Raw genomic sequence first — 115,343 nt, 5'->3', positions numbered from 1 at the left:
ACCGGCACGACGGACCGCACACCGAAACCTGCAGACTTCGCCATATTGGTTCACTATACGGGTCGCAGCGTGTTGCACGCCACCCGAAGTTTGACGACGCTCAGGCTCGCCCACCGAACGCCGCGCCCCGCGTCGGCGTGTGCCGTCAAGCGTGTGTCACTCGCGTGTTGCGCCCGTACAAATCGAAAAAAAGATCGTTAGATGTTGCCGTCCCATCATCACGACCGACGCTGGAGCTATCGTTCCATGGAGCAAGAATGCGAAACGCTGCCGTACTGGCTTACTCGGCCGGCATCCGGCGAACAGCAATACCCGCCAGGCGGCGCAATGGCCGCGACGGCTCATGTAGAGCCGCAACCCGGCGGCGTCCTTACGCTGTTTACAGAGCAGGACATCGGCACCCCCAAGGCCGACCCCCGCCAGCCCATTGCGATCAGCCCCCTGCTGCGCTACGCCAGCGTGCACGATCGTGTGGAATTCATGCGGCGCAAGCTTGCGCAATTGGGATTCAATTCACTTAGTTATCTCGTGCTGCGCGAAATCGGCGATCACAAGTCAATGTTTGTGCTGGCGGACTACGAGTCGCGCAGTTGGTTGTCACGCTACTTCCGCGAGCGCTATTTCGATCTTGACCCGAGGATCCACGGCGCATCGCCCACCGGCCTGCCGTCGCCGTGGAGCGCCGCGCAACTGCGCGTGAATTTGCCCCGCGCGCCATCGCGCAGCCAACGCATCAGGCAGCTGATTGAGTTGCTGGAGGAAGGCAAGCGACATAGCGGACTGGTGTTCCGCTTCCCGCTGCCGCGCGTCGATACGACGGCCTGCCTGTGTTTCAATTCAAACATGGACGACACCCGCTGGCTCAGCGATACGCTCGTTGCCCAGACGTTGATGTTCGCGCATGCCATTCATGAGTTCATTTGGACGCACGCACAAGGCGCGATTGGCTTGGCGCCGGCACCACAACGCGAAGGGATCGCGCTGTCCGAGGTGCAACAATCGATCCTGCAAGCCGTCGTGCAAGGTCGTCGCGACAAGGAAATTGCCTATTTCCTTGGCCTATCGCCGCACAATGTCGACTATCACATGCGACGATTGCGTACGTTGTTCAACGTGAGAAACCGCGTGCAGTTGATCAACGTCGCGCGCGCATACTTGTGACCCGCGCGCATCATCGCGGGTCGTCCTCTGACACCGTGGCTTGACGGTCGCGGAGTTGAGGGGTGCCAGGCAATATTGCCTGTGCGCTCAATTGCTCACTTGTCGACATGCTAGGCGATCAAGCAACAACTGGAGCGGCTGGCGCACACGCTGAACCGCAACGTGTAGGCACGAGCCGGGACGCGCGCGACACGGTACTAGCGGCTTCGTGGCCGGACTAGCGCATAGCGCAAGGCGTCTCCGAGCAGGTTGCGCCATACGGCCCATGTATGGCCGCCATCGACGATGCGCAGCGCTGCCGGATTGCCGCACGCGCGTAAGTGCGTGTACAGTTTGCACGCCTCGGCCTGGATCGCGAAATCGTCGTCACCGAACGCGATGAACATGGGCACACGCAACGGTTGCCGCAGGTAGGCACGCCACTGCGCCGGATAGTTCAACGCGTGCCAGACCCGCGGGTCGAACTGCGTCGCGCCGAATACCCCGACCCAGCGCGCCGACGAGCCCGGCGGCGGTTCGTTCGCGTAGATAGCAGGGCTCAGTAGGATCGCCGAACCGAATATGTCCGGCCGGGTCATCGCATAGCGCAGCGCGCCGAATCCCCCCATCGATACACCGCCGACCACCCGTTCGTCGCGCTGCCGGGAAACCCTGAAACGCGCGTCGATTTCCGGCATCAGCTCGGAGAAAAACGCGGTTTCGATCGCCTCCTTCCGGTCCACGTACCAGTCCGTACCACCCTGCGGCATCACAATGACGATCGGTGCAATGTCTTTGCGCTCGATTAGCGCGTCGACGCTCGCCTGCAGGCAGCCCTGCAAAATCCAGTCGTTTGCATTGCCATTGTTCCCGTGCAACAGGTAGATGACCGGCAATCGTGGGCCGCCTTGATCATAGCCAGTCGGCAAATAGATTGTGTACGACCAGTCCCGGTTCAGGGCTTCCGAATGAAATGAGCGGATCAGCACGGTACTGGCCATCGCAGGCGCCCCAGTCATCAAACTGAGCATCGCGACCAGCCATCCCAGCAAGATGCGCATCGAGCCCGCCCTCCTTGATGTGATACGCACGCGCTCAAGCCGTGCCGACCGTGCGGCGCGCACCAGCTGCCCCGAGCCACCGCTTGAGCAGATCCGCGCAGCGAGCCACGAACAGCAACGAGGCGATTGCCACCGCGTCGGCGACGAGCCCGAGCGGCACATCGAGCCACCCGTCGGTCCACCAATAGAGTACCGAATCGACACTGAGCGAAATCACCGTACCCGCCACGAAGCACAACAGGCCCTTGCGTCCAGCAGTGCTGATCCACGGCACCCGTCCGGCCAGCCGACGCATCCAGCCATATTGCATCATGTTCGTCACCAGCCAGACGAGCGCAATGAAATTGACCACGCGAGGCCATTGCAAGTCGCGCTTCATCACACTGTATGACGCCCCATCGACGGACAATTTATAATACGCACAGACGAGCACTGTCATCAGCGCGACGACGCTGACGACCCAGTCTGCGCTCGAACGACGCAGGCCAGCGTAGATCGGCTGGCAGCGCGCCAGCGCGCCGAGCGTGAACATCGCTTGCCAGGCGAACGGATTGAAGTCCCACCGGTTCTCCGGTGCGGCTGGCAGCAGCCAGTATGCGTCGCCGGCTAGACACCACAGCGTGAACGAGCACGCCGCCAGCAACCAAGGCCGGCTGCACGCGAGCGGGATGATCACCGGTACCGCTAGCGCAAAGAACACATACATCGGCAACACGGACGCCAGATAGGGCTGCCGTCGAAACAACAAGATGTCGCGTACCACCACCGCAGGCGACTCAATCAGCCTGTCCAGATCAGACAACGCCATGTTCGGCGCGTCGATGCTGAACGCGCGCAAAATCGCGCTGGAGAGTAACATCAAACCGGCGGTAACGAGGAAAGCACGGTAAATCTCCCACGCACGGCGGATGAAACGCCGTCGAGCGGCGGCCTCATCGCGACGCGCGACAAGCGTGGTCCACGCGATGGCGGTGGCATAGCCGCCCAGGAATACGAATACCTCGGCCGCATCGCACAGCGCGTAGGTGTGCAGCGTTACACGTGACAACATGCTGCCGCCGATGTGATCGACGACGATAATCAATAATACAAGGCCACGAAAAAAGTCGAGCTCGGCCAAGCGAGCAGTCGATGGCTGCATCAGTACGAGGAGGATGGGTGAACGAGCAAGGCGGGCCGAGAACCCGCCGCGCACCGCCCGTCGTCAAGACGAAGCGCTGCGCAATTGGTACAGCCGTGTATTATGCCATTGAGTTCCGCGTCTTCACTCGTCAATGCTTTCACGCGTCACGCGCGAGCGGCGTCGTGTCGGCGTCCGTTGCGTCGGCCTCGCGCGTTTCGGGCATTGCCAGCCACACTAGCAGCACGGCCAGCGCGCCGGCCGCCGCCAAGCCGATGAAGCTCACGCCGTTGCCGAAATGGTCTGCGACCAGTCCGGCGAGCGCGGTGCTCAGCGTTGCGCCGATGCCGGCGGCCAGGCCGAACACGCCGATGCACAGGTTGTAGCGTCCCTTGCCACCGGCCACATCGGCCGCGATTAACGGCAGCATCACGCCAAACACCGCGGCGCTCAGTCCGTCAAAGATTTGCACTGGCACCAGCAGGCTCGGCGTGGTGACGCCAGCGAACAGCAGCGCCCGCACCGGTAACGCGGCAAAGCCCAGCAACAGGATCGGCCGCCGCCCCCATCGCTGCGCCGAGCGCCCAACCCACGGCGAGAGCAGTGCCACGATGATCTGCGGCACGATGATGCACGCGGCAATCACCAGTTGCACGTTGTCGCCCATATGCGCGGTGACTTCACCGGCGGCCAGGTTCAACATGGCCGCATTGGACAAGTGAAACAACACGATGCACACGGCGCAGGTTAGCATGCGCCGATCCCGCAACAGCTCGCCGATGCTCTCGCGCGGCGGCGACGCCGTTTCCGTCGGCAGGGACCGCCGTGGCAGGTCGCGCGCGGCGCGCGCCGGACCCAGATGAAGCGGATCGATCATGTATAACGCGACAATGGCTGGCAACGTCAGTGCAGCCGTCAACCAGAACACCGAGCGTACTGACACATATTCACCCAACAATCCCATCAACCCGGCCGCCACCGCGCTGCCAATTGACGCAAACCGCGCGTTACGGCCCAGCCGGTCGCCCAACGCGTGGCGGCCGACCAGCGCGAGCGACAACGCCGCGAGGGCCGGCGTCAACATGCAGCTAGCAAAGCCGTGGAATACCTCCGCAGCGAGCACGGGGATCGTCGTCGGGCTGCCGGCCAGCAGCAATGCGCAGATCGCGATCGCAACGATCGCGGCTATCGCCGCGGCACGCTTGTTCTGCGTCGCGTCGATCAACGCACCGGCCGGTACCTGGCTGACCATTGCGGTGATCGTGCCCACCGACAGCGCGATGCCGATTTCTCCCTGGGTCCATTTGTGCGTGGCCAGGTACGAGGCGATGAACGGTCCGAACCCCGTCTGGACGTTTGCAAGGAAAAAGTTCAGGCCATCTAGCGCACGCAGGCTCCGTGCATTCAGCATGACAGTCTTGCTCATCGGGATGTCCGCCCTGCCGGGACCGCCGGCTGTCGCGCCGCGTCCGGCGTGCCGCGCGCAGCGGCGGGCGCAGGCGATACCACCCGGATCGGCTGGTCGGCCGCATAAAACGGCGAGGCATCAAGCTGTGGGTCCGACAAGTCCAGCAGCAGTTGGATGGCCTTGTCCCGGGTCGCGAAGCGCAGCGCTGACCAATCGGCGGCGATCCGCCGCCGATCCGGACTGATCAGGTTACCCAACTCGAGCACCGCGGCCTGCGGCCGCAGCCCCGCATCGATCAGCACGTCAACGACGCGCCCCACCTTCGAGCCGTTGGTGCGCTGCATAGTGGCGTCCATCAGCGGCACAGTGCCCGATGGCGCGCTGCCGGCCTGCGCCGGCTTGGCCGGATCGATCGGCGGCGTGCGCGATGGCACGAGCTCCAACGCTCCAGCCACACGCGGCCCCACCGGCTTGACCCGCAGCGCGCCAAGTGGGAAATTGACCTTGCGATCCCCGACCCCCATAAACCCTGTCAAGTTGACGACGATCTCGCGCGGCGTCCCGTTGGCGTCGACCACCAAGTCCACGGCATGGCCGATGACCTTGCCATCTGGCCGTTGCACCTCGGTATCCAGCAAGCCCTTAACCTGGCCCGGATACAGCAGCCGCGACGCGATCAGCGGCGCCGGCGCCGGCTGCGCTGGCGGCGGCGAAGGCGCGGCCGCCGTGGCGCGTTGCGGCGATCGGTGCAGCTTTTTTGGCGCCGCGCGGTCATTATCCGCCTTCGCGTCATGCAGCTCGGGCTCGGGTTGCGCCGGCGGCACGACCGGTTCCGGCGGCGCCGCTTCAGGCACGGGCACCGCCTGCACCGTGCCTTCGACGATCGGTGCCGGGCTTTGTTGATCGAACGTGCTGCAAGCGGTAAGCGCCATCAGCATGATCAGCAGGCACAGACAACGTAGAACCGGAACGGGATCATTCAGGCGGCAAGCGCGTCGGGGAAAACCGCTCATCAGGGACGGGACAGATGGGCTCGCAGATGGCCGAAGTGTAACACCTGGGGCGCCCCGGCTCTTTGTGACGCACGAGGTGTTGGCCGGCGCGGCGTCCATGCCGAACGTCCACGCCGAGAGGCCAGATTCGCGGGAATAGCAGTTGCGACCTGTTACTAGCTCCGTCAATGCGCGGTGGCCCGCACAAAGCTACAACTCGCACATTGCATGTTCAGCCCAGATGAGTCTGCCTGGACACACGGGCAGGATTGTCCATAGCCGCCAAGCCGCGCATGATGCCGCAATCCTGGACGGATTGCGCGCCGCGACACCGCTCGCGGAGCGCGCTCAATTGTGCGCGCAACTGCTGCAACTCGTCGATTCGCATGCTGACGTGCCGCAAATGGTCATCGACGAGCGCATCGATCGCGCCACAATCGCGCGCCGGGGCGTCCGCGGCCTGCAACAACACGCGAATTTCGTCGTGCGTCATGTCCAGTGCCCGGCAATTGCGCACGAAGCGCAACCGGTCCAAATGCGCTTCGCCATATGCGCGGTAATTGGCGCCTGTGCGCGCCGCTACCGGCAGCAACCCTTCTTTCTCGTAGAAACGAACCGTTTCAGGCGTGCATCCGGCCCGCTTTGCCAATTCGCCAATTTTCATCCTTGTCCCGCATGGGTCGACTTGACCTTGAAGTGGCTTTAGGGTGTGTACTACAGCATAAATCACTCGAGGAATCCAGCATGATCGACCGCCATTGCGCCAAAGACACACAAGCGACGTCAGTCGATACCGGCCATCAGCGCTGTGCGCAAGCGTCGTGCCACACTCATGCTGCTCCGCGAGAGCACGACACATGCTGTGCCGGCCCGCACACTGGCAACCGGCCGCACGCCGATGTTTGCCATGCCGCTGCCCGCGCACGAGCAGCGTCCAGTCCAGGCGCGGATTCGTCTTCGGCGGCACACGCGCGCGACGGCGGCGAGATAGCTGCTAGCGACACGGTACGCACGCAGATCCGTATCCAACAAATGGACTGCCCGACCGAGGAAACACTGATCCGCTCGAAGCTGCACAAAATTGTTCCCGCCGAACGACTCGAGTTCAACTTGCTGCAACGTGTATTGACCGTTGAGCACCCGTGCAGCGCGCTGGATGACATCGTCGCCGCGCTCGCCTCACTCGGCTTCACCCCTGAGGTACAACCGCGCGACGACACGCGTACCGTGCCGCCGCCAGCGCCAACGCCTACAGCACGGCGCTGGCCGCTCGTGGCGGCCGGCATCGCCGCACTGGCCGCTGAGGCAGCAACCTGGCTCGGTGCACCCGGCTGGATTACGGCGTCGCTCGCGGCGCTCGCCGTGCTCGGTGCTGGCCTGCGCACATACCACAAAGGCTGGATCGCGATCCGCAACGGTAATCTGAATATTAACGCGTTGATGAGCGTCGCGGTGACCGGCGCCTTCGCGCTAGGCCAATGGCCGGAAGCCGCCATGGTGATGGTGCTGTTTACAATCGCCGAACGCATCGAGGCTGGCTCGCTGGAGCGCGCACGGCGTGCGATTGAACGTTTGGTTGCGCTCGCGCCCGACAAGGCGACTATGCAGCAAGCCGACGGCAGTTGGCGCGTCGTGGACGCGCGCACCGTGCCAACCGGTGCACGGGTGCGTGTGAAACCAGGCGAGCGGATCGCGCTTGATGGCTGTGTCGTGTCCGGCCGCTCAGCGGTCGATCAAGCCTCGATTACCGGCGAGAGCCTACCGGTGGACAAGCAAGTCGGCGACGCGGTGTATGCCGGGACCCTCAATGCATCGGGTTCTTTTGACTATCGCGTTACCGCCCCTGCCACACAGAGCACACTGGCCCGCATTGTGCAAGCGGTCGAGCAAGCACAAGCGTCTAAGGCGCCGACCCAGCGTTTCGTCGACCGCTTTGCGCGCGTGTACACGCCCATTGTGCTGGCATTGGCGCTGCTGGTCGCGGCCGTGCCGCCGCTGCTTGGCCAAGCAGCGTGGACGGCGTCGGTCTACAAAGCACTGGTGCTGCTGGTGATCGCCTGCCCATGCGCGCTAGTCATCTCCACCCCTGTCACGATTGTCAGCGCACTGGCGGTCGCCGCCCGCCACGGCATCCTGGTCAAAGGCGGCCGCTACCTGGAGCAAGGGCACCGCCTGGCATGGCTCGCATTGGACAAGACCGGCACCCTGACCGTAGGGCGTCCGCAGCAAACCGATTTTGAGCCTTGTGCGGCAGTCGATGCCGCGCGCTGTCGTCTGTTGGCGACGAGCCTTGCTGCCCGCTCGGACCACCCGGTCTCCGCCGCGATCGCCGCCGCCGGTGCCGCCGGCCCGCAACACTTAGTCGTCGACGACTTCGGCTCGCTGCCCGGGCGCGGCGTGCACGGCACTATCGACAGCGTGCGCTACTGGCTCGGCAACCGCCGCCTGGCTGAAACGCTCGGATGCTGCGATGCGAAGCTCGACGCGAAGCTGAACAGTCTGGAGCAGCAAGGTAAGACGATCGTGATGCTAATGGACGAACACCGCGTTCTCGCCTTGTTCGCGCTCGCCGACACCCTGAAGCCCACCAGTCGTGAGGCCGTCGCACAGTTGCATCGGCTCGGCGTGCGCACGCTCATCCTGAGTGGTGATAATCCGCATACCGCGCGGACCATCGCGGCCCAGGCCGGTATCGACGAGGTTCGCGGCAACCAGTTGCCAGACGACAAGCGCCGCGCGATCGAGTCACTGACCGGAGCGCGCCATGCGGTGGGCATGGTGGGTGATGGCATCAACGACGCGCCCGCGCTCGCGCGCGCCGATATCGGCTTTGCCATGGGCGCATTGGGCGCTGGCGCCGCGATCGAGACCGCCGACGTCGCCCTGATGGACGATGATCTGCGCAAGGTTGCCGTATTCGTCCGGCTATCGAAGGCCACGCGTCGCGTCCTGACGCAGAATATCGTCATCGCGCTGGGGCTCAAGGGCACATTTCTGGCGCTCACGCTGGCCGGCTACGGTACGATGTGGATGGCCGTGTTCGCCGATGTCGGCGCAAGCCTGTTGGTCGTGGGCAACGGGCTCAGGCTGTTGCGTCGTTAAGCGCACTGCAATGCGCCTTCATTGACCGCGGGGCTGCGCCGCCATCCCGCTGCCGCCCTCGCGTTGCTCGACCGAGTGCGTGGTGCGGCCGGCCGCTGACGGCCATCCGCCGCGCGCACCCGCTTTAGCGGCGGTACGGGGCGGATTCGGCATACAGTCGATCGAACTCCGCGGCGTAGGCGCTGGCCAGCGCCGGCGCACCACGGAACACGTTGAAGTTTTCCGCGTTCTTGCGATCGCCCGCCCGGGTAAAGTTCATCGAACCCAGCGCTACCACATCGTCCGCCACGATGAACTTGTGGTGCATGATGGGATAGCGCGAGTCGATCCGCACGTCGATGCCGGCATTGGCCAAATAGGTTGCTCCACTATATTTGCCGGTCTCATTTGATTTGTCCAATACTACGCGCACCTGGACACCGCGCACGCGCGCGTTGCGCAGGGCCTTCGCGATGTCGGGCGATGTGAATGAATAGCCGGCCAGCCAGACCCGGCGCTTGGCGCCGTCGATCAGCGCCGCCGCGGCGGCGCCCGCACCGCCGTCCGGCGAGAAATACGTATCGACCGTCGCGTTCTGAATGCGCACAGGCGCCGCTTCGGCAATGGATGTGGCACACGCGAGGGCCACGAGACAATGGATCAGTCTTTTCATGGGCAGCGATTTTAGCCGGATATCGATCGCGATATATCCGTCCCATGAGACTTCCTTTCGCATCCCCGCTCAGCAGCGCCCCTGCGATGAGCGAATGTTGATCCCCGTGGCCGGCCGCCTAGCCGACGCCGGCCATACGCGGCGCGCGACCATCGTCGCGCTGGGACTCGCAGCAGTCAGCTTCGTGCCCGTCTTGCTCATACCGGGCGTCGGCGTCGCTGGGCTCGTCGCAACCGGGGTCCTGCTCGACTTCGCGGCGCAGATGAACAGGGTGCTCGGACAGCGGGCAATCTACGTGCTCGACGCATATAGCCGCAATCGGCTGAACTCGATTTACATGACGAGCCTCTTCGTCGGCGCGCAGTCGGTTCGGCGCTCGCGAGCGTGGTCTATGTCCTCCTTGTTTAGGATTTCCGATGCTGGTAAAATTCCCTGTTCCGGAGAGATGGATGAGTGGTTTAAGTCGCACGCCTGGAAAGCGTGTATAGGTTAATAGCCTATCGGGGGTTCGAATCCCCCTCTCTCCGCCATCGACACATCATTGATCGATTTCCAAAGACGTTTTTCAATCGGCTCTCGCCATGGTTTCCCTCATTTGGGATATCCACACCCTGCACCATGAGCATTCCTGCCGCAGCGCAAGAGCACGGCACGGCGTCTACGACTTCCACATGCACTAACCGAGCACGGTCGCCGCAAGAAGCAGCGTGTGTGCGTGTGTCCTTGAACTCCGAGGATCGGATGGTTGCGCGCGCCGAAGCCATTGAGCGCTCGAAAATACGGCAGAAGGATAGGCGCACCGCTACGTATCAGATCCTCGCCTTTCGGCAGTGCCGCACGGGTGGAGTCATGGCGCTCCCATCGAGGAATGAATCGGGTGTCATATTGACAATGCCCATCACCCTAGGCATTGCCAAGTCGATGTGGAAATGACCGGCTCGCCCAATTGAGGCGTTCGATGCCATCGTGCACCGCTCAGTTCGCGGCCATGCGTAGGATGGGCTTCAGGGTGACCCCCTTGGTACTGTCTTCAGCGGCCTGATTGATCTGTTCCAGAGAATAGAACTTGACCAGGCGATCGAATGGGAACCGGCCCTGCTGATAGAGCCTGACCAATTGAGGGATGAACACCTGAGGGACGCTGTCGCCCTCGACGATGCCACGGATGCTGCGTCCGCCCAGCAGCAGGTTGTTGACGTCGAAGCTGGCCCGGGTGCCAAGCTTGGGCGCGCCGACGATACCGATGGTACCCAAGCCACTCAGCGCGTCGATGCCGGCTTCGAGCACTTCCGGCCTGCCAGTGGATTCGAGTGCGAAATCGGCACCACTGCCGGTTATCTCGCGTACTGCCTCGACGATATTGGCCTCTTGGCTATTCACCGTGTGGGTGGCCCCCAGTTCCCTTGCTAGTACCCGCCGCGAAGACACGATATCAATGGCAATGATGGTGGTCGCACCGGCCACGCGCGCGGCCATCACCGCGCTTAACCCCACCGCACCGGCGCCATAGGCGACAAAGCTGCTGCCCGGGCGCACCTTCATCGAATTGATCACCGCGCCTGCGCCGGTCTGGATGCCGCATCCCAAGGGGCCGAGCAACGCCAGCGGAGCATCGGTGGGCACCTTGATGGCGTTGTGCTCGCGCGCGAGTGCGTAAGTGGCAAAAGAGGACTGGGCGAAGAAATGATCGTGTAGCGGTTCACCCTCGGGGGTCTGCAGTGCGGTATGGCCGTGGGCATCGCTGCCGCCGAAGTTGAGCGGATAGAAATCCTTGCAGTAGGCTTCGTGGCCGCTGGCACAAAGGCTGCAATGACCACAGGCGCCGTAGGTCAGTACCACATGGTCGCCGGCCTTCAAATCCTTGACGCTCGGGCCGACCTGCTCGACGACCCCCGCGCCTTCATGGCCGAGTACGGCCGGCAGCGGTACAGGATAGTACTGGTCACGCACGATTAGATCGGTGTGGCACAAGCCAGTGGCAACCACGCGCACCAGAACTTCGTCCCCCTGTGGCCCCCGGATACGCGCCGGTTCGATGGTGAAAGGCTGTTGCGCAGCGCGTGCCACCGCCACCGTGATATCGTGCAAACCTGTCGACGCATTCATGGTCTAGTCCTCTTCAGAGTGGGTACGGTCGGTGCCAGGAACAGCCCTTATCAGCGATGGCCGCGCTCGCCCACTGGCTTGAATCAAACACGAGTTTATTGATCAGTTTTCAAATAGAAAAACGCCATGACTCCGGTCCTCGTTGAGCGTGGCCGAACGCAGGATAAGCGTGCATAATCGGTTGGCTCATGCGCTCCGATTCTCAATCAAAATGGTTTTAATGGTTGAGCACCTCAGCTGGTCGCTTAAATAACGATCTTCCCGCGGACATGACGCGCCATGCCTCTTGCCATCGCTTCGCTAGCACGGGCGAGCGGATACACGGAATTCATATCAATGATTAGACCTCCTGATTCATAAAGCGACACAATTACGGACAACCGAGTGCCGTCGGAGCACACGGCGAAATGCTTGCCGATGGCGCCGACACCTTGGCCGCGCTTCGTATCCGGCAGGCTAACCGTTGAAACAAGCCCCCATTCCGCCTGGGCACGGACCATGAACGCGATGGCGTATCGCCTCCCACGAGGTGGAGCACGATATCGACGCTAGACACAGTACGCTCGAAATCATCCGCTGCATAGTCGATAATCGTCGATGTACGCAGATCGAGTTACCCGTTGCTGAACGCTATCTGGGGCGTGCTCCATGGACATCTCCTTCGGTGATGGCATGGGCAAAATTAAATTCTTGACATCTTTCGTGGAAGCCTATACTTCTCGATAAAAGTCATCTAAGGAACCGGTCTATGCTAGACGGCGTATCCCTGGATCAGTTGCGCACCTTCATTGCCGCAGCAGGCGAAGGCAGTTTCTCCGCCGCCGGCCGAAAGCTGCACAGGGCGCAATCCGTTGTGAGCCAGACACTCGCAAACCTCGAAGAACAGATCGATGTGCAGCTGTTCGACCGGAGAAGCCGCTATCCGCGCTTGACCGAGCAAGGCACTGCGCTGCTTGCACAAGCACGCCTCGTTGTCAGCGCAATGGACGATTTCAAGTTAAAGGCGCGAGCCATTGCGCAAGGGCTTGAACCCGAGTTGTCGGTCGTAGTGGACGTCATGTATCCGATGGCCACGCTGACGGCCGCCGTCGGCGAGTTCCGCGATACGTTTCCCCACACACCATTGCGGCTCTACGTGGAAGCGCTGGGCGCGGTGATGCGGCCGGTACTCGATCACGAGTGTCGGCTTGGTATCAGTGGTTCGATGCCAGCCATGCCCGAAACGGTGGATGCAGAAAAGCTGCTCGATGTCCCGATGGTCACTGTCGCGGCTCCAGCCCATCCGTTGGCGTCGATCAAACGGGTGATCCGACTGCGCGAACTTGAAGAACACGTGCAGCTTGTGTTGACTGATCGTACGACGTTGACCGAGTGCAAGACGTTCGGCGTCCTGTCGCCGCTGATCTGGCGACTCGCCGATCTGGGTGCGAAGCACGCGTTTCTGCGCGCCGGCTTCGGATGGGGGCACATGCCGGCGCCAATGGTGCATAACGATATCGTTTCCGGCGAGTTGGTACCGCTGCAAATCGAGCACTTTCAGCCACAAACCCCGCCGATCGCGATGTTTGCGATCTACCGTAAGGACACGCCGCCGGGTTTCGCGGGCCGCTGGTTCCTTGATCGGCTCAAGCATGCTTTCAGCGTCGCGTGACGCTAGTGTTTCTGCTCATCCGCCCAATAACGTTACCGCATCATGCGTTCGTGCAAGTCGAACATCTCGTCCTCCGCGACGCTGTGCGCAACCCTTCTGCCATCGGTGCCAACTGTCACTAGACGCCCAATCACTCCCACTCAATCGTCGCCGGCGGCTTGCCTGAAATATCGTACACAACGCGATTGATACCCCGCACCTCATTAATGATGCGATTCGACACATGCCCAAGCAATTCATGCGGCAAATGTGCCCAATGCGCGGTCATGAAATCGTGCGTCTGCACCGCGCGCAACGCGACGACATAGTCATACGTCCGGCCATCGCCCATCACGCCAACGCTGCGCACCGGCAGGAAGACCGCAAACGCTTGGCTGGTCAGCTCATACCACGACTTGCCGCTATCCAGATCAATCGTCGTACGCAACGTTTCGATGAAAATCGCATCGGCTTTGCGCAGCAAATCGGCAAACTCGCGCTTGACCTCGCCTAGAATCCGCACGCCCAGCCCCGGCCCGGGGAATGGATGTCGATACACCATCGACGGCGGCAAGCCGAGCTTCACGCCGAGCTCGCGCACTTCGTCCTTGAACAACTCGCGCAGCGGCTCGAGCAGTTTCAGATTCAGCGTTTCCGGTAATCCGCCCACATTGTGGTGGCTCTTGATCGTATGCGCGCCCTTCTTACCTTTGCCAGCCGACTCGATCACATCCGGATAGATCGTGCCTTGCGCGAGCCATTTCGCGTCGGTCAGCTTGCGGGCCTCGTTCTGGAACACCTCGACGAATTCCGCACCGATGATTTTGCGTTTGTGCTCCGGATCCGTCACGCCGGCAAGCTTGCTCATGAATGCGTCGCTGGCGTCGACGTGAATCACCTTTACCCCAAGGTGCCGTCCGAACGTCTCCATGACCTGCTCCGCTTCGTTGAGCCGCAGCAAGCCGTGGTCGACGAACACGCACGTCAACTGGTCACCGATCGCACGGTGCAGCAGTGCCGCCGCAACCGACGAATCAACGCCGCCAGACAATCCGAGAATCACCTGCTCATTACCGACCTGCGCGCGGATCTGCTCCACCGCCTCGGCGATGTAGTGCCCCATTTCCCAATCCGGCTTCGCGCCGCACAACTCGAGCACGAACCGGTTCAGCATGTCACGGCCCTTGATCGTATGCGTGACTTCCGGATGCCACTGCAACCCGTAGAATCGGCGGTCTTCATCGGCCATCGCCGCAATCGGGCATGACTCAGTTGACGCCATGAGCTTGAAACCGGGCGGCATCTCAGCCACCTTGTCACCGTGGCTCATCCAGACCTTCAGCATGCCATGGCCTTCCGGCGTCGTGAAATCCTCGATCGCCTCCAGCAGCTTCGTATGGTTACGCGCACGTACCTCGGCGTAGCCGAACTCGCGCACATGACCGAGTTCGACCTTGCCGCCCAGTTGCAATGCCATCGCCTGCATGCCATAACAAATGCCCAGTACCGGCACACCCAGATCAAACACGGCCTGCGGCACGCGTGGCGTATCCGTAGCGGTAACCGAGCTCGGACCGCCGGACAAAATCACACCCTTTGGCTTGAATTCGCGCACGAATGCGTCATCAACATCGTATGGATGAACCTCGGAGTAGACATGCGCCTCGCGCACTCGGCGCGCGATCAACTGCGTGACTTGGGAGCCAAAGTCGAGGATCAGGATCTTGTCATGCATGGCAATGGGTGAATCTCAATAGAGTAAAAACGGGACAAACCGCGCTGTGCGCGGACCCGACGGCAGCACGGCGTGCAATACGGCCGGAGGCACGTTCCAAGCGGATATCGACGCGCCGTTCAGCTGCGATCCGTGTCATTGTCACCGCGCACGAACGGCTCGCGACGTTCGCCGGCGCCGGGACCGGCCTCGGGTATCGACGCGGTGGATGGCGATGCGTTGGTTGCCGATGCGCCGGGCCGCGTCATCGCCGGCACCCGGCCGGCTGATTTCGCCGGACTGGTCAACATGTCTGCGGCCTGAGCCGGTGTCATTGGCGTCGTCGCGGCGGCACGTTGGCGCGCACGCTCCGCTGAGGCCGCACCCTGTGCGGCGGCCCGGTCGCGCCGCCGTACCGCGGCAGCCAGCCGGACGTTAATCAGCCCATACAGCAGCAACGCGACACCCACCAGCGGTCCGATCCAGAGGCCGAGGCCGGCCAGCGACGGCGAACGCACCGCGACCAACCAGACGAGCATCAGCACGCCACAGGCCCACAGCGCGTGGCCACTGGCACCGGCAACCGGCGCGGTCAGCGCGCCATGAATCGCCGCGCGCAATTGCAATCCGGCCAGTGCCAACAACACGATGCCGAATAACTGTCCCACCATCGCTGGCGACACTTGCACCAACTGCAGCATGTCGTACAGCGACCGCCATGGGGTCGCGATCATCAATAGACCGAACGCCGCCGTTACCAACACATCGACGATCAGTACCGCGCGCAACAGGGCTTTCATGCGTCCGCTCACTCGACGTGGTAGTTCGGCGCTTCCTTCGTGATCTGCACGTCATGCACGTGCGACTCGCGGACGCCGGCCGCCGTGATCTCGACGAACGCGGCTTTCTCGTGCAACTCGTCGATCGTGCGGCAACCACAGTAGCCCATGCTCGCGCGCACCCCGCCAATCAATTGGAACAGGATCGCGTTGACGCCACCCTTGTACGCGACGCGACCTTCAATCCCTTCAGGCACCAGCTTGTCGACGTTGGCCGAATTGTCTTCCTGAAAGTAGCGGTCCGCCGCACCATCTTTCATCGCGCCAACCGAACCCATGCCGCGATACGATTTGTATTGGCGTCCCTGGAACAGGAACACGTCGCCGGGCGATTCCTCGGTGCCGGCCAGCATGCTGCCCATCATCACCGCGTCGGCGCCCGCGGCCAACGCCTTCGATACATCCCCGGAGTAGCGCACGCCGCCGTCGGCGATCACCGGCACGCCGCTGCCCCGCAGCGCGTCAGCCACGTTCGCGATCGCGGTGATCTGCGGCACGCCGACGCCCGCGACGATCCGCGTGGTGCAGATCGAACCCGGACCGATGCCAACCTTCACGCCGTCGGCGCCGTACTCGACCAGCGCCTTAGCCGCTTCAGCAGTCGCGATGTTGCCCCCCACCACATCGATATGCGGAAAATGCTGCTTGACCCAGCGCACCCGTTCTAGCACACCCTGGCTGTGCCCGTGCGCGGTGTCAACCACGATCACATCGACACCCGCCGCCGCCAGCGCCTCGACGCGCGCCACGTTCTCCGGACCGACGCCAACGGCGGCACCGACCCGCAGCTTGCCGTGCTCGTCCTTGCAGGCGTCCGGGTGCTCGGTCGCCTTCGTGATATCCTTAACCGTCATCAATCCGCGTAGCTCGAACGCGTCGTTGACGACCAGCACACGCTCCAGGCGGTGGCGGTGCATCAGCGCCTTGGCTTGCGCGAGCGACGTCCCCTCGCTGACCGTGACCAGCCGCTCACGAGGCGTCATGATCGCGCGCACCGGCTCGTTTAGCCGCTCCTCAAAGCGCAGGTCGCGGTTCGTCACGATGCCGATGAGTTTCGCGCCGTCGACGACCGGGAAGCCGGAAATGCCATGCTGGCGCGACAGCGCAATCACGTCGTGCACCCTCATATCAGGCGGCACAGTGATCGGGTCCCGCAGCACGCCAGACTCGAACCGCTTGACCTTCGCGACTTCACGCGCCTGTTCGGCCGCCGTTAGATTCTTGTGCACGATGCCGATTCCACCCTGCTGCGCCATCGCAATCGCAAGCCGCCCTTCGGTCACCGTGTCCATCGCGGCCGAAATCAGCGGCATGTTCAGTGAGATATTGCGAGTCAGGCGGGTTGTGAGACGGGTGTCGCGCGGCAGTACGTTCGAGTACGCCGGCACGAGGAGCACATCATCGAATGTGAGTGCTTTTTGGATCAGACGCATGGCAAATCCTATAGGCGCAAAACCGAATTATACCGATAGTTACCTGGATTTTCACTGTCTGAACAGCCAGTTACATCTATGACCCCATTTTTTGCCCGGGCCGACGTGAGCGTTGCGCCCATTGCAGGATTCGACAAACATCACGAATGAACCGCAGCCGGGCAGCCAGCGCTCAATGCCGAACGCTGGCAACTGTTCTGGGCGCTCAACCTGGCCATCGCCATCGGCTGTTCATGGTGGGGCAATGCGTTATGGAACGCTGCGGCGAAACACCTGCCCTGGACGCTGTCAGGCTAGTTGATCGTGTTCGAGACGCTGTTCGCGCTCGTGTACGGGTTCATCTACGCGCAGCGCTGGCCGCACGCACTCGAATGGGGCGCGATTGGGCTGCTGGTTGCGGGCGTGGGCAGGTCAGTCCGCCAGCACGCGAGTCAACCGTCGCCCCCCGGCAAGTCGCGGCACGCGATCGAGGAGAACACGCCAGTCTCGGCGCACTGACGTGCCGAGCGCCACCAACGGGAGCGCATCATGCGCGGCACGCTTCAGCGCGCGTCTTTCGCACGCCATTTGCGTCCTTCGAGCGAACCACTGTGGCGGGACTTGTCGACGCGGCGCTGCCGCGCGAGCTTCGGATCGACGGTCAACGGCCGATAGATCTCCACGCGGTCACCATGCTCGAGCGTCGAGTCCAGCACGCGGATGCGTCCGAACACGCCGACGCGCTGCTGGGCCAGGTCGATCTGCGGATGTATCGCGACGATCCCGCTGGCCTCGATGGCCTCACGCAGCGTCGCGCCGATCGGCAGTCGCAAATCGACGAGCGTTTGGGTGTCGGGCAGCGCATAACAAACTTGCACCTCGAGCATGGCCCCGGCGCCGCCGCCCAGCGCCGCCGGATCAACGCTTGCCATAGCGCTCTCCTGCCCGCTTGACGAACGATTCGACGAACGTGTTCGTGATGTGATTGAACACCGGTCCGATCAATTTCTCTAAGATGATGCTGGAAAACTCATAGTGCAACGCGAACTCAACCTTGCACGCATCGTCCCGCAGCGGGATAAAGTTCCAATAGCCAGTGAACCGCTTGAAAGGCCCTTCGGTAAACTCCATATCGATCCGTTCCGGGCGCCGTTGCTTGTTATGTGTGGCGAAATGCTGATGAATACCCTTGAAGCGGATGTCGATCCGTGCTTCCATGCTTGTCTCGTCCTGGTGTCGGATCTCGACGCTGCCGCACCAAGGCAGAAAGTTTGGATAGTCGGCGACGTCAGTCACAAGGTCGAACATGCGTTCGGCGGAATAACGAATTAAGACGGTTTTCTGGACGTCTGCCATAAAAGGGCATCGAGGAGGCGCGTGGCGCCGCGCGCGTCGCGGCGAGCCCAGAGAGCACGCGCGGACGCGACGCGGCCTTCGGCGCCGAGTCGCTTTGCTAAAATCGTAATTTTATCTGAGTTGGTCAAACCCATTCATGAGCATCATCGACAACAAGAAAGCCTTCTTTGATTACTTCATCGAAGAACGCTACGAGGCGGGGCTCGTGCTTGAGGGCTGGGAGGTCAAAGCACTGCGCGCCGGGCGCGGCCAGATCAAGGAAGGCTATGTTGTCATACGCAACGGCGAGCTGTTTTTGATCGGCACGCACATCAGCCCGTTGCAGACCGCCTCGACGCACGTGCACGCAGACCCTGTGCGCACGCGCAAGTTGCTGCTCAACGCCGATGAGATCCGCAAGCTGATCGGCAAGGTCGAGCAGCGTGGCTACACGCTAGTGCCGCTGAACTTCCACTACAAGAATGGACGGGTGAAGTGTGAAATCGGCCTGGCCCGCGGCAAGAAACTGCACGACAAACGCGAGACCGAAAAGAAGCGCGACTGGCAACGCGAGAAGGCACAACTGCTGAAAAACACGACGCGCTAGCGGCGTGCGCCGCGACGCCGCCCGCCCCCGCGTGTGACAACATGACGCGTGCGCCTGGCGGCTTGGCCAACACGCTGTTTCGGCTACACGTCACGCTTGGCGTGCACGATGCTCAGCGCGGAGGCAATCATTGTGCTCATGTCGGCCAGATTGGCCGGGACAATCAGTGTATTGCCTTGCTTGGCCAGGTTGCCAAAAGCACTGACATATTGTTCGGCGACCTTCAGATTCACCGCCTCCGTGCCGCCACGCGACTGAATCGCGTCGGCGATTTTCTGGATCGCTTGCGCATTCGCATCAGCCACGGCGAGAATGGCAGCAGCCTGCCCCTGGGCCTGGTTGATCGCGGCCTGTTTCTCCCCTTCGGATTGCTGGATCGCCGCCTCGCGCGCGCCGGACGCCAGGTTAATCTGTTCTTGCTTGCGGCCCTCGGACGCAGCAATCAACGCCCGCTTCTCCCGCTCGGCCGTAATCTGCGACTGCATTGCACGCAGAATTTCGTTGGGCGGCGTCAGATCCTTGATTTCGTAGCGCAGCACCTTCACGCCCCAATTCGCCGCCGCCTCGTCGAGCGCCGACACGATGCTGTGGTTGATCAGGTCGCGCTCCTCGAACGTCTTGTCCAGTTCCATCTTGCCAATGACCGAGCGTAACGTCGTCTGAGCAAGCTGCGTGATCGCCATCACGTAGTTCGCCGAGCCGTACGAGGCTTTCATCGGATCGGTGACCTGAAAATACAGTACACCATCGACCTGCAGTTGCGTGTTGTCGCGCGTGATGCAGACCTGCGACGGCACGTCGAGCGGGATCTCCTTCAGCGAATGCTTGTACGCCACGCGATCGACGAATGGCAGCACGATGTTCAGGCCCGGCGTCAGCGTCGCGTGATAACGGCCGAGCCTCTCGAGCACCCAGGCGTGCTGCTGCGGCGTGATCTTCACGCATTGCGTCGCGATCACCACCACGACGACAAACAAGACCAGTGCGATAATTGACAAATTCATAGCGTAGTATTTCGTCAGGCTGTGGAAGAAGAGCGAGCGGCCGGTCGAGCAGCGACGATGAGCCGATTGTCACGCACCTGGCGAATCAAATACCAGTGCGCATGCTCGCTCTCGCCGGGCTGAAGCTCGACATCCCATTGCGCACCGCGATAGTTGATGCGTGCCCGGCCGTGATCCCAACGTTCGACGCGCACTGTCTGGCCGATGTCCAGCAGCACATCGGCGTTCTGCGTGGCGTCCCGTACGTCGCGGCGCTGCCGGTCACCGTAGCGGGAACACCGCAGCGCTGTCACTGCGGCCAGCGCGACCAGTGCGGCCAGCGCAAGCTGCGCAGCCATCGGCATGCCGATTCCGTGGGCGACACCGCCCGCCGCACAGCCCAGCGCAATCATCAATAGATAGAACGTGCCGGTCGTCAACTCGACCACCAACAGCGCGCCGGTCACGATCCACCAGATGAGTCCTGAACCCGCCATTACGATCCTTTGAATAAAAAAACACCCCGGTGCCGTTACCGAGGTGTCTTATAACATGAAGCTGGCTCGGGCCGCGAGCCGACCGCGCGTCAGCGCGCGGTTTCTGGCGGCCGGCGTATCGTCCGACCCGTCGGCGGCCGCGACGTCATGCCGCCTTCGCGTCGTCCACCTGCGCGAGCGCCTGCCACGTGTCGATCACCGTATCCGGATTCAGCGAGATCGAAGCAATCCCTTCCTTCGTCAGCCATGCAGCAAAATCCGGATGGTCCGACGGGCCCTGGCCACAAATGCCGACATACTTGCCCAACCGCAGGCAGGTCTCGATCGCGCGCGACAGCATGAAGCACACTGCCGGATCACGCTCGTCGAAGTCGTGGGCGAGCAATTCCATGCCCGAGTCCCGGTCCAAGCCTAGCGTCAACTGCGTCAAATCGTTCGAGCCGATCGAGAAGCCGTCGAAATACGCCAGGAACTGCTCGGCCAGGATCGCGTTGGACGGCACCTCGCACATCATGATCAGCCGCAGGCCGTTGTCGCCGCGCTTGAGCCCGAATTGGGCGAGCAGCTCGACCACCCGCTTGGCCTGTCCCAGCGTACGCACGAACGGCACCATGATTTCGACGTTGGTCAGGCCCATCTCGTCGCGCACACGCTTGAGCGCACGACACTCCATTTCGAACGCGGCCGCGAAATCGTCGGCGATGTAGCGCGACGCGCCCCGGAAGCCGAGCATCGGGTTTTCCTCGTCTGGCTCGTAGCGCGAACCGCCAATCAGCTTCTTGTACTCGTTCGACTTGAAGTCCGACAGCCGCACGATCACCGGCTTCGGATAGAATGCCGCGGCGATCGTCGCGACGCCCTCGGTCAGCTTGTCAACATAGAACGCACGCGGCGACGCGTGACCGCGCGCCACGCTCTCGACGGCTTTCTTCAAATCCTGATCGACATTCGGATATTCGAGAATCGCCTTCGGATGCACGCCGATATTGTTGTTGATGATGAATTCGAGCCGCGCCAGCCCAACGCCGGCGTTCGGCAACTGCGCGAAGTCGAACGCGAGTTGGGGGTTGCCCACATTCATCATGATTTTGACCGGGATCTTCGGCAACTCGCCGCGCTGCACCTCGGTCACCTCGGTCTCAAGCAAGCCGTCGTAAATCTTGCCCTCGTCGCCTTCCGCGCACGATACCGTCACCAGCGCACCGTCCTTCAGCACGTCAGTCGCGTCACCGCAGCCGACCACGGCCGGCACGCCAAGTTCGCGCGCGATGATCGCCGCGTGGCAAGTGCGCCCTCCCCGGTTCGTGACGATCGCCGACGCGCGTTTCATCACCGGCTCCCAGTTCGGATCGGTCATGTCCGCCACCAGCACGTCACCCGGCTGCACGCGCTCCATCTCGGAAGGATCGTGAATCACGCGCACCGGACCGGCGCCAATCTTCTGACCGATCGCCCGGCCGGTTGCAAGCACCTGCGACTGACCCTTTAGCTTGAAGCGCTGTTCGATCTTGCCAGCCGCCTGGCTCTTCACCGTCTCGGGGCGCGCCTGTAAGATGAACAACGTGCCATCGCGGCCGTCCTTGCCCCACTCGATGTCCATCGGACGCTGGTAGTGGTTCTCGATGATCACCGCGTACTTGGCGAGCTGGATCACATCCTCGTCGGTGATCGAATAGCGGTTGCGCTGCTCCACCGGCACGTCAACCGTCTTCACGCGGCCCGACTCGCCCGGCTGCGTGAACTCCATCTTGATCAGCTTGGAGCCAATCGAGCGGCGGATGATCGGATACCGCCCCTGCGCGAGCGTCGTCTTGAACACGTAGAACTCGTCCGGGTTCACCGCGCCCTGCACCACGGTCTCGCCCAGTCCGTAGCTGGAGGTGATGAACACGGCGTCACGAAAGCCCGATTCGGTATCCAGCGTGAACATCACGCCGGCCGCGCCGACGTCCGAGCGCACCATCCGCTGCACGCCGGCGGACAACGCCACCTCGGCGTGCGTGAAGCCCTTGTGCACGCGATATGAAATCGCGCGGTCGTTATACAGCGACGCGAACACGTGTTTGATGCGATCCAGCACGTCGTCGATGCCCACAACGTTCAGATACGACTCCTGCTGGCCGGCAAACGACGCGTCTGGCAAATCCTCGGCCGTGGCCGACGAGCGCACCGCGAACGACAGCTCCTGGGGCGAGGATGCCTGCAGCTTGTCAAACTGCTCGCGAATCTGCGCATCCAGGCGCGGTTGCAGCGGCGCGTCGATGATCCACTGGCGGATGTCCTTGCCGGCCTCGGCCAGCGCCTTCACGTCATCGACATCGAGCGTCTCAAGGCGCTTAGCGATCCGCCCGGTTAAGTCATTGTGTGCGAGGAATTCGCGGAATGCGTGCGCGGTCGTCGCGAAACCGGTCGGCACGCGAACGCCTGCCGCAGCCAGTTGGCTGATCATCTCGCCCAGCGATGCATTTTTTCCGCCGACCGAGTCGACGTCTGTCATTCGTAGTGCTTCGAACGGTAGGACGTATGCTCCGTTATGTGCTGCGTTAGACATGAAAGCCCCTAAGTGGTAGAAAATTTCCGGCATGCGCGAGTGGGGCCCGTGCGCGCGGCTCCATTGGAAGCCGCAACGCACCTTGCGCAACCTGTTTGACAAGCCATCGCGGACGCCGCGAGGATCGCCTCGCACCGTGCCAAAGGGGGCATGTACTCACCGCGCGACACCCCACCCATCCGCCGCCGACCTGCCCAGCCTTGCGGGACAAGGCTTGCCGCCAGTTCGCGGACATCGCCTGCAATTGCTTGTCAAACAAGTTGCCGCTATTCTACCGTGCTACTCTGCAAAAAAACCCAGAATTCCCGCTCAGGCCCTTTGACCGACGGAAATCCGAGTCTGCCCCGCGCGGCGCTCTACTAGACAAGCATCATGCCTGCACCGACTGTATTCATCGTCTCCGATGGCACCGGCATCACTGCGGAAACATTCGCGCATTCGATCCTGTCCCAGTTCGATCAAAAATTCCGCCTCGTGCGCGTGCCATTCATCGACTCGTCGGAGAAGGCTTACGCCACGGTCCAGAAAATCAATGAGGCGGCCACGCTGGACGGCCGCCGCCCGGTCGTCTTTACGACGCTCGTCGATAGCCAATCAAACGAGATCGTCAAGCGCTCGAAAGCGCTGGTCATGGACATGTTCCAGACCTTCATCGAGCCGCTAGAGCAGGAATTGCAAACCCAATCAACCCACGCGATCGGCCGTGGCCACCAAGCCGCCGATACCGAGGAGTACAAGAACCGGATCGAGGCGATCAATTTCTCGCTCGCGCATGATGATGGCCAGAGCAACCGCAATCTGCAGGACGCAGACGTGATCCTGGTCGGCGTGTCGCGCAGCGGCAAGACGCCTACCAGCCTCTATCTGGCGATGCAGTACGGTGTGAAGGCGGCCAATTACCCGTTAATCCCGGAAGACTTCGAGCGAGGCAAACTGCCGACGCCGCTGCGTGCCCATCTCAACAAGATCTTTGGGCTGTCGATCGATCCGCAGCGGCTCGCTGAGATCCGCAACGAACGCCGCCCAGGCAGCAAGTACGCTGCGCCAGAAAACTGCCGCTACGAGGTCAACGAGGCCGAGGCGCTGATGCGCCGCGAAGGCATCAAATGGCTGTCGTCGACGCACAAGTCAATCGAGGAGATCGCGACGACGATCCTGCAGGAAATTAAGCTCGAGCGGCAATCTTACTAAGCGCGCGCCGCTACGCGACACGCCGTTGCCGGCATTGCTCGAAAAAGCACACGGCGGCAGCAGCAGCGACGTTCAATGACTCCATGCCGCCGGGCTGCGGAATGGTCACGCGCCGGCCCACCGCGGCACGCCACTCGGCCGACACGCCGGCGCCCTCGTTGCCGAACACCCACGCAAGCGGCCCGCTCAGGTCGACATCGTACAGCGCCTGTGCGTCATGCGAATCGGTGACGAACACCGGCACTGCGAGCCGTGCCAACACGTCGGCGGCCTCCACCTGCTCGTGCACGCGCAGCAGAAATTGCGCGCCCATGCCGGCACGCAATACCTTGGGCGACCACGCGTGCGCCGTGCCAGGCGAGCAGAACACGTCGCCGATCCCGGCCGCAGCGGCACTGCGCAGGATCGAGCCGACATTGCCGGCGTCCTGCACGCCGTCGAGCACCACGCAAGTGGTCTCGACGCGTTCGGGCAGCGGCCGTGGCCGCACGTCCACCACGAATGCAATGCCGATCCCATTCACGAGCGTCGACAACTGCGAGAACAACGCGTCGCTGAACCGCACGAGCCGGGATGGATCGAGCCGCGCGACGATCTGCGCGGTCTGCACCTGCGCCAGCGCCGACTCGGTCAGCACGCAATGCACCGGCTGGCCGACCGAATCGAGATAGGCTTCGGCCAAGTGCAGGCCCTCGAACAGTGCCTGGCCACGTTTTCTCTGCTGTGCAGGGACTGTCAGCGCCTTGAGGTGCTTGAACAGCGGATTGTCCCGCGATGTGATGGTTTTCATCGGCTCAGCCGGCGGGCAGTGTCGCACGGCTCAGCATGGCGGCGCGTCGTCGGTCAAGCGACTGTCGTCGCACCGCCCGCTGTCCCGCGCTGCGGGCTGCGCACTCGTGCCCGCCGCAGCGTCGCTGGCGCTGGCACGCGCCGGCGACGCGTCCACCCCACCCACAGGCATCGCGTCCAGCCCGAAGCTCAAATAGGCTTTGCGCACCGGCGCAAACGAGCGCCGGTGGTGCATGCACGGCCCATGGAGACGCAGCGCAGCCAAGTGCCGCGGCGTGCCATAGCCCACATGTGCGTCAAATCCATAATGCGGAAACTCATCATGCAACGCATGCATCATCCGGTCCCGCGTGACCTTCGCCAGAATCGACGCGGCGGAGATCGACGGCACTAGCGCATCGCCCCCAATCACCGCTTCGGATCGCACCGACAGCACCGGGCAGCGGTTACCGTCGACCTGAACCAGCGCGGGCGTGACCGCGAGACCCTGCACCGCGCGCTGCATCGCCAACATCGTCGCATGCAGGATATTGAGCGTATCGATTTCGTCGACGCTCGCCGACGCGACGCAATAGGCCAGCGAGCGCTCAATAATCCGGTCGAACAGTTTTTCGCGCGTCGCCGAACTCAGCGCCTTGGAGTCATCGAGCCCGCGAATACGCGGTGCGGCGGGATTGAGAATCACCGCAGCGGCCACCACCGGACCCGCCAACGGCCCGCGCCCCGCTTCATCAACGCCGCAAACGAGGTCGGCCGGATCATCGAAGTCCAGCCCGCGCTGCGCAACAGCAGGCGCGCCACCGCAGCCGGGCGCACGCATACGGCGCCCGGTCATCGAGGCCTCCTGCCCGACGGGCTCGAGTCGATGATATCGACGACCACTTCCGCGGCACGCTCGGCGGTGTTGCAACGCAATCGTTCGTGCATCTCGGTGAACAGTTCGACCAGCGTACGACGGTTCGCCTCATCGTTCAGTTGCAACAGCATCGCATCGGCAAGCGCCTCCGGCGTCGCGAAGTGCTGCAGGATTTCGGGCACAACGAACCGGCCGGCAAGGATGTTCGGCAAACCGACGTACGGCAGATAACCTTGCCGCTGCATGATCTGCCCGGTCAGCCATGGCACCTTGTAAGAAATCACCATCGGCTTTTTCAGCAATGCGGCTTCCAGCGTCACGGTGCCGCTCTTGACTAGCACTGCGTCGGCCGCCGTCATCGCCACCTGGGCATTGCCCTCAGTCAGCGTCAGCGGCAATGTCGGGTAGCGGTCCGCGAGCGGCTGCAGCAGCGCGCGGATGGACGCGTTCGGCGCAGGCACGACAAAGCGCAACGATGTCTCGCGCTGGTGCATCAGGTCCATCGTCGCAAAGAACGTCGGGCCGATCAACTCGATCTCGGAACGGCGGCTGCCCGGCAGCACCGCGACGACGGGTCCCTCGTCCGGCAAGCCACTCGCGCGCCGCGCGCTCAGGCAGTCCGGCTGCAGCGGAATCGCGTCAGCCAGCGGATGCCCGACATACGTGGATGCCACGCCGGCCTTGTCCAAAATCGCCGTTTCAAACGGAAACACGCACAGCATGTGGTCGACCGCCTTGACGATCTTCTTAATGCGCCCGCCCCGCCACGCCCAGATTGACGGGCAAACAAAGTGAACCGTCGGAATACCCGCGTGCCGCAGCGCCTCCTCAAGCGAGAAGTTGAAATCTGGCGCATCGACGCCGATGAACGCGCTTGGCGGCTCGGCCAACAGCTGCCGCTTCAATTCACCGCGGATGCGCAAGATGTCCGGGATATGGCGCAGTGCCTCGACATACCCGCGCACCGATAACTTGTCTATCGGCCAGTGTGCGTCAAACCCGTGCGCGGCCATCCTCGGGCCACCGATGCCATAGTACTGTGTGCCTGCCGGAAGACGCGCGGCGAGCCCGTCGAGCAACGACGCCGCCAACAGATCGCCGGACGGCTCCCCCGCCACCATCGCAAGCTTGACAGGACTCGAATGTAACGTCATCGTCGATGCATCAGCGAATGATGCCGCGCTTGGCGGTCTCGATGAACCGCAGGAACGTCGTGACCGGCTCATCACCGTCGCCGCCCTGCCCCGCCAACTCACGCAACTGCGCTTTCGCCTCGTCGAGCGATAAGCCGTTTTTATAGAGGGTCCGATACGCGGCCCGCAACGCGGAAATCGCATCGGCGGTGAAGCCGCGGCGGCGCAGCCCCTCGATGTTGACGCCGTGCGGCTGGGCCTTTTCACCCGCCGCAATCACATACGGCGGCAAGTCCTGCACTAATGCCGACGCGCCACCGAGAAACGCGTGTTCGCCGATGCGCACGAACTGGTGTACACCGGACATGCCGCCAAGGATCGCCCAATCGCCGACTTCGACGTGCCCAGCAATCTGCGCATTACTCGAAAATACCGTATGGTTGCCAACCCGGCAGTCGTGAGCAATGTGCACGTACGCCATGATCCAGTTGTCGTCGCCGATACGGGTGACGCCGTTGTCCTGCGCGGTGCCGGTGTGAATCGTCGTGAATTCGCGAATCGTGTTGCGGTCGCCTATCTCGAGCCGCGTCGGCTCGCCGGCGTACTTCATGTCCTGCGGCGCACCGCCGAGCGCCGCAAAATGGCCGATCCGGTTGTCCTCACCGATCGTCGTATGGCCTTCGATGACCGTGTGCGAACCGAGTGTCGTGCGCGCGCCGATGCGCACATGCGCACCGATAACCGCGTACGGTCCGATCTGAACGGTGTCGTCCAGGCTCGCGCCCGCTTCAATGATCGCGGTGGGATGGATACGAGTCATACCTTCGCCCTTGCTTCGTTTTGCGTTGCGAAAACGCCCACACTCAGGCGGCGGAATCCGTCTGCTTGACCGTGCACATCAGATCAGCCTCGGCCGCCAACGTCCCGTCGACCTCGGCGCGCGCTTTGAATTTCCAAATACCCCGCATGTACCGCTCAAACGACACGTTCAGCATCAGCTGGTCGCCGGGCTCCACGACGCGCTTAAAACGCGCGCCATCGATGCCGACGAAGTAATACAGCGTATTGTCCGGATCGTGCGGCTCCTCGGCGAACGTGAGCAGTGCTGCTGTCTGAGCCAGTGCCTCGAGGATCAGCACGCCTGGCATCACCGGCCGTGTCGGGAAATGGCCGATGAAATACGGCTCGTTGATCGTCACATTCTTCAGTGCCTTGATGCGCTTATGCGGTTCGAGCTCCAGCACGCGGTCAACGAGCAGGATCGGATAGCGATGCGGCAGCAGCGTAAGAATCTTGTGGATATCCAGGTTTATTGCTTCAGTGCTCATGGTGTTTCTTTCGGCGCGACTGGGTCGCGCATTGCATGCAATGTGTTACGGCTGCTCGCCGACGTCGCCGCGCGGCACATGGCCCGCGTCAAGCGCGGCTTCGAGCGTCTTGATCCGCTCGCGCAGCTTGTCGATGTTGCGCAGCAGGGCCGCGCTCCTGTTCCAGTCGCCGTGGGGCACGGCAGGAAACGCGCTCGTATAGATGCCCGGCTTGAGTAGCGATTTGGACACCCCGGACTTCGCGGTCACAATCACACGATCGGCAAGCGTGACGTGGCCGGCAATGCCGACTGCGCCACCGATCATGCAGTGCCGACCAATCGTCGTGCTGCCGGCGATACCCGCGCAACCGGCGACCACCGTGTAGGCACCGATCCGGCAGTTGTGCCCAATCTGCACCAAGTTGTCGATTTTCACGCCTTGCTCGATGACCGTATCGGCCATCGCGCCGCGATCAATGGTCGTGTTCGCGCCGATTTCCACGTCCGGGCCAACCGTCACCGCGCCGACCTGCGGTATCTTCACCCATTCGCCAGTCTGCTCGTCCCCTTCGCCGACGAAGTCCGGCGCAAAGCCGAAGCCGTCCGCACCGATCACCGCACCTGAATGCACGATCACGCGTTCGCCGAGCTGACAACCATGGTACACGGTCACGTTCGGATACAGACGCGAATCGTCGCCGATCACCGCACCATGGCCGACAAAAGCATGCGCGTCGATGCGCACGCGCTCGCCGATCACCGCGCCCGCCTCGATCGTCACGTAGGGGCCGATCGTCGCGCTGGCCGCCACCTTTGCGGCGGCGTCGATCACCGCACCGGGATGAATACCGGCCGGCGCGGTGGGCAACGCCGCCGTCGCGAACTGTTGCGCAACGCGCGCAAAATACGCGTACGGGTTCGGCGTCACGACGAAGGCCGGCCCAGGCGCGGCGCCAGTTGCCCCGTGCTCAGCTTGCAGCTTGTCCAGGTCCGGCTGGCTGATCAATACCGCTGCCGCGCGCGTCGAGCCGGCCTGCGACAAATACTTTGGGTTGGCGACGAAGGCAAGCTGGCCGGGGCCCGCGCTGTCCAGCGGCGCGAGACCCGCGATCGCGCGGCCCGCGTCGCCCACGACTATGCCACCGTAGCGTTGTGTCAACTGGGCTAACGTCATCGACATGCGCGGCGATACCCTAGTCAATTCGACATACCGTTGGCGAGCGCCTTCAGCACCTGGTCTGTAATGTTGATGCGCGGACTCACATAGACTGCCTCCTGCACCACCAGATCATAGTGCTGCTGCTCGGCGATCTGCCGGATCACCTTGTTGGCCCGGTCCAGCACGCCAGCCAGTTCCTCGTTGCGACGCTGGTTTAGGTCCTCACGAAACTCGCGTTGCTTGCGTTGAAACTCCGTATCGAGTTGGGCGAGGTCGCGCTGCCGCTGCTGCCGCTCGGACGTGGACATCGACGCCCCGTTCTTGTCCAGACTCTCGGACATCGCCTTGAGCTTTTGCGCCATCTCCTGCAAGCCGCGGTCGCGCTTGGAGAACTCTTGCTCGAGCTTGGACTGCGCGGACTTGGCCGGCGCCGACTCGCGCAGGATGCGGTCCGAATCGACCGCCGCGATGCGTGCCTCTTGCGCGTAGGCAGCCACTGCGGCGCCACCCGCGGACATCGCGAGCACGCCCATTGCGATATAGCGGGAAAATCTTCGAGTCAGCAAAGTCACCTCTTAAGCCGATGAATGTTCGTCAGAACGCAGTACCAATCTGGAACTGAAATTTCTGGTATTGATCGCCGTCATGCTTGGCCAGCGGAAAGCCCAGGCTCAGCTTCAACGGACCAATCGGCGAGATCCACGCCAAGCCCAAGCCGTAGCCGTAGCGCAAGCCGTTCGCGCCGATACTGTTGCCTTCGGTCCCCCATACGTTACCGCCGTCGAGGAACGTGAACACGCGCAACGTTCGATCGTAGCCCGTCCCGGGCAGCGGGAACGTCAACTCGATATTGCCCACGATCATCTTCGAGCCGCCGATCGGATCGTTTGTCGCCTTGTCGCGCGGACCCAGCGAACTGGGCTCGTAGCCACGCACCGACCCGATACCGCCGGCGAAGTAGTTCTTGAAGATCGGGTACGGCTTGCCGCCGAGCCCGTTGCCATAGCCGCCTTGCAGGTTCAGGCCCAGCACAAAGCCGCGGGCAAACGAATAATAGTATTGTGCCTGCAGATCGGCCTTGTAGTACTGCGCCTTGCTGATCGGCGTGCCGTATTCGGCGTTCGCCTGCGTGTAGTAGCCGCGACTGGGCACCAGCGCGCTGTCGCGCGCGTCGCGCGACCAACCGACTGTGACGGGCACATTGTTCGACACGCGACCAAACTGGTTCACGTAATCGATGTAGCTCTGCGGCGTCGACGAGTCGATGTCCAGACGATTCTGCTCAACGCCGGCACCGAAATACACGGTGTCGGCTTCCGAGAACGGAATGCCGAACTTCAGGTCACCCCCCGCGGTGATGATCCGGAAGCTTGAATTGGTCGAGTAATACAGTGGCTGGTACGTGCGATAGTAGACGTCAGTGATCCGCTTGATGCCGTCGATCGTGAAGTACGGATCGACCTGCGTGACGGCCAGCGTACGGTACGTACGCGCAGTGTTCACGTTCACCGACAGGCTCGTGCCGGAGCCGAACACGTTGTCCTGTGACACGCCGGCTGATAGCACGACCTTATCGGTCGACGAGAAGCCTGCGCCAAGCGTGATTGCGCCGGTTGGCTTCTCGGTCACCTGCACGTCGACATCGACCTGATCGTTCGTGCCCTCCACTGGCGTCGTCGTCACGTCCACGTCGGTGAAGTAGCCCAGCCGGTTGACCCGATCCTTTGACAGCGTAAGCCGGCCGCTGTCGAACCACGAGCTCTCGAATTGCCGCATCTCGCGGCGGATCACCTCGTCGCGTGTCTTGTTGTTGCCGGTGATGTTGACGCGGCGCACGTAGACGCGCCGGCTCGGATCGACCTGCAGCGTCAGGTTGACCGTATGGTGCTCCTGATCGATGTCCGGCTGCGCGTTGACACTGGCGAACGCGTAGCCATACTCGCCTAGCTTGTCGACGATCGCCTTGGTCGACGTCTGCAGCTTTTCTGCGGAGAACCGGTCGCCCGGCTTCAACTGCACGAGCTTCGCGAGCTCGGCCTCCTTGTCGAGCAAGTTGCCGGCGAGCTTGATGCTCGATACCTGGTACGGCTCGCCCTCATGCAGCGTAACCGTCAGGTACATATCCTTTTTGTCCGGCGAGATCGACACCTGCGTCGAGTCGATATTGAACTCGAGATAGCCGCGGTTCAGGTAGTACGAGCGGATGTTCTCCAGGTCGCCGGTCAGCTTCTCCCTCGAATACAGGTCCGCCTTCGTGTACCACGAGAACCAGTTCGGCGTGGACAACTGCATCTCGTCGCGCAATGTGCTGGTCGAGAACGTCTTGTTGCCGATGAAATTGATCTGACGGATCTTCGCGCTTGGCCCCTCGACGACCGAGAACAGGATCGACACGCGATTGCGGTCGATCGGCGTGACCGTCGTCGTCACCTCCGCTGCGTAGTAGCCGCGCGTCAGGTATTGCCGCTTCAGTTCCTGCTCGGCCTTGTCGACCAGCGCCTTGTCATAGTAGCGCCCATTGGACAGGCCCACCGCGCGCAGCGCCTTGGTCAAGTTTTCCTTGTCAAACTCGTGGATGCCGGCAAAGTCGACCGAGCCGATAGCCGGACGCTCTTGCACGTTGACCACCACGACGTCGTTCTGCGCCAGGACCCTGACGTCACTGAAGAAGCCCGTTGCATACAATGCGCGGATGGCTTCCGATCCCTTGTCGTCGGTGAACGCATCGCCTTGCTTGATCGGCAAGTAGGCAAACACGGTGCCCGGCTCCACCCGCTGCAGCCCTTCGACGCGGATGTCCTTGACGACAAACGGCACCGTAGCATGCGCAACTATCCCGTGTGCCGCGAACAACGCAGCTACAACCGTCTTAGGCACAAAGCGGTGATGTTTGAACAACTTGCTTCCCCAATGTTTTTGCTGTTGCGATGCATGCCGCGCCACCCGTGCACCCATGGCATCGACTTAGAAATGGATCAGACGTGACAAGTCGTTGAACAGCGCGATTGCGGACAATGCAACGATGCACACGAGACCTGCCCTTTGTAAAATGAGTTGCCAGCGGTCCGATACAGCCTTACCCGTCACAGCTTCAACCAAATAATATAACAGATGCCCTCCGTCCAATACCGGAATTGGCAACAGATTCAACACGCCGAGACTGATGCTGACCAGCGCCAGAAACGACGCAAACGAGGCAACACCCAGTTGCGCGCTTTTGCCCGCGTAGTCGGCGATCGTGACGGGTCCGGACAGGTTCTTCAGCGAAGCCTGGCCGCTGAGCATCCGCCAGAACATGCGCACTGAATAGGTCGAGATATCCCACGTGCGCCGCGCCCCCAGCTGCAGGCTTTCCGTTAAGCCGTATCCGACGTCTACAGTCTGCACCTGCGTGGCCATCGCCGCACCGATGCGGCCGACCGCGTTGCTGCCGGACGCATCGAGCCGTTCGTCGGGCACAACGCCGATATCGCGGCGCACGCCGTCGCGCTCGACCGTGATCGTCAAATGCTTGAGCGCGTGCGCCTGGATCGCCGCAATGAACGCCTGTACGCCTTGCACGGCCTTGCCGTCGAGCGCGACGACCACATCGCCTGCAGCTAGCCCCGCGCGCTGTGCCGCGCTGTCCGGCTCCACACTGGCCACCCGCAACTTGCCGCCCGGCTCGAAACCCAAGCGCTCGATGACATCCTCGTCCTGCTCCAAGCGCGCTGCTCGCGATAAATCGACTGGATAATCGAGCGTATCGTTACCCACCTTGGCCAACAGCACGATGTTGCGCTGGTCGGACTGCGCATCGAGCAGCTTCCAGCGCAAATCGTTCCAGGAGCGCACCGGCTCAGTGGTCCCATCCGGCGCCCGCACCGCCACCACGGTTTCGCCGCCGACGAAGCCGGCGCGTTGCGCGACCGAATCGGCGACGGGTGCCGCTAGCGTGGCCACCGGCTCGGCGACGCCCCCCGCGTAGACGCCCGCCAGCAGCACGATAGCCAGCAGGAAATTGGCGAGCGGTCCGCCGGCGACGATGGCAAAGCGCCAGCCGACGGGCTTGCGGTTGAATGCGTGTGGCAGATCCTGCGCAGCGATGCGCGTATCGGTATCGCGCTCATCGAGCATTTTCACGTAGCCGCCGAGCGGCAGCGCACAGAGCGTCCACTCGGTGCCGGTGATCGGACTGGTCCGGCGCAGCAGTGGCCGGCCGAAGCCGACGGAAAAGCGCAACACTTTGACGCCGGCGGCGCGTGCGATCAGGTAATGGCCGAATTCATGCACGACGACCAGGATGCCGATCGCGACAATGAACGAAACCAGTTGAATCAGCAAACTCATGCGACCCTCGTTGCAATATGCCGCACGTGACGGCCCGCCGAATGAACGCGCGTGTTAATCAAGCTGGCTCGCCGCCGCGCCGCCACGCACGCCGTCCTGGTCACGCGCACGGTGGCGGACCAGCGCTTCTTGCGCCGCACGGCGCGCCTGCGCGTCAATGTCGAGCACCGCGTCCAGCGTCGTGGCGACATCGGCCTGGACTTGCTCGAGCACGTCACCAACGACTGCCGCGATCGCGGTAAATCCTATGCGTCGCGCAAGAAACGCTTCGACCGCGACCTCGTTCGCCGCGTTCAATACCGTGCTCGCCGAGCCGCCGTCACGCAATGCCTGCAGCGCGAGCGCCAGACACGGAAAACGTGCGTAGTCGGGCGGCTCGAATGTCAGTGTCGCCACCTGCGCCAGATCCAGCTGCTCGACGCCCGACACGATGCGCGTCGGAAACGCCAGCGCATGAGCGATCGGCGTGCGCATATCGGGATGACCCAGTTGCGCGAGTGTCGAGCCGTCCGCATACGACACCAGCGAATGGATCACGCTTTGCGGATGAATCAACACGTCAATCTGCTCGGGCCGCAGATCGAACAGCCAGCGCGCCTCGATCACCTCGAGGCCCTTATTCATCATCGTGGCCGAATCGACCGAGATTTTGCGTCCCATGACCCAGTTCGGGTGCTTGCACGCCTGCTCCGGCGTCACGTCGACCAGCGTAGCCGGTTCACGCAGCCGGAATGGACCGCCGGAGGCGGTCAGCTGAACCCGGGTCACGGCGCCGTGCAGACCGGGCTCACGCGGAAAGCACTGGAAAATTGCGTTGTGCTCACTGTCAATGGGCAGTAGCGCAGCGCCACTTGCATAGACCGCGTCCATGAACAATGCGCCGGACATCACCAGCGCCTCCTTGTTCGCAAGTAGGATTCGCTTGCCGGCACGCGCCGCCGCCAGCGTCGGCTCCAGCCCGGCCGCACCCACAATGGCGGCCACCACCGTATTGCAAGCGGCGTCTGACGCGACGGCGACCAGCGCGTCGCGGCCGTAGTCGACGCGCGTCGCACAGCCCGCCTCGCGCAGCCGCGCCTGCAACTGCGCGGCCGTTTGCGCATCGCCGACCACCGCGGCGTGTGGCACGAAGCGCATGCATTGCTCAGCCAGTTTTTCCCAGTTGCGGTGTGCGGTCAACGCATGAATCGAAAATCGATCCGGATGCCGGGCGATCACGTCCAGCGTGCTATCGCCGATCGAGCCCGTCGAGCCCAGCAGGGTCACACAATGTTGCATCATCAATGATTCAGTTCAAAAACAGCACCGCCAGCGGCAGTACGGGCAGTAGCGCGTCGATCCGGTCCAGCACGCCGCCATGGCCGGGCAGCAACTGGCTCGAATCTTTTACACCGGCCTGGCGTTTCAACAGCGACTCGAACAAATCGCCGACAATGCTGAAGGCGACCAGCACGCTCAGCGCGAGCACCGCACCCACGATGCCGAGACGCCCGACCAGCACGCCGGCCACGGTGGGCACGCCCGGATGCGCGGCAAGCACCAGCGTCGCGACCACGACGACCGATAGCCAGCCGCCGATCGCCCCCTCCCATGTTTTACCCGGACTGATCGCCGGCGCCAGCTTGTGGCGGCCAAAGCGCCTGCCCGCAAAGTATGCGCCGATATCGGCAAGCCAGACGATTAGCAACAGCGACAGTACAAATATGACACCGGTCGCACGCGCGGCCACCAACGCATGCCAACACGCGACGAACAGCACCAGGCCAGCCGCCAGCAGGAAGCAGCGCCACGCGCCACCGACTAGCGTCGGCTTGCGCAGCAGCGCAAACGGCGCCGCAGCCATCCAGAATACCGCGGCCGCCCGCGATACCGCGTCACCGCGCGGCGCGCCCGCAAACACATAGGCGACCAGCACCACGCCGGCCAACGCCGCATAGGCGAACGGCCAGACGCCCGGCAGCTTCAATAACTTGGCCCATTCCCATGCGGCAAACACCAGCACAAAGCCGATCAGCGCACCGAAACCGCCCAACGGGGCAAACAGCGTAACGGGCAGTAAAACGGCCAGCAAGACGATCGCCGTAACGACACGGGTTTTTAGCATGAAAGCGAATCGACGTTTTGCGACTGCCGGGTGAGTTGCGCGCTGGTGCGCCCGAAGCGCCTTTCGCGCTCGCGGTACGAAGCGATCGCCTTGCCTAACTGCGCATCATTAAAGTCCGGCCAGAATACATCGGTGAAATAGAATTCGGTATAAGCCAGCTGCCACAGCAGGAAATTGCTCACGCGCTGCTCCCCGCCGGTGCGAATGAACAAGTCCGGCTCCGGTGCATACGCCATCGCCAAATGTTGCGCGAAGCTCGCCTCATCCACATTCTGCATTGCGCCGGCCTCCACGCATTGCTGTGCAATCTTGCGCGTGGCCTGCAAGATGTCCCAACGGCCGCCATAATTCGCCGCGATGGTCAGCGTCAGACCGGTATTGGCGGCCGTCTTAGCTTCCGCGCGGCGTACAAGCTCCTGGATCCGGGGCTCGAACATCGACAAGTCGCCGACCACGCGCAGCCGGATGTCATTCGTATGTAGGCGCGCGATTTCACGCTCAAGTGCGCTGATAAACAAACGCATCAGGAACGACACTTCGTCGACCGGCCGCCGCCAGTTCTCGGAACTAAACGCAAACAGCGTCAGGAATTCGACGCCACGCGCCGCGCACGCCTCGACGATCGTGCGCACCGCATCAAGTCCCTTCGTATGACCCGCAACGCGCGGCAGCCGCCTGCGCTGCGCCCAGCGGCCATTGCCATCCATGATGATCGCGATGTGCCGCGGCACGTCCGTGACGGTCGGGGTGCACACAGTGGAACTGGTATAGGTCATTGTCTCGTCGTTCCGCCTCGGGGCCAGCGACGATGCAAAACAAGCGGCGGCGCCTAAGGCACCGCCGTCGCGTCACACCGTCATGATTTCCGTTTCTTTGGTCTGCACCAACTTCTCGATCTCGACGACGAACTTGTCGGTCAGCTTCTGAACTTCGTCTTGCGCCCGGCGTTCATCATCTTCGGAGATGTCCTTGTCCTTCAGCAACTTTTTCAACTGATCATTCGCGTCGCGGCGCAAGTTACGCACTGCCACCTTCGCGCTTTCGCCTTCCGACTTCACGACCTTAGTCAACTCGCGGCGACGCTCTTCGGTCAGCGCCGGCATCGGTACGCGGATCAGGTCACCTTGCGTCGCCGGATTCAGGCCAAGATCCGACTCACGAATCGCTTTCTCGACGACCGCGACCATCTTCTTCTCCCACGGCTGCACGCCAATCGTGCGGGCGTCGATCAGCGTCAGGTTCGCGACCTGCGAGATCGGCACATTCGAGCCGTAGTAGTCAACCTGGATATGGTCGAGCAAGCCTGTATGGGCGCGCCCCGTGCGGATCTTCGCCAGATCGCTCTTAAACGCTTCCAACGAGCGCTGCATCTTCTGCTCCGCGCCCTTTTTGATGTCTGCGACAGTCATTCAAACCTCCAAAACGATGTAGTCGGATGCCGGCCGGCTATGTGCGCATTGGCCACGCCGGGCATTCGTCCCACCCTGCAAGTTTACACGTGCACCAGCGTGCCCTCGTCATCGCCTTGGACGATGCGCTTCAGGGCGCCGGGCTTATTGATCGAGAACACCCGGATGGGCAACTTCTGGTCGCGGCACAGCGCGAACGCCGTCGCATCCATGACCTGCAGATTGCGGCTGATCGCCTCATCGAAGCTGATCGTCGCATAACGCGTGGCCGCCGGGTCCTTCTTCGGGTCGGCGGAGTAGACGCCATCGACCTTGGTGGCCTTGAGCACGACTTCCGCACCGACCTCTGCGCCACGCAACGCGGCCGCAGTATCGGTTGTGAAAAACGGGTTGCCAGTACCCGCCGCGAAGATCACCACGCGCCCTTCCTCGAGTTGCCGAATGGCACGCGGACGAATATAGGGCTCAACCACCTGGTCCATCCGCAACGCGGATTGCACGCGCGCCTCGATGCCCGCGTGCCGCATCGCATCTTGCAGCGCCAGTGCGTTCATCATCGTCGCCAACATCCCCATATAGTCGGCCGTCGCGCGGTCCATACCCGCTGCGCCACCCGCCACGCCACGAAAAATGTTGCCGCCACCGATCACCACAGCAAGCTGGGCACCCAGTTTCACCACCTCGGCGATGTCTGCCACGATTCTCTCGATCATCGCGCGATTGATGCCAAACGCATCATCACCCATCAGGGCTTCGCCGGAGAGTTTGAGCAACAGGCGTTTGTAGACAGTTGACATGGAAGATATCCGTTCACGCCGAAAAGGACTTCAGAACTGTATGGGGGACATGTGTTGCGGATCAAGCACTGCAAAAACGCATCGCGCGATACCGCGTTACCCTGGAGCACGCGACGCGCCAGCGTGGCAGCAGATCGTCTTGCCAGCCGGGATGCGTTGTCTGCGCGGGACTTTGGCACCACGGCCTCGCTGCGAGCGCGGTACCGCGCGCCAACCGGCGCGCGAGCGCTGCCGCGCAACGGCCTACTGTTTCTGCGCGGCGGCGACTTGCGCGGCCACTTCGGCCGCGAAATCGTCCTGACGCTTCTCGATACCTTCGCCGACGACGAACAACACGAACCGCTGCACCGTCGTGTTGGCGGCCTTCAGCATGTGTTCAACGGTCTGCTTGTCGTTCTTCACGAACGGCTGGTTCAGCAGCGACACTTCCTTCAGGTATTTCTGCACGCTGCCTTCAACCATCTTCGCGACGATCTCAGCCGGCTTGCCCGACTCAGCGGCCTTCTGCTCGGCAATGCTGCGCTCCTTGGCGATCAGTTCGTCCGGCACGTCGGCCGACGATAGCGATACTGGCTTCATCGCGGCGATATGCATCGCGACATCCTTGCCGACTTGCTCGTCCGCGCCATCATATTCGACCAGCACGCCAATGCGCGTGCCGTGTAGGTACGACGTGAGCTTGCGCGTCGTGTCAAAGCGCGAGAAGCGGCGAATCGAGATATTCTCGCCGATCTTACCGACCAGCGCCGTGCGCACCGCGTCAACGCTCGAGCCGTCCAGCGGCAGCGCCGACAGCGCGGCGACGTCGGCCGGATTCTGTGTCGCGACCAACTCGGCGACTTTCTTCGAAAAAGCGATGAAGTCGTCGTTCTTCGCGACAAAATCCGTTTCGCAGTTCAACTCGGCCAGCGCGCCGACGCCACCGCCGATGAACGACGCCACGACGCCTTCCGCAGTCACGCGCGCCGCGGCTTTGCTCGCCTTGTTGCCCAGCTTCACGCGCAACAGTTCCTCGGCACGAGCCATGTCGCCGTCGGACTCGGTCAACGCCTTCTTGCATTCCATCATCGGCGCATCGGTCTTCGCGCGCAGTTCTGCAACCATGCTTGCGGTAATTGCCGCCATTGTTCGCTCCTGTAAATCTGTCGGACTATTTCGGTTGTCCACACACCGCGCGCGGCCACGATCCGTTGTTCCGCTACGCCGCTCGCGCAAGCCGCGCGTCGCGGCGGCACCTGGGCCGGGAACCACGCCAGCTAAAAAAAAGGGGCTCAGTGAAGCCCCTTGCTTGACTGGTCGCTGATGCAGGGTTACGCCTGCTCGTTGACCTCAACGAACTCGTCGTCGCCGCGAGTCGACTGCACGACATCGTTCAGCGCATTCGCGCGACCCTCAAGAATCGCATCGGCGACCCCCTGCGCGTACAATGCGACCGCCTTGCTCGCGTCGTCGTTACCCGGGATGACATAGTCAACGCCATCTGGCGAGTGGTTCGTGTCAACGACCGCGATAACCGGCACGCCGAGTTTTCTCGCCTCAGTCACGGCGATCTTGTGGTAGCCGACGTCGATCACGAAGATCGCGTCCGGAATGCCACCCATGTCTTTCACGCCACCGATCGATTTTTGCAGCTTGGCCATCTCGCGCTCGAACATCAGCGCTTCCTTCTTGCTCATCTTCTCGACTTCGCCGGACTCGATCGCCGCTTCCATGTCCTTGAGCTTCTTGATCGACGTCTTCAGCGTCTTGAAGTTCGTCAACATCCCGCCAAGCCAGCGGTTGTTCACGTACGGCATGCCGGCGCGCGCCGCCTCTTCAGCGATCGTATCGCGCGACTGACGCTTCGTGCCGACGAAGAGAATCGTACCCCGATTCGCCGCCAACTGACGCACGTACTTCAGCGCGTCGTTGTACATCGGCAGCGTCTTTTCGAGGTTGATGATGTGAATCTTGTTGCGATGACCGAAGATGAAGGGTGCCATCTTCGGGTTCCAAAAGCGGGTCTGGTGACCGAAGTGCACACCCGCTTCCAGCATTTGACGCATTGTGACTGCCATGAAATTCTCCACGAAGGGTTGAGTCTGAAACCGGTTGCCGCATCCGCGCCTATACTGCGCGAACACCCTTGGACGCACCGGTTTGTGATTTAATCGACTACAAGCCGATTAGTTCTCAATTTTAGCACGTATACGCAACGTTCCTCAAGCGCGCCGATTGCGTGAGCACGTTAACTCGAGCATTCGGATCAATTCATGCGCACGCTTTGCCGTCGCCTGCTGCGCATGCCACTGTCATTCCTCCAGGTATCCAAGCAATTCGGCGCGAGCGTCCTCGCTAAGCGGGTTACGTTCAACGAATGCCCGGATCTCGTTTTTTGCGTTTTCCCATTGCTGCGCGGGCAAGAACGGGATAAACCGGTCGTCTATTTCCTCGAGCACAAGCAGCACGTCCGCTTCATCACCGCCGTCAAGCAGACGCAGTGCACGCCGCCATAACTGGCTTGACAGCGCTTCGCTCAACTTCACCGCGCCCTCAAGCAGCCCGAGCGCCACCCATATGCGGTGCTCAGGTAACGCGCGTTGAATGGCGGGCTCGAGTAGCGATAACTCATGCGCTTGTTGTTCTATCGGCAATACCCCGAGCACGGATGGCAGGTAGTGTAGTGCGTCACCCAATTGGTGATCTGGCAGCGATAGCGTCAAGTGCCGCAGATCGGCATAGTGCACGGCTCTGTGTTCGACGGGCAACGCCCAGATCACGTGGGCCAGCATGCCGATCGCTGCACCTCGGTGTGACGCGGGTAGGCGTTGCACCCGTTGCTGCAACATCCCGTAATACTGGACGATTTTCGCATCAGCGTGCTCGCCGCGGCGCATGCCAGGCAATAGCATTGCCAATTCCACGAGCAAATCGGCCTGCCCAGTCACGTCCAACGCGGGAAGCCGGCCCAAAAAAGCTTGAAATTCACTTTCGTACCGCGACGCGGTGCTGAATGAGCATCTGAACAGCGATGCAACAGCGGCCCAGGTGCTTCCTTGTTCACGGCTGCGTCGTTCGGCGTCTGCATACACCCATTCATATAAAGGGCGTTGCAACCTGTTGGGAAAGTTGAGTATGGACCGGATCATCTCTTTTTGTATTTGCAAGCCTTGCCGCGGCACACGGCCTGCGGCCTCGAAAAATCGTTGGAACGCCGCTAGCTGCTGCTCTTCGGGCAGATCCGCTAATCGTGGCCACAGTGCGTCGAGCGGCTCGACGCGCAACGTCGGCTCGGCGTAAATACACTCAATTTCAGCGAGCAATTGTTGCATCGACGCCAGATCCATTTCACGGGCATAGCGAGCCCGCCGGCAGCAAAGCCAACTCAGCCGTCTTTCTTGCAATGCGCGGTATGTCCGCCTGTCCACAGTCGCCAAATTGCCAATATCGCCGAAAGGCACGTGGTCGGCCAACTGCTGAATGATTTCGGGCGGCAGGTCATGGTACGTTGTCGGACGGCTTGTCCGGTTCGCCGCCCAATGCACCATCGGACGGCTTGCCGAGTCAGCCGCTGCACGTGTCACCGCACTGGGCTGCCCGCGGACGCTGGCAGGTACCGTCAGACCAGGAGGATTAGGCGGTGCTGCGGTAGGACGACCGGCTTGCTGGCTTTCCGTTGCATATAAAGCGGTTTGAACGCTGTTGATTGTGAAATTCGAATCGGAATCCATTGGCAAGCTCATTCGGTTATGCATCGAGAACGGGCATGGACAAGACTATCTAGATACTGCGGGCCCACGCCATAGTCACCACCCAAACATCACGCATACGCTAGCATATTCATTGGCCGGTCTTAGCGCTGTAACATTTTTCCCCTCCCGGCCCACTTTGCCGATGACGACGCTCCCCCACGCGTGCGAGCGTCTGTCTGCGTACAGCGAAGATGCGATAATGGGGCGCAACTTTATGCCTTTTACCCAGCGTACCCCCTATGACCATCACGATTAAAACCGAACACGACATCGCAAAGATGCGCGTCGCCTGCCGCCTTGCGAGCGAGGTGCTTGATTACATCACGCCTTTGGTCAAGCCCGGCATCACCACCGGCGAGCTTGACCGGCTCTGCCACGAGTACATGATCAATGAACAGCACACAGTGCCCGCGCCGCTAAACTATCAACCGCCCGGCTATCCGCCGTATCCGAAAGCAACCTGCATCTCCGTGAACGATGTGATTTGCCACGGTATCCCCGGCGACAAGCAACTAAAAAACGGCGACACGCTGAACATCGACATCACGGTGATCAAGGAGGGTTACTTTGGCGACACGAGCCGAATGTTCATCGTCGGCGAAGGATCGATCCTAGCCAAGCGGCTCGTGCAGGTCACGTACGAATGCATGTGGCTCGGTATTGAGCAAGTGCAGCCCGGCGCGCATTTGGGCGACATCGGGCACGCAATCCAGCGTCACGCCGAAGCACATGGCTACAGTGTCGTGCGCGAATATTGCGGCCATGGCATCGGCACGGTGTTCCACGAAGACCCGCAGATCCTGCACTACGGTCGCCCCGGCACGGGCGTGCAGATCCAGCCGGGTATGATCTTTACGGTCGAGCCGATGATCAATGCGGGGCGCCGCGACATCCGCACGATGCCCGACCAGTGGACCGTTAAGACGCGCGATCGCAGCTTGTCCGCGCAATGGGAGCACACGGTGCTGGTTACGCAAACCGGCTACGAAGTGCTGACCGTGTCGGCCGGCACGCCAGCCAAGCCGACGATTGCCGTCACCGCGTGAGTTTGGCGTGCTGACCCGCACCGTCCGCCACACCGATACGCCGTCACACGCCGCCTGCCTCGCGTCACGATACGCAGTCGCATGCCGGCCACGCGCAGCGTTACCCGTCGCGCCGCGCCCGATTCGATGAAGCAGGCCTGTCCATGAGCGCCTCCGCTATGGCCACCGTGCCCCCCTCGTCGCTGAAAAACGAATTTAAGGCAGCCAAGGCCCAATTGCTTAAACGGTTCGCGCAGGCTGGCAAGGTCGACACGCTCATGCGCTCGCTCGCGCGGCTGGTCGACGGTGCGCTCGTCGATGCATGGCAGGCGTGCGCGATGCCGCCAGCATGGACACTGCTTGCTGTGGGCGGCTACGGGCGCGGCGGGCTGGCGCCGCATTCCGATATCGACATCCTGGTACTGCTCAACAACGAGCCCGACGAAAACTTGCGGGCCAGTATAGAGCGCTTCATTGGGCTGGCGTGGGACCTGGGGCTTGAACTAGGCAGCAGCGTGCGCACCGTCGAGCAGTGCATCGACGACGCGCGTCAGGACGTCACCGTGCAGACGTCGCTGCTCGAAGCTCGCCGGATCATTGGTAGCATCACGCTGCAGCAGGCGTTCCTCGCGCGCTTTGACGAAACGCTCGATCCGCGTGCGTTCTTTACCGCAAAGATGCTCGAGATGCGCCAGCGGCACGCAAAATTCCAGGACTCACCCTACAGCCTCGAGCCGAACTGTAAGGAAAGTCCCGGGGGGTTGCGTGACTTGCAGTTGATCCTATGGATGACGCGCGCCGCCGGCTTCGGCAACAGTTGGCAGGAGCTTGAGGCGCGCGGGTTGATCACCGTGCGCGAAAGCCGCGAACTGCGGCGCAACGAGCAATTTTTGAAAACGCTGCGCGCCCGGCTGCACGTGCTCGCCGGACGACGCCAGGACCTTCTCGTGTTCGACTTGCAAACCGCGCTGGCCGAGGCATTCGGCTACCGGTGCACGCGCGAGAAGCGCGCCAGCGAGCAATTGATGCGGCGCTACTACTGGGCCGCCAAGGCGGTCACACAGCTGGCCACCATCCTGATTCAGAACATTGAGGCGCAACTTTTCCCGCGTACCAGCGGCGTCACACGCCAGTTGTCCGAGCACTTCGTCGAGAAACAGGGCATGCTGGAAATCGTCGACGATGATGTGTTCCAGCGCGCGCCTAACGCGATTTTGGAGGCATTCCTACTGTACGAGCAGGTGCGAGGGATCAAAGGTCTGTCCGCCCGGACACTGCGCGCGCTGTACAACGCGCGGGAGATCATGGACCGGAGATGGCGCTGCGACCCGCAAAACCGCCGCTTGTTCATGGAGATCCTGAAGCAGCCGGAAGGTATCACGCACGCACTGCGGCTGATGAACCAGACGAGCGTGCTTGGGCGCTATCTGCTCAATTTCCGCCGCATCGTCGGTCAGATGCAGCATGATCTGTACCATGTGTACACGATCGACCAGCACATCCTGATGGTGCTGCGCAATATCCGGCGCTTCGCGATCGCAGAGCATGCGCACGAGTATCCATTCTGTAGCCAGTTGTTCGCCAACTTCGACCGACCGTGGGTGCTGTATATCGCCGCGCTATTCCACGACATCGCGAAAGGCCGCGGCGGCGATCATTCGAAGCTGGGCATGGCCGACGCCCGACGCTTTTGCCGCGAGCACGGCGTTGACCCTCAGGATGCCGCGCTGGTCGTGTGGCTCGTCGAACATCACCTGACGATGAGCCAAGTCGCCCAAAAGCAGGACACGTCCGACCCGTCCGTGATCGGCCGTTTCGCCGCCCTCGTGCGCGATGAACGCCGGCTCACTGCACTCTACTTGCTGACCGTGGCGGACATCCGCGGCACCAGCCCGAAGGTCTGGAATGCGTGGAAAGGCAAGCTGCTCGAAGACCTGTACCGGATCACGCTCAACGTACTGGGGGGTGCCCGGCCTGACCAACACGCCGAGCAGCGTGCGCGCAAAGACGAAGCGCTCGCGCTGCTACGGCTGCAAACGGTGCCGGACGGCGCGCATCAAGCGCTATGGGACCAACTCGACGTTGGCTACTTTCTGCGCCATGATGCAATCGACATTGCATGGCAGACCCGCGTGCTTTACCGGCATGTCCATTGCGCGACTCCGATCGTGCGGGCGCGCACCTCGCCAATCGGTGACGGATTACAGGTGCTCGTCTACTTGCAGGACCGGCCCGATCTGTTCGCCGGCATCTGCGCGTATTTCGAGCGCAGCAGCCTGTCCGTGCTCGATGCGCGGGTGAGCACCACGCGGCATGGCTACGCGCTGGACAACTTCCTGGTGCTCAGCACCGACGAACGCGTGCACTACCGTGACATCGCCAACCTTGTCGAGCAACAACTCGCAGCACGGCTCACCTCGCCCGACCTGTTGCCCGAGCCGATCAAGGGCCGCATGTCACGCCTGTCACGCGCCTTCCCGATCACGCCGCGCGTCGATCTTCGCGCCGACGAACAGGGCCAGTACTATTTATTATCGATCTCCGCCAACGACCGGCTCGGGCTGCTGTATGGGATCGCGCGCGTGCTGGCCGACCATCGTGTCGGCGTGCGGGCCGCCCGGATCAACACGCTCGGCGAGCGGGTCGAGGACGTCTTCCTGCTTGATGGCAACGGCTTGATTGACAGCCGCAAGCAAATCCAACTTGAAACCGAACTACTGCGCGCGATCGCAGTTTAAATCTTATGCGCGTAAAGCTTACCGCGAAACATCCTCGACCGGACTCGCCGTCGCGACAGCCGGTGCGACCCGGCGCGAAGCGCGACGCAATCCGGCGCATCGCCGCGCAGGCACCGCGGGAAGGCCGCGACGCCGACCAGCGTGCGCCGGCTGAACGTCGCCCCACCCCCCGCCCGGCCACGCCCGCCGGCGGTCACACCACGACAGCCGGCAAGCGGCACAAAAGCGTGCACGCCGACAAGCCGGGCAACGCTGCCGTGCCGCGCCGAACGGCGGCCGCGGCGCCTGCCCGTGCGGACTCCGACGACCGATCTAACGCGCGCGACGCTCGGCGCGCGCCCGCGTTGCCGGGCGCTGCGTCGACGCCCAGGCCGACCTCCACATCATCAACATCATCATCGACTTCGCCCTCACCGGATCGACGACGCGCGTCGGCGCGCCGTCTCGCCACCGCGCCGACGCAAGCGCCTCGCGCCAAGCGGCAAGATGAGGTGGCCGCCGGCAAACTGTTCCGGGGCACGGATCGCGGCAGTCGCGAGCGAGGCGGCGGCGCACGACAGGCCGAGCGCGCGCCAACGGACCGGGCGCGTGTGTCGCGTCCGCACGCCAACGCGAGCATACCGCGCCGCGACATCCGCCGCGGGATCGAAGCCGATGTGCCCGGCCAGATGCGGTTGTCGAAGCGGATGTCCGAACTCGGCCTGTGCTCGCGCCGTGAAGCCGACGAATGGATCGAGAAGGGCTGGGTCCGCGTCGACGGACAGATTGTCGACACGCTCGGCGCGAAGGTCACCGCTACACAGCGCATCGACGTACTACCCAACGCACGCGCGGCCCAAGCCCGGCAAGTCACGATCGTGCTGCACAAGCCGGTCGGATACGTCTCCGGCCAGCCGGAAGGCGACTACCCTCCTGCCGTCGTGCTCATCACGCCGGCAAATCGCTGGAGCGACGATCCCGCGCCCACGCGCTTTTCCGCCACCCATCTGCGCTCGCTAGCGCCTGCCGGCCGGCTCGACATCGATTCGACCGGCTTACTCGTGCTGACGCAGGACGGCCGTATCGCCAAGCAGTTAATCGGCGAACAGTCCGAGGTTGAAAAGGAATACTTGGTACGCGTGCGCTACGGCACGCACACGCAGCAGGTGGAGCGCTATTTCCCTACCGATAAGCTGGCGCAACTACGCGAAGGATTGTCGCTGGACGGCGTGCGGCTCAAGCCGGCGCAGATCGATTGGCAAAACGGCGAGCAGTTACGCTTCGTGCTGCGCGAGGGCCGCAAACGCCAGATCCGCCGCATGTGCGAATTAGTCGGCCTGGAGGTCGTCGGCCTGAAACGCGTCAGAATAGGCCAACTGGTGCTTGGCGCACTGCCGTCCGGTCAATGGCGCTACTTGCGCACGGACGAGCACTTTTGAGGCCGCTGGCGCCCGTCGACGACGCGGGCCTGTGTCAATCGTCAGACAAAGGATCTAGGTCCGGAAACAGCACTTCAGTGAAACCGAAGTTCGAAAAATCGGTAATCCGCATCGGATACAGCCTGCCGATTAAATGATCGCACTCATGCTGCACTACCCGCGCATGAAACCCTTCGGCGATACGGTCGATCGGCCGGCCGTACGGGTCATGACCTTCATACCGGATCATCGACAGGCGGCTGACAATGCCCCGCAGCCCCGGCACCGACAGGCAGCCTTCCCATCCCTCTTCCATGTCCAGCGAAACGGGGGTGATCATCGGGTTGATCAGCACGGTCTCCGGTACGGCCGGCGCATCCGGATAGCGTGCGTTCCGCCCGAAGCCAAAGATCACGACCTGCAGGTCCACGCCAATCTGCGGCGCGGCCAATCCCGCGCCGTTGGCCGCACGCATCGTCTCGAACATGTCTTGGACCAGTTGATGCAATTCCGGCGTATCGAACTTGTCCACCGGTTTCGCAATGCGCAACAGACGCGGGTCGCCCATTTTGAGAATGGCGTGGATCATTGCTATTTACCCTCTAAAAGTCTACGCATCCCTTCTTCGTCCACGATCGAAATGCCCAACTCCTCGGCCTTCGTCAGCTTGCTGCCCGCGTCGACTCCGGCCACCACGTAATTCGTCTTCTTCGACACCGATCCGGCGACCTTCGCGCCGGCAGCCTCCAGCATCTCCTTCGCTGCGTCGCGGGATAGGGTCGGCAACGTACCGGTCAACACCACCGTCATGCCGGCAAGCGGTCCGGCCGGTTTCCGCGGGGCCGGCGGCCCCTCGAGCCATTGCACGCCGGCTGCACGCAGTTGCTCGATCACCATCCGGTTATGCGGCTCTGAGAAGAAATGGCGAATCGCCTCCGCAACCACGGGGCCGACATCGTTGACCTCAAGCAGCGCCTCCTCGCTGGCGTCCATCAACGCATCGAGCGAGCCGAAATGCCGGGCCAGGTCCCTTGCGGTCGCCTCGCCCACGTGTCGAATACCCAGCGCATAGATAAACCGCGGCAATGTCGTATGTCGCGCGCGTTCCAACGAGTCAATCAGGTTCTGCGCGGACTTGTCCGCGAAACGGTCCAGTTGCGCCACCGTCGCAAAGCCGAGGCTGAACAGGTCCGCAGGCGTACGGATCAGGCCCTGCTCGACCAATTGATCGATGATCTTCTCACCAAGCCCATCAATGTCGAGTGCGCGCCGCTGCGCGAAATGCCACAACGCCTGCTTACGCTGCGCGGCGCAGACCAATCCGCCCGTGCATCGCGCGATCGCCTCGTCCGGCAGCCGTTCGATTGCGGAGCCACAGACCGGGCACTGGATTGGCATCGTGAAAGGCCGCGCATCGGCCGGCCGGCGCTCCTTGATGGCACCGACCACTTCCGGAATCACATCGCCAGCGCGGCGCACGATGACGGTGTCCCCGATCAGGATATCCTTGCGACGGACCTCGTCTTCATTGTGCAGCGTCGCATTGGTCACCGTGGCGCCACCGACGAACACCGGCTCGAGCCGCGCAACGGGCGTGATCGCGCCGGTACGGCCGACCTGCACCTCGATCGCCAGCAGCCGGGTCAGCGCTTCTTCGGCCGGAAACTTGTGCGCCAGCGCAAAGCGCGGCGCACGGGACACGAAACCAAGCCGGTCTTGCTCGTCACGCCGGTTGACTTTGTAGACAACGCCGTCGATGTCGTAGGGCAGCGACGCGCGGCGCGCGCCCACGTCGCGGAAGAACGCGAGCAGTCCCGCCGCGCCGCGGACCACCGCCCGCTCGTTGTTCACCGGCAAACCCATGCTGGCGTACCAGTCGAGCAACGCCGAATGCGTGTCCGGCATCGGCACGCCGTCGAGCACGCCGATGCCGTACGCGAAAAACGACAATGGGCGCTTCGCGGTGATCCTCGAATCAAGCTGCCGGAGACTGCCAGCCGCCGCGTTGCGCGGGTTCGCGAATTCACGCTGGCCCGCCTCGCGCTGCCGCTCGTTGAGTCGCTCAAAATCGCGCTTGAACATCAGCACTTCGCCGCGCACATCGATCACTTTCGGCACCGCGTCGCCGTGGAGCGTCAAGGGCAGTGACCGAATGGTCCGCACGTTCGCGGTCACGTCCTCGCCCGTCGTGCCGTCGCCACGCGTGGACGCTTGCACGAAGCGGCCGTTCTCATACCGTAACGAGATTGCCAGGCCATCGAACTTGAGCTCGCACGCGTATTCGACGTCACCGTGCTGCAGCACATCACTGACGCGCTTGTTGAATGCATCGACGTCGCTGTCCTCGAACCCGTTGTTCAGCGACAGCATCGGCACGTCGTGAACGATGGGCGCAAAACCTTCGGCGACCGCGCCACCGACACGTTGCGTGGGCGAGTCGGGTGTGATCAGATCCGGATGGTCCGCCTCGATCTGCTCGAGTTCCTTAAACAACTTGTCATACTCGGCATCCGGGATCTCCGGTCGGTCGAGCACGTAATACGCGTGATTGGCGCGATCGAGCTCCGTGCGCAGCCAGGCGGCGCGCTCGGCCGGACGGTCGGCGGAGGACGGAAACATCATGCGTGACATCAAAATCGGTTTTTCATGGTGAAATTATCGCAAGAAGCCGCACGCGGCGGCATCCGCCGGAAGCGCTATTACAGAACGACAGCGTAAAAAAACCCGGCGCCATGCACCGGGCTCGCGCAGGTGCCGCGCCGAGCACCTCTTCACCGACTGGCGGCGGGCCAACGGCCGCCAGCGCGCCGATCCGATCAATTGCTGAACAGCCGTCGGGTCGCCGGCGAGCCGGCGGGAATACCTGCCTGTTCCAGCTTCGCGTACAACGTCATCAGTTGCGTATCGATCGCCGCCAGCGCCGTCTCGGGCAGCGGCCGACGCTGATCGTCGACGACCCGAGCGCCGATGCGCTGCGCGAGCGACTTCGCGTAGTCGCACATCAGCCGGAACGGCAAGATGTCCTCGTCGGCCACCGGCACGTCCAACAGCAGCGTGATCATCGTGCCGCCCTTGTATGTCAGGTCGTCACGCAGGAAATTGGTGTCGCCGAACTGCAGCATGAACACCGGGCTCTGCTTGGCGTCGAGCTTGACGAACCGCGTGCCGTCGCGCGACAGCAACAATCCGTCCTGCGATGCGACGGCCTGCACATAGTTAGCCGACCACGGCGCGCCGTCGGACAACACGTTGACCGACAATTGGGCATCGCATTGCGCAGCGAACCCGTCCAGTTCGCGCGCCATCGACACCGTTTCCATCATGTCCGGAAATTCGGGCGCGCCATCCAGCGCATCGGCGAAAGCCTGCACGCCGGACACGAACTCCGAAAATTCCAACTCGTTCAGTGGCCCGTTGCGGTTAGCCAGTTGCACCGCCGCGCGCAACTCGTGGTACCGGCCACCCGGCTGCAGCAACGCCCAGTGCGCGCCACCTTCGGCCTTGCCCTCGATGAACACCGGCTTGCCGCCGGCACGCCGCAACCGTTGCGCGAGCGGCAGCACCTTCTCGGCGGCAACGGGCGCTGTGATGCGGATCGGTACCACGCAGTCGATACGTCGATCCACGAGCGCCGGCGGTGCGGCGTTGATCGTCGTCGCAGCCGGCATGATCGGCTCCGGCTGCCCGTCGTCCACGGCGGGCGGTTCGCCCTGCGCGGCGCCGCCGCCATCGCCGGCTCCGTCCGCCTGCAATTCGACCGGCGTATCGGGCGCCGCCGACGGTCCGAAACTCGGTTCACGGCGCGCCCCGGGCTGATCTGCGCCAAACCCGGGTTCGCGGCGTGCGCCCAGCGCCGCGGGCTCGATAAACGGCTGTTCCTCATTCGCGTCAGGCCCACGCGCCAGCTCCGCCGCAGCCTCGTCCGGCATCGGCCGGGGCATTCTGCGGCGTACCTTAGCCGCCTGCCACGCGTTATACGCGACCACGCCGGTCACCACCACTGCGCCCGCACCGATTAATCCGAGCGTCAATTCATCCATGCAGACTCCATCAGCAAAGCTTATTTGTGTTGCTGTCCATTACCCGGCGTTCTGCGCGAAGCCCGCGGCCGTTTCCATATCGACCGCGACAATCCGCGACACGCCTTGTTCCTGCATCGTCACGCCGATCAACTGCTGAGCCATTTCCATCGCGATCTTATTATGCGAGATGAACAGGAACTGCGTCTTGTCCGACATCGCCCGCACTAGGTTCGCGAAGCGTTCGGTATTGGCGTCGTCCAGCGGCGCATCGACCTCATCCAGCAAGCAAAATGGCGCCGGATTGAGCTGGAACATCGCAAACACCAATGCCGTCGCGGTCAACGCCTTCTCGCCGCCAGACAGCAGGTGGATGGTCGAATTTTTTTTGCCCGGCGGCTGCGCCATCACCTGTACGCCGGCATCGAGGATCTCCGTGCCTGTCATCATCAGCTTGGCTTGCCCACCGCCGAACAAGCGCGGGAACAGTGCGCCGAAATGCCGGTTGACCTCGTCGAAGGTGCCCTGCAACAGCGCTCGCGTCTCCTCGTCGATCTTACGGATGGCGTTCTCGAGCGTCTCGATCGCATGCTGCAGGTCGGCCGACTGCGCATCCAGGAACTGCTTGCGTTCGCGGGCCGCGCTCAGTTCGTCCAACGCCGCCATGTTCACCGGGCCGAGCGCGGTGATGGCATGATTGATCCGCGTCACCTCGCCCTGCAGGTACGATGGCTTCATGTCCGCGCCGAGCTTGGCTTGCAACGCCCCCTCGTCGACGCCGGCTGCCTCCAATTGCTCGCCAAACTGCTCGCGATTAAGCCGTGCCGCTTGCTCCTTAAGCTGCAGCTCGGTAATCTTGTCGCGCAGCGGCTGCAGCGAGCGCTCCACCGCCAGGCGCTGCTCGTCGGCCTGCCGCAATTGACCGGTCAGCGCATCGAGTTCGGCGCGTGCCGCCTGCAGCGCCTGCTCGCGCTCGCTGCGCAACGCCAGCGCTTGCTGCAACCCGGTATGGGCCGTTTGCTCGTTGATCGTCTCCAGTTCGGCGCGCGCCTCTTCCAGCGCACCGGCGACCCGCTCGTCCTGCTCCAGCGCGACTTGGATGCTGCGCGTGAGTTCGTCGATACGAGCCGCGACATTACGCTGCGCATAGACCGCATCCTGCGCCGCGCGCTCCAACTCCCGTGACTTCTGGCGTGCGTCTGACAACGTCTCTTCGAGCGCCTCGAACGCCAACTGCCCTTCTTCGAAGCGCGCCTGCAACTCGGCCAGCTCGGTGTCGAAACGCTCGAAATTGCTTTCCGACTCACTGCGCAGTGCCCGTTGCTCGTCGATCTGCGCGGCAATCTCGTCGAGTTCGTCGCCGATCTGCGCGCTACGCTGCGTGTAGCGCTTATGCGCCTGGGTCAGCTTGAGCACGTCCAGTTGCAATGCATGCACTTGCTGCGTCGCGCGTTCGACCTGTGCCCGCGCGTCGGTCAACGCCTGCGTCGCCTGCGTATGCGCGGCCTCGGCGCGCACCGCGGTGCCGCGCGCTTCATCCGCCAATAACGCCTGAGCGCGAACCTCGCGCCCGAGATTGTCGATTTCCTGTTGTCGTGCAAGCATGCCGGCCTGCTCGGAATCGGCTGCGTACAGTTGCACGCCGACGCGGGTGACCAGATGGCCGGCCTGGACAACGAAGCATCCGCCATCTGGCAGCTGGGTGCGCGCGGCCAGTGCGTGGCTGAGATCGTCGGCCACGAACGCATTGGCGAGCCAGTCGCCGAGCACCGCGCGCAGTCCCGGGTCATCGATGCGCAGCAGCGCCAGCAACGGCCGCAGTCCGGTCGGCGCCTGCAGCGGCTTGCCGGCCGGCGGCGGCGCATAGAACGCGAGTTTGGCCGGCGGCGCGTCGGTGGCAAATGCGTTGACCCAGTCCAGATTCGAGACCTCGAGCGCGGCCAGTCGCTCGCGCAGGACCGATTCCAACGCTATTTCCCAACCGGGCTCAATGTGCAGCTTCTTCCACAGGCGCGGCAGCGCGGCCAGTTCGTGCTTGTCCAGCCACGGCTGGAGCTTGCCCTGGGTCTGCACGTTCTGCTGCAACTGCTTGAGCGCGGCCAAGCGTGCCTCGAGCTGGTGAATCCGCGCGTTTTCCTGTTGCACGCGCTCCTGCGCGGCGCGGCGCGCCTCGTCTAGCTGCGGCGCCTGCTGTTGCGCGTCGGCGAGCCGCTGCTGCGCATCGTCCAGAATCTGCTCGTGCTCGGCCAACTGCATGCGCAGTTCCTCGAGTTGCGCCTCATCCGGCGCGTCCAGCCCCTGCCGCTCGCTCCTCAGGCGCTCCAGCCGCACCTGTAACTGCTGCAATTGCTGGTCGGCGTTACGCTGATGCGCCGCTTCTAGCTTCAACGCTTGTTCCGCTTGCGCGATCGCGCCCCGCTCGTCATTGAGCTTAGCCTGCGCATCGCGCCACCGCGCTTCCAACGCCGGCAGCGCATCGTTTTGCGTAGCCGCCTCGTCCTGCGTGCACGCCGCTCGCTCCTCGGCTTCGGCAAGCAACGTGTGCGCGTCGGCCAACTCGTCGCGCGCCTTCTCGGCCTGCCGCTGCCACTGATCTCGCTGCGCGGTGAGCGCCGCGATCTGGCTCTGCGCACGATTGCGCGACTCGACGATAAATTTGATCTCCGCTTCCAGCCGACTGACCTCAGCATTGGCCTCGTACAGTGCCCCTTGCGCGCCCTGCATCGCATCACTGGCCGCGTAGTGCGCGACACGCATCGTCTCTAGTTGCGCCTCGACTTCGCGCAGCCTCGCCGTCTGCGCTTCGAGCTCGACCTGCGTGGCGCTGATCGCTCGCTGCTGGCGCTCCTGCTCGGCTTGCGCTTCGTTCTTGCGCAGCAGCCACAGCAGGCGCTGCTTTTCCTCACCCTCGGCCTGCAACGCCTTGAACTGCTGCGCGATCATGGCCTGCCCCTCGAGCTTGTCCAGGTTCGTGCCAAGTTCACGCACGATATCCTCGACGCGCGTCAGGTTGTCACGCGTATCGTGTAGGCGGTTCTCCGTCTCCCGGCGCCGCTCCTTATACTTGGACACGCCGGCCGCCTCCTCCAGAAAGACGCGCAACTCCTCGGGTTTGGCCTCGATGATCCGCGCAATCATCCCTTGGCCAATGATCGCGTACGCGCGCGGGCCCAGGCCTGTGCCCAGAAAAATGTCCTGGATGTCACGCCGGCGCGCTGGCAGGTTGTTAATGTAGTAGCTGGACGTGCCGTCACGCGTGAGCACGCGCTTGACCGCAATTTCCGCGTATTGACTCCATTGGCCCGCCGCCCGCCCGTCGCCATTGTCGAACACCAACTCGACGCTAGCGCGACTGGCCGGCTTGCGTGCGGTCGAGCCGTTGAAGATCACATCCTGCATTGATTCGCCGCGCAACTCGGACGCGCGTGATTCGCCGAGCACCCAACGCACCGCATCGATGATGTTTGACTTGCCACAGCCATTGGGGCCGACAACGCCAACGAGTTGGCCCGGCACCTGGAAATGAGTAAGATCGACGAAAGACTTGAAGCCAGCGAGTTTGATCGAGGTCAGACGCACGGCGATATTCGCTGTTCTAGAGAGAGATTGCATGGAGTCCGTGCGGCACGCATGCGGCCACCGGACGTTCGGAGCCAATCATACCATCGCCCGTTGGCGCTCCAAACCCGCTTGGGCCGTTCGTCACGTCGGCGTGTCGTGCCAGGGCACGCCCGCGCGCGCAGGCACGCTATAATTGTGCGTTTGCGAATTAACCCGCGTTCAACGCGGCGGCCGCGTGCACCGACGCGGCGGCACTTGTCCCCGCTATCGACATGGCGGCCCAACGCCGTGCCCGACGCCGCCATAAAGGCCTGCCAGTGAATCCGCGTCTCGACCTGCTGCAACCGTATCCATTTGAAAAGCTGCGCGCGCTGTTCGACGGCGTGACGCCTTCGCCGACCCATGCGCCGATCAGCTTTGGTATCGGTGAGCCGAAGCATCCAACGCCGGCGCTGGTTCGCGAGGCCGTTTGCGCATCGCTCAATGGATTGGCGTCGTACCCCGCGACTGCCGGCACGCCGCCGTTGCGGCACGCGATCGCGACGTGGCTGCAACGCCGTTATGGATTGCCGGCGGTAGACCCGGCCACCAACGTGCTGCCGGTGGCCGGCTCACGCGAGGCGCTGTTCGCGTTCGCGCAAACGGTCGTCGACGCGCGCCGCGCAAGCGACGCGGGCGGGCCGCCAGTCGTGCTGTGCCCGAATCCGTTCTATCAGATCTACGAAGGTGCGGCGCTACTCGCCGGCGCGCAACCGTACTACGTGAACAGCGATCCGGCCCGCCACTACGTATGCGATTACGGCACGGTGCCACAGGATGTCTGGGCACGCACGCAGCTGCTGTACGTGTGCTCGCCGGGCAATCCAACCGGGGCCGTGTTGGGCCTGGACGATTGGCGGGAGATTTTCGCGCTGTCCGAGCGCTTCGGTTTCACGATCGCGTCCGACGAGTGCTACTCCGAAATCTACTTCGACGAACGCAACCCGCCGCTCGGCGCGCTGCAAGCCGCCCACGCATTGGGCCGCGGCTTCGAGCGCATCGTGATGTTCTCCAGCCTGTCCAAGCGCTCGAATGTGCCGGGCATGCGCTCTGGGTTTGTTGCCGGCGACGCGTCGATCCTAAAGCGCTTCCTATTGTTCCGCACTTATCACGGTTCGGCATTGAGCCCCGTCTACCAGGCTGCGAGTATCGCTGCGTGGGGCGACGAGCAGCACGTGCGCGACAACCGCCGGCAGTACGTCGAGAAATTCGGCACCGTCACCCCGATGCTGGCCGACGTGCTGGATGTCGCGATGCCCGACGCGGGGTTTTACCTGTGGGCGCGGGTTTCGCGCACCGGGTTGGACGATTGCACATTCGCGCGGCGCTTATACGCCGACTATAATGTCACCGTCCTGCCGGGCTCCTATCTCGCGCGCACCGCGCACGGTGTCAACCCGGGACGCGACTACGTGCGCATCGCGCTGGTCGCGGACAGCGCCGAATGCATCGAAGGCGCGCGGCGCATCGTCCAGTTCTGCCAAAGCCTGTAGCACGCCGACGCCTGCCGCACGGCGCGCACGCATGGCATCCATACCAACCACACTCGAGTCATCAAGTCATGTCGCAACCATTGCAGCAGATCATCGACACCGCCTGGGAAAACCGCACCGAGCTGTCACCGAAGTCCGCCCCCGCCGACATCCGCGAGGCTGTCGCGCACGTGATCGGCGAGCTGGATCGCGGCACGCTTCGCGTGGCAGAAAAGAAGGAGGGCGACTGGGTCGTCAACCAATGGCTGAAAAAGGCGGTGCTGTTGTCGTTCCGACTCGAAGACAATGCGCCGATGGCCGCCGGTGGCTACTCGCAGTTCTACGACAAGGTGCCGTCCAAGTTCGCGAACTACACGCCCGAGGACTTCGCCGCCGGGGGCTTTCGTGTCGTGCCGCCGGCGATCGCGCGCCGCGGCTCGTATATCGCGAAGAACGTCGTGCTGATGCCGTCGTACACCAACATCGGTGCATACGTCGATGAAGGCACGATGGTCGACACGTGGGCCACCGTCGGCTCGTGCGCACAGATCGGCAAAAACGTTCACTTGTCCGGCGGGGTCGGCATCGGCGGCGTGCTCGAGCCGCTGCAGGCCAACCCGGTGATCATCGAAGACAACTGCTTCATCGGCGCGCGCTCCGAAGTGGTCGAGGGCGTGATCGTCGGGGAAAACTCGGTCATCTCGATGGGCGTCTATCTCGGCCAAAGCACGAAGATCTATGATCGCGAGACCGGCGAAGTCATGTACGGCCGCGTGCCGCCGGGCTCCGTCGTCGTGGCCGGCAACCTGCCGTCGGCTGACGGCCAATACAGCCTGTACTGCGCGGTGATCGTTAAGAAAGTGGATGCCAAGACCCGTTCGAAGGTCGGCATCAACGAACTGCTACGGGGCGACTGAATGGCCAGCAGCAAGTCACGCGGCAACGTGCTGACCGTCTACGGGATCCCGAACTGCGACACTGTGAAGAAGGCGCGCGACTGGCTCGACGCGCACGGTGTCGCGTATGCGTTCCACGACGTCAAGAAGGCCGGCGTCGACGCAGCATTGCTGCGCGACTGGCTCGCCCAGGTGCCGCTGGACACGCTCGTGAACCGACGCGGCACCACATGGCGCGCGCTCAGCAAAGCGCAAAAAGCGGCGGCCGGCACGACTGACGGCGCCATCGCATTGATGATCGACAAACCGTCGGTAATCAAGCGTCCCGTGGTCGTGACCGACGACGGCATCAAGGCGGTCGGCTTCTCAGCCGACCAGTATCAAACGCTGTTCTGACCTTTCCTGCCCATGAGCCGCACGCTTGCCCTGACCGAAGCCCTGATCAGCCGTGCGTCCGTCACACCCGAGGACGAAGGCTGCCAGGCATTGATGACCGAGCGCCTCGTGGCGCTCGGCTTTCACTGCGAAACCATCGCCGAGGGCGGTGTCACCAACCTGTGGGCGCTCAAGCGCGGCGCTGACGGCCCGGCAGGCAAGCTGCTAGCGTTCGCCGGCCATACCGATGTGGTGCCAACCGGGCCGCTCGAGCAATGGAGCAGCGATCCATTCGTTCCGGTACAACGTGACGGCCGACTGTACGGGCGCGGCGCAGCTGACATGAAGGCGTCACTGGCCGCCTTTGTCGTCGCGGCCGAGGAGTTTGTCGCCGCCTATCCGCGGCACCGCGGCTCGATCGGCCTGCTGATCACCAGCGATGAGGAAGGACCAGCGCGCTATGGCACGGTCAAGGTGGTCGAGCGGCTTGAAGCGCGCGGCGAGCGCCTGGACTATTGCGTGGTCGGCGAGCCCACCTCCGGCGAGCGCTTTGGCGACACGGTGAAGAACGGGCGACGCGGTTCGCTGTCTGGCACGTTGACCGTGCGTGGCATACAGGGTCATATCGCGTACCCGCATCTGGCCAAGAATCCGGTGCACCTGCTCGCGCCCGCGCTGACTGACCTCGTGCGCGTGGCATGGGACCAGGGTAACGAGTACTTCCCGCCGACCACGTGGCAAATATCCAACCTGCATGCGGGAACTGGCGCGACCAATATCATCCCGGGCAGTGCAAACGTCGATTTCAACTTCCGCTTCTCGACCGCGACGACGCCCGACGAGTTGAAAGCGCGTGTGCATGCGATCCTCGATGCCCACGGGCTGGACTACGAATTGACGTGGAACCTGAGCGGCATGCCGTTCCTGACACCGCGCGGCGACCTGTCCAACGCGCTTGAGCAGGCGATCGAGGCCGAGACCGGCATACGCCCCGCACTCTCGACCACCGGCGGCACCTCCGATGGCCGCTTCATTGCGCGGATCTGCAAGCAAGTCATCGAGTTTGGCCCGTGTAACGCGTCGATCCACAAGGTCGATGAACATATCGAGTTGGCCCACATTGAGCCACTGAAAAACGTATATCGGGGTGTACTGGAGCGTCTCGTCGCATGACGTACAGGACGGTTGGCGCCACCGTGGCGGCGCCAACCCCAGCCCGGTCCGACGCCGCCGCGCCCCCTCCTACCCGCCAACGTCCAACCCGGCGCTCATGCCGTCGCTTACCATGAATCACTCGTTTTCGACCGTCCGCGACTTGCTACGCTACGCGGTCACCCGCTTCAACCAAGCTCAATTGGCCTTCGGCCACGGCAACGCAACCGCTTATGATGAAGCCGCGTATCTGGTGCTCCATACGCTGCACCTACCGCTCGACACGCTGGACCCGTTCCTCGATGCACGTCTGCTGGACGACGAAATCGGCGCGGTACTCGACATCATCGAGCGGCGCGTCACGCAGCGGTTGCCGGCCGCCTATCTGACACACGAAGCTTGGCTACACGGCTATCGTTTCCATGTCGATGAGCGCGTGATCGTGCCGCGTTCGCTCATCGGCGAGTTGCTGCTCGAGCGGCTGTCGCCGTGGATCGACGCGCCCGACGAACTGGGCGCGGTGCTCGAGTTGTGCACCGGCTCTGGCTGCCTGGCGATCATGGCAGCCGACGCGTTCCCCTGCGCCGACATCGACGCGGTCGACCTGTCGGCGCACGCGCTGCAGGTGGCGCAGCACAACGTCGATGACTACGACTTGAATGAGCGGATCATGCTGTTCGAAGGCGACCTGTTCGAGCCGCTGCCGCCACGCCGGTACGATTTGATCATCACCAATCCGCCGTATGTCAACGACGAATCGATGCAAGCGTTGCCCGCCGAGTACTGCCACGAACCGAGGATCGCGCTCGCCGGCGGCAGCGACGGCATGGACATTGTGCGCCAGATCATCAGCGCCGCGCGCGACTGGCTGACCGACGACGGCCTGCTGGTCGTCGAGATCGGCAACGAGCGGCGCCACGTCGAAGCCGCGTTCGGCGGCCTGCCGCTGACGTGGCTGCCGACCCATGCCGGCGACGAAAGCGTCTTTTTGCTGCGGGCGGCAGACCTGCCGCGTCGCAAATCATGATGCAAGACAGCCCTGTCGTGATACAGCACCGCTGAACAAAAGACACAACCGCACGCTGCGGCGCCACATCGCCCCGATACATGCGTCGTTGCGGCGTGCACACCACATCGGCACTGCCGAAAAAAGGCCATGACAGGTAAGATGCAACGCATGGCGCACTGCGCGAGCCGTCATCGGCTCGCTTTCCCGCATGCAACTGGATTGGCTCCATCTCGGTACATGGGTCGCTTGTGCGCATGTGCTCGGCGTCATCGCCGCCTGCCATGCGATCCTCCACACGCGTACGTCGCAAGGGGCGATCGCGTGGGCGGTTTCGCTCGTCGCGATGCCCTATCTGACGCTGGTTCCGTACCTTTTCCTGGGGCGTAGCCGTTTCGAGGGTTATGTCGACGCGCGACGCGTCGAGTACGAGGCGATTCGGGAGCGGCATTTGGACCTGGTCAGCGACATCGGCACGCAATCCGACGCGCTGGACAGCGCGCCGGTCGGCAAGCTGGGCGTACAGACGATCACCGCACTGTCGTCGCTCGCGCGCATGCCGTTTTTGGCCGGCAATCACGTGCGCACGCTGATCAACGGCGAAGCGACGTTTGCGGCAATCTTCGACGCCATCGACGCGGCACATCACTACGTGCTCGTCCAGTTCTTCATCATTCGGGCCGACACAGTCGGCGACATGCTGCGCGATGCACTGCTGGCCAAGGCGGCACAAGGGGTGCAGGTGCATTTGCTGTATGACAGCATCGGCAGTATCGACCTGCCGGTGGCCTACGTCAGCGCGCTACGTGCCGGCGGCGTGCAGGTGCATGCGTTCGCCACCAACCGCCGCTTCGTCAACCGCTTCCAACTCAATTTCCGTAATCACCGCAAAATCGTCGTCGTCGATGGCGAACGCGCATTTATCGGCGGCCACAACGTCGGTATCGAATACCTGGGTGGCAAACCACCGTTATCGCCGTGGCGTGATACGCACCTTGAAGTGCGCGGGCCCGTGGTGAAGCAAATCGAATTCGTGTTCGTCGAGGATTGGTTTTGGGCCACGCAGCGGCTGCCCCGTACTACGCCACCCATCCACCCGTGCGGTGGCAACATGCATTGCCAAGTCATCGCCAGCGGTCCGGCCGATCGCCAGGAAACCTGCTCGCTGTTCTTCGTCGCAGCGATTCATGCGGCACGCGAGCGTATCTGGATCACCAGCCCTTACTTGATCCCTGATGAGGCCGTATTCGCCGCCCTCAGGCTCGCCGTGATGCGCGGCGTGGACGTGCGCGTGCTGATTCCGTCGCGCCGCGATCATATCGTCGTTTTTGAAGCCTCCCGACTGTATGCACATGACATGGTGCATGCGGGCATTCAGGTCTTCCGCTATCGGCCCGGCTTCCTTCACCAAAAGGTCGTGCTAATCGATTGTGTCGCCGCCGCGATCGGCAGTGCGAACCTCGATAATCGGTCATTTCGCCTGAACTTTGAGATCATGCTATTGACTGTGGATTCCACGTTTGCCGCAAAAGTCGCGGCCATGCTCGAGGCCGATTTCGCGTTGTCTGATCCGGTCCAAGCCAGCGAATACGCACGCACGCCGGCGTGGCGGCGCATGGCGATGCACGTCGCGCGGCTGTTCGCGCCAATTCTATAGCAGCGCAGGCTCGATACGATGACCGAGTGCCGCTTGCACCTTTAAAGCTGTACTGTTTTTGCTGGTAATACATGTTAGCGCTCGCAGACAGCGTTGCGGTCCAATATTGGTACGGAATCGAATACAGCGCGTGGCACCCATACAACCCGATTCGCTTGTCGCCCAAGCTCAAGCCCCAACACAGACTGTTGTTACCGCGAACCTACCCAGAATAGGATTGGGCTGACAGCTTACGCTCTCACGCCACCCGCGGGAGCGGTCGGTCACAGCGAACAAAGCAGGCGCTGCGGCCATTCAACAGAACGATATTGAGCAGAATGAAAAGGGTTACGGCCGGTCGCGTATTCGCGATCTTCTACAGACCCCTTCCCTGCGTCCCGACCATGTCTGCTACGAGGATGATTTCGATGAGACGGATCGCGGCCCAAAGCGCTAGCCCACTCGTATATATTGGTACGAGCAGATTAGCGCGCCCGGGCCGCGCGTTGTCAGTTGCGCACCTGGATAATGCCCTCGGACGTGGCACAGCCAATCATCCTCATGCGCAATGAAAGCTCGTCTTTAAGACGCCGATTCACGCGCTTTTTCGCATTTCAGCACGACGAGGCCATTAATACCGCCAGTTTGCGGCAAATCTGCCGCGTAGGCGAGCGCAATATAGGGCTGCGTAACCTCCGCACCCATTGCAATACTAACTGTGCTCAATCCCTGGCGCACCGACAGACGTCCCAGCGTCAAGCCGCCCATGGCGATCGCATAGTTCTGGTCACTGCCAATCGAAACGTCGAGTGCCACGTTGGCGAACTGCAGCGTACCCAAGTCCAGCGTGCCCACTGCCGAGTTCAATTTCCCCGACGGCACGTTGCCCGCCAGTGAAGTCGGTTGCGTTGCATGCACCATCCGGCACGACAGGGTACCCGCGCTTCTCGTCAGGGTCAACGGATTGCCCACCGCATACACAGCACCCTGGTTTTCATTATAAGCATCGCCGAGAGAATTGCTTCCGTCTGACCATCGGCCGATCGCCACTACACCGTCGGATCCGGCGACATCTTCAACGCGCCCCATATGCGAAAAGACCTCTCCAGTCGTCCGAAAACCGGCAAAGATGCCTCCTTCACCGCTGTTTGCAAAAGCGGTAAAGGCTCCGTTAGCGTCCTGTGTCAGTAACGAACGGTCGACGCTTGACGAGGCAATGAGGCGTCCAGCACTCAGCGACGCAGCGGGCTGCATCGCCGATGCAAAAAGCACGGAAACTTTGCCGTCTGTTCCTTTGACCTCGGGCGCATAGCCTCGGCTGTTGCCCTGTGCCTCTTTTACTCCAGCGTTCCCGCTGGAGTCGCCACCGCCCCCACACGCCGAGACCAACACCGCGCATAGTAATGCGGGCAACGTAAACTTCATGATGTTTCTGTGCATTTTTTCTCGATCTAACTGATTCAAATTACGTCTTTTATGTCGCGGAGTTTCACAACATGATCGCAAGTATTCCTCAAAGACGAGATGGACAGCAATGTGCTTATCTTATAAAAATCGGACAATATCCATAATACATAGCTATCCTGATCAATAGGAAGGCAGAATTAACCCCTTTTAAACCTTGATGGCTCGTCTTTAGAGAGCACGCGACCGACGCGGATGTTCGAGCCACATCGTCACGGGTTACGTTGTAAATTGTCCACACGAACTGGCGGATTGACGAAAAAAATATCTGTCTAAATTAAGTTGGTTATTGAGTCAACGGTAATGAAATATATCTGCCAATGCAGTGCATCCACGGATGATCTCAAGCCGCCTTAAGTTTGAAACCCTCAATCGACGCGTATAACAAGTTACCTGCTGCGCCATGGCTGTGCCGCAGCCGACGCCCGCTCGACCATCGCCGAGTTCTGCTGCGTGACCCGATCCACCTGTACAACGGCAACATTGATCTGCTCAATGCCGGCCGTCTGCTCATTGTATGCGGCCGAGATATCCCCGCTTGGGCAGCCTCGGCGGCTGCGTTGGGTGCGCCAATGACCACGGCATCACGCGCGTTCGTCGCGAGTGCGCCGCACTGTCCTGGTGAACGCTTGCATGCTGGCCGCCGTTTCCTGCCACGATGCCGCCTACTGCTGCGTACGCGCTGATAAATTGAGCTTGCCTGCCGACACCTATGCACCGGCTCGTGCGGCTAAATGCAATGGCCCCCATAGCCCGCCCGGAGGGAAACGACGTCAGCACGATACTTACGATGGAAGCGCGGCGCGCACGCGCCTTAGCCTGTATGGAAGCCGCAGCACTCTATGCTGCATAGTCTGAGCCGCATTTGCCGGTAAGGTGGCCGGTACGCAATCGACGCGAGGCACGACACGCTCGCCCGCGGCGAAACCATAATATGCTCGACTTAAACGCCTCCAGGCCTTTACGGTGACCCTGACATGCGCGGCCGGAAACCCCGTGATCATCGCGCATCGCCATCCGGCAAAGTGCACAACAACGTCGCATATTGCTCGTCGACGACCTATCCCACCGCTTCAAACACGCACTCGCGCCGACCCAACGTCTAGGGGATCTTGCTGCATTGCAACGCAACCTTGCATTCCGGCACTTAGGCCTTGACCTGAAACAGGTGTTCGAAACCTCCCGCTCATTGGCCACATCACCCTCTAGCGCCATGTCGTATACATGGATCAACTGGTTCAACGGGCCAATCCATACACGGCGCTGCCGAACACCAACAGTAGGAACGTGGCGGCCAACAGCAATTTCAATGCTTGTTCAGCATGCCCTTGCTCCAAAATTCATGCCAATACCTACACATTTGATTGCATTGTTAGCACAAATCGGCCCATCGGATCAATCTTCGAAATGCCGACATGACCGTCCTTTGGCGGCGTGGTCCCAGATCACTTTAGTGTCACGCCGCAAAGTGTTTGCCGAACCGCAATCTTTTCCTGATAGCTATGCGTTGGCCGCCAGATTTATCATTGCACAAGCCATCCGCGCGAAACGCCGTACTTTTTGCCACTTACCATTAAGGCTGTCTGGTTCATCGAATGGCCAGACACAGAGTAGCGTGCAGCCCTGCCGGGTGGTCAGGTCCGGGGCAGGCTGCCGCCGAGCTTGCGTTTTGACGGCTTCGATCCGTCCAAACCGAACCGCCACACGCAGCGCGCGACCCGCGTCAGCTGCAAAGAAAAGGAGAACCGATGAAAAAGCGAGCGATGACCATTGTGGCCTTCAGTGGCCTTGCCGCGAATGCCGCTTGGGCACAGAGCAACGTCACGTTATATGGGGCCGTGGACAACGGAATTGGCTATCAAACTAGCCAGACAACACCGGGCTCGGTCAATGGCGGACGCTCGGCCATCAAGATGGCTCACGGTATCTGGTTAGGCAACCGCATCGGCTTCAAGGGCAACGAAGATCTTGGCGGCGGACTCAAGGCCCTATTCACGCTGGAAGCCGGCTTCAACGGCGCAAATGGTGAAACCCTATTCGAAAAAAACGCTCAGTTCGGTCGGCAGGCATTTGTGGGTATCGCGCATCCTGAGTTCGGAACCGTGACAGCGGGCCGCCAATATACAGCCTATTACACATTGCTCTCGCCCTATAGCCCGGCGACGTGGCTCACGGCGTACGGCTCGCACCCGGGTGACATCAGTTCCCTGAATCTGGCGTACCGCACGAACAGTTCGATTGTCTATATGTCCCCCAACCTCAATGGATTGAAGTTCGGAGGATCGTATGCATTCGCGGGCGTGCCCGGAAGTGCGTACCGGGGTTCGACATGGAGTGCAGGCGCGCAATATATCAACGGACCGCTCGGTATCGCTGCGGGATTTCAACGCATCAATAACGCCGCCGTCGGCGGTGGCACATGGGATTTGCAATCGGCGACCAACTCTAACGGCAAGCCCCCCGTGTCGGCAATTAACTATGGGTACCAAACTGCGCAAGCACAACAACGCGTCGGCGTGACAGGCGGGTGGCAATTCGCGCCCGAATTCGATATTTCGCTCTCTTATACGAACACACAGTACGTGCCAGGTATTCTGTCGAGCTTTCGTAACCAGGCCGTATTCAATGCGGCGGGTGTAGTGCTGCACTGGAAGCCAAGCCCGGTGTGGGACCTCGCTGCCGGCTACAACCATGCGCGCGCAAGTAAGGCCAACGGAATCGAGCACGCAGCGCGGTATAATCAGTTTAACCTGTCGCAGTACTATAGCCTGTCAAAGCGTACCGGCATCTACATGGTACAGGCTTACCAGCGCGCAAGCGGCAATACGTTTACCGTGGCACCGGACGGCACCACGAGCGTGGTCAAGGCCACTGCGTCGATCGGCGATGCGATGAACGCTGCGCCCTCGTCATCGCAGAGTCAGTTTGCCGCCGCCGCGGGGATCGTGCACCGGTTCTAAATTGTCGCGGTCTCAATCGAAGCGCTAACAGCTGCTCGTTAATGGCAGCAGCGGCGCACACATGGCTGCGTGTCCGCGTGGACACGCAGCCACACAGAAAGCTGCGTTCATGATCCACCCATGGTCTCGCCATCCGCTAGTCGATGGATAGGGGCCCCTTGGTCGAGGGCACCCTCCCATCACGTGCGTCGGCCGACCAATATAAGAAGACGCACCGGCACGTATGTCGACAAGTTCAATTCAGCCGCGTCAAAGCAACTTCTCAATATCCGGCTCGATCGCGTCAGGTTTAGTGACAGGCGCATAGCGCTTGACCGGCCTGCCTTCACGATCGATTAAGAACTTGGTGAAGTTCCACTTGATCGCTTCGGTCCCGAGCACGCCGGGGGCTTCCCCGGTCAGATAGCGATACAGCGGGTGCGCATGGGCGCCGTTTACATCGATCTTGTCAAACATCGGAAACTTGACCTGATAGTTTTTCGCACAAAATGCGCCGATCTGTTGCGCGTCGCCCGGCTCCTGCTTGCCAAACTGGTTACACGGAAAGCCCAGTATCTCCAGGCCACGCGCCGCATATCGCTCATATAAGGCCTGCAAACCCGCATATTGGGGCGTAAACCCGCATTCGCTGGCGGTGTTGACGATCAGCAGGACCTTGCCGCGGTAGCGCTCCAGTGAAATGTCGTCGCCCTGCAGCGAGCGCGCGGAAAATGAATAAAGCTGGCTCATCCGGACTCCTTGTACACACACGAGGTAATACGCGCAGTGTAGCGCAACGCCTGACTGCCCGGCATCGGCCGGACGCACGACTGCCCGATGCCGGGCCGATCTACAATAATGGCTTTCCACGCATCCCCATGATGGTCCTGCCGTGATCCGCTTCAACCAACTCAGTCTGTCGCGCGGCATGAAGTCGCTTTTCGAAGGCGCAACCTTCACGCTGAACCCGGGCGAAAAAGCCGGCCTGATCGGCGCGAATGGCGCGGGCAAGTCGACGCTGTTCGCCCTTTTACGAGGTCAACTGCAGCCAGATGCCGGCGAACTCGCGCTGCCGCCTTCATGGCGCATCGCGCATGTGGCACAGGAAACGCCCGCGGTCGAGCGCAGCGCGCTCGACTACACATTGGACGGTGACACGCAATTGCGCGACATCGAGGCACGTATCGCCGTGGCGTGCGCCGACGACGATGGCGCTGAGCAAGCGCTCGCGCATGCGGCACTGGCGGATGTCGACGGCTATTCGGCCCCAGCGCGCGCGCAAGCGCTATTGCTCGGCCTGGGCTTTACGCTCGAACAAACGCTGGCGCCGGTCGCCAGTTTCTCCGGCGGCTGGCGCATGCGGCTGAACCTCGCGCAGGCGTTGATGTCGCGCTCCGACCTGCTGCTGCTGGACGAGCCCACAAACCACCTGGATCTGGACGCCATCGTGTGGCTCGAAGACTGGCTGCATCGCTACACGGGCACGCTGATCGTCATTTCGCACGACCGAGAATTTCTCGATTCGGTATGCAATGTCACGCTGCACCTGGAACAACGCCAGATCAAGCGTTACGGCGGTAACTATAGCCAATTCGAGGTCCAGCGGGCGCAACAGCTCGCGTTACAACAAAGCGCATACGAGAAGCAGCAGCGCACGATCGCGCACCTGCACAGCTTCATCGACCGATTTAAGGCCAAGGCCACGAAAGCGCGACAAGCACAAAGCCGGATGAAGGCACTCGAAAAAATGGAGCGCATCGTGCCGGCGCACGCGTCGTCACCGCTCACGTTCGAGTTTCGCGAACCCGCGTGCGCGCCTAACCCGATGCTCGTGATGGAGCAGGTTCGCTGCGGTTATCCATCGGACAGCGGCGGCGCGCCGGCTGTGATCGTCGACGACGTCAACGTATCGATTCAGAGTGGCCAGCGCATTGGTTTGCTCGGTGCGAACGGCCAAGGCAAGTCGACATTGATCAAGACGCTGGCTGGCACCCTGGCGCCGATCGGGGGTGTCATGCGTCACGCAAAAGGATTGATGATCGGGTACTTCGCGCAGCACCAGCTCGAGACGTTGCGAGAGGACGACACGCCCCTGCAGCATCTGGCACGGCTCGCCCCGGACACGCGCGAGCAGGCGTTGCGCGACTTTTTGGGCAGCTTCAACTTCAGCGGCGAAATGGCCACCACGCCGATCCGCCCGTTCTCGGGCGGCGAAAAAGCCCGTCTTGCCCTTGCGTTGATTGTCTGGCAACGCCCCAATTTACTGCTGCTTGACGAGCCGACCAATCACCTCGATCTCGAAACACGCCATGCGCTGACGATGGCACTGGCCCAGTTCGAAGGAACGCTCATTCTTGTGTCCCACGACCGACACTTGCTGCGCGCGACAACCGATCAGTTCATGCTGGTCGCGAAGCACCGGGTGGCGCCATTCGACGGCGACCTGGACGATTACCGCGACTGGCTGCTGCAACATGCGGCCGAGCAGCGCGAAGCAGCAAAACGTACCGGCTCGCAGGCCGACGCGCAGGTACCGGGTACAGGCACGGCAAGCCGCGACGGCGCCTCAGACATGACCGGTGCCGACACGGCAATGAACCGCAAGGCACAACGCCGCGCCGATGCACAGGCCCGGCAAAAGAGCGCGCAGTTGCGCAAGCCCTTGCAGAACCAAATCGGCAAGGTCGAGCAGCAGATGGACGCATTGAGCGCAGAAAAAGCCTCACTCGAAGCGTTCATCGCGGCGCCGTCGAGCCATGAGCCGGCGCACAAGACGAACCTGACCAGCGCACTAAGGCGTCAGGCCGAGGTTTGCGATAAGATCGCCGCGCTCGAGGCCGAGTGGCTGGAACTGAGCGAAGCACTCGAGCAAATCGGCTGAAGGCGAGATGGATCAGCGCCGCGCGTAATCGATGCGCTGCACGCCGTACTCGGTGCCGACCAGGCACAGGTCGGCGCCGCGCGCGGCGAACAGCCCGACGGTCACCACGCCCGGCCATTGATTCATGTCGCGCTCCAGCGCAACGGGATCGTCGATGGCCAGTCCCTTGACATCAAGAATCTCATTGCCGTTGTCGGTCATGAAGGGTGCGCCATCGTGTGTGAGCCGCAACACCGGCGTGCCAGCGCCCAACTGGGCGATGCGGCGCGCGAGCGCCACGCGTGCCATTGGCACGACTTCGACCGGTAGCGGGAATGTGCCAAGCGTTCGCACTAGCTTGCTACCATCCGCGATACACACGAATACGTCGGCGACCGACGCGACGATCTTCTCGCGTGTCAATGCCCCGCCACCACCCTTGATCATCGCGCCACACGGATCGATCTCGTCCGCACCGTCCACGTAGACGGGCAACGATTCGACATCGCCTAACTCGAATACGCGAAACCCATGCGACAGCAGCCGGTTCGTCGTCGCGACGGAACTCGATACGGCTCCGCGATACCGGTCCCGGCTGCTGGCAAGCGCATCGATGAAGCAGTTCGCAGTCGAGCCGGTCCCAACACCGATTACCGCACCTTCCGGTACGTGAGTGTTCACATAATCGGCCGCCGCTTGGCCAACGAGCTGCTTGAGTTCTTGTTGAGTCATCTGAAAAGTACTGCGGGAAAATACGAGATGGTGATAGTTTACCCGACCCGCTGCCACGTCGCTCAATGTAGAGCGTTTGCCGGTATCTGTCGGTGCCGTACCAGGAACCTCGCGCGATGCTCGTTGAGCATCATGCTGATTTTTGTTTGTCGGCTCATACTCGCTCACTCCGAACGCTCGCCCATTGAATCAAGCTAGAAAACGGCTTGGAGCGCGAGACGGTAAGGCGCATGACAGGCTTGTCCGAAGCCGACATGAAGCAGATCTGCCACTAATAGAGTAGGATAAGTAACGGCGATTCAATGCTGAGCGGCATAGGGTCATGTGTCACGTAATCGACAACGCAAGCGCATGCCTTCGCGCGATGCGCTTCATGCCGCTGCAACAGGCCAACTCGGCATAGTCGTGCGTGCGCACAGCGGAGCCCAACATGCGCGCAGTATGGCCGCGTCGCCAGGCTCACAGTTGAGTTGGCCCACTATCGTTAAGCGTATGGTTTGGCCCCCACTGCCGGTCGGGCCGAGGGCACGCCGCTCATTATGCTCATCAGAGTCCAGCGCCGCTGCCTGTCGCGCTAAGCCATTTAAAACGCGAACAAGGACGTATTCGTCCGTACCATGATGCGGCGGCGCACGCGGGCCAGCGTTCGCCATCGTGCCGATAAATTGGAGCGTGCGTCAGCGCACTGGCTTACGCACACAACTGGGTCGCACCAAGCCGACGGCAGCTTCGATCAGTGTAGAGAAGCCATTTCAACGTGCTGCTGACAGCAGCGAGAACCGCATTGATAAGATACGGAACGCACGCGCTCGCTCCCAATCGGCCCGCTCATGGCATGACGAGACTTGCAGAGCACATTGAACATGCGTTACGGTGCCTTACAGGAAATCTAGACGCGACCGCAGCGGTGCAGTACCAAGCATTACCAGACCCAATTTTGGTTCAATGCTTTGCTAGCGCTTTGCATTAAGCTGCCTTTTTGAAGGCAATGGCGGGATACTGCGTGGTCAACAGCACGGCATAGGAGCGGCAATAGGCATTCTATATCACTGATTTTTAATGCCAGTACGTTGCCTAACTGCCTCGAACAGGCAGATGCCGCTGGCAACCGATACATTTAGGCTGTCCACACTGCCCCTCATCGGGATGTGCATCAAGTCGTCGCAGGTCTCGCGCGTCAACCTGCGCATGCCCTCCCCTTCGGCACCCATGACCAACGCGACCGGACCATCAAACACAGTATCGTACAGGCTGCGCTGGGCGTCGCCAGTTGTGCCAATCACCCAAACCCCGGCATCCTTCAGTTCACGCAGTGTACGGGCAAGATTGGTGACCGTGATGTACGGCACGGTTTCGGCCGCGCCACTGGCTACCTTCGCGGCAGTTGAATTGAGGCCAACCGCACGATCGCGCGGTGCGATCACTGCGTGCGCGCCGGCCGCGTCGGCTACGCGCAAGCACGCGCCAAGGTTGTGCGGATCAGTGACCCCGTCCAGCACCAGTAACAGCGCGGGTCCGGGCAGCGCGTCGAGCAACTCGGCCAGGTTTTGCGCAAGCGGCAAATCCGTCGCGCGTGCGACGACACCCTGGTGCCGGTGCGTACCGGCCAGCCCGTGCAGCCGCGTATCGTCAGCGGCAATCAGCCGGACACCGGATGATTGCGCCGCTTGCAAAAAATCCTGCATGCGACGGTCGCGTCGGGTCGGATCGTACAAGACCTCCTCGATGCTAGACGAGTCGTGGCGCAGCCGCGCGGTGACCGCGTGGAATCCATAAAGAACTTTTAAACGTGCCATAAAAACTGCTTTCAAAAAAATGTGGCGCGACTAACCTACCGTTTCTTGCCACGCACCCGTCCATTTGCGCCGGCGCCGGCTGACGGGCGTTTCTTCGCAGCAGCCTTGGTTGCGCCGCGTGCGTCGTTGACATGCGCGCTCGGCGAGGACGCCAACATCTCACCGCGCGGGCCACCGTCCGCTGACGCAAGTGGCCGCACACGCGGGGCACAGCCGCTCGCATCGTCAGCCGCATTGCGCGAGGCTGCGCGCAACGGCGACTTAGCCGACACCTCGCGTACCAGGCGAAAGTCGATCTTGCGCGCATCCAGGTCGACACGACTGACTTGCACGCGCACGCGCTCGGACAGGCGATACCGTATCCCGGTACGCTCGCCGCGCAACTCGTTCTTAATTTCGTCGTATTGGAAGTAGTCAGCGCCCAGTTCGGTGACATGGACCAAACCTTCGATGAATAGCGAATCCAATTGCACAAAAATACCAAACGGCGTCACGCTGCTGATCATCCCGCCATATTCGTCGCCCAGCTTGTCTCGCATGAAATAGCACTTGAGCCACGCTTCGACATCGCGCGATGCCTCATCCGCGCGCCGCTCGTTGGCCGAACAATGCAGGCCAAGTTCCGCCCAGATGGCATCGTGCGAACGGCCACCTGCAAGCATGCGTTCGTCGTCTTGTTGCAACGTACGCGCCTGAGGCGCCAGCGAAGTGTTGAGCACGACGTCACCGCAAAGTTGCGGCTGGTACTGCTTACCAGCCAGGATCGCACGAATCGCCCGGTGCGTAAGCAGATCCGGATAGCGACGAATCGGACTGGTGAAATGCGCATAAGCGTCATAGGCAAGGCCAAAGTGCCCAATATTGTCGGGACTGTAGACCGCCTGTTGCATCGAGCGCAGCAGCATCGTTTGCAGCATTGATGCGTCCGGGCGCTCCCGCACCTGCTTCATCAAGGCCGCGTAGTCACTTGCATGCGGCTTGTCGCCACCGCCCAACGTCAGTGCGAAACCGCGCAGGAAAGCCCGAAGATTCGCCAGCTTCTCCTCAGTCGGCCCGGCATGGACCCGATACAGCCCCGGATGCTTGTTGCGCTTGAGAAAATCGGCCGCGCACACATTGGCGGCCAGCATGCACTCTTCAATCAGCTTGTGCGCGTCGTTACGCTGCCGCGGCAGGATCTGCTCGATCTTGCCCTGAGCGTTGCACACGATATAAGTCTCGGTCGTGTCGAACTCGATCGCGCCACGCTTCTCGCGCGCCTGCAGCAACGTCTTAAACACGCCGTGCAAGTGCTGCAGGTGCGGCAGCAACGCGCCGCGCCGCGCCGCTTCGGGCCCCTTCGTGTTCGACAGGATGGCCGCCACCTCCGTGTACGTAAGCCGTGCGGCCGAATGCATCACTGCCGGATAGAACTGGTATGCCTTGATGTCGCCACGCGAGTTGATCACCATGTCGCAAACGAGCGTGCAACGGTCCACATCCGGGTTCAGCGAACATAGCCCATTTGACAGCTTCTCGGGCAACATTGGGATCACGCGGCGCGGGAAATACACCGACGTGCTGCGCTCAAGCGCGTCATGATCGAGGCCATCGCCATCGGTGACGTAGTGGGACACATCGGCGATCGCGACCAGCAAGCGAAAGCCGTTCTGCCGGCCGATCCGGATCGGCTCGCAATAGACCGCGTCGTCGAAATCGCGCGCGTCCTCGCCGTCGATCGTCACGAGCGGCACGTCACGCAAGTCCACGCGCTGGCGCAGATCCGCTGCGCGCACCTCGTCGGGCAGCTTGGCCGCCTGGGCCAGCGCCGCGTCCGAGAACCGGTGCGGCACGCCATACTTGCGCACGGCGATCTCGATTTCCATGCCGGGATCGTCGATGTCGCCCAGCACCTCGACGATCTTGCCGAGCGGCTGCGAATGACGGCTCGGGAAGTCCGTTAACTCAATCGAGACGACCTGGCCAGACTTGGGCTTGACCTTGCCCGTCTGCGTCACGAGGATGTCGTGGCCGATCCGCTTGTCCTCCGGCGCAACGACCCATACACCGTTCTCGTTCAGCAACCGGCCGATGATTCGCTTGTTCGCCCGCTCGGTGACCTCGACAATGTGGGCCTCCGGACGGCCGCGCCGGTCATAGCCCGTCACGCGCGCGAGCACCCGGTCGTTATGCATGACCTTCTGCATCTCTGCATTGGACAGGAATAGGTCGCCACCGGCATCATCGCGAATCAGAAAGCCGTAGCCGTCGCGATGGCCCTGAACCCGGCCGGCGACAAAGCTCGACGGATGCGTGAGCTGGTAATAGCCACGCTTGTCGAGCCTGATCTGGCCATCGCGCTCCATCGCGCCGAGGCGCTTGAAAAACCCTTCGCGCTCCTGACGCTTGATCGCGAGTGCTTCGGCAATGTCATTGCCGGCAAGTGGCTGTTCGGTCGTGCGCAATACGCCGAGAATTTCTTCGCGGCTAGGAATCGGATAGGGGTATTTGCTCAAAGCCTTGTCGATGAATGGTTGTCTTGAATGCGCGCAGCGCACGGATTGGCGTGGCACGCATCGTCACTGCCCGGCCAATGCACGGTGGCGCCGGCCAACTCACTGGAGAATGATTCTAACACCGGGTTTGGTCAATGCAGGGCTGATGCGCTGGATGCGCCGGCGTGGCGGACAGCACGCACGTTGACACCGGTGAACCACCGGCTTGCCGTCGGCCGGCTGAAAAGACAAAAAACCCCGTAAGACCTTTATCTTACGGGGTTTCTCGTACCACTTCGTCGTATCACGACAGCGCAACCTTTGGTGCCCAGGAGAGGACTCGAACCTCCACGGAGTTACCCGCTAGTACCTGAAACTAGTGCGTCTACCAATTCCGCCACCTGGGCGGCTTTGCTGCGTAATCAGCGAAGAACGCCATTATGCTGATTTGCCGCCGTTGTGTCAACAATTACGTAAAAAATGAGGCGACATGGACGACCAGCGCATTGGCACTTGTCCCATCAGCGATCGGGCCATTCGCGTGGACGCCCGACCGAAACGGGTGACGCGGGCCCAAGCAGCCAGCATCGGCGGCGACACGCTGGCTGCCCGTGACACCAGTATGGCCGGGGCCGCACGCCGTACCAACCAGACGAGGCTATAAATCGCTCGTCATCGACCGAACCCATGCTGATTGACGACGCCGTGCTCACGGGCGCCGAGGCGCTGGTGCGGCTGGCGCCATTGCACCAGGCGCACCACGTGGCGACAATCCGTGCCGTGCATGCCACCGTGCCGCGCGTGTCGCAGGTCGCGCGTTTCGACACTGCGTTTCATCGCAACCAGCCGGCGATCGCGCAGGAATTTGGACGGTGGCCGCAGCGTGATCAGCACTCTGGGCTTCACCGCGCTAACTCGACGCCGCGCTCAACGCACGGCAAGCAATGGCTCGAGTACACGGGCCGTGCCGACCCATGAACGCAGCCACGCATGGCGCACGTGGCGATAACGATCGAAGACGCCGCACAGATTGTCTAAACGCACGCGTCCCGCATCGGTCGTCTCGACGAAGTTGTCTTCTAGCGACAGCAGGCCGGCATTCGCGCAGCGGCGCAGCACGCGGATCTCGTTGGCGAAGTAGTCGGAAAACTCGATATTGTGCGCCAACTCGATCGCCTGCCGGTCAATGAAGAAATTGGTGGCCAGCGACTGGATGACCGTGCGACGGATCGCGTCGTCGGCCGACAAGCGCCATCCACGCAAGCCCGGCGCGCGCACCTTGCGCCCCGCGATAGAACGCACGGGTCCGGATGGCAAGGCCTCCAGATGCTGGAAATAAGCGTCGGCGGTGGCGCCGATCGCCCCCGGCCCAAGCGGCACGACAGCGTGCGTCGCACGCGAGGACAAGCCAAACGGCTTACACACGAGACGACCGAATCGCTGTGCCGATACCAACGGATCGTCGCGACGCGCGTGGTCGTCGATACCTAATTGCACGTACCCGGACGCATGCAACCGCTCGACCAGTACCACCCGCTCGGCGAGCACGTCAGCGCACATACAACGCGTTTGCAGACGGAGCCGCGTGGCACCTTCGGCGATCAATGCATCGAGCATGTGCAGCGTGCCCGGCGATGGCGCGCCCGGTACTGGGCCGCGCGGCTCAGTACCGTACTCGAGCACCGCCCCCACGGATGCAAAACCGTGCGCGCGGGCCCGCGCGACGAGTTCGGTCAAACGCCGCCGGTCGGCGTCCATCGGCTCCTGCTCGCCCACGCCGGGGAATTCCGTCGATGACCGCATGCCCCCAGCGATACCGCCGGGCCGCGCCGTCGGCACCGCACCGACGCACAGTTCGAGATGCGCGAAGCCGTTCAATGCCAGCGTGTCGAGCAACGTCTCGTCCTGTGCGGCACGCCAATCGAGCGAAACCGACCAGTGGGCATCGCGCGCGAACGCGAACCGCTGTCGCAACAACGCGACGAGCCGCGCGGCGCCGCTTGCCCCGAGCAAGCCGAGTTCGCCGCTCCAGTGCAACTCCGCGACGTCGGATCGCGCCGGGTCCCATTGCCGATGAAACGCGATATCGTCGTCGATGCGGCGCGCAAACGCCAGATAAGCGGCATTGCCGGGCGCGAGCGCCGGTATGGCAACCGACAGTGCGATATGCGCCGGGGCCGTGCCCGCCCCGTCGCCCCAGCCGGCGCCGCTGACAGGCAACGCGCTGGCGTAGCAAGCCGCTAGCGCCGCTTCGTCGAACGCGTCGACGAACCACCCGCGCTCCGGATAGGTCGCGTAACGGCGCAGCGCATGCGGGTCCGCATCACCGGGTCTCGCGTCGCTCGTGCCCCCCTTCAAAATTCTGCTCCCTTTTTGGATTCCTCCGTCGACGCAGTTCGCCCAGCCCATGTGGCGCGCATCGAACGCCGATTCGCCTCGAACCACATCGCACTGGCAAAGCCCGCGCACAGCGCCGCACCCACACCGATCATCCACGTCAGATAACCCATTTTTCCCTCTGGCCTACGCCTCGTGAACTGGCCCACCGCCCGGCCCGGCAGGCGGCTCGCCGGATGCCCGTCGCACAAAACCGCAACGTCGATAAGTGCAGCATCGCGTATCGCGCGCCGGTGCGCCATGACACAAATCAATAAGCATCGCGATAGCCAGCCATCCGGGCACACGGCGCGAACACAAGTATCGGCTTCGCGTATTAATGATCACCTCAATCGGCGCGCGGTCCCTTGATTGAAATCAAACCACACGTCACACACCGACGCACCACCTCAAGGCGCAGCGCGATTTCGATCAACTGAACCGCTTGCGCCCACTGACAAGCTATCCGTGTGCAATCTAATGCTTTTTCAAGAGGACACGACCATGAAAGCCATCGACATCATGACCACCGGCGTCATTACCGTGACGCCTGCCATGACGGTGCGCAAGGCCGCCAAGGTGTGGGGCGAGCGTCATATCAGCGGCGTGCCGGTGGTCCACGACGCGGGCGTGCTGGTCGGCATGCTCAGCGAGACGCACTGATTGCATCGCAGCGAACTGAGCCCGGATGAACAGCGTCGTTTGTGGTAACTAGAAGGGGCGTTGACAAGCCGCGAGCCGGCCGAACATGCGAAGTCCCATGGCAACACCGTCGCTGATGTGATGATCACCACGGTGATCTCTGTCGGCGAAGACACCCCGCTGGCCGAACTCGCCGCGCGCTTGAGCGGCGCCACATCAAGCCGCCTGTTCATCATACAGGCGGACCGGCTGGTGACATCGTGAGCCGCGCCAACCTCGTGCAGGCGCTGGCCCGTACCCCGGCATCGAAAGATGCGTCGTCGCCGCGCGCATCGGCAAGCGACGCGGCATTGCGCACGAGGTTGATAGGTGAGTTGGCGGGGCGCAAGTGGGCGTTTCCGAGCATAGCATTGTCGTGCGCAACAGCATCCTTCACCTGTGGCGCTACCGGTGGTCCGATAACGGAATCATAGCGATGCGTATCGCCGTGCAGAATATCCCCGGCGTCAACGCCGTCGAGGATCACCCGTACCGTACCCGCTGCTGCCCGCGATCTAACATGGCACGTCACCACGTTGCGGCGCTGCGGCCGGGCATGCGGCTCGCCGCTGTCGCCAGCGCGCCGGCGGCGGCCGGTGCGCCATAGGCGAGCATCCGAATGAAGCCGCGCCGGCCTGACGAGAGGCTGGGCTTGCCCGGCCCGACGAGATGCTGAGCTTGCCCATCAGTGGATTCGTTGCGTGCCCGTGTCGAGCGTCAACGCTTGGCGTCGTCACGCTCGCCCGCGGAACGAGCCAGATAGGCGGTCACGACATCCGGTAGGTTGTCGTGCAGCCAGCGCGCCATCTCAACCTCCTGCGGCAGGATCTGCTCGCAGCAACGTTGCGTCTCGGCGTCTCCGGCCGCGCGGGCGGCCGCAATCAGTGCCGTGTACGCGGCAATTTCGATGTGCTCGAACACATAGCTGGCCATGCTGCCCTTGACCACCTCATCGGTGACAGTCATCCCGCCGAGCGCCTGTCCAAACGCGGCAGCCCGGGCGGCAAGATTCTTGATCGTCGACGGGCTGCTGCCCAGCCGGTCCAGACACTGTTCGAGCAGCTTTTGCTGGGACAGCGTCTCATCAACGTGCTGCTCGATGCGCTGTTTGAGCTTGGGATAATGTTCAAGCCTCGACGCTTGCGCCTTGAGCATCGACTCCGCATGCTGCTCCATCGCATAGGCATCCTTCAACCAATCAATCATATGTTCGCGTGGACTCGTCATCATGTTTTCCTCGCCGGTACCGCACCGTATAGCGCGCCGCGCGACATGCGCGGCACATCGGTCTGCGCAACCGTCATACCCGGCAGAACGCAGCGGCCCCCTGCATAGGATCCGATACCGGCCGCTCAACACGATCGACCCGTGCGGGTAATGGCACCGCGCGCGATCGACCGGTGCCGGCTCGAGGGGCCCGGTAAGCGGCGGGTGGCCTGGCGCGAGACAGCGCCCGATAACGGCAAATTTTTCACTACACTGCGCTGTCGTTGCCGCATCCCGTCTTCGCAGCAGACTACGCATGGCGGTACGCCAGCGATGCTGCATTGCAATACAGGGACGGGACGGCCCTGCGTTCGATTGGCACAGTACGTGCTTCCCTCGCTCGTCCGCTTGACAATCGGAGACTCAATGGCGCTCGACATTTGCACTGCAAAGCAACAACCCTGCTCACCGCGTCGCGTTCGCGGCTCACTGCGACGGGATGCCGTCCCGTTTGCCGCAGCCGCAATGGCATTGACGATTTACACCGCGCCGACACAGGCGCAAACCCCATCGCCACTGGGCGAGTGGCAGTATTCGGCTGGTGTTCCCCTGCAAAAACTGTACATGTCATCCATCCCGGAGTGGGAAGCAAGGATCGGCATTGGCTCGACATTCGCGCCCCGCTACGAGGGTGAGAATCGGTATCGCACATTGGTCGGCCCAAGCGTGGACATGCGCTATCGCGACCTCGTCTTCTTATCAACTGGCGAAGGTATCGGCGTCAATGTGCTGCGCGGTCCGAATTGGCGCGTGAGCGTCGCGGCGGCATACGATCTTGGCCGGCGCGCGCATGATGATCCGTCGCGACTGGCTGGACTGGACAACATTAACCCGGCGCCGGAAATGAAGATCGCCGCCGAGTACGTGGTATCGAAGGCGTTTCCACTGGTGGTCCGGGGTGTGACCACACGCAGCTTCGGCGGCTCGAACGGTTGGACGTTCGACCTGAGCACCTATATGCCCCTACCGGGCAGTTCGGAAAAGTTCTATTGGTTCGCGGGTCCGTCCGTGACGTTTGCGGACTCGAAATACATGAACGGCTGGTTCGGCGTCACTGCCGACCAAGCCGTGCGCTCCGGGTATCGCCGTTACGACGCGGGCGCCGGACTGAAATCGGCCGGCTTCGGTGTGACGATGATCTACTTCATGAACAAACACTGGTTCGTGAGCGCCGATGGTGCGTTCAAACGCCTGCTGGGCAGCGCGGCCGACAGCCCGGTCATCCGCACGCGGTTCAACGGCGTCTGTGACGTGTCGATCAATTACCAGTTCTAGTGAGGGGCCTTGCCCGATAAGCCGACACACACTCACAACGGCGCTTAACGGCCCTGCGATGATGGGTGTGGCGGCGCGGCGCCCGTCATACGTGCGCAACGCATCGCCACCCCTGCGCCCGTTACAAAACAGGCGCAGGGTGGCTGGTTGCGACTTACTCGGTCACCCCCAGCTTTTGCGCCAGCTTCTGCGACATCAAGTAATGCTCTCTAAGTGTGGGCAGAGCGTCTAGCGCCGCTTGCTTCAACGACGGATTCTCTCCGTCCTTCGCTTCTTTCTCGAACGCGGCGATGGCTATCCGGTGCGCTTCCAAGCCTACCTTACGCACGTAGGCGCGATCGAAGTCGGCGCCGACCAATGGCCTGAGCGAATCGAGCAGCGCCATATCGGAGTTGTCCTTGGGCACCACTACGCCGTGAGGCGCCACCGCTTTAAGCTGCACCGTCAGCCTCATATGGTCGGCGATCATGTGACGCGCAAACGATCTGACGTCTGCGTTACTCGTATTCTTATGCGCCATCTTCCCCGCATCGATCTCGGTCGACGACGACATCGTGGCCGCCTGTATGAAGTCACGGTCCACGCTGGAGAGCGGATTTGCGGCCGTCGTTGACGCCGCTTGCGTTTGAGCGTGAACAATCGGGGTAAACAGCAGTGCACCAATGCAAGCGAGTGTAGTTAACTTCATTATGGGTTCTCCAATTAAAATAGCATGATCGAGCACGGCCACAGCCCCGCCGTAACTCACCGGTGACATAAGCAAACGCCGTGCCTGAATAGTGTTTTATTGCAGCCACACCGGCACGCGCATTGCACGAATATTACCCAGGGCTATCACGAGAACGTGCCGAATCCATCCGCAGCATGTCGGCTACCCTGTCAACGATCGCGTACACCAGCGTCTGTAGACTCACTCAGGTCACTGTGGACCCGATCCTGGGAAGGCACGTGATCAATGCGATCGGGCATCACGTCTGCATTAGGCGCTATCGTCTCGTCGCCATCGGCGGCAGCGCGCTCGCCCGTGCCGGCGCTATCGGTGTCACTGCCTTGCTCCACGATGCCCGTTTCAAGCGCGTGGTTGTCCAACTCCGTGTCGCGATCGAAATCATGACGTTTCGCGCCGACCGTATCACTGCCGGTGTCTGACGAATCGCCAGGACCGAGCGCTTCGGTATCGTGGCCGGGCACGTAGGGCTGCGGCAAATCGTTATCGGGATCCAGTGTGCTGTTCATGATGCGCTCCATGCAAAATGTACTAACATTGGTAGCAGATGCCGTGCCCCAGCCCTGCACGCGTGCTGTCTTAGCCAAACCGATGCCTCGCGAGCGACCACTCGGCTGCACATCCAGTGCGGCCAATGCATTCAGTGCGACGCACAGGACGCCCCATGACAACGACTTAAAATCCGGTTGTACGCGGCGCCGAACGCCCTCAGCGCGCACAGCCATCGCGTGACGCGCCGCACGCATCATGTCAAGATTGCGCTGCACAAACGCTTGGCACGCATCATTACTCTCTACGCTCGGCCCGCCCGGCGCGGCCGACTGGACTCATGGACAAAGACACACGGAATCAAAGAGGCTTTCAAATCCTGCTGTTCGCGGTATCGTTCGCGCTCGTTTGGATTTTGCTGCCGTTCTTCGGTGCGATTTTTTGGGGCACGATCCTAGCCATCTTGTTCCAGCCGTTGCAGCGCACGCTGACGATGCGGCTGGGCAACCGCTCAAACCTTGCGGCGCTGGCGACGTTGAGCCTGTGCGTGCTGGTCGTGATTTTGCCTGTCAGCCTAATGATCGGCACGCTCGTGCAGGAAGTCTCGTTCGCCTACGAGCAAATCAAAACCGGCCAGTGGAACATCACGCTGTATTTCCAGAAGGCGGTCGGCGCGCTGCCCGCGTTCGCGCAGCACTGGCTGAACGACGTCGGCCTGGCCGACATGCAAAGCCTGCAGGCCAGGCTGACCGAAGGGGCCGCCCGCATCAGCCAATTCGTGGCCGGGCAGGCGGTCGCAATCGGCCAGAATACGCTGCAGTTCGCCGTCGGCTTTGGCATCATGCTGTACATGGTGTTCTTCCTGCTGCGCGACGGCGGCGCCATCTCGTTGCGTATCCGTGAAGCGGTGCCGCTGGCCGACTCGCACAAGCAAAAACTGCTCAGCAAGTTCACCACCGTAGTGCGCGCGACGGTCAAAGGCAATATCGCGGTGGCCGCGGTGCAGGGCCTGCTCGGCGGCCTGATTTTCTTCATCCTCGGCATCAGCGGCTCGCTGCTGTGGGGCACGTTGATGGCGTTCCTGTCACTGCTGCCGGCGATCGGCTCGGCGCTGGTCTGGGGACCGGCGGCGATCTATTTCCTGCTGGCCGGTCCGTTGTGGAAGGCGATCGTGCTCGTTTTATTCTGCTCGTTGGTGATCGGTGGCGTGGACAACCTCCTGCGCCCGATCCTGGTAGGCAAGGACACGAAGCTGCCTGATTGGGTCGTGCTGATCTCCACGGTCGGCGGCATGGCCACGTTCGGCATCAACGGCTTTGTCATCGGCCCATTGATTGCCGCGCTATTCATCGCGTGCTGGGACATCTCAGTGCTCATTGCGCGCGACGAGACCCCTCCGCCCTCCGCTGTCGATGGCACGATGACGCCGCCGCGCAACGGCGCGCGGCGGCGGCGTCGGACACCGCGGGCGGCGCAGCACGAGGACTTGACCAGCGATACGTAAGCGCGGCGCTCAACTGCCGCTGCCCACGGTGTCGAGCGCCGTGCGGTCGATCGCCTGCGCGGAGCCAACCCGGTTGCGCAATTCGAACTTCTGGATCTTGTCAGTCGATGTCTTGGGTCGTTCCCCAAAGCGCACCGACGTGGGCACCTTGAAGCCGGCCAAGAACAACCGGCCGTACGCGATGATCTCGTCGGCCGTCGTGCTCGCGCCTTCCTTAAGTTCGATGAAGGCGCACGATACCTCGCCCCACTTCGGATCCGGCATCGCGACCACGGCCGCCACGGCGGCCCCTCATTCGTCTAGCTTGGCGATGATCGCCACGGACGAGCCGCCCGTCACGTAGCGGCAGGCACGCCGCTCAGCGGGGCTTCAAGCGCGGCAAACCGGCTTCGGTCTGACGTTGTAAGTCACGGATATGCCGCTGCAACTCACGCAACTGCGTTTGCGCAGCCGCCTTCTGCGCGTCCAGTGCCTGCGCCTGCGCGGCAGTCTGTTTCTGGCGAGTCGTGACTTCCGCCTCCTGCGCGCGCGCCACGTTCAGGTCTGTCTGTAGCCGCACAGCTCGATCACGCGACAGCGCGATCATGCGGTCGGTGAATGCCTTCTGCGCCTCCAGCCGCGCACGACGGATTTCGATATCGGACAGTTGTACGGTCTGCCGCACCAAATCTGCATAGATGGCTTCGGCCCGGACCGGGTCTTGCGTCTTGATCACACGCCAAAAGTTTTTTTGTTGGAACAGCGCAATGTAATAGGTCATCTCCTTGCTATGGAACAGCAGGCTCGCACCGTAGCTGCCGTTATACGACGTACGGAATTCGGTCAACGCCGAAGCATGGATCAGCCGTTGCAATTCGGCGACATTGCCGCCGATTGAATGACGCGCGTCGTCAGCCATCGGCGCGCTGGATGCCATCGCGCCGGGCAACGCGACGTTGGCAGTCGGCTCCTGCGTGATAGCGACGCTACTGGCCGTCTCCTGTGACGGCGCACCGGCCCACGCGGTCGCTGCTTGACTGACGATGGCCACGGCAACCGCCGTCAGCACCCTACCCCTTGCTCGTGGTAATTGATTCATTTGTTTTCCGAGTGTGCGCTTTTTCGTGGGGTCAATATTACTTAAATTCGTGGGTTTCGGGTTCCTCGTCGAAGATCGAGTATGGGTGCATCTTTCCCATAATACCGCGCGGCTCAAGACCAGATGCTGCGCGGTGTCCTGCTACTTCCAGCCATTGACGCCCAACGCCGCAATCATTCGCGAGCATTCCGTCCTATCCCACGGACTACGATCGACCCACACTTCGGGCGTGCTATCGGCCGGCACGGGTTGGGCGCAACGAGCCCATACCAGCGACCGCACGTGCGCTTAGAAGTCGCTCTACCAAACGGCAGCGCCGCTTTGCCGTATGCTCTTTTCATGATCGGTGGCGCCGTCAACGCCGTGCCATACCGCACTGTCAGTATGTGTCGGTTCGCGACCCTGCATGATGCGGCGCGGCACACCACCATCGCACCGGGTCCACCCTGGCCCGTGAAGATAAAGGCCCGTTTCAGGAGGAAGACGTGATGCAAGCGTTGCTCAATCTCCGCGTGGTCCGCGGCGTGCTAGTCGCAATTTACGTTGCCCCTATCCGTTGCCAGCGCCTTCGCCGCCGACAACGCATCGCCGATGGGTGTTTGGCAAACGATCGACGACCACACAGGACAACCGAAGGCATGGGTCCAGATCGCGCAGGAAGCCGACGGCACGTTGTCAGGCAAAATCGTCAAGGGGCTAGCCGCCAACAATCAACCCGATCACCGCTGTACCGCATGCACAGACGCGCGCAAGAACCAGTTAATGCTCGGCATGACGATCATCGACGGCATGAAACAAGACGGAGACAGCTGGAAGGGTGGACATATCCTTGATCCGGAAAACGGCAAGATCTACAAGTGCAAGATGCACGTCGAGGACAACGGCCAGAAGCTGGTCGTGCGCGGTTATATCGGCGTGTCGCTGATCGGCCGTTCACAGATATGGAACCGCCAGCAGTAACGCGTTGCACACCCCGTCAATCAGCAGTCACGCGTTGTACGCGCTCATCGCACCGCGGCCCGCCGACGGCGCGCCACGCACGGCCACGGGGCCGTGCACCGTTACGTCAATGACGTATCGACAATGCGCCGCGGCGCTTCGAGATACGCTTTCGATTGCATCTCGACAATGCGCGACACGGTCCGTGCAAATTCATTGGCCATTGGCCCTTCAACGTACAACTGTTCGGCCGGCACGGCGGCCGACATCAACAGTTTGACCTTATGATCGTACAGTACGTCGATCAACCACGTGTAGCGACGCGCTTCGGACGCCATGCGCGGCGTCATCTGCGGCACATCCGACAAAATGATCGTGTGAAAGCGTGTCGCCAACTCCAGGTAGTCGTTTTGCGACCGGGGTCCACCGCATAGCGTCGCAAAATCGAACCAGACGACACCATCGGCGCGGCGCAGCGCCTTGATCTCGCGTTTCTCGATATGCAGCACCGGGTTCTCGTCTGGTACCGCGGCCAACCGCGCGAACGCGTCACGCAATGCCTTGTCGGCATGGGCGCCCAGCGGCGTATGGTAGGCCCGAACCTGTGCCAGCGTGCGCTGGCGGTAGTCCGTGCCCGCATCCACGTTCAACACGTCGAGTCTTTGGTTGATCAAGTCGATCGCAGGCAGCACCCGATCGCGATGCAACCCCTCCGGGTATAGCGTACTGGGTTCGTAATTGGACGTCATCACGAACTGCACGCCGTTGTCAAACAACTTCAACAACAATCGATACAGGATCATCGCATCGGCGATGTCCGAGACATGGAACTCGTCGAAGCAAATCAATCGATAACGCTTTGCGACCCGTCGTGCCAGTTCGTCCAGCGGATCGGCGCGGCCCTTAAGCTCCTCGAGCTCACGGTGCACCTCGCGTATGAATTCGTGAAAATGCAGTCGCGTCTTGCGTTGCACCGGCACGACAGCATAGAAACTATCCATCAAGAAGCTCTTGCCGCGCCCGACGCCGCCCCACATGTAGACCCCGCGTGGCGGGTCCGCTCGAATGACCCACCTCCTGAGCGCATTGGAACGCCGCGCCTTGTAGGCCACCCAGTCGTCGTAGCAGCACTGCAGCCGGCTGACCGCGCGTTGTTGCGCCACATCGGCCTGATAGCCGCGTTCAGCCAGTTCCTTCTCGTAGTATTCGGTGACGTTCATCGGTGCAAGAAAATGGGCGGGTATTGCCCGCCCCATTTCGCCGCCTGTCGCAGGGCGGACTCGCTCCGCCCGCCGGCAGCCGGCCCCGGCATCCGCCTCAGCGCGAGGCGGACCCGGCTTCGCGTTACATGTTCAACGCGCGCTTGTCGACGGCGAGCGCCGCCTCCCGCATCACTTCGGATAGCGACGGATGCGGATGGCAAATCCGCCCGATGTCCTCCGATGCAGCTTTGAACTCCATCGCGACGACCGCCTCGGCGATCAAGTCGGACGCGTTCGCCGCGATGATATGCACGCCAAGCAGTTCATCGGTATTCGCGTCGGCAATCATCTTCACAAAACCATCGGCACGATTGATGCCCAGCGCACGTCCGTTAGCCATGAACGGGAACTGTCCGGTCTTGATCTGTCGGCCTTCTGCCTTCAATTGCTCTTCGGTCTTGCCGACCCACGCAATCTCCGGCTCCGTGTAGATAACCCACGGGATGCAGTTGTAATCGATGTGCGGCTTTTGCCCATCGATTACCTCGGCGACCAGCACGCCCTCGTCCTCGGCCTTGTGCGCAAGCATCGGACCGCGCACCACGTCGCCGATCGCATAGACGCCGGGCAGTTTGGTACGGCAATGGTCGTCGACGTCGATGAATCCGCGCTCGTTGACCGTCAGCCCAATAGCTTCGAGACCGAGGTCGTCGGTATTCGGCACGCGGCCCACGGACACGATCAAGCGGTCGGCCTCGAGCTTCTGCGCGTGACCGTCCTTGTCCGCGTACGAGATCGTCACGCCGTTATCGGTCGCATTCACCTCGCTGATCTGCACGCCCAGGTGAATCTTCAATCCCTGCTTCGCAAACTGCTTTGCGGCTTCCTTCGCCAATCCCTGATCGGCGGCGCCGAGGAACGACGGCAACGCCTCAAGTACTGTCACCTCGGCACCGAGGCGCCGCCACACCGAACCCAGTTCGAGCCCGATAACGCCCGCACCGATCACCGCTAGCTTCTTAGGCACCGAATCGAATGCCAGCGCCCCTTCATTGTCCGTGACAATCCTGTTATCCACCTTCGCAAACGGCAGGTGGCGCGCCTTCGAGCCGGTTGCAATGATCACGTTGCGCGCGATCACCGACTCCGTGCCGCCTTCACCGGCTACATCGATCTGATAACCGGCGTCCGTCTTGCCGGTAAACTTACCGTGTCCCTTGAGCCACGTGATCTTGTTCTTGCGAAACAGGAACTCGATGCCCTTGGTCATCTTGTTGACGATCGCGTCCTTGCGCGCATGCATTTTCGCGACATCGATCTTCACGTCCGACACCGAAATGCCGTGATCGCCAAGATGATGCGCGGCGTCCTCAAACGCTTCGGATGATGCCAGCAGCGCCTTCGACGGGATGCAGCCGACATTCAGGCAGGTGCCGCCGAGCTTGAGTTCGCCGGCCGGGTTCTTCCACTTCTCAATGCAAGCAACGCTCTTGCCGAGCTGCGCGGCGCGGATTGCCGCAATGTAGCCACCGGGGCCCGCACCGATCACGACGACATCAAATTCTTTTGCCATGAAGACAGTCCTCGCTTAAAGGTCGAGCAGCAAGCGTGCCGGATCTTCCAGCGCTTCTTTCATCGCGACGAGCGACAGCACCGCCTCGCGACCGTCGATGATCCGGTGATCGTACGACAGGGCAAGATAGTTGATCGGACGGATCACGATCTGGCCGTTCTCAACGACCGGCCGCTCCTTCGTCGCATGCACGCCGAGGATCGCCGATTGCGGCGGGTTGATGATCGGTGTCGACAGCATCGAGCCGAACACGCCGCCGTTCGAGATCGAGAACGTACCGCCGGTCATTTCCTCGATCGACAGCTTACCGTCCCGGGCTTTCGCACCAAACTCGGCAATCTTTTTCTCGATGTCCGCAACACTCATCTGATCTGCGTTGCGCAGGATCGGCACAACCAGACCGCGCGGCGAGCCGACCGCGATGCCGATGTCGAAGTAGCCGTGGTAGACGATGTCGTTGCCATCGATCGACGCGTTCACGAGCGGGAACTTCTTCAGCGCATGCACGGCCGCCTTCACGAAGAACGACATAAAGCCAAGCTTCACGCCGTGTTCCTTCTCGAAGCGATCCTTGTACTTGCTGCGCAGAGCCATAACCGGCGCCATGTTCACTTCGTTGAACGTGGTCAGGATCGCATTGGTCTGTTGCGACTCGAGCAGGCGCTCGGCGATCCGCGCGCGCAGCCGTGACATCGGCACGCGCTGTTCCGGGCGGTCCGCCAGCCAGGTGTCCGCACCCGGCGCAGCGACCTGCGGCAACGCGGCACGCGACGGCGCTGCCTTCGCGGCGACGCTGGCCGGCGCGGCCGGCTTGGCGGCCGACGACGCGCTGGCTGCTAGCACGTCACCCTTGGTCACCCGCCCGTCGCGGCCGGTGCCGGTCAACTGGCCGGCGCTCAGGTTCTTCTCTGCGAGCAGCTTCGAGGCAGCCGGCGACGCGATAGCGCCGCTGGCGCCGCCGGCCGCAGCTGGTTGCGCCGCGGGAGTCGGCGAGGTTTGCGGCGCCGGCTTTACTTCGGCGCCTGCAGCGGCAGCGGCTGTTTCCGTCGCCGTCGCGCCCGCCGCGGTGCCAGCCTTCGCTTCGGTATCAATCTTGGCGATCACCTCATCGGCAACGACCGTGTCGCCATCGTGCTTGATCACTTGAGCAAGCACGCCCGCAGCCGGCGCCGGCACTTCGAGCACAACCTTATCGGTTTCGATCTCGATCAGTATTTCATCTTGCGCAACCGCTTCCCCCGGTTGCTTCTTCCACTGGAGCATCGTCGCTTCGGACACCGACTCCGAAAGCTGCGGAACTTTAACTTCAACAATAGCCATCGTCATTATCCTGAATACGTATCGTGCCGTATCGGGCGACCCAGCGCTAAAGACGCGGCGCACGGCCCCCCAGGGGACGAGCATTCGCCCCCTTCGGCTTCATCGTTGCGTGATTACTTGATCAGCGTCGCGCTTTTGAGCCGGCCGAACGCACTCTCGACCAGCGCCTTCTGCTGCTCGTAGTGCTTCGCGTAGTAGCCGACCGCCGGCGACGCGGACGCCGGACGCCCGCTGTACGCGAGCTTCATGCCGTCCCGCATCCCTTCGGCGAGGTGGTGCTCAATGTAGAACCAGGGTCCTTGGTTCTGTGGTTCATCCTGCACCCAGACAACCTCGGTCGCGTTGTCGTACTTCTTCAGCTCGGCTTCGAACTGCTTGTGCGCGAACGGATAAAGTTGCTCGATACGCAAGATCGCGACGTCGGCGTTCTTTGCCTCGCGGCGATGGGCGATCAAATCGTAGTAGACACGGCCCGAGCAAACGAGCACGCGCTTGACCTTTTTCGGGTCGATCGACGCATCGGTCTCGCTGAGCACCGGATGGAACGCACCGCTCGCCAACTCGGACAGGTCCGACACCGCTTCCTTGTGGCGCAACAATGACTTCGGCGTCAACACGATCAGCGGCTTGCGGAACAGCCGGATCATCTGGCGGCGCAGCAGGTGGAACATTTGTGCCGGCGTCGTCGGCTGCACAACCTGCATGTTGTGCTCCGCACACAATTGCAGGTATCGCTCAATGCGCGCCGACGAGTGTTCCGGACCCTGCCCTTCGTAGCCGTGCGGCAGCAGCATCGTCAGCCCGGACACGCGGCCCCACTTGACCTCGCCGGACGAGATGAACTGATCAACGACGACTTGCGCGCCATTGGCGAAGTCACCGAACTGCGCTTCCCATGCCACCAGCGTATTGGGTTCGGCCGTCGAATATCCATACTCGAAGCCGAGCACCGCTTCCTCGGACAACACCGAATCGATGACGGTGAAGCTCGCCTGCCCGTCCGCGACATTCTGCAGCGGAATATACGTGCCATCGTCCCAGCGCTCGCGATTTTGGTCATGCAGCACTGCGTGGCGGTGCGTGAACGTGCCCCGGCCCGAGTCCTGTCCGGTCAAGCGCACCGCGTAACCGGACGCAACCAGCGAGGCAAACGCGAGGTGTTCACCCATGCCCCAGTCGAGCGGCTGCTCACCGGCTCCCATCTTGCGACGGTCGTTGACTACGCGCTCAACCAGCGGGTGCAGCTTAAAGTTCTCTGGGATCGTGGTGATCCGCTCGGCCAAGCGCTTAAGCTCGGCCAGCGGCACCGCGGTATCCGCCGCATCGGTCCACTTGCGGTTCAGGAACGGCACCCAGTCGACCGCATACTTGCTCTTGTAGTTCGACAGCACCGGGTCGATCGTGTGATGCCCCTCGTCCATCGCCTTGCGGTACGTCTTCACATACTGATCGGCTTCGTCGCCGCCGATCACGCCCTGCGTTACCAGCTTCTCCGCATACAGCGCGCGCGTGCCGGGATGCTGCGCGATTTTCTTGTACATCAGCGGCTGCGTGACCGCCGGCGTATCCTGCTCGTTGTGGCCGAGCTTACGGAAACAGACGATGTCGATCACGACATCCTTGTGGAACTGCATCCGGAAATCGATCGCCAGTTGCGTGGCGAACACGACCGCCTCTGGGTCATCACCGTTCACATGCAACACCGGCGCCTCGATCATCTTCACCACGTCGGTGCAATACAACGTCGAGCGCGCATCGCGCGGATCGGACGTGGTGAAGCCGATTTGGTTGTTGATCACGATGTGCAGCGTGCCGTACGTGCCGTAGCCGCGCGTTTGCGCCAGATTCAGCGTCTCCATCACGACACCCTGGCCAGCAAAGGCCGCATCGCCATGGATCTGCACCGGCAGCACCTGCAGACCGTCCAGGTCGCCACGACGGTCCATGCGCGCCTTCGCGGAGCCTTCGACCACCGGGTTGACGATTTCCAGGTGCGACGGGTTGAACGCAAGCGATAGGTGCACCGGGCCGCCAGCCGTCGAGACATCGGACGAAAAGCCCTTGTGGTACTTCACATCGCCAGCCGGCAGGTCGTCCACGTGCTTGCCTTCGAATTCGGCGAACAGGTCCGCCGGCATCTTGCCGAGCGTGTTGACGAGTACGTTCAAGCGCCCGCGGTGGGCCATGCCGATTACGATCTCCTGCACGCCCTTGCTGCCTGCGTGGTGCACGACTTCATCCATCGCCGCGATGACGCTCTCGCCGCCTTCGAGCGAGAACCGCTTTTGGCCGACGTACTTCGTGTGCAGGTAGCGCTCCAGGCCTTCGGCCGCGGTCAACCGCTTGAGAATGTGCTTCTTCTTGTCGGCGGAGAAATTCGGCGTTGAGCGCGTGGACTCCAGCCGCTCCTTCCACCAGCGCTTCTGCTCAGGGTCGCTGATGTACATGAATTCCGCGCCGATCGTGCCGCAGTACGTGTCGCGCAGCGCCTTCACAATGTCGCGCAACGATGCTTGCTCGAAGCCGAAGTACAGATTCGTCGCATGGAACGTCTGGTCCATGTCGGCTTCGGTAAAATCGTAAAACGCAGGTTCGAGTTCGGGAATATGCGGGCGTTCGCGGCGCTTCAGAGGATCGATGTTGGCCCATTGCGAGCCGAGGAAGCGATAGGCGCCGATCAGCGATTGAACGTAGACTTGCTTTCGCGCAGTGGACAGGTCGTTGTTGCCGCCACGTGGAATGAGTGCGTTCGCTTTGGCCCGTTGGGCGAAGGACTCGACGATCGGCGCGTGGGCCACGTCATTCACATTCGAGCCGTCCGACGCAGGTACGTTTTGCAATGCATCGAAGTAGCTGCGCCAGTTCTCGGGCACGGACGCCGGATTATCGAGATATGCTTCGTACAATTCTTCCACGTACGGAGCATTGCCGCCGAACAAATACGAGTTCAGCTGGAATTGCTTCATCATTTTGACGCTCACCTTTCTTCGAGTTTCTCGAGAAATAGCGGGTTACGAAACCTTCCGCGCGACGGCCTGACCGTGTAGCGGATTGCGCGAATCAAGTCTGCTGGGAAGGACCTAAAACATGCATCGGCGAAGCTTATCACGTTTAGCCTATTGCGGCTATTTGCCTCGTTTACAAGCGGGCCGATGCCGGGCCTGAACGGAGCGGACCGAGGGCGAGTCGCCTGCATTACACCGAGACAAAAACGCCGCACCGGCTCATGCGGGCATGACGCCGATGCGGCGCAACGGGCTGCGCCGGCCGGCGGCATCGCTACAGCGTCGCACGTCAGTCGGCCGCGGCCTCGCGGCTCGCGCGCCGGCGCTCGTGCTCCTTCAGGTGCCGCTTGCGCAGCCGGATCGACTGCGGCGTGACCTCGACAAGCTCGTCGTCGTCGATGAACTCGACCGCATACTCGAGCGTCAACTGGATCGGCGGAACAAGACGCACCGCCTCGTCGGTCCCCGATGCACGCACGTTCGTCAGCTGCTTGCCGCGGATCGGATTGACCACCAGGTCATTGTCCCGGCTGTGAATGCCGATGATCATCCCTTCGTACAGCGCGTCGCCCGGCGACACGAACATGCGACCACGATCCTGCAGCTTCCACAGCGCGTACGCGACCGCAGCGCCGTCATCCTGCGAAATCAGCACGCCGTTACGCCGCTCGCCGATCGTGCCGTCCCGCATCGGCTGGTACGCATCGAAGATGTGGCTCATCAGGCCGGTGCCACGCGTCAGCGTGAGAAACTCGCTCTGGAAGCCGATCAGTCCACGCGCCGGAATCCGGTATTCCAGCCGTGTACGCCCGCGGCCGTCGGATGCCATGTCAAGCAGCTCGCCCTTGCGGCGACCCAGCTCCTCCATCACCGCGCCCTGGTGACCATCCTCGAGATCCACGGTCAGCAACTCGTACGGCTCATGTCTAACACCATCGATCTCACGCACTACCACACGCGGACGTGACACCGCGAGCTCGTAGCCTTCACGACGCATGTTCTCGATCAAGATAGTCAAATGCAGCTCGCCGCGGCCGGACACCTCGAACACCGTCTCGTCGCCGGTATCCTTGACTCTCAACGCGACATTATGATTCAGCTCGCGGTTCAGCCGCTCGCGGACCTGGCGGCTGGTGATGAACTTGCCTTCCTTGCCCGCCAACGGCGACGTGTTCACACAGAAGTTCATCGTCAGCGTCGGCTCATCGACAGTGATCATCGGCAGCGCGTCCGGCGCGTCCGGCGCGCAAATCGTCGCGCCGATGCCGACATCGTCAATGCCGTTAATCAGCACGATGTCGCCGGCCTCGGCGCTGTCTACCTGCACGCGCTCCAGCCCCTTAAAGACCTGCACCTGATTAATCTTGCGGTTCAACGGCTCGCCCTGCGGGCCGAAACGCATCACGACCGGCTGGCCGGCCTTGATGCGCCCGCGCGTGATGCGGCCCACGCCGATGCGGCCGACATAGGTCGAATAGTCCAGCGACGTGATCTGCAACTGCAGCGGCGCGTGTGGATCGGCCTCGCGCACCGGCACGTATTGCAGTACCGCTTCGAACAGCGGGCGCATGTCGCCTTCGCGCACCTGCGCGTCCAGGCTGGCATAGCCGTTCAGCGCCGATGCATAGACCACCGGGAAATCGAGCTGCTCGTCGTTTGCGCCGAGCTTGTCGAACAGGTCGAACGTCTGGTTGATTACCCAGTCTGGCCGCGCGCCCGGACGGTCGATCTTGTTGACGACCACGATCGGCTTGAGCCCAAGCGCCAACGCCTTCTTCGTGACAAAGCGCGTCTGCGGCATCGGCCCTTCGACCGCGTCGACCAGCAGCAGCACCGAATCGACCATTGACAGCACGCGCTCGACTTCGCCGCCGAAGTCGGCATGCCCCGGTGTGTCAACGATGTTGATGTGCGTGCCTTCGTATTCGACGGCGCAGTTCTTTGCGAGGATCGTGATGCCACGCTCCTTCTCGATGTCGTTCGAGTCCATCACGCGCTCGGCGACTTGCTGGTTTTCACGGAACGTGCCGGACTGCCGGAGTAGCTGATCCACGAGCGTGGTCTTGCCATGGTCGACGTGCGCGATGATGGCGATATTGCGGAGCGGGCGTGTCATAGAGGAGTCGTTCGAACGCGGTGCGTGGCGAAGCGGGCCGACGCAAGGCAAAGCGGCTGCACGCAGCCCGGAACGCGCACCGCAGCAGCGGGCGACGCAGGCACGGGCGCCAAATTGGAAACCTAGAATTCTATCACGCCGCGGCGTTTGCGACATGCGCACGCGGCGCTCACTGCCTGCCACCCTACGATTTTAAGCAGTTTGCGGACAACCCCGTTGCGACGTGACACGGTGGCACCTATAATGCATGTCGAGTCAACTATTGCAGATACAACTTGTTATGTCGAGTCCAAACGCCGGATTGCCGCCCGAAATCGCAAATTACCCATTCGGCGAGAGCATCGGCTATCTGCTCGCGCGGGTCCGCTCGAACATCTGGAACATGGTGTCGCAGCAAACGATGGCCGAATTGGGCATCACCAGCACGCAGGCGAGCATCCTATTCATGCTCGGCAGTGGCCGGTGCCTTGCCGCGGCCGAACTCGCACGCGAATATGGCATCGACGCGAGCGCGGTGACGCGGCTCATCGACCGGCTCGAGAAACGCGGCCTGCTGTGCCGGGTGCGCAGCGAGGAAGACCGTCGTGTCGTGCGGCTCAGGCTGACGGACGAAGGGACCGCGCTGGCCGCGCGGATGCCGGCGATCTACAACCGGGTACTGGACAAGCTGCTGACCGGCTTCACCCCCGACGAAGTCGGTTTTCTCAAAAGCATGCTGCGCCGCATCCTGATTAACTGCGACGACACGCCCAACTAAACGCCAGGCGACTGCGCTGCCCGAGTCGTCGGCAGCCGGATCGCGCCGATGAAACCGATCATGCAACGTGCAATCAGCAACGTACAATCAATTGCATCGACAAGCTTTTTAGTTAACTTTTTGTTAGCTAGTAGTAAGAAATTGGTTGCAATGTCCAATATATGGCTTATCCGAAGGACCGATTAATGAAAGTCGTTTCATCCTCCGCCCCGCCAGCGAGGCTGGCCCGGTGCGCCGCCGCGCTGGTGGCGGCCGCCCTGGTGCTCAGCGGCTGCGCCAATTATGTCGGGCTGCGCAGTGACAAGCAGCCAGCGCGGGCCGACAGCTTCGACAGCGTGCAAAGCCTGCCCACTGAAGGCGGTAGCTGGCCCGCGCTGGATTGGGCTGCTCAGTTTGGCGATCCACAATTGCCGCAACTGATCGACGAGGCGCTAGCCGACAGTCCGACCATTGCCCAGGCGCAGGCGCGGCTGGCCAAGGCCGCGTCGTATGTGCAGGGCGCCAACGCCAGCACGCTGCCCAAGGCAGACGCGAAATACGCTTGGACGCGCGAACTTTACTCGGGCAATGCGCTCTTCCCGCCACCCTATGGCGGCGCGTGGTACAGCGAGAACACTGTGCTGGCAAGCGCAACGTACGAACTGGACCTGTGGGGCAAAAATCGGGAAGCGCTGCGCTCGGCGATCTCCCAGGAGAAAGTCGCCGCGGCTGACGCACAGCAGGCGCGGCTGACGCTGGCGACGTCGGTGGCACGCGCCTACAACCAGCTCGCGCAACTGTACGCGCTGCGTGAGGTCGCGCAGCGCGAGATCTCGAACCGCACCGATGTAGGCGCCATTACGCGAGGGCGCCTGGCCGCAGGCTTGGATACCGAGGTTGAGCACCGCACCGCTGAGGGCAACATTGCGACAAGTCAGACCGCGCTGACTGACCTGGACGGACAGATCACCACGACGCGATACCAACTTGGCGCACTGCTCGGCAAAGGTCCGGACCGCGGGCTGCGTATCGCGACGCCGCGGTTGGGCGGGGGTGGCAGCGTTGCGCTGCCGGCGAACCTGCCGGCGGACCTGCTGTCGCGCCGCCCCGACATCGTCGCCGCACGTTGGCAGGTGGAGGCCGCCACGCACGACATTAAAGTGGCCAAGGCCGAGTTTTTCCCGGACATTAACCTGAGCGCCGGGTTCGGTTTCGATGCTTTCGGCTGGGGCCGGTTCCTGCAGTCGGGCAGCCGCCAGATCCAGGCCGGACCGGCGCTCCACTTGCCCATCTTCGACGGCGGCACGCTGCGCGCGAACCTGAAAGGCAAGCTTGCCGACTACGACAGCGCGGTGGCGAACTACAACCAGACGCTGATCGGTGCACTGAACGATGTCGCCACCCAGGTAGCCGCGATCCGCTCAGTCGACCAGCAACTCGTCGACACGCAAGCCGCGTACGACGCGAGCAAACGCGCATACGAGTTAGCGGTGATCCGCTACAAGGCCGGTCTGGTGCCACAGTTGCAGGTGCTCTCCGCCGACAGCCTGCAGTTAGCGCAGCAGCAGACCCTAGTCAATTTGACAATGCGTCGACGCGACCTGCAACTGGCCCTGATCAAGGCGCTAGGCGGCGGTTTCGACGCCAACGGCACCGTGCTCGGCGCAGCCGAACCGGCCCAATGATGAGCCAACCCGCACGTCCGGCCGCCCGGCCATGCAATGAATCAGACTTGAAGACACGGAGCGATTGATGAGCAGCCCCCAACAACAAGGCGCCACGCCCGACGCAAACGCAAGCAACGGTAAACGCCGGCGCCTGATGGCGCTGGTAACGATCGTGATCGTACTTGCCGCGATCGCCTATGGCGCGTACTACCTACTGATCGCGCGATTTCACGAAGAAACCGACGACGCATACGTCAACGGCAATGTCGTGCAGATCACGCCGCAGGTCACCGGCACCGTCATCGCGGTGAAGGCGGACGACACCCAGGTCGTGCACAAGGGCCAGCCGCTGGTACTGCTTGATCCGGCAGATTCACGCGTCGCGCTACAGCAGGCCGAAGCGGACCTGGCGCAGACCGTGCGCCAGGTCCGTACGCTGTACGTGAACAATAACCAATACCAGGCTGCAGTCGCGCAGCGCCAATCCGACCTGTCGCGCGCGCAGGACGACCTGCGCCGCCGTCTGACGGTCGCCCAAACCGGCGCGGTATCGCAGGAGGAAATCTCACATGCGCGTGACGCAGTCAAGGCCGCGCAGGCCGCCCTGGACGTCGCGCGGCAACAACTGGCGTCCAACCGCGCGTTGACTGCCAACGTCGCGATCGCACAGCATCCGAACGTACTGGCGGCCGCGGCCAAGGTCAGGGACGCCTACCTGAACTACGCGCGCAACACACTGCCTGCGCCGGTGACCGGTTATGTCGCCAAGCGCAGCGTACAGGTGGGCCAGCGCGTCTCGCCCGGCACGCCGCTGATGGCGATCGTGCCGCTGAACGAGGTCTGGGTCGACGCGAACTTCAAGGAAGTTCAGCTCAAGCACATGCGCATTGGCCAACCAGTCGAGGTCGTCTCCGACGTCTACGGCTCATCGGTCGTGTACCACGGCAAGATCCAGGGCTTTTCGGCCGGCACCGGATCGGCCTTTTCGCTGTTGCCCGCGCAAAACGCCACGGGCAACTGGATCAAGGTCGTCCAGCGCTTACCGGTGCGCGTGCAGCTCGATCCCGAGGAGTTGAGCCAGCACCCGCTGCGCATCGGCCTGTCAATGACCGCCAACGTGTCGATCAAAGACGAACAAGGCGGCGAGCTCGGCAACGCGCCGACCACGGTGTACCAGACCGACGTGTTCGACGAGTACGGCAAGCAGGCCGACGCTGAAATCAAACGCATCATCAGCCAGAACGACGGCAGCGGCGGCACCACCACCGCCGCGGCGGACACGGCCAAGCCGGCCCCGGCCACAGCCCAGCACGCCGCACGATAGGGCCACGCCATGAGCCACGCACAAGCGTCTCACCCGCCGCTGTCGGGCATGCAACTGGTGGTCGGGACCATCGCGGTCTCGCTCGCCGTGTTCATGAACGTATTGGACACATCGATCGCCAATGTCGCGATCCCGACTATCTCGGGTGACCTTGGCGTGTCGTCGGATCAGGGCACGTGGGTCATCACCTCATTTGCCGTCGCCAACGCGATCTCCGTGCCGCTGACCGGTTGGCTGACCGAGCGGATCGGCCAGGTCCGGCTGTTTCTCACGTCGATCGTGCTATTCGTGATTTCGTCGTGGTTGTGCGGGCTGGCACCATCGCTGCCGTTCCTACTGGCGTCGCGCGTGCTCCAGGGCGCGGTGGCCGGCCCCATGATCCCGCTGTCGCAAACGCTGCTGCTGGCGAGCTACCCGCGTTCCAAGTCCGCGATGGCGCTCGCGCTATGGGGCATGACCACGCTCGTCGCGCCCGTGCTCGGCCCGATCCTGGGCGGGTGGATCTCCGATAACTATTCGTGGCCGTGGATCTTCTACGTGAACATCCCGGTCGGGATCGTCGCTGCGATCGCGACGTGGGTGATCTTCCGCAAGCGCGACTCCGAGATCAAACGCGCGCCGATCGACGGCGTTGGACTGATGCTACTCGTGCTATGGGTTGGCTCGCTACAGATTATGCTCGACAAGGGCAAGGACCTCGATTGGTTCAACTCGGCAACGATCATCGTGCTGGCACTGATCGCGATCATCACCTTCGCGTTCTTTGTCGTATGGGAGCTGACCGACAAGCATCCGGTCGTCGATCTGTCGTTGTTTCAGCGGCGCAATTTCACCGGCGGCACGGTGGCGCTGTCAATCGGCTACGGATTGTACTTCGGTAATCTAGTGCTGCTGCCCTTGTGGCTGCAGACGCACATCGGCTATACCGCCACGCAGGCGGGACTGGTCATGGCGCCGGTCGGCATCTTCGCCATTCTGTTGTCGCCGCTAACCGGCAAATACATGCCGAAGACCGATCCGCGCTACATCGCAACCGCAGCGTTCACCGTGTTCGCATTGTGTTTCTACCTGCGTTCACGGTACACGACTGGCGTCGATACGTTTGCGCTGATGGTGCCCACGTTTATCCAGGGTATCGGCATGGCCGGGTTCTTCATCCCGCTGGTGTCGATCACGCTGTCCGGCTTGCCGCCGCATCGGATCGCTGCGGCCTCGGGGCTATCAAACTTCGTGCGGATTATGTGCGGCGGCATTGGCACGTCCATCTTCCAGACCGCATGGGACCATCGCACGATCCTGCATCATGCGCAATTAGCCGAGCAAATCGGTCAATTCAACCCGGTATTTGGGCAATCGGTCGCCCAGATGCACGCACTCGGCATGAGTGAAGCGCAGTCATATGGGATGGTCAACAATCTAATGACACAACAGGCCGCGCAATTGGGAGTCAACGACCTGTTCTACCTCTCCGCTGCGATTTTCATCGCGCTGATTGCGTTAATCTGGATCACCAAGCCTGAACGCGGCAGCGGCAGCGATGCAGGGGCCGCAGCATCAGCCGCACATTGAACGCCAGGTTCGGCGCGGCGAGCGGCCTGCCTGCAGACCGCCCGCCGCGTCCCCGTTCCAGCACATCGGCCACTTCATCCGCTGATCATGCCGAGTCGCGGTTCCGGCAAACACGCTTGTTAGGCGCAGCCCGCGGCAAGTGTCGGTTTCCCTCATATTCGTGTCGGTCACCTACTAGCCGTATAGGAGCCGTTCGTAATTCAAATGCCCAATTCGATAATTTGAACTACAAATTAATGGTGACGATTTAACATCTGCGTCCAAAATCGATCTACGGGGGGCAACGTGCCAAACGCATGGTTTAAAAACTGTTCTCGTTACTTGGTGGCTTGCGTCAAACCCGACGCCATGGATCGCGAACCGCAACGCCCATCACGCTCGGCCGGTTCCACATCGGATCGAGCCAACACATTGACAAAGTTCAAGGCGCTCGGGCGAGCGCCATGGCACAAAAGCAACGCGTCGCGCGCTTCTCGCACGAGTCCACCTAAAACGGACGTTACAACTGCGCTGCCGCACTTGCTGAGATTGCCTAACGAAATTCATATGATCGTCGCGAAGATGATCACTGAACCGAATTGGACGGATCCATGCAGATCCTACGTCAATAATCTGCAACAGTTTTCGTTGGTGATACCCGGTTCATCCGAATGGCTCAGGCCTGAATTTGAGGGCGCAAAACTCGCGCAGCAGGCCAGTGACCTAAAGCGGCTCAACGAACCGGAGCGAGCTGACAAGTTCATGGAACTCTTTGCGAGCGCGATGGCATTGCAACCACGACGCCCTTCGGTGGAAGCCTATGTCATCGCTCAGATGCACTGCCTGCCGACATACGACGCGTATCGTGCGGCACAATACGTCGCCGCCGAACTCAAGCGCTCCGATCGCCACGAGTGCCACGCACAGTATATTGCGCTGTTTAACGAAATACCGCGCGTCATTAAGGCGAGACGGAGCATCATCGACGACTGGCGGTCCGACGGGAACACTCGTGCCGACCTGCACACATTGCTGCTCCAACTGGTCGACGCCGCGCCACAGCTTCCGCCGCACTCGAATAGTGTCGCCGAGAAAATCGCCACGAAGAGAGCGACTGAGGCTATGTTAGCGGCCATGCTGCCCACGCTGCCTGCGCAAGATTTGGCGTCCCGTTTTGATGCACTGGTGAGCACAGCACGCGCCATCAGTCCGAAGCTAGTGGAAACACTTGCGCCACTACTTTCACAACTTCCAGCAGAAGAGCGTGCTGCGAAATTCGATGGCTTGCTGTCCGTTGTACAGCAGCATGGCGGTGCATCAGCGCCAACGCTCGTGGCTCACCTTCCTCTTCTTTCCAATAACGACAGGCCTGCACGCTGGCATACGCTGCTGCAAGTAGCAACGCAACACCGCGTCACAGGCATGATCGAGCCTTTGCTGGATGCCGCAGTCCATCTTCCAGACGAACATGCTGGCGCGGCGTGCGCAGCGGTTCGCAGCCTTACAGACCAATCGCTGGAGCCGTCTAGAGACCGAAACGCAAACACAGTATTAGCCGCCGTTGCGAGTCGGCTCAGTGCCATTCCTCAGGCAGAGCAACAGCCAATGTACGAATGGCTACTTCGTAAAGTCAGCGAGTTTCCGACACACAGTCAGGTACTGAGCCGATCGCAATTGCAGTCGCGAGTCGAACTCCTTTCCTGCCTCATTACACAGATACACCGTTCTCCAGATGACAAAAAGCGCGAAATTTTCGACATGCTGACCCGTATGCTCAATTGCGCCACACCCCACAATAGTCGCGACGCGCTGGCGGCGCTTGAAGCCCCCTTTCGACTCCGAGACAGCTCCGCCAACTTTTCGCCCTTTGCGCAACCTTGGATAGACGAATGGCGCAAGCGGTGTGAGGACCCAGCCCAGTCTCATCTGGCACGCATTGCATTTCGATCCGCATAACATCACGGAGCAGGAACGATCGGTAGCGCACTGATCCATCAGGCCGCGATATCCGCTGCCCCCCCTTCGCACGACACCAGCACAACGTAGGCTGCGTCGAGCACGGGTAAATTTCGTTTCCCTGTCGATTACGTCTACCTTACCAGCGCCGGCGCTGGCGTAATGACTATGCTGTGCAGCACATGGCAACCCGCCACGATTGGGGAACATTGGCCAATGCGATACAGCCCCTCGCATTGGGCGGCATGATCAACGCAGCGCGTGCCCACCAGCCCCTGGGTTCAACGGCTTGAAACGAAAATACGCGATGTCAATCAATTTGCTCACTTACTTACCTTGCATGACAGGCGCATGTGGCGCCTCTGAGGCCCCGGACACTGAGACTGCATGGGTTGAAACCCCTCAGATGCCGGCAAAGTCATGCGACTATCGATTGGACGTATCGGCGTCACTGCCGCGCAGTGCAGCCTCGGAGGTCCCGCCGACGCGCAATCGCGCGATCAGACAGCCAGTGCGCACGCGGACGCTGACGAAGCTGCCACTAGAAGTGCTGGAGATCATCGCCTGTCGAGTCGCTGAACCCACGACGAACATGAATCAAACCACCGCTTATCGCCACTTGTGGTCGTTCGCGACCGCGTCACGCCAAACCTGGCATGCTGCGCAGTGGCAAATACCAGCAGCGCAGGTTCACGCGCGTGCGATGGACCTGGGCAGCGATGACCAGCAAGCACCGCTGCAGGAGTTTAAAGACATCTTTGACGCCGCTCGCCAGTTGCCCATGGGTAAGGCGAAGCTTCAAGCCTACGTGATCGAACAAATCGAGTGGATGCAAGACGGGCACCTGGATGCAATCCAGTGGACGCTGTCCGAGCTCGCGAAACAACCGGCACATGCAAATGCCGCCCCGTACCGCGCATTGATCGACGTGCTGCCCAGGATCTTTAATCACGTGTGTCACAGTTTTGACAGCCCCCGCGATGCAATCGTGTCGGAGCACTCTGCGCAGCGAGCGGCATTCAATATAGGGCTCGACGCGATCGGCAAGTTGCATGGACCGGACAAAGTGGACGCCATTGAGGTCATGGTATCGCTGTTAGAGCGTTTGCCCGATGACGAGCGCGCAGCCAGTTTCGACGCATTGATGCATGCCGCGATCGCTGTCCCGCCCACTCCGATCGCGGATCTCGTGTCATGCCTACAATGGCTGGAAAACACCGAACAGCAAGACCGTTTGGATACCTTGATATCAATTGCAACTCAGTATGGCGACGCGGACGCGGTCGAGCCGCTGATCACGGCCACCGCGGCGGTGCACCACGTTACCGATGCCAACGCAGCACGATCCGATGCCACCACGCCGCCGTCGGCGGCAGAGCAGCAGAATCGATGGGACCGGGTGCTAGCGCTAAGCCACACGTTGTGGCGCTCGGGCAAAATGACAACCGAGCAGTTCAATGACGCGCTTTCGCGGCTCAAATCGATATCGGACATGCTGCCCGCCGAACAGCGGCAAAGGACTATGGCGTGGCTCGAAAGTCAATTCAACGAAATAGCACAACAAACCGGCACTAACTGCGGGGAGCAATCAGGCGTTCTGGACATAGCACACCGCACTGCCACCGGCCAAGCCCAAGCAGCCGGCGCCCGTCAGCGTCATAGACTCTGACTCTAACGTCGTCACCCACATTCGGCTCACGCACCAACCGCAACCGCTGGCCGTGCGTGAAGCGCCGGGCCATCTCGGCATCCAACTCGACTGGCGCAAACGTTGATAATAACGTGTCGATCGGTTGCAGATAGGCCAAACGTCGCGGCTCGTGCGCATCGGACAGTTCGTCCAACGTTACAGCGTCGTTTAGCGTCAATGCTCCAACACCGGTGCGGCGCAGCATCGTCAAATGCGCGCCGCAACCCAGCGCTTCGCCAATGTCCTCGGCCAGCACGCGAATATAGGTGCCCTTGCTGCACGTGACGCGGATCGTCACGGATGCCGCACTGTCCAACGCGCACGTGATGCATTCCAACGCATGGATCGTCACCGCACGCGCTTCACGCTCGAGCGTATGGCCTGCCCGCGCGTATGCATAGAGCGGTTTGCCGTCGCGCTTGAGCGCTGAGTACATTGGTGGCACCTGCATGATTGGACCACGGAACGCGATGAGCGCCGCGTCGAGCGCCGCCCGGTCGCACGTAACAGGCCGCGTTTGCAGCACGTCACCCTCCGCGTCACCGGTCGTCGTGCGCACGCCCAGCTTCAGCGTCGCGTCATAGGTCTTGTCCGCATCGAGCAGATCCTGCGAAAATTTGGTCGCCTCGCCGAAACACAGCGGCAACAGACCGGACGCAAGGGGGTCCAGCGTTCCAGTGTGCCCGGCCTTTTTCGCGTTGAGCAGGCGCTTGGCGCGCATCAACGCATCATTGCTGGACAGCCCCACGGGCTTGTCCAGCAGTAACACACCGTCCACGGGGCGCCGGACAAGGCGCGGCCGCGCCGGATCGCGTCGTTGCGTCATATCGATATCGCGCTCCGGAATCAGTCGTCCTTGGCACGCGTCGCGTTCGCCTCGTCGATCAACCGCGACATTTGTACGGCCTTCTCGATCGACTCATCGAACACAAAGTGCAACGTCGGCACCGTATGGATGTGCAGGCGCTTGAACAATAAGTTATGCAAGTGGCCGGCTGCGTGGTTAAGCGCTTCTTGCGTCTGCCGGGGATCTCCGGTCAGTGTCGTGAAGAATATCTTTGCATGCGCGTAATCCGGGGTCAGCTCGACCGCCTGGATCGTCACCAAGCCAATCCGCGGATCCTTGACTTCGCGCGCGATCAATTCCGACAAATCGCGCTGGATCTGATCAGCGATCCGCACATTGCGATCGCCACTGCTGCGTTTTTTCGGCATAGTCCACTCCTGCCAACAAAAAAGGCGGAGCCCTGACGGCCCCGCCCCTAGCGCCGGCGCATTAAATTACAGCGTGCGCGCCACCTCGGTCACTTCGAACACCTCGAATTGGTCACCTTCCTGGATGTCGTTAAAGTTCTTCAGCGACAAGCCGCACTCGAAGCCCTGCTTCACTTCCTTCACGTCGTCCTTGAAGCGCTTGAGCGAATCCAACTCGCCGGTATGGATCACCACATTGTCGCGCAGCACCCGGACCGACGCCGCACGCTTGACGACGCCGTCAGTCACCATACAGCCGGCCACCGCACCGACCTTCGGCACCTTGAACACCTGCCGCACCTCAACCGTGCCGATCACCGCCTCGCGTTTTTCCGGCGCCAGCATGCCGGACATCGCAGCCTTCACCTCGTCTACCGCATCATAGATGATGTTGTAGTACCGGAGATCAACGCCGTTCGCCTCGGCCAGCCTGCGCGCCTGGGCGTCGGCACGCGTGTTAAAGCCAATGATGACGGCCTTGGACGCGGTCGCCAGGTTGACGTCCGTTTCGCTGATGCTGCCCACCGCGCTGTGCACAATCTGCACGCGCACCTCGTCAGTCGACAGCTTCTGCAGCGCATGCACCAACGCTTCCTGCGAGCCCTGCACATCGGCCTTCACGATCAGCGGCAGGTTCTGCACTTCGCCGGCACCCATCTGCTCCAGCATGCTTTCGAGCTTCGCGGCCTGCTGTTTCGCAAGCTTCACGTCGCGGAACTTGCCTTGCCGGAACAGCGCGATTTCACGCGCCTTACGCTCATCCGGCAGCACGATCACTTCCTCACCGGCGTTCGGCACCTCAGACAGCCCTTGGATCTCGACCGGAATCGATGGTCCGGCCGACTTCGCCGCCTTGCCAAACTCATCGGTCATCGCCCGCACGCGGCCATACGCGGAGCCCGCCAGTACGACGTCGCCACGCGACAGCGTGCCGGACTGCACCAGGATCGTCGCGACCGGGCCCTTGCCCTTGTCCAGCTTGGCCTCGATCACAATACCCTTGGCAGGCGCCTCAATGGGCGCTTTCAATTCGAGCACCTCGGCCTGCAACAATACATTCTCGAGCAGGTCGTCAATGCCCTGTCCAGTCTTGGCGGACACCTCGAGGAACGGCGAATCACCGCCGTACTCTTCCGGCACCACGCCTTCCGCGACCAATTCCTGTTTGACCCGATCCGGATTCGCGTCGGGCTTGTCAATCTTGTTAATCGCCACGACGATTGGCACGCCACCCGCCTTCGCATGCGCAATCGCCTCCTTCGTCTGTGGCATCACGCCATCGTCGGCCGCGACCACCAGGATCACGATGTCGGTCGACTTCGCGCCCCGCGCACGCATCGCGGTAAACGCCTCGTGGCCCGGCGTATCGAGGAACGTGATCACACCACGCGGCGTCTCGACATGGTATGCACCGATGTGCTGTGTGATCCCCCCCGCCTCGCCCGCAGCGACCTTCGCGGTACGGATATAGTCGAGCAGCGACGTCTTGCCGTGGTCAACGTGGCCCATCACTGTGACGACCGGTGGGCGCGGCAGCGCCTCGACATCGGCCGCTTCGCCTTCGATCAGCAACGCTTCCGGATCGTCGAGCTTCGCGGCAACCGCATGATGACCCAGTTCCTCGACGACGATCATCGCGGTTTCCTGGTCCAGCACCTGGTTAATGGTCACCATCTGGCCGAGCTTCATCATCACCTTGATGACCTCGGAGGCCTTGACGGCCATCTTATGCGCGAGATCGGCTACGGTGATGGTCTCCGGCACGTGCACTTCGCGCACAATCGGCTCGGTCGGCACTTGGAAATTCGTATGCGCATCTTGATGCTTGCCACGGCCGCGCGGACCACCCCGCCAGCCACGGTCCACGCCACCGCTCGAATCGCCGCGCGTCTTGATGCCACGCCGCTTCGCTGCATCGTCCTGCCAACCGCTCTTGCCTGGGGCTTTCTTCTTGTCGCCGGAGGGCGCAGCTGTCGGTGCCGACACCGGTTTCTTCGCGCCGGCGGCCGGCCGGGCCGGCGCTGCCGCGCCCGCCGGCCTGGCCGGCTTGTGCAACGTGCCCTTCGCCTCAGCGGGCTTAGCGGGTTCGACCGGCTTCGGCGGCTCAGGCACCTTGACCATTGCCTTGCGCGGCGTTGCCATCATCTCGCGGATCGCCCGCGCCTCGGCTTCCGCCGCTTCCCGACGCTTGCGAATAGCCTCCTGCTCCAGGCGTGCCTTGTCGGCAGCGGCGCGGGCATCGTCGGCAGCCTTCTTCGCCGCCTCCCGCTCGGCAGCGCGCTCGGCTGCCGCACGAGCGTCGTCGGCAACCGATGGGCCGGCCGATTGTCGCACATCGTGATTGCGCTGCTGCTCGTGATGGCGCTGCTGCTCGGCCACCTGCTGGGCAGCCGCGCGCGCCTGCTCCTGGGCCACCTGCGCCGCGCGCCGCGCCGCTTCCTCCTCGGCGCGACGCCGTTCCGCCTGCGCCGCCTCGTCGCGGGCACGCCGCTGCGCTTCCTCGCGCTCAAGGCGCTCCTGCCGCTCGCGCAATTCGCGCGCCTGCTGAGCCAGCGCCTCGGCTTCGACGCGCGCTTGCTCCTCGCGACGCGCGAGTTCGGCAGTCGCACTGTCCTGATCCTCGCCGTTCGGCGCTTCGGTACCTGGCTCGTCGCGCTTGACGAACACCCGCTTCTTGCGGACTTCGACCTGGATCGTGCGAGCCTTGCCGGTTGCGTCGGCCTGCTTAATTTCTGACGTCTGCCGGCGCGTCAGCGTGATCTTGCGCTTGTCGCCGTCAGCGCTGCCGTGCGACTTGCGCAAGTGATCCAGCAAACGCGCCTTGTCCGCTTCGGACAGCACGTCGTCCGCGCTAGCTTTCTGCACACCCGCAGCTTGAAGCTGTTCGAGCAGAAGGCCTGCAGGCATCTTCAGTTCCGCGGCAAATTGGGCTACGTTGTTGCTCGCCATTCATCCCTCTTGAGGCAAGGACAGCGGTCCTTGCAGTTGACATCCCGGTGCGGCCTATCGGGCCGCGTCATTTCAATGCGCCATCATAATCTCGCTTCGCGCCCGTCACTGGAACCAGTGCTCGCGCGCCTTCATGATCAGCGCCTTCGCGGCCTCCTCGTCGATGCCGGTCATCTCGACCAACTCGTCGACGGCCAACTCGGCCAGATCGTCACGCGTGTGTATCTCGTGCTCGGCGAGCTTAGCGAGCAGCTCCCGATCCATCCCATCAAGGCTCTTCAGGTCGAGCGACGCGTTTTCGACCTTTTCCTCATTCGCGATCGCCATCGTCAGCAGCGCATCGCGCGCGCGATTGCGCAACTCGTGCACCGTGTCTTCGTCGAACGCCTCGATCTCGAGCATCTCGTTGAGCGGCACGTACGCGATCTCCTCGAGGCTCGCGAAGCCTTCGTCGATCAGGATGTCGGCGACCTCCTCATCGACGTCCAGCCGCGCCATGAACAGGTCGCGCAGTACCGTGCGCTCTTGCGACTGTTTCTCGGCGGACTCGTCCGGCGTCATGATATTAATCTGCCAGCCGGTCAGCTCGCTGGCGAGCCGCACGTTCTGGCCGCTTCGGCCGATCGCGACAGCCAGTTCGTTTTCGTCGACGACGACATCCATCGCATGCTTCTCCTCGTCAACGACGATCGATTGCACGGCAGCCGGCGCAAGGGCGCCGATCACAAATTGGGCAGGATCTTCCGACCATAGCACGATATCGACGTTCTCGCCACCCAACTCGTTGCGCACTGCCTGCACGCGCGAACCGCGAATGCCGACGCACGTGCCGATCGGGTCGATGCGCTTGTCGTAGGCGACCACCGCGATCTTCGCCCGCACGCCGGGGTCGCGCGCCGCCGACTTGATTTCAAGCAAGCCCTGTTCGATCTCCGGCACCTCGAGTTCGAACAGCTTCATCAGGAATTCGGGCGCGGTGCGCGACAATTCGATCTGCGGCCCCCGCGCCGTGCGGTCGACCCTGGCAATATACGCACGCACGCGATCGCCGATGCGCAGATTCTCTCTCGGGATCAGTTGATCACGGCGTAGCAACGCCTCGACCCGCCCCGATTCGACGACCAGGTTGCCCTTGTCGAGCCGCTTGACCGAGCCGGTCATGATCTTCTCGCCGCGCTCAAGGAAATCATTCAGAATTTGCTCCCGCTCCGCATCGCGCACCTTCTGCAAAATCACTTGCTTGGCCGCTTGCGCGCCGATGCGACCGAACTCGATCGACGGGATCGGCTCTTCGATATAACCGTCCAATTGCGCGTGCGGATCTTGCTCACGTGCCTCGAACAGCAGGATTTCCTGGTCCGGCTGCTGCAAGCCCGCCTCGTCCGGCACGATGCGCCAGCGGCGGAAAGTCTCATGCTCGCCAGACTCGCGGTTGATCGACACGCGTATGTCAACATCCTCGTCGAAGAGCTTCTTTGTGGCGGAAGCGAGCGCGGCCTCGAGCGCGGCGAATACCACATCCTTGTTGACGTTTTTCTCGCGCGCCAGCGCATCCACCAGCATCAACACTTCGCGACTCATTGTTTGCGGCTCCTAAAATCGATTTGCGGAACAAGACGGGCACGGTCTATGTCGGCGAGCGTGAAATCGAGCCTCGCCGGGCCGTCTTTTCCTTCAAATTCCAAACCTATCGTGTCGCCATTGGGCGCGTGCAGGATGCCGCGGAACGATTTTCGGCCGTCCAGCGGCTGCTTCAGCGTCACCATCACCTCGCTGCCGGCGAAACGTTCGAAATCCGCCCGTTTCTTCAGCGGCCGGTCTAGCCCCGGCGACGAAACCTCGAGACGTTCATAGTCGATATTCTCGACGGTCAGCACGTGCTGAAGCTGGCGCGTCACCTTCTCACAATCGTCTATCGCGATGCCCGCCGGCTGGTCGATAAACACGCGCAGCATGCCGCGGCCGGAGCGCTCCAAATCGACGAGCTCGTATCCGAGCCCGGTAACGGTATTTTCAATCAGTTCCGACAATTGCACGTTGTTTGACCTCATGCAGCACGGACCGCGCGCAACGCGCGTACCGGTTTCCTGTTTCGCGGTACCGGGCACGCTCGCGCAACGCGGCGCACGGAAGCGGCAGTACTGCGAAGCAGCGTCATCGGGCTATGTCTACCACGATAACGACGCACTGCGGCAACGGCAAAAAAAAATGGGCGCCAACACGCCCATCTTCCTTTACCGGTGGTCGCGCCTCGAGCCGCACCTTAAATAATAAAACGTGTGCCCAGCGACTGCGAAATTATAGCGTTTTTCGCCGCGACCCGCAATCCACGCGACCTATCGAAACCAAAACGCGACCACGCGGTGGCACGCGCGCGCCCATGGGCACGCGATGCCGCGCGCTCGCAGCGCCTTCGACAGGCGTACGCTTAACGGCTGCGCGGGCGCGCGCGCGGTGCACCGCCCTGCCGCGCGCCGCCTTGGCGCGGCGCCGCCTGCGCGCCGCGAGCGCCGCGCGCATTGCCCTTTTGCACGCGGTTGCCACCCTTGCCGGGTGCTCGATTGCCGTTGTCGTCACGGTTATCACGGTTGCCACCCGTCATATTGCCGTGCCCGTGCGCGGCGGCAAAGCCGGTGTACCCAGGCACCGGCGGCGTGGACGAAGTCCAGTTCGCGCCGCCACGCGCACCGCGACCCAATCGCCGCTGCGGACCCGGCGCATCGTAGCCGATATAGCCGAGCGCCGTCTGCATCGGATCGGGCTGGCGACGCGGCGCCGTCTTGCTGCGCTCCGCCTTGTCCTCGCCCGGCCCTTTCAATCCGACGGCTGACATCAACGCGCGCACCTGATTGTCCTCGAGTTCATCCCAACGGCCACGCTTGAGGCCACGCGGCAACACGATCGGGCCATGACGCGTGCGGATCAACCGGCTGACGGTCAGGCCCACGGCCTCGAACATGCGACGCACCTCGCGGTTGCGGCCTTCCGCAAGCGCCACGTGGTACCAGCGATTGGTGCCCTCGCCACCGCCATCTTGGATACGCAGGAAGCTCGCCGGACCGTCGTCGAGCTCGACGCCGCTTAGCAGTTTTTGCCGCGCACTCTCGGCCAATTCGCCGATGACCCGCACCGCATATTCGCGCTCAACCTGGTAGCGCGGATGCATGAAGCGGTTCGCGAGGTCACCGGACGTGGTGAGTAACAGCAAGCCTTCGGTATTGAAATCCAGCCGACCGACGGCCAGCCATTTCGCCGTCTTCATCGGCGGCAGCTTGTCGAACACCGACGGGCGACCTTCCGGATCCGCGTGGCTGACGATCTCGCCTGCTGGCTTGTGATAAATCAACACGCGCGGCGGCTTGTTGGGCAGCTTGCGCTTGACCGGCTTGCCGTTGATGCGCACCTGGTCGGTTGGCATGATCCGCTGGCCGATGTGCGCCGGCTCGCCATTGACCGACACGCGCCCAGCAATGATCAATTCCTCCATTTCGCGACGCGAGCCCATGCCGGCCTCGGCAAGCACCTTGTGCAGCTTCGGCGCGTCGTCATCGGCCGACAGCGTGCGCTTGCCGGCCGGCGCGCCGCCCTTGCGGCCGCGCCGCAGCATCGGCGCGCGCACACCGCCCGCACCGCTGTTGTCGGCATCGAACGCCGGCGACGTGACGTAGGCGAACACGTCGTCGTCGCGCCCTACGCCTTTCTCGGCACCGCCGGCCGGCGCCGCGCTGGCGTCACGCCTGGCGCGCGGCTCGCGACGAAGTGCATCGGCATCGCGGCGCGCGCCAGGGTCACGCTTGGCGCCCTTGCCCTGACGCTTGTTAGCGGGATCCTTGCGGGGTAGGCGCACCTGCGCGACGAGTTCGCCGTCGGGCGGCGCCTCGGTCACCGCAGCCGGCGGGGCATCGGTCGCCTTCGACTTGGCCACCGCGCGACGGCGAGCAATCAAGCTGCGCGGCCCGCGACGCAAACCGCGCCGTGGCCGCTCTTCGCCGTCGCCGCCTTCCGCGGCCGGCGGCACCGGCAAGGCGCGCTGGCTCGCATCGCGATCGTCCACGGCCGCCACGCGGGCAGGACCGGACTCGAGAGAATCGGGATCGTGGTTCTCGTTCAAAACAACCTCTGAATGTCAGAATGCCGGCACGCGCCATTCGGCTGCGCCGGCGTCGGTGTACGTGTCTCGTCAAACGCCGTGCGATATTGGGTTGCTCGGCGTCTGCTCATCAAACTTCTCGACGTCGCCAGGGGCGGCCGCCGCTGCTGGGTGCGCGAGCCCGTCGTGCTTGCCCCCCCCGTCGGCATGACTGTGCGCTACTGGGTCCTCTTCCGGATCGTGCGCGGGCGGGACCGTGCGCGTCTTGGCCGCATCACGGTGGCCACCCACGGCTGGGACCGGAGACACGGGCTGCGCGATGGTGCGCTGCGCGTCAGCGCTCTCGCCCGTCACAGGCCCCGGCTGGGGCGCCGCCCTCGGATCATCGCCGGCTGCGTCGCGCGCGCCCTGTGCTTCGTCACCGATCACCGCAGCGCGGTTCGGCTCCTCGTGGCCATCGACAAACTCGATAGCGCGCTGCGCCAGTAGATTAGCCTGCCCCTGCTGCGGGCTCGGGTCAGACAGCGGCGGCAACTCGTCCAGCGTGGCCATCCCGAGATCGTCCAGGAACTGCTTGGTCGTTGCGTACAGCGCCGGCCGGCCGGGCACGTCACGATGGCCGATCACCTCGATCCATCCACGGTCCTCCAGCTGCTTGATGACCTGCGTATTGACCGTGACACCGCGAATCTCCTCGATATCGCCACGCGTGACCGGCTGACGATACGCAATGATCGCGAGCGTCTCGAGCACTGCACGCGAATACTTCGGCGGCTTCTCCGGATTAAGCCGATCCAGGAACGCGCGCATTGCCGGACGGCTCTGGAATCGCCATCCCGTGGCCACCGATACCAACTCGACACCCCGATCGCGCCAGTCCGTGCGCAGCTCTTCGAGCAGCGCACGGATCGTATCAGCCGAGAGCGCGTCGGCAAACAGCCGGCGCATGTCGCTGACCCTGAGCGGCTCCTGTGCGCAAATCAAAGCAGTCTCGAGGACGATTTTCGCCTCTTGGGTATTCATTCAGCTGGACCAGACCTGTTTGGCCAATGAACCGGATCAAAAGCGCCTGAACAGCGCGCATGACGAAAGACCGCGCTCGCCCGCTTCTGATCGATCATATTGATGGGAGCACGTCCGGGGGTTGGCAGGATGACCACGGACCACACCGCGCCGGGAAGCCAGAGGAATTCCGTAAGGAACCGCGTGACTGAACATTATAGTACGCAAAAAAACATCATGCGTAAAGATCAGGGCGCGCGTGTGAGGCGCCGTGTGCGGTGCGCCATGCCCTGCGCGCCGCGAGGCCCGCTCATGTCAGGTCCTCGGCCCGGGCGGGCAGCGCGCGCACCAGTTCCCATACCGCCTGGGCAGCCGGCGACAGTGAGCGATCGCGGCGGCGCACGAGTTCCACCGTGCGCTGCGCGCGTGGTACCAACGCACGCGCGACCAGGCCGGAATGGGCCGGCAACGGCAGCGACAGCCACGGCAGCACACTGATGCCCACACCAGCCTCGACCAAACCCAACACCGTCGCCGAGTGCCCCAGCTCCTGCACGACCGGCGAGACAACGCCATGCTCGCGCAGCACCCGGTCGATGATCGGCCGGCTGCCCGACTCCGGGCCGAGCAGCACGAGCGGCTCGCCGGCCAAGGCGCCCCATTGCACTTGCGTGCCGGCAGCCAGCCGGTGGTTGGCCAGGCAGACAACGCAAAATGAATCGGTCATTACCGGCTCGCCAACCAAGTCATTGGCTGCCAGAGCACCGACGATCACGCCAAAGTCCACTTCGCCGGACTTCACCTTGCGCACCACGTCGCTTTGCACATCGTCATGCAGGCCAAGCTGGATATACGGGAATTGTTGTTGGCAATGGGCAACGACACGAGGCATCAGCCGGCACGCAATAGTCGGACTTGCGGCCACGATCACTCGGCCACGCCGCTGCTCGCCGATCTCCCGGATCTCCCGCAGCACTTGATCTAAATCGGACAGCAGCCGCGACACGCCGCCCAACAGGTTGGCGCCCGCGTCCGTTAGGTGTACGTCGCGCGTTGTGCGCTCGACCAGTTTCAATCCCAGTTCGATCTCCAACTCGCGCACGCAGCGGCTGACGGCCGATTGCGTCAAGCCGATTTCATCGCCTGCCCGGCTGAAACTTTGCAGGTGCGCGACTTTGATGAAGACCCGGAGTTGCCTAAGCGTCACATTCATTCATTGAATTCATCAATACGCGCAATGATGCAATCATACGATGGACTGGCGCGTCGCTGCATCGGCCGAGCGTCGCTGCCGCGATGACGGCAGCGACGCGAGCCCTGCTGCGCGACGCGATGTACCACGGTGCACCATCGAACATCGATGCACACCGACGTGACGCGACATGCACGCGATTGGTGATTGTCCCGATTTCTTATCAAGCCATTCCGTATTGAGATACACGACTAAGCGGACATGCATTTCAGTTGCCGTCGCAGCCGGCCGCCCTGGCTGGCGCTGCGGCATCTCCATGCCGGTCCAATGGCACGGTTCCTGCATTTGTCATGCGCACAAGCCTGGCTAACGCAGCGACTCAAGTGACGCCCGCTTCCAGGAGACCGGCGACCCACTGCCAGGGTTAGGATCAAGGTGCGCGGCGTGGGGCAGTGCACCGAGTTTGCTTCGTTGAGGTGAAACGATGATGCTGTTCGACGATTTAAAAGATAACGAATGGGCGCTGGTCGAGGCGCTGTTCCGCGAGGAGCCGGCGCGTGTCGAACGTCGCGGCCGACCGCGTGTCGAGCCGCGTGCCGTGGTCAACGCCGTGCTCTGGGTCTTGTCGACCGGGGAAGGATGGTCCAAGCTGCCCGGTCGTTATCCGTCACCGCCAACCTGTCGCCGGCGCTTCGACGAGTGGCAAGCTGACGGCACGCTAACCGAGCTCGTGCGCCGCCTCGCCGGCACTGGGCGCCCCATCACGTTGCGCGGCCGCATCGGCGCGTCGGCCGTCAAGCCCCCCGTGCCACCGAGCCGCGACCGGCTGCGCGGCGCGTTCTGGACCAATCCCGAGTCATGGCGCGCGCCGGTGAAGATGGCCTGACTTGACTGGCATTCGAAGATCCGCCCTCGTGTCGGGCGGATCGCTTTTACGAGCACGGCGCGCACGCCTGGCCACGGCACGCATGCCTGCTCGGGCCGCGAAGCGGCAGTTTGTTTCAGTACGTTTCACGCCACTGGCCGCCACTCGTGGACCCTCCCGCGCACTGGCCGGCCTGGGGGGCGCTATCGGCACGCCGGCCCGATAGCACTCCCCATTGGCCGGCTGGCACAGGAAACATTCGTTTACTTTTGTGCATTGCGCACGCGCGGGAACCTGCGCGCATCCACCCTGTCCGACACTATGCCATGAGCACAGCGTGGCAATGAGTAACATCCGGTATGTTCCCGTATCCACGCGGATACGGGTTTTTTTGTTACCCTGGCTCCGCGACAGCCGCCCTGCGCGATGCTGTCCACCCTTACGGCTGAGGCTCGGCGTGCGCGAGCAGCGACGCGGCCGAGTCACACGCATAACGAAGCTCGCGCTCAACAGACCACGCAGGCAGGCGCGCACGGCGCTCCAGTCGACCCAACTCCGTCTTGCCCCGGACACTGAGCACCGCAATATCTACGGGCGCGTGATAGCCTGGCACGAGCGGTGAGGGTTGCCGTGCGGTACCGATCAGCCCCTGCTCGCGCAGGAATTCGAACACTCGCGGCCGACGCGGCCACGGCACCTGCCGGTATTGTGCGCGCCGCAGGCCCTCTAGCACGGCCTCGTTCGTATAATCCATCCCGCCCTCCACATTGGCACCGGCCAGGATGGCCGGCGCATTCGACATGTCCGCTTATAATCGTCGTGCCGCGACCGGCTGCACACCGTTACCGACGCCACCGTCACCGGCGCGGTTCGACCCGGCGGACCCTTGACACTCACCGCCCAAATTCGCTCACCTTAAACAGCACGCAGCCGGTCGGGGCGATACCGAAACACGACTTCCATGCTCGTTGCATTCGTTGCGCTCCTCTGGCTCGTCGCCATCGCCGTATCGCGCCGTCACCGCCCTACGACCTGCGTCGCGGCGGCATTGTTCGCCTACCTGTTGTGCACCGGATGGCTCGGCGAACCGGCGCTGCACGCGCTGGAAACCCGTGTGCCAGCCGCGAGCCCCCCACGCTACGCCGGCAACGTCGCGATCGTGCTGCTCGGCGGTGGCACTGAATATGACGATACGCATCGGCTAGTGCCAAAGTTCGACGCGTGGCGACGCATCGACGCGGCAGCCGCGCAATTCGTGTTATGCCGTGCGCAACACGCCCATTGCACGCTGGTGGTAAGCGGCGGCAATCCTCAAAAACACGAGCAAAGCGAAGCGGCCAACTATCAACCGCATCTGGTATCACGCGGGGTGCCGGCGGCCAACATCATGCTCGAGCCCGACAGCTTGAACACGTACGAGAACGCCCGCAACACCGGCGCGATCCTGCGTCGGCACCACTATGACCAAATCGTGCTGATCACGTCAGCGTATCACCTGCCACGCACGCTGCTCGACTTTCACCACTTCGGCCTCGACATCGTGCCGTGCGTCTCTAACCACAGATGGCGACACCCAGGTTGGAGGCCACGCCTGGCCCATGTCGTCAACACTAGCATCGCGTGGCACGAATGGATCGGCCTTGCGCAATTTCATGTCTACCGGCGGATCGGGTGGTTCTGACAGCGCCCAAACCATCCCCGTAGTATGCGCGGAAAAAATAACCGCTGAATGGAATTTATTGTTTCCGTGATGCAACAAGATGTCACGTCGCGGCAAGGTCGTTACAATGTTGCGGCAGATCAACCCATTTGCTAGCTAGAATCCGTGCTCTGCCGGATAATATGGCACTTTCGGTCATGGGCCCGATAACGCTGTCACTCTACGGCGGTAAAGATGAAGAAAGTGTCCCTGGCATTGCTCGTTTCCTTGTTGGCCGCAACGGCGTATGCGCAGACTGATCGCGGCGTGACGATGAGTACCG

At 62.3% G+C, this 115,343-nt stretch carries 93 protein-coding genes, 2 tRNA genes and 4 pseudogenes (1 of these 99 running past the window's edge); 35 read left to right on the top strand and 64 right to left on the bottom strand.

Features of this window, described 5'->3' with window-relative positions:
• The first annotated feature begins 246 nt into the window (after nucleotides 1–246).
• Entirely contained in the window at nucleotides 247–1,161 is a 915-nt protein-coding gene (locus tag KQH60_RS07325; protein ID WP_237575837.1) for a LuxR family transcriptional regulator, read from the top strand.
• A gap of 197 nt (nucleotides 1,162–1,358) precedes the next feature.
• On the opposite strand, the gene KQH60_RS07320 is transcribed toward KQH60_RS07325, so the two are convergent.
• From KQH60_RS07320 to cadR, 5 genes are all read right to left on the bottom strand, one after another.
• Nucleotides 1,359–2,201, bottom strand: a complete 843-nt coding sequence (locus tag KQH60_RS07320) for an esterase family protein (protein ID WP_237575836.1) — start codon at nucleotides 2,199–2,201, stop codon at nucleotides 1,359–1,361.
• 34 nt (nucleotides 2,202–2,235) lie between these two features.
• On the bottom strand, nucleotides 2,236–3,342 hold the full coding sequence (locus tag KQH60_RS07315) for an OpgC domain-containing protein (protein WP_237575835.1): 1,107 nt from the start codon (nucleotides 3,340–3,342) through the stop codon (nucleotides 2,236–2,238).
• 139 nt (nucleotides 3,343–3,481) lie between these two features.
• On the bottom strand, nucleotides 3,482–4,747 hold the full coding sequence (locus KQH60_RS07310; protein WP_237575834.1) for an MFS transporter: 1,266 nt from the start codon (nucleotides 4,745–4,747) through the stop codon (nucleotides 3,482–3,484).
• Complete coding sequence (locus tag KQH60_RS07305; RefSeq protein WP_237575833.1) at nucleotides 4,744–5,667, bottom strand: PRC-barrel domain-containing protein; 924 nt, start codon at nucleotides 5,665–5,667, stop codon at nucleotides 4,744–4,746. The genes KQH60_RS07310 and KQH60_RS07305 overlap by 4 nt, the downstream gene beginning before the upstream one ends.
• Before the next feature lie 286 nt (nucleotides 5,668–5,953).
• Nucleotides 5,954–6,385: a Cd(II)/Pb(II)-responsive transcriptional regulator gene (gene cadR, locus KQH60_RS07300; protein ID WP_237575832.1), complete on the bottom strand. Its 432-nt coding sequence runs from the start codon at nucleotides 6,383–6,385 to the stop codon at nucleotides 5,954–5,956.
• Nucleotides 6,386–6,753: 368 nt separating this feature from the next.
• On the opposite strand from cadR, the gene KQH60_RS07295 reads away from it, so the two are divergent.
• On the top strand, nucleotides 6,754–8,823 hold the full coding sequence (locus KQH60_RS07295) for a heavy metal translocating P-type ATPase (protein WP_237576086.1): 2,070 nt from the start codon (nucleotides 6,754–6,756) through the stop codon (nucleotides 8,821–8,823).
• A 124-nt stretch (nucleotides 8,824–8,947) separates the two neighbouring features.
• Here KQH60_RS07295 and KQH60_RS07290 read toward each other — a convergent pair whose 3' ends face one another.
• Nucleotides 8,948–9,475 (bottom strand): phospholipase D-like domain-containing protein, encoded by a 528-nt coding sequence (locus KQH60_RS07290; RefSeq protein WP_237576085.1) that lies wholly within the window; start codon nucleotides 9,473–9,475, stop codon nucleotides 8,948–8,950.
• Nucleotides 9,476–9,578: 103 nt separating this feature from the next.
• On the opposite strand from KQH60_RS07290, the pseudogene KQH60_RS07285 reads away from it, so the two are divergent.
• Nucleotides 9,579–9,833 (top strand): annotated as a pseudogene (locus KQH60_RS07285) (MFS transporter); the annotation flags it as partial.
• An 81-nt stretch (nucleotides 9,834–9,914) separates the two neighbouring features.
• Nucleotides 9,915–10,005: transfer RNA gene (locus KQH60_RS07280), tRNA-Ser, on the top strand.
• A 445-nt stretch (nucleotides 10,006–10,450) separates the two neighbouring features.
• Here KQH60_RS07280 and KQH60_RS07275 read toward each other — a convergent pair.
• Entirely contained in the window at nucleotides 10,451–11,581 is a 1,131-nt protein-coding gene (locus KQH60_RS07275; protein ID WP_237575831.1) for an NAD(P)-dependent alcohol dehydrogenase, read from the bottom strand.
• Nucleotides 11,582–11,826: 245 nt separating this feature from the next.
• Nucleotides 11,827–12,081, bottom strand: coding sequence for a zinc-binding dehydrogenase (locus KQH60_RS07270; RefSeq protein ID WP_237575830.1), 255 nt, complete (start codon nucleotides 12,079–12,081; stop codon nucleotides 11,827–11,829).
• 248 nt (nucleotides 12,082–12,329) lie between these two features.
• On the opposite strand from KQH60_RS07270, the gene KQH60_RS07265 reads away from it, so the two are divergent.
• Nucleotides 12,330–13,232 (top strand): LysR family transcriptional regulator, encoded by a 903-nt coding sequence (locus KQH60_RS07265; RefSeq protein ID WP_237575829.1) that lies wholly within the window; start codon nucleotides 12,330–12,332, stop codon nucleotides 13,230–13,232.
• Between the two features lie 130 nt (nucleotides 13,233–13,362).
• Here the strand turns inward: KQH60_RS07265 and guaA are convergent, their stop codons facing one another.
• From guaA to guaB, 3 genes are all read right to left on the bottom strand, one after another.
• A complete protein-coding gene (gene guaA, locus KQH60_RS07260) occupies nucleotides 13,363–14,946 on the bottom strand; it encodes a glutamine-hydrolyzing GMP synthase (protein ID WP_237575828.1) in 1,584 nt (527 codons plus the stop codon).
• Nucleotides 14,947–15,065: 119 nt separating this feature from the next.
• Nucleotides 15,066–15,725 (bottom strand): hypothetical protein, encoded by a 660-nt coding sequence (locus KQH60_RS07255; RefSeq protein WP_237575827.1) that lies wholly within the window; start codon nucleotides 15,723–15,725, stop codon nucleotides 15,066–15,068.
• Nucleotides 15,726–15,733: 8 nt separating this feature from the next.
• Nucleotides 15,734–17,197, bottom strand: coding sequence for an IMP dehydrogenase (gene guaB, locus KQH60_RS07250; protein ID WP_237575826.1), 1,464 nt, complete (start codon nucleotides 17,195–17,197; stop codon nucleotides 15,734–15,736).
• A 156-nt stretch (nucleotides 17,198–17,353) separates the two neighbouring features.
• Between guaB and KQH60_RS07245 the strand changes: the two are divergent.
• Nucleotides 17,354–17,695, top strand: a pseudogene (locus tag KQH60_RS07245) (EamA/RhaT family transporter); the annotation flags it as partial.
• 44 nt (nucleotides 17,696–17,739) lie between these two features.
• Here KQH60_RS07245 and KQH60_RS07240 read toward each other — a convergent pair.
• Both KQH60_RS07240 and KQH60_RS07235 read right to left on the bottom strand, forming a co-directional pair.
• Nucleotides 17,740–18,063 (bottom strand): RnfH family protein, encoded by a 324-nt coding sequence (locus KQH60_RS07240; RefSeq protein ID WP_237576084.1) that lies wholly within the window; start codon nucleotides 18,061–18,063, stop codon nucleotides 17,740–17,742.
• 31 nt (nucleotides 18,064–18,094) lie between these two features.
• Nucleotides 18,095–18,532: a type II toxin-antitoxin system RatA family toxin gene (locus KQH60_RS07235; protein WP_237575825.1), complete on the bottom strand. Its 438-nt coding sequence runs from the start codon at nucleotides 18,530–18,532 to the stop codon at nucleotides 18,095–18,097.
• Nucleotides 18,533–18,668: 136 nt separating this feature from the next.
• On the opposite strand from KQH60_RS07235, the gene smpB reads away from it, so the two are divergent.
• A complete protein-coding gene (smpB, locus tag KQH60_RS07230; RefSeq protein WP_013435278.1) occupies nucleotides 18,669–19,118 on the top strand; it encodes an SsrA-binding protein SmpB in 450 nt (149 codons plus the stop codon).
• A gap of 83 nt (nucleotides 19,119–19,201) precedes the next feature.
• On the opposite strand, the gene KQH60_RS07225 is transcribed toward smpB, so the two are convergent.
• The 3 genes from KQH60_RS07225 to ppsA all read right to left on the bottom strand — a co-directional run bounded on the left by KQH60_RS07225 (nucleotide 19,202) and on the right by ppsA (nucleotide 23,149).
• Nucleotides 19,202–20,122, bottom strand: coding sequence for an SPFH domain-containing protein (locus tag KQH60_RS07225; RefSeq protein WP_237575824.1), 921 nt, complete (start codon nucleotides 20,120–20,122; stop codon nucleotides 19,202–19,204).
• Nucleotides 20,123–20,136: 14 nt separating this feature from the next.
• Nucleotides 20,137–20,598, bottom strand: a complete 462-nt coding sequence (locus KQH60_RS07220) for an NfeD family protein (RefSeq protein ID WP_237575823.1) — start codon at nucleotides 20,596–20,598, stop codon at nucleotides 20,137–20,139.
• Between the two features lie 145 nt (nucleotides 20,599–20,743).
• Nucleotides 20,744–23,149, bottom strand: a complete 2,406-nt coding sequence (gene ppsA / locus KQH60_RS07215) for a phosphoenolpyruvate synthase (RefSeq protein ID WP_237575822.1) — start codon at nucleotides 23,147–23,149, stop codon at nucleotides 20,744–20,746.
• A 372-nt stretch (nucleotides 23,150–23,521) separates the two neighbouring features.
• Here ppsA and KQH60_RS07210 point away from each other — a divergent pair, with 372 nt between their 5' ends.
• A complete protein-coding gene (locus KQH60_RS07210) occupies nucleotides 23,522–24,340 on the top strand; it encodes a pyruvate, water dikinase regulatory protein (protein ID WP_237575821.1) in 819 nt (272 codons plus the stop codon).
• A gap of 10 nt (nucleotides 24,341–24,350) precedes the next feature.
• Here the strand turns inward: KQH60_RS07210 and KQH60_RS07205 are convergent, their stop codons facing one another.
• The 17 genes from KQH60_RS07205 to KQH60_RS07125 form a co-directional block, all read right to left on the bottom strand.
• The gene (locus KQH60_RS07205) at nucleotides 24,351–25,130 is read right to left on the bottom strand and encodes an RNA methyltransferase (protein ID WP_237575820.1); all 780 of its coding nucleotides are present in this window, start codon (nucleotides 25,128–25,130) and stop codon (nucleotides 24,351–24,353) included.
• A 30-nt stretch (nucleotides 25,131–25,160) separates the two neighbouring features.
• Nucleotides 25,161–25,964 (bottom strand): ribonuclease HII, encoded by an 804-nt coding sequence (gene rnhB / locus KQH60_RS07200; protein ID WP_237575819.1) that lies wholly within the window; start codon nucleotides 25,962–25,964, stop codon nucleotides 25,161–25,163.
• Entirely contained in the window at nucleotides 25,961–27,139 is a 1,179-nt protein-coding gene (gene lpxB / locus KQH60_RS07195) for a lipid-A-disaccharide synthase (RefSeq protein ID WP_237575818.1), read from the bottom strand. The genes rnhB and lpxB overlap by 4 nt, the downstream gene beginning before the upstream one ends.
• 10 nt (nucleotides 27,140–27,149) lie before the next feature.
• Entirely contained in the window at nucleotides 27,150–27,938 is a 789-nt protein-coding gene (gene lpxA / locus KQH60_RS07190) for an acyl-ACP--UDP-N-acetylglucosamine O-acyltransferase (protein ID WP_237575817.1), read from the bottom strand.
• A 43-nt stretch (nucleotides 27,939–27,981) separates the two neighbouring features.
• Nucleotides 27,982–28,446, bottom strand: coding sequence for a 3-hydroxyacyl-ACP dehydratase FabZ (gene fabZ, locus KQH60_RS07185; RefSeq protein ID WP_237575816.1), 465 nt, complete (start codon nucleotides 28,444–28,446; stop codon nucleotides 27,982–27,984).
• A gap of 45 nt (nucleotides 28,447–28,491) precedes the next feature.
• Nucleotides 28,492–29,607 carry a UDP-3-O-(3-hydroxymyristoyl)glucosamine N-acyltransferase gene (gene lpxD / locus KQH60_RS07180; protein WP_237575815.1) on the bottom strand — a complete coding sequence of 372 codons (1,116 nt, stop codon included), beginning with the start codon at nucleotides 29,605–29,607 and terminating at the stop codon, nucleotides 28,492–28,494.
• Between the two features lie 17 nt (nucleotides 29,608–29,624).
• Complete coding sequence (locus KQH60_RS07175) at nucleotides 29,625–30,158, bottom strand: OmpH family outer membrane protein (RefSeq protein ID WP_237575814.1); 534 nt, start codon at nucleotides 30,156–30,158, stop codon at nucleotides 29,625–29,627.
• 22 nt (nucleotides 30,159–30,180) lie between these two features.
• The gene (bamA, locus tag KQH60_RS07170; protein ID WP_237575813.1) at nucleotides 30,181–32,484 is read right to left on the bottom strand and encodes an outer membrane protein assembly factor BamA; all 2,304 of its coding nucleotides are present in this window, start codon (nucleotides 32,482–32,484) and stop codon (nucleotides 30,181–30,183) included.
• 66 nt (nucleotides 32,485–32,550) lie between these two features.
• Entirely contained in the window at nucleotides 32,551–33,915 is a 1,365-nt protein-coding gene (gene rseP / locus KQH60_RS07165; protein WP_237575812.1) for an RIP metalloprotease RseP, read from the bottom strand.
• A gap of 54 nt (nucleotides 33,916–33,969) precedes the next feature.
• Nucleotides 33,970–35,193: a 1-deoxy-D-xylulose-5-phosphate reductoisomerase gene (locus tag KQH60_RS07160; protein ID WP_237576083.1), complete on the bottom strand. Its 1,224-nt coding sequence runs from the start codon at nucleotides 35,191–35,193 to the stop codon at nucleotides 33,970–33,972.
• 10 nt (nucleotides 35,194–35,203) lie between these two features.
• Nucleotides 35,204–36,019 (bottom strand): phosphatidate cytidylyltransferase, encoded by an 816-nt coding sequence (locus tag KQH60_RS07155; RefSeq protein ID WP_237575811.1) that lies wholly within the window; start codon nucleotides 36,017–36,019, stop codon nucleotides 35,204–35,206.
• Nucleotides 36,013–36,795 carry an isoprenyl transferase gene (locus KQH60_RS07150; protein ID WP_237575810.1) on the bottom strand — a complete coding sequence of 261 codons (783 nt, stop codon included), beginning with the start codon at nucleotides 36,793–36,795 and terminating at the stop codon, nucleotides 36,013–36,015. Before KQH60_RS07150 ends, KQH60_RS07155 begins: the two co-directional genes overlap by 7 nt.
• Before the next feature lie 72 nt (nucleotides 36,796–36,867).
• Entirely contained in the window at nucleotides 36,868–37,428 is a 561-nt protein-coding gene (frr, locus tag KQH60_RS07145; RefSeq protein WP_237575809.1) for a ribosome recycling factor, read from the bottom strand.
• 83 nt (nucleotides 37,429–37,511) lie between these two features.
• Nucleotides 37,512–38,225, bottom strand: coding sequence for a UMP kinase (gene pyrH / locus KQH60_RS07140; protein WP_237575808.1), 714 nt, complete (start codon nucleotides 38,223–38,225; stop codon nucleotides 37,512–37,514).
• A 243-nt stretch (nucleotides 38,226–38,468) separates the two neighbouring features.
• Complete coding sequence (gene tsf / locus KQH60_RS07135; protein WP_237575807.1) at nucleotides 38,469–39,350, bottom strand: translation elongation factor Ts; 882 nt, start codon at nucleotides 39,348–39,350, stop codon at nucleotides 38,469–38,471.
• Nucleotides 39,351–39,535: 185 nt separating this feature from the next.
• Nucleotides 39,536–40,282, bottom strand: a complete 747-nt coding sequence (gene rpsB, locus KQH60_RS07130) for a 30S ribosomal protein S2 (RefSeq protein ID WP_237575806.1) — start codon at nucleotides 40,280–40,282, stop codon at nucleotides 39,536–39,538.
• Nucleotides 40,283–40,516: 234 nt separating this feature from the next.
• Entirely contained in the window at nucleotides 40,517–41,536 is a 1,020-nt protein-coding gene (locus KQH60_RS07125) for an F-box protein (RefSeq protein WP_237575805.1), read from the bottom strand.
• Nucleotides 41,537–42,195: 659 nt separating this feature from the next.
• Here KQH60_RS07125 and map point away from each other — a divergent pair.
• The 3 genes from map (at nucleotide 42,196) to KQH60_RS07110 (ending at nucleotide 47,137) form a co-directional block, all read left to right on the top strand.
• On the top strand, nucleotides 42,196–43,002 hold the full coding sequence (gene map, locus KQH60_RS07120; protein ID WP_237575804.1) for a type I methionyl aminopeptidase: 807 nt from the start codon (nucleotides 42,196–42,198) through the stop codon (nucleotides 43,000–43,002).
• A gap of 143 nt (nucleotides 43,003–43,145) precedes the next feature.
• Nucleotides 43,146–45,719 carry a [protein-PII] uridylyltransferase gene (locus KQH60_RS07115; RefSeq protein ID WP_237575803.1) on the top strand — a complete coding sequence of 858 codons (2,574 nt, stop codon included), beginning with the start codon at nucleotides 43,146–43,148 and terminating at the stop codon, nucleotides 45,717–45,719.
• A gap of 5 nt (nucleotides 45,720–45,724) precedes the next feature.
• A complete protein-coding gene (locus KQH60_RS07110) occupies nucleotides 45,725–47,137 on the top strand; it encodes a pseudouridine synthase (RefSeq protein ID WP_237575802.1) in 1,413 nt (470 codons plus the stop codon).
• A gap of 34 nt (nucleotides 47,138–47,171) precedes the next feature.
• Here the strand turns inward: KQH60_RS07110 and def are convergent, their stop codons facing one another.
• From def to smc, 4 genes are all read right to left on the bottom strand, one after another.
• Nucleotides 47,172–47,705: a peptide deformylase gene (gene def, locus KQH60_RS07105; protein WP_237575801.1), complete on the bottom strand. Its 534-nt coding sequence runs from the start codon at nucleotides 47,703–47,705 to the stop codon at nucleotides 47,172–47,174.
• A 2-nt stretch (nucleotides 47,706–47,707) separates the two neighbouring features.
• Nucleotides 47,708–49,747 (bottom strand): NAD-dependent DNA ligase LigA, encoded by a 2,040-nt coding sequence (gene ligA, locus KQH60_RS07100; protein ID WP_237575800.1) that lies wholly within the window; start codon nucleotides 49,745–49,747, stop codon nucleotides 47,708–47,710.
• A gap of 185 nt (nucleotides 49,748–49,932) precedes the next feature.
• Entirely contained in the window at nucleotides 49,933–51,156 is a 1,224-nt protein-coding gene (locus KQH60_RS07095; protein ID WP_237575799.1) for a cell division protein ZipA C-terminal FtsZ-binding domain-containing protein, read from the bottom strand.
• Between the two features lie 39 nt (nucleotides 51,157–51,195).
• A complete protein-coding gene (smc, locus tag KQH60_RS07090; RefSeq protein ID WP_237575798.1) occupies nucleotides 51,196–54,714 on the bottom strand; it encodes a chromosome segregation protein SMC in 3,519 nt (1,172 codons plus the stop codon).
• A gap of 254 nt (nucleotides 54,715–54,968) precedes the next feature.
• Here smc and dapC point away from each other — a divergent pair, with 254 nt between their 5' ends.
• From dapC to cls, 6 genes are all read left to right on the top strand, one after another.
• The gene (gene dapC, locus KQH60_RS07085; protein ID WP_237575797.1) at nucleotides 54,969–56,228 is read left to right on the top strand and encodes a succinyldiaminopimelate transaminase; all 1,260 of its coding nucleotides are present in this window, start codon (nucleotides 54,969–54,971) and stop codon (nucleotides 56,226–56,228) included.
• A gap of 68 nt (nucleotides 56,229–56,296) precedes the next feature.
• Nucleotides 56,297–57,124: a 2,3,4,5-tetrahydropyridine-2,6-dicarboxylate N-succinyltransferase gene (gene dapD, locus KQH60_RS07080; RefSeq protein ID WP_237575796.1), complete on the top strand. Its 828-nt coding sequence runs from the start codon at nucleotides 56,297–56,299 to the stop codon at nucleotides 57,122–57,124.
• The gene (locus KQH60_RS07075; protein ID WP_237575795.1) at nucleotides 57,125–57,499 is read left to right on the top strand and encodes an ArsC family reductase; all 375 of its coding nucleotides are present in this window, start codon (nucleotides 57,125–57,127) and stop codon (nucleotides 57,497–57,499) included.
• 12 nt (nucleotides 57,500–57,511) lie between these two features.
• Nucleotides 57,512–58,651 carry a succinyl-diaminopimelate desuccinylase gene (gene dapE / locus KQH60_RS07070; RefSeq protein ID WP_237575794.1) on the top strand — a complete coding sequence of 380 codons (1,140 nt, stop codon included), beginning with the start codon at nucleotides 57,512–57,514 and terminating at the stop codon, nucleotides 58,649–58,651.
• A gap of 112 nt (nucleotides 58,652–58,763) precedes the next feature.
• A complete protein-coding gene (prmB, locus tag KQH60_RS07065; RefSeq protein ID WP_237576082.1) occupies nucleotides 58,764–59,657 on the top strand; it encodes a 50S ribosomal protein L3 N(5)-glutamine methyltransferase in 894 nt (297 codons plus the stop codon).
• Nucleotides 59,658–59,847: 190 nt separating this feature from the next.
• On the top strand, nucleotides 59,848–61,293 hold the full coding sequence (gene cls / locus KQH60_RS07060) for a cardiolipin synthase (protein ID WP_237575793.1): 1,446 nt from the start codon (nucleotides 59,848–59,850) through the stop codon (nucleotides 61,291–61,293).
• Nucleotides 61,294–61,854: 561 nt separating this feature from the next.
• Here the strand turns inward: cls and KQH60_RS07050 are convergent.
• Entirely contained in the window at nucleotides 61,855–62,736 is an 882-nt protein-coding gene (locus tag KQH60_RS07050) for a hypothetical protein (protein WP_237575792.1), read from the bottom strand.
• Between the two features lie 1,748 nt (nucleotides 62,737–64,484).
• Between KQH60_RS07050 and KQH60_RS07045 the strand changes: the two genes are divergently transcribed.
• Nucleotides 64,485–65,696 carry a porin gene (locus KQH60_RS07045; protein ID WP_237575791.1) on the top strand — a complete coding sequence of 404 codons (1,212 nt, stop codon included), beginning with the start codon at nucleotides 64,485–64,487 and terminating at the stop codon, nucleotides 65,694–65,696.
• Between the two features lie 249 nt (nucleotides 65,697–65,945).
• Here the strand turns inward: KQH60_RS07045 and KQH60_RS07040 are convergent, their stop codons facing one another.
• Nucleotides 65,946–66,425 (bottom strand): glutathione peroxidase, encoded by a 480-nt coding sequence (locus KQH60_RS07040; RefSeq protein WP_237575790.1) that lies wholly within the window; start codon nucleotides 66,423–66,425, stop codon nucleotides 65,946–65,948.
• A 142-nt stretch (nucleotides 66,426–66,567) separates the two neighbouring features.
• Here KQH60_RS07040 and KQH60_RS07035 point away from each other — a divergent pair, with 142 nt between their 5' ends.
• Nucleotides 66,568–68,556: an ATP-binding cassette domain-containing protein gene (locus KQH60_RS07035; protein WP_237575789.1), complete on the top strand. Its 1,989-nt coding sequence runs from the start codon at nucleotides 66,568–66,570 to the stop codon at nucleotides 68,554–68,556.
• Nucleotides 68,557–68,568: 12 nt separating this feature from the next.
• Here the strand turns inward: KQH60_RS07035 and rpiA are convergent, their stop codons facing one another.
• The 4 genes from rpiA to KQH60_RS07015 form a co-directional block, all read right to left on the bottom strand.
• A complete protein-coding gene (gene rpiA / locus KQH60_RS07030) occupies nucleotides 68,569–69,267 on the bottom strand; it encodes a ribose-5-phosphate isomerase RpiA (protein ID WP_237575788.1) in 699 nt (232 codons plus the stop codon).
• Between the two features lie 1,046 nt (nucleotides 69,268–70,313).
• Nucleotides 70,314–71,063, bottom strand: coding sequence for a 23S rRNA (guanosine(2251)-2'-O)-methyltransferase RlmB (gene rlmB, locus KQH60_RS07025; protein WP_237575787.1), 750 nt, complete (start codon nucleotides 71,061–71,063; stop codon nucleotides 70,314–70,316).
• A gap of 35 nt (nucleotides 71,064–71,098) precedes the next feature.
• Nucleotides 71,099–73,558, bottom strand: coding sequence for a ribonuclease R (gene rnr, locus KQH60_RS07020; protein WP_237575786.1), 2,460 nt, complete (start codon nucleotides 73,556–73,558; stop codon nucleotides 71,099–71,101).
• Nucleotides 73,559–73,859: 301 nt separating this feature from the next.
• Nucleotides 73,860–73,944, bottom strand: a tRNA-Leu gene (locus tag KQH60_RS07015).
• Between the two features lie 280 nt (nucleotides 73,945–74,224).
• Between KQH60_RS07015 and KQH60_RS07010 the strand changes: the two genes are divergently transcribed.
• On the top strand, nucleotides 74,225–74,515 hold the full coding sequence (locus KQH60_RS07010) for a hypothetical protein (RefSeq protein ID WP_237575785.1): 291 nt from the start codon (nucleotides 74,225–74,227) through the stop codon (nucleotides 74,513–74,515).
• Here KQH60_RS07010 and KQH60_RS07005 read toward each other — a convergent pair.
• Nucleotides 74,465–75,895 carry a hypothetical protein gene (locus KQH60_RS07005; protein WP_237575784.1) on the bottom strand — a complete coding sequence of 477 codons (1,431 nt, stop codon included), beginning with the start codon at nucleotides 75,893–75,895 and terminating at the stop codon, nucleotides 74,465–74,467. The two genes, KQH60_RS07010 and KQH60_RS07005, sit on opposite strands and share 51 nt — an antisense overlap.
• A gap of 522 nt (nucleotides 75,896–76,417) precedes the next feature.
• Between KQH60_RS07005 and KQH60_RS07000 the strand changes: the two genes are divergently transcribed.
• The 3 genes from KQH60_RS07000 (at nucleotide 76,418) to KQH60_RS06990 (ending at nucleotide 77,201) form a co-directional block, all read left to right on the top strand.
• The gene (locus KQH60_RS07000) at nucleotides 76,418–76,576 is read left to right on the top strand and encodes a CBS domain-containing protein (RefSeq protein ID WP_237575783.1); all 159 of its coding nucleotides are present in this window, start codon (nucleotides 76,418–76,420) and stop codon (nucleotides 76,574–76,576) included.
• A 60-nt stretch (nucleotides 76,577–76,636) separates the two neighbouring features.
• Nucleotides 76,637–76,819: a hypothetical protein gene (locus tag KQH60_RS06995; RefSeq protein WP_237575782.1), complete on the top strand. Its 183-nt coding sequence runs from the start codon at nucleotides 76,637–76,639 to the stop codon at nucleotides 76,817–76,819.
• Nucleotides 76,820–77,030: 211 nt separating this feature from the next.
• Entirely contained in the window at nucleotides 77,031–77,201 is a 171-nt protein-coding gene (locus KQH60_RS06990; RefSeq protein WP_237575781.1) for a hypothetical protein, read from the top strand.
• A 110-nt stretch (nucleotides 77,202–77,311) separates the two neighbouring features.
• On the opposite strand, the gene KQH60_RS06985 is transcribed toward KQH60_RS06990, so the two are convergent.
• Complete coding sequence (locus KQH60_RS06985) at nucleotides 77,312–77,821, bottom strand: ferritin-like domain-containing protein (RefSeq protein WP_237575780.1); 510 nt, start codon at nucleotides 77,819–77,821, stop codon at nucleotides 77,312–77,314.
• Nucleotides 77,822–78,325: 504 nt separating this feature from the next.
• On the opposite strand from KQH60_RS06985, the gene KQH60_RS06980 reads away from it, so the two are divergent.
• Entirely contained in the window at nucleotides 78,326–79,135 is an 810-nt protein-coding gene (locus KQH60_RS06980) for a MipA/OmpV family protein (RefSeq protein WP_237575779.1), read from the top strand.
• 154 nt (nucleotides 79,136–79,289) lie between these two features.
• Here the strand turns inward: KQH60_RS06980 and KQH60_RS06975 are convergent, their stop codons facing one another.
• Nucleotides 79,290–79,823 carry a DUF4142 domain-containing protein gene (locus KQH60_RS06975; RefSeq protein WP_237575778.1) on the bottom strand — a complete coding sequence of 178 codons (534 nt, stop codon included), beginning with the start codon at nucleotides 79,821–79,823 and terminating at the stop codon, nucleotides 79,290–79,292.
• 191 nt (nucleotides 79,824–80,014) lie between these two features.
• Nucleotides 80,015–80,371, bottom strand: coding sequence for a chemotaxis protein (locus KQH60_RS06970; protein ID WP_237575777.1), 357 nt, complete (start codon nucleotides 80,369–80,371; stop codon nucleotides 80,015–80,017).
• Between the two features lie 320 nt (nucleotides 80,372–80,691).
• On the opposite strand from KQH60_RS06970, the gene KQH60_RS06965 reads away from it, so the two are divergent.
• Nucleotides 80,692–81,855 (top strand): AI-2E family transporter, encoded by a 1,164-nt coding sequence (locus KQH60_RS06965; protein WP_237575776.1) that lies wholly within the window; start codon nucleotides 80,692–80,694, stop codon nucleotides 81,853–81,855.
• 9 nt (nucleotides 81,856–81,864) lie between these two features.
• On the opposite strand, the pseudogene KQH60_RS06960 reads toward KQH60_RS06965, so the two are convergent.
• The 3 genes and pseudogenes from KQH60_RS06960 to KQH60_RS06950 all read right to left on the bottom strand — a co-directional run.
• Nucleotides 81,865–82,140, bottom strand: a pseudogene (locus KQH60_RS06960) (acyl-CoA synthetase); the annotation flags it as partial.
• 73 nt (nucleotides 82,141–82,213) lie between these two features.
• Nucleotides 82,214–82,771 (bottom strand): DUF2968 domain-containing protein, encoded by a 558-nt coding sequence (locus KQH60_RS06955; RefSeq protein ID WP_237576081.1) that lies wholly within the window; start codon nucleotides 82,769–82,771, stop codon nucleotides 82,214–82,216.
• 199 nt (nucleotides 82,772–82,970) lie between these two features.
• Nucleotides 82,971–83,188 (bottom strand): annotated as a pseudogene (locus KQH60_RS06950) (sigma-54-dependent Fis family transcriptional regulator); the annotation flags it as partial.
• 288 nt (nucleotides 83,189–83,476) lie between these two features.
• Between KQH60_RS06950 and KQH60_RS06945 the strand changes: the two are divergent.
• Nucleotides 83,477–83,893, top strand: a complete 417-nt coding sequence (locus KQH60_RS06945) for a DUF2147 domain-containing protein (RefSeq protein WP_237575775.1) — start codon at nucleotides 83,477–83,479, stop codon at nucleotides 83,891–83,893.
• Between the two features lie 101 nt (nucleotides 83,894–83,994).
• On the opposite strand, the gene zapE is transcribed toward KQH60_RS06945, so the two are convergent.
• The 5 genes from zapE to typA form a co-directional block, all read right to left on the bottom strand.
• Complete coding sequence (gene zapE / locus KQH60_RS06940) at nucleotides 83,995–85,092, bottom strand: cell division protein ZapE (RefSeq protein ID WP_237575774.1); 1,098 nt, start codon at nucleotides 85,090–85,092, stop codon at nucleotides 83,995–83,997.
• Nucleotides 85,093–85,216: 124 nt separating this feature from the next.
• Nucleotides 85,217–86,647, bottom strand: a complete 1,431-nt coding sequence (lpdA, locus tag KQH60_RS06935) for a dihydrolipoyl dehydrogenase (RefSeq protein ID WP_237575773.1) — start codon at nucleotides 86,645–86,647, stop codon at nucleotides 85,217–85,219.
• Between the two features lie 15 nt (nucleotides 86,648–86,662).
• Nucleotides 86,663–87,967, bottom strand: coding sequence for a 2-oxoglutarate dehydrogenase complex dihydrolipoyllysine-residue succinyltransferase (odhB, locus tag KQH60_RS06930; protein WP_237575772.1), 1,305 nt, complete (start codon nucleotides 87,965–87,967; stop codon nucleotides 86,663–86,665).
• 113 nt (nucleotides 87,968–88,080) lie between these two features.
• Nucleotides 88,081–90,936, bottom strand: coding sequence for a 2-oxoglutarate dehydrogenase E1 component (locus tag KQH60_RS06925; RefSeq protein ID WP_237575771.1), 2,856 nt, complete (start codon nucleotides 90,934–90,936; stop codon nucleotides 88,081–88,083).
• Nucleotides 90,937–91,261: 325 nt separating this feature from the next.
• Nucleotides 91,262–93,088: a translational GTPase TypA gene (gene typA, locus KQH60_RS06920; protein ID WP_237575770.1), complete on the bottom strand. Its 1,827-nt coding sequence runs from the start codon at nucleotides 93,086–93,088 to the stop codon at nucleotides 91,262–91,264.
• Nucleotides 93,089–93,368: 280 nt separating this feature from the next.
• On the opposite strand from typA, the gene KQH60_RS06915 reads away from it, so the two are divergent.
• The 6 genes from KQH60_RS06915 to KQH60_RS06890 all read left to right on the top strand — a co-directional run bounded on the left by KQH60_RS06915 (nucleotide 93,369) and on the right by KQH60_RS06890 (nucleotide 101,988).
• Complete coding sequence (locus tag KQH60_RS06915; RefSeq protein ID WP_237575769.1) at nucleotides 93,369–93,845, top strand: MarR family winged helix-turn-helix transcriptional regulator; 477 nt, start codon at nucleotides 93,369–93,371, stop codon at nucleotides 93,843–93,845.
• 185 nt (nucleotides 93,846–94,030) lie between these two features.
• Nucleotides 94,031–95,509 carry an efflux transporter outer membrane subunit gene (locus KQH60_RS06910; protein ID WP_237575768.1) on the top strand — a complete coding sequence of 493 codons (1,479 nt, stop codon included), beginning with the start codon at nucleotides 94,031–94,033 and terminating at the stop codon, nucleotides 95,507–95,509.
• A gap of 67 nt (nucleotides 95,510–95,576) precedes the next feature.
• Nucleotides 95,577–96,815, top strand: coding sequence for an efflux RND transporter periplasmic adaptor subunit (locus KQH60_RS06905; RefSeq protein ID WP_237575767.1), 1,239 nt, complete (start codon nucleotides 95,577–95,579; stop codon nucleotides 96,813–96,815).
• Nucleotides 96,816–96,824: 9 nt separating this feature from the next.
• A complete protein-coding gene (locus KQH60_RS06900; RefSeq protein WP_237575766.1) occupies nucleotides 96,825–98,384 on the top strand; it encodes a DHA2 family efflux MFS transporter permease subunit in 1,560 nt (519 codons plus the stop codon).
• Nucleotides 98,385–98,930: 546 nt separating this feature from the next.
• Nucleotides 98,931–100,319, top strand: a complete 1,389-nt coding sequence (locus KQH60_RS06895) for a hypothetical protein (protein ID WP_237575765.1) — start codon at nucleotides 98,931–98,933, stop codon at nucleotides 100,317–100,319.
• A 592-nt stretch (nucleotides 100,320–100,911) separates the two neighbouring features.
• Nucleotides 100,912–101,988 (top strand): hypothetical protein, encoded by a 1,077-nt coding sequence (locus KQH60_RS06890; protein WP_237575764.1) that lies wholly within the window; start codon nucleotides 100,912–100,914, stop codon nucleotides 101,986–101,988.
• Here KQH60_RS06890 and truB read toward each other — a convergent pair.
• The 8 genes from truB to KQH60_RS06850 form a co-directional block, all read right to left on the bottom strand.
• Nucleotides 101,891–102,835 carry a tRNA pseudouridine(55) synthase TruB gene (truB, locus tag KQH60_RS06885; protein WP_237575763.1) on the bottom strand — a complete coding sequence of 315 codons (945 nt, stop codon included), beginning with the start codon at nucleotides 102,833–102,835 and terminating at the stop codon, nucleotides 101,891–101,893. The genes KQH60_RS06890 and truB overlap by 98 nt on opposite strands.
• Before the next feature lie 20 nt (nucleotides 102,836–102,855).
• On the bottom strand, nucleotides 102,856–103,224 hold the full coding sequence (gene rbfA / locus KQH60_RS06880) for a 30S ribosome-binding factor RbfA (protein WP_237575762.1): 369 nt from the start codon (nucleotides 103,222–103,224) through the stop codon (nucleotides 102,856–102,858).
• A 66-nt stretch (nucleotides 103,225–103,290) separates the two neighbouring features.
• Complete coding sequence (gene infB / locus KQH60_RS06875; RefSeq protein WP_237575761.1) at nucleotides 103,291–106,212, bottom strand: translation initiation factor IF-2; 2,922 nt, start codon at nucleotides 106,210–106,212, stop codon at nucleotides 103,291–103,293.
• A gap of 105 nt (nucleotides 106,213–106,317) precedes the next feature.
• Entirely contained in the window at nucleotides 106,318–107,793 is a 1,476-nt protein-coding gene (gene nusA / locus KQH60_RS06870; RefSeq protein WP_237575760.1) for a transcription termination factor NusA, read from the bottom strand.
• Nucleotides 107,790–108,248, bottom strand: a complete 459-nt coding sequence (gene rimP / locus KQH60_RS06865; protein ID WP_237575759.1) for a ribosome maturation factor RimP — start codon at nucleotides 108,246–108,248, stop codon at nucleotides 107,790–107,792. Before rimP ends, nusA begins: the two co-directional genes overlap by 4 nt.
• A 392-nt stretch (nucleotides 108,249–108,640) precedes the next feature.
• The gene (gene rluB / locus KQH60_RS06860) at nucleotides 108,641–110,266 is read right to left on the bottom strand and encodes a 23S rRNA pseudouridine(2605) synthase RluB (RefSeq protein ID WP_237576080.1); all 1,626 of its coding nucleotides are present in this window, start codon (nucleotides 110,264–110,266) and stop codon (nucleotides 108,641–108,643) included.
• A gap of 126 nt (nucleotides 110,267–110,392) precedes the next feature.
• Nucleotides 110,393–111,325: an SMC-Scp complex subunit ScpB gene (scpB, locus tag KQH60_RS06855; protein WP_237575758.1), complete on the bottom strand. Its 933-nt coding sequence runs from the start codon at nucleotides 111,323–111,325 to the stop codon at nucleotides 110,393–110,395.
• Between the two features lie 289 nt (nucleotides 111,326–111,614).
• Nucleotides 111,615–112,517, bottom strand: coding sequence for a LysR family transcriptional regulator (locus KQH60_RS06850; RefSeq protein ID WP_237575757.1), 903 nt, complete (start codon nucleotides 112,515–112,517; stop codon nucleotides 111,615–111,617).
• A 463-nt stretch (nucleotides 112,518–112,980) separates the two neighbouring features.
• Here KQH60_RS06850 and KQH60_RS06845 point away from each other — a divergent pair, with 463 nt between their 5' ends.
• On the top strand, nucleotides 112,981–113,382 hold the full coding sequence (locus KQH60_RS06845; protein WP_237575756.1) for a transposase: 402 nt from the start codon (nucleotides 112,981–112,983) through the stop codon (nucleotides 113,380–113,382).
• Between the two features lie 418 nt (nucleotides 113,383–113,800).
• On the opposite strand, the gene KQH60_RS06840 is transcribed toward KQH60_RS06845, so the two are convergent.
• Nucleotides 113,801–114,115, bottom strand: a complete 315-nt coding sequence (locus tag KQH60_RS06840; RefSeq protein ID WP_237575755.1) for a hypothetical protein — start codon at nucleotides 114,113–114,115, stop codon at nucleotides 113,801–113,803.
• 207 nt (nucleotides 114,116–114,322) lie between these two features.
• On the opposite strand from KQH60_RS06840, the gene KQH60_RS06835 reads away from it, so the two are divergent.
• Together KQH60_RS06835 and KQH60_RS06830 are read left to right on the top strand one after the other, a co-directional pair.
• On the top strand, nucleotides 114,323–115,042 hold the full coding sequence (locus tag KQH60_RS06835) for a YdcF family protein (protein ID WP_237575754.1): 720 nt from the start codon (nucleotides 114,323–114,325) through the stop codon (nucleotides 115,040–115,042).
• Between the two features lie 213 nt (nucleotides 115,043–115,255).
• Nucleotides 115,256–115,343, top strand: partial view of a hypothetical protein gene (locus KQH60_RS06830; protein WP_237575753.1) — the start only. The gene runs 185 nt beyond the window's last position; only the first 88 of its 273 coding nucleotides appear in the window; the start codon lies at nucleotides 115,256–115,258; its stop codon lies beyond the right edge, outside the window.

Source organism: Mycetohabitans sp. B8 (assembly GCF_021991875.1).
GTDB lineage: Bacteria > Pseudomonadota > Gammaproteobacteria > Burkholderiales > Burkholderiaceae > Mycetohabitans.
The sequence above is the reverse complement of the archived record's forward strand: the minus strand, read 5'-3'. Positions and strand labels throughout refer to the sequence as shown.

What these genes read in the sequence shown, in the direction of transcription:
- KQH60_RS07325 (WP_237575837.1), top strand. Translation starts at nt 247, where the DNA reads ATGGAGCAAGAATGCGAAACGCTGCCGTACTGGCTTACTCGGCCGGCA.
- KQH60_RS07320 (WP_237575836.1), bottom strand. Translation starts at nt 2,201, where the DNA reads ATGCGCATCTTGCTGGGATGGCTGGTCGCGATGCTCAGTTTGATGACT.
- KQH60_RS07315 (WP_237575835.1), bottom strand. Translation starts at nt 3,342, where the DNA reads ATGCAGCCATCGACTGCTCGCTTGGCCGAGCTCGACTTTTTTCGTGGC.
- KQH60_RS07310 (WP_237575834.1), bottom strand. Translation starts at nt 4,747, where the DNA reads ATGAGCAAGACTGTCATGCTGAATGCACGGAGCCTGCGTGCGCTAGAT.
- KQH60_RS07305 (WP_237575833.1), bottom strand. Translation starts at nt 5,667, where the DNA reads ATGCTGATGGCGCTTACCGCTTGCAGCACGTTCGATCAACAAAGCCCG.
- cadR (WP_237575832.1), bottom strand. Translation starts at nt 6,385, where the DNA reads ATGAAAATTGGCGAATTGGCAAAGCGGGCCGGATGCACGCCTGAAACG.
- KQH60_RS07295 (WP_237576086.1), top strand. Translation starts at nt 6,754, where the DNA reads ATGGACTGCCCGACCGAGGAAACACTGATCCGCTCGAAGCTGCACAAA.
- KQH60_RS07290 (WP_237576085.1), bottom strand. Translation starts at nt 9,475, where the DNA reads ATGAAAAGACTGATCCATTGTCTCGTGGCCCTCGCGTGTGCCACATCC.
- KQH60_RS07275 (WP_237575831.1), bottom strand. Translation starts at nt 11,581, where the DNA reads ATGAATGCGTCGACAGGTTTGCACGATATCACGGTGGCGGTGGCACGC.
- KQH60_RS07270 (WP_237575830.1), bottom strand. Translation starts at nt 12,081, where the DNA reads ATGGTCCGTGCCCAGGCGGAATGGGGGCTTGTTTCAACGGTTAGCCTG.
- KQH60_RS07265 (WP_237575829.1), top strand. Translation starts at nt 12,330, where the DNA reads ATGCTAGACGGCGTATCCCTGGATCAGTTGCGCACCTTCATTGCCGCA.
- guaA (WP_237575828.1), bottom strand. Translation starts at nt 14,946, where the DNA reads ATGCATGACAAGATCCTGATCCTCGACTTTGGCTCCCAAGTCACGCAG.
- KQH60_RS07255 (WP_237575827.1), bottom strand. Translation starts at nt 15,725, where the DNA reads ATGAAAGCCCTGTTGCGCGCGGTACTGATCGTCGATGTGTTGGTAACG.
- guaB (WP_237575826.1), bottom strand. Translation starts at nt 17,197, where the DNA reads ATGCGTCTGATCCAAAAAGCACTCACATTCGATGATGTGCTCCTCGTG.
- KQH60_RS07240 (WP_237576084.1), bottom strand. Translation starts at nt 18,063, where the DNA reads ATGCTCGAGGTGCAAGTTTGTTATGCGCTGCCCGACACCCAAACGCTC.
- KQH60_RS07235 (WP_237575825.1), bottom strand. Translation starts at nt 18,532, where the DNA reads ATGGCAGACGTCCAGAAAACCGTCTTAATTCGTTATTCCGCCGAACGC.
- smpB (WP_013435278.1), top strand. Translation starts at nt 18,669, where the DNA reads ATGAGCATCATCGACAACAAGAAAGCCTTCTTTGATTACTTCATCGAA.
- KQH60_RS07225 (WP_237575824.1), bottom strand. Translation starts at nt 20,122, where the DNA reads ATGAATTTGTCAATTATCGCACTGGTCTTGTTTGTCGTCGTGGTGGTG.
- KQH60_RS07220 (WP_237575823.1), bottom strand. Translation starts at nt 20,598, where the DNA reads ATGGCGGGTTCAGGACTCATCTGGTGGATCGTGACCGGCGCGCTGTTG.
- ppsA (WP_237575822.1), bottom strand. Translation starts at nt 23,149, where the DNA reads ATGTCTAACGCAGCACATAACGGAGCATACGTCCTACCGTTCGAAGCA.
- KQH60_RS07210 (WP_237575821.1), top strand. Translation starts at nt 23,522, where the DNA reads ATGCCTGCACCGACTGTATTCATCGTCTCCGATGGCACCGGCATCACT.
- KQH60_RS07205 (WP_237575820.1), bottom strand. Translation starts at nt 25,130, where the DNA reads ATGAAAACCATCACATCGCGGGACAATCCGCTGTTCAAGCACCTCAAG.
- rnhB (WP_237575819.1), bottom strand. Translation starts at nt 25,964, where the DNA reads ATGACCGGGCGCCGTATGCGTGCGCCCGGCTGCGGTGGCGCGCCTGCT.
- lpxB (WP_237575818.1), bottom strand. Translation starts at nt 27,139, where the DNA reads ATGACGTTACATTCGAGTCCTGTCAAGCTTGCGATGGTGGCGGGGGAG.
- lpxA (WP_237575817.1), bottom strand. Translation starts at nt 27,938, where the DNA reads ATGACTCGTATCCATCCCACCGCGATCATTGAAGCGGGCGCGAGCCTG.
- fabZ (WP_237575816.1), bottom strand. Translation starts at nt 28,446, where the DNA reads ATGAGCACTGAAGCAATAAACCTGGATATCCACAAGATTCTTACGCTG.
- lpxD (WP_237575815.1), bottom strand. Translation starts at nt 29,607, where the DNA reads ATGTCGATGACGTTAGCCCAGTTGACACAACGCTACGGTGGCATAGTC.
- rseP (WP_237575812.1), bottom strand. Translation starts at nt 33,915, where the DNA reads ATGAGTTTGCTGATTCAACTGGTTTCGTTCATTGTCGCGATCGGCATC.
- KQH60_RS07160 (WP_237576083.1), bottom strand. Translation starts at nt 35,193, where the DNA reads ATGCAACATTGTGTGACCCTGCTGGGCTCGACGGGCTCGATCGGCGAT.
- KQH60_RS07155 (WP_237575811.1), bottom strand. Translation starts at nt 36,019, where the DNA reads ATGCTAAAAACCCGTGTCGTTACGGCGATCGTCTTGCTGGCCGTTTTA.
- KQH60_RS07150 (WP_237575810.1), bottom strand. Translation starts at nt 36,795, where the DNA reads ATGACCTATACCAGTTCCACTGTGTGCACCCCGACCGTCACGGACGTG.
- frr (WP_237575809.1), bottom strand. Translation starts at nt 37,428, where the DNA reads ATGACTGTCGCAGACATCAAAAAGGGCGCGGAGCAGAAGATGCAGCGC.
- pyrH (WP_237575808.1), bottom strand. Translation starts at nt 38,225, where the DNA reads ATGTCAACTGTCTACAAACGCCTGTTGCTCAAACTCTCCGGCGAAGCC.
- tsf (WP_237575807.1), bottom strand. Translation starts at nt 39,350, where the DNA reads ATGGCGGCAATTACCGCAAGCATGGTTGCAGAACTGCGCGCGAAGACC.
- rpsB (WP_237575806.1), bottom strand. Translation starts at nt 40,282, where the DNA reads ATGGCAGTCACAATGCGTCAAATGCTGGAAGCGGGTGTGCACTTCGGT.
- KQH60_RS07125 (WP_237575805.1), bottom strand. Translation starts at nt 41,536, where the DNA reads ATGCAACAATTGCTCGCTGAAATTGAGTGTATTTACGCCGAGCCGACG.
- map (WP_237575804.1), top strand. Translation starts at nt 42,196, where the DNA reads ATGACCATCACGATTAAAACCGAACACGACATCGCAAAGATGCGCGTC.
- KQH60_RS07115 (WP_237575803.1), top strand. Translation starts at nt 43,146, where the DNA reads ATGAGCGCCTCCGCTATGGCCACCGTGCCCCCCTCGTCGCTGAAAAAC.
- KQH60_RS07110 (WP_237575802.1), top strand. Translation starts at nt 45,725, where the DNA reads ATGCGCGTAAAGCTTACCGCGAAACATCCTCGACCGGACTCGCCGTCG.
- def (WP_237575801.1), bottom strand. Translation starts at nt 47,705, where the DNA reads ATGATCCACGCCATTCTCAAAATGGGCGACCCGCGTCTGTTGCGCATT.
- ligA (WP_237575800.1), bottom strand. Translation starts at nt 49,747, where the DNA reads ATGTCACGCATGATGTTTCCGTCCTCCGCCGACCGTCCGGCCGAGCGC.
- KQH60_RS07095 (WP_237575799.1), bottom strand. Translation starts at nt 51,156, where the DNA reads ATGGATGAATTGACGCTCGGATTAATCGGTGCGGGCGCAGTGGTGGTG.
- dapC (WP_237575797.1), top strand. Translation starts at nt 54,969, where the DNA reads ATGGCGGCCCAACGCCGTGCCCGACGCCGCCATAAAGGCCTGCCAGTG.
- dapD (WP_237575796.1), top strand. Translation starts at nt 56,297, where the DNA reads ATGTCGCAACCATTGCAGCAGATCATCGACACCGCCTGGGAAAACCGC.
- KQH60_RS07075 (WP_237575795.1), top strand. Translation starts at nt 57,125, where the DNA reads ATGGCCAGCAGCAAGTCACGCGGCAACGTGCTGACCGTCTACGGGATC.
- dapE (WP_237575794.1), top strand. Translation starts at nt 57,512, where the DNA reads ATGAGCCGCACGCTTGCCCTGACCGAAGCCCTGATCAGCCGTGCGTCC.
- prmB (WP_237576082.1), top strand. Translation starts at nt 58,764, where the DNA reads ATGAATCACTCGTTTTCGACCGTCCGCGACTTGCTACGCTACGCGGTC.
- cls (WP_237575793.1), top strand. Translation starts at nt 59,848, where the DNA reads ATGCAACTGGATTGGCTCCATCTCGGTACATGGGTCGCTTGTGCGCAT.
- KQH60_RS07045 (WP_237575791.1), top strand. Translation starts at nt 64,485, where the DNA reads ATGAAAAAGCGAGCGATGACCATTGTGGCCTTCAGTGGCCTTGCCGCG.
- KQH60_RS07040 (WP_237575790.1), bottom strand. Translation starts at nt 66,425, where the DNA reads ATGAGCCAGCTTTATTCATTTTCCGCGCGCTCGCTGCAGGGCGACGAC.
- rpiA (WP_237575788.1), bottom strand. Translation starts at nt 69,267, where the DNA reads ATGACTCAACAAGAACTCAAGCAGCTCGTTGGCCAAGCGGCGGCCGAT.
- rlmB (WP_237575787.1), bottom strand. Translation starts at nt 71,063, where the DNA reads ATGGCACGTTTAAAAGTTCTTTATGGATTCCACGCGGTCACCGCGCGG.
- KQH60_RS07010 (WP_237575785.1), top strand. Translation starts at nt 74,225, where the DNA reads ATGCTGATTGACGACGCCGTGCTCACGGGCGCCGAGGCGCTGGTGCGG.
- KQH60_RS07000 (WP_237575783.1), top strand. Translation starts at nt 76,418, where the DNA reads ATGAAAGCCATCGACATCATGACCACCGGCGTCATTACCGTGACGCCT.
- KQH60_RS06990 (WP_237575781.1), top strand. Translation starts at nt 77,031, where the DNA reads ATGCGTATCGCCGTGCAGAATATCCCCGGCGTCAACGCCGTCGAGGAT.
- KQH60_RS06985 (WP_237575780.1), bottom strand. Translation starts at nt 77,821, where the DNA reads ATGACGAGTCCACGCGAACATATGATTGATTGGTTGAAGGATGCCTAT.
- KQH60_RS06980 (WP_237575779.1), top strand. Translation starts at nt 78,326, where the DNA reads ATGGCATTGACGATTTACACCGCGCCGACACAGGCGCAAACCCCATCG.
- KQH60_RS06975 (WP_237575778.1), bottom strand. Translation starts at nt 79,823, where the DNA reads ATGAAGTTAACTACACTCGCTTGCATTGGTGCACTGCTGTTTACCCCG.
- KQH60_RS06970 (WP_237575777.1), bottom strand. Translation starts at nt 80,371, where the DNA reads ATGAACAGCACACTGGATCCCGATAACGATTTGCCGCAGCCCTACGTG.
- KQH60_RS06965 (WP_237575776.1), top strand. Translation starts at nt 80,692, where the DNA reads ATGGACAAAGACACACGGAATCAAAGAGGCTTTCAAATCCTGCTGTTC.
- KQH60_RS06955 (WP_237576081.1), bottom strand. Translation starts at nt 82,771, where the DNA reads ATGGCATCCAGCGCGCCGATGGCTGACGACGCGCGTCATTCAATCGGC.
- zapE (WP_237575774.1), bottom strand. Translation starts at nt 85,092, where the DNA reads ATGAACGTCACCGAATACTACGAGAAGGAACTGGCTGAACGCGGCTAT.
- lpdA (WP_237575773.1), bottom strand. Translation starts at nt 86,647, where the DNA reads ATGGCAAAAGAATTTGATGTCGTCGTGATCGGTGCGGGCCCCGGTGGC.
- odhB (WP_237575772.1), bottom strand. Translation starts at nt 87,967, where the DNA reads ATGGCTATTGTTGAAGTTAAAGTTCCGCAGCTTTCGGAGTCGGTGTCC.
- KQH60_RS06925 (WP_237575771.1), bottom strand. Translation starts at nt 90,936, where the DNA reads ATGATGAAGCAATTCCAGCTGAACTCGTATTTGTTCGGCGGCAATGCT.
- typA (WP_237575770.1), bottom strand. Translation starts at nt 93,088, where the DNA reads ATGACACGCCCGCTCCGCAATATCGCCATCATCGCGCACGTCGACCAT.
- KQH60_RS06915 (WP_237575769.1), top strand. Translation starts at nt 93,369, where the DNA reads ATGTCGAGTCCAAACGCCGGATTGCCGCCCGAAATCGCAAATTACCCA.
- KQH60_RS06910 (WP_237575768.1), top strand. Translation starts at nt 94,031, where the DNA reads ATGAAAGTCGTTTCATCCTCCGCCCCGCCAGCGAGGCTGGCCCGGTGC.
- KQH60_RS06905 (WP_237575767.1), top strand. Translation starts at nt 95,577, where the DNA reads ATGAGCAGCCCCCAACAACAAGGCGCCACGCCCGACGCAAACGCAAGC.
- KQH60_RS06900 (WP_237575766.1), top strand. Translation starts at nt 96,825, where the DNA reads ATGAGCCACGCACAAGCGTCTCACCCGCCGCTGTCGGGCATGCAACTG.
- KQH60_RS06895 (WP_237575765.1), top strand. Translation starts at nt 98,931, where the DNA reads ATGATCGTCGCGAAGATGATCACTGAACCGAATTGGACGGATCCATGC.
- KQH60_RS06890 (WP_237575764.1), top strand. Translation starts at nt 100,912, where the DNA reads ATGAATCAAACCACCGCTTATCGCCACTTGTGGTCGTTCGCGACCGCG.
- truB (WP_237575763.1), bottom strand. Translation starts at nt 102,835, where the DNA reads ATGACGCAACGACGCGATCCGGCGCGGCCGCGCCTTGTCCGGCGCCCC.
- rbfA (WP_237575762.1), bottom strand. Translation starts at nt 103,224, where the DNA reads ATGCCGAAAAAACGCAGCAGTGGCGATCGCAATGTGCGGATCGCTGAT.
- infB (WP_237575761.1), bottom strand. Translation starts at nt 106,212, where the DNA reads ATGGCGAGCAACAACGTAGCCCAATTTGCCGCGGAACTGAAGATGCCT.
- nusA (WP_237575760.1), bottom strand. Translation starts at nt 107,793, where the DNA reads ATGAGTCGCGAAGTGTTGATGCTGGTGGATGCGCTGGCGCGCGAGAAA.
- scpB (WP_237575758.1), bottom strand. Translation starts at nt 111,325, where the DNA reads ATGAATACCCAAGAGGCGAAAATCGTCCTCGAGACTGCTTTGATTTGC.
- KQH60_RS06850 (WP_237575757.1), bottom strand. Translation starts at nt 112,517, where the DNA reads ATGAATGTGACGCTTAGGCAACTCCGGGTCTTCATCAAAGTCGCGCAC.
- KQH60_RS06845 (WP_237575756.1), top strand. Translation starts at nt 112,981, where the DNA reads ATGATGCTGTTCGACGATTTAAAAGATAACGAATGGGCGCTGGTCGAG.
- KQH60_RS06840 (WP_237575755.1), bottom strand. Translation starts at nt 114,115, where the DNA reads ATGGATTATACGAACGAGGCCGTGCTAGAGGGCCTGCGGCGCGCACAA.
- KQH60_RS06835 (WP_237575754.1), top strand. Translation starts at nt 114,323, where the DNA reads ATGCTCGTTGCATTCGTTGCGCTCCTCTGGCTCGTCGCCATCGCCGTA.